The organism is Alphaproteobacteria bacterium (genome assembly GCA_033762625.1).
Classification (GTDB): domain Bacteria; phylum Pseudomonadota; class Alphaproteobacteria; order UBA9219; family RGZA01; genus RGZA01.
On record JANRLI010000007.1, the window covers coordinates 169,670 to 279,800 of the forward strand.

General features: G+C 51.9%; 98 protein-coding genes, 3 tRNA genes and 1 pseudogene. 53 read left to right on the forward strand and 49 right to left on the reverse strand.

Going from position 1 to position 110,131, the window contains the following annotated elements; genetic code table 11:
- Positions 1 to 58: 58 nt before the first annotated feature.
- Both hisI and SFW65_04580 read right to left on the reverse strand, forming a co-directional pair.
- Positions 59 to 400 (reverse strand): phosphoribosyl-AMP cyclohydrolase, encoded by a 342-nt coding sequence (hisI, locus tag SFW65_04575; GenBank protein ID MDX1922384.1) that lies wholly within the window; start codon positions 398 to 400, stop codon positions 59 to 61.
- A 17-nt stretch (positions 401 to 417) separates the two neighbouring features.
- Positions 418 to 1,542 (reverse strand): hypothetical protein, encoded by a 1,125-nt coding sequence (locus SFW65_04580; protein ID MDX1922385.1) that lies wholly within the window; start codon positions 1,540 to 1,542, stop codon positions 418 to 420.
- Positions 1,543 to 1,828: 286 nt separating this feature from the next.
- On the opposite strand from SFW65_04580, the gene SFW65_04585 reads away from it, so the two are divergent.
- Together SFW65_04585 and SFW65_04590 are read left to right on the forward strand one after the other, a co-directional pair.
- Positions 1,829 to 3,160 carry a hypothetical protein gene (locus SFW65_04585; protein ID MDX1922386.1) on the forward strand — a complete coding sequence of 444 codons (1,332 nt, stop codon included), beginning with the start codon at positions 1,829 to 1,831 and terminating at the stop codon, positions 3,158 to 3,160.
- Between the two features lie 262 nt (positions 3,161 to 3,422).
- Positions 3,423 to 5,036, forward strand: coding sequence for a hypothetical protein (locus SFW65_04590; protein ID MDX1922387.1), 1,614 nt, complete (start codon positions 3,423 to 3,425; stop codon positions 5,034 to 5,036).
- An 11-nt stretch (positions 5,037 to 5,047) separates the two neighbouring features.
- Here SFW65_04590 and SFW65_04595 read toward each other — a convergent pair whose 3' ends face one another.
- From SFW65_04595 to rpsF, 7 genes are all read right to left on the reverse strand, one after another.
- A complete protein-coding gene (locus SFW65_04595) occupies positions 5,048 to 5,599 on the reverse strand; it encodes a hypothetical protein (GenBank protein ID MDX1922388.1) in 552 nt (183 codons plus the stop codon).
- A gap of 324 nt (positions 5,600 to 5,923) precedes the next feature.
- A complete protein-coding gene (locus tag SFW65_04600; protein ID MDX1922389.1) occupies positions 5,924 to 6,448 on the reverse strand; it encodes a hypothetical protein in 525 nt (174 codons plus the stop codon).
- A gap of 27 nt (positions 6,449 to 6,475) precedes the next feature.
- Positions 6,476 to 6,667 (reverse strand): hypothetical protein, encoded by a 192-nt coding sequence (locus SFW65_04605; protein ID MDX1922390.1) that lies wholly within the window; start codon positions 6,665 to 6,667, stop codon positions 6,476 to 6,478.
- 24 nt (positions 6,668 to 6,691) lie between these two features.
- Complete coding sequence (locus SFW65_04610; GenBank protein MDX1922391.1) at positions 6,692 to 7,024, reverse strand: hypothetical protein; 333 nt, start codon at positions 7,022 to 7,024, stop codon at positions 6,692 to 6,694.
- 3 nt (positions 7,025 to 7,027) lie between these two features.
- On the reverse strand, positions 7,028 to 7,639 hold the full coding sequence (gene rplI, locus SFW65_04615) for a 50S ribosomal protein L9 (protein MDX1922392.1): 612 nt from the start codon (positions 7,637 to 7,639) through the stop codon (positions 7,028 to 7,030).
- Positions 7,636 to 7,953: a 30S ribosomal protein S18 gene (gene rpsR / locus SFW65_04620; protein MDX1922393.1), complete on the reverse strand. Its 318-nt coding sequence runs from the start codon at positions 7,951 to 7,953 to the stop codon at positions 7,636 to 7,638. The genes rplI and rpsR overlap by 4 nt, the downstream gene beginning before the upstream one ends.
- On the reverse strand, positions 7,950 to 8,390 hold the full coding sequence (gene rpsF, locus SFW65_04625; GenBank protein ID MDX1922394.1) for a 30S ribosomal protein S6: 441 nt from the start codon (positions 8,388 to 8,390) through the stop codon (positions 7,950 to 7,952). The genes rpsR and rpsF overlap by 4 nt, the downstream gene beginning before the upstream one ends.
- Positions 8,391 to 8,694: 304 nt before the next feature.
- On the opposite strand from rpsF, the gene ppa reads away from it, so the two are divergent.
- Complete coding sequence (ppa, locus tag SFW65_04630; protein MDX1922395.1) at positions 8,695 to 9,225, forward strand: inorganic diphosphatase; 531 nt, start codon at positions 8,695 to 8,697, stop codon at positions 9,223 to 9,225.
- Between the two features lie 108 nt (positions 9,226 to 9,333).
- Positions 9,334 to 10,794 (forward strand): hypothetical protein, encoded by a 1,461-nt coding sequence (locus SFW65_04635; protein ID MDX1922396.1) that lies wholly within the window; start codon positions 9,334 to 9,336, stop codon positions 10,792 to 10,794.
- Positions 10,795 to 10,915: 121 nt separating this feature from the next.
- Here the strand turns inward: SFW65_04635 and rpsA are convergent, their stop codons facing one another.
- The 7 genes from rpsA to aroA form a co-directional block, all read right to left on the reverse strand.
- On the reverse strand, positions 10,916 to 12,781 hold the full coding sequence (rpsA, locus tag SFW65_04640; protein ID MDX1922397.1) for a 30S ribosomal protein S1: 1,866 nt from the start codon (positions 12,779 to 12,781) through the stop codon (positions 10,916 to 10,918).
- 138 nt (positions 12,782 to 12,919) lie between these two features.
- A complete protein-coding gene (cmk, locus tag SFW65_04645; GenBank protein ID MDX1922398.1) occupies positions 12,920 to 13,564 on the reverse strand; it encodes a (d)CMP kinase in 645 nt (214 codons plus the stop codon).
- 31 nt (positions 13,565 to 13,595) lie between these two features.
- Positions 13,596 to 14,960, reverse strand: coding sequence for an FAD-binding oxidoreductase (locus SFW65_04650; GenBank protein MDX1922399.1), 1,365 nt, complete (start codon positions 14,958 to 14,960; stop codon positions 13,596 to 13,598).
- Positions 14,961 to 14,969: 9 nt separating this feature from the next.
- Positions 14,970 to 15,584 (reverse strand): DUF2628 domain-containing protein, encoded by a 615-nt coding sequence (locus tag SFW65_04655; GenBank protein ID MDX1922400.1) that lies wholly within the window; start codon positions 15,582 to 15,584, stop codon positions 14,970 to 14,972.
- 32 nt (positions 15,585 to 15,616) lie between these two features.
- Complete coding sequence (locus tag SFW65_04660) at positions 15,617 to 15,889, reverse strand: type II toxin-antitoxin system YafQ family toxin (protein ID MDX1922401.1); 273 nt, start codon at positions 15,887 to 15,889, stop codon at positions 15,617 to 15,619.
- Complete coding sequence (locus SFW65_04665; GenBank protein ID MDX1922402.1) at positions 15,886 to 16,161, reverse strand: type II toxin-antitoxin system RelB/DinJ family antitoxin; 276 nt, start codon at positions 16,159 to 16,161, stop codon at positions 15,886 to 15,888. Before SFW65_04665 ends, SFW65_04660 begins: the two co-directional genes overlap by 4 nt.
- A gap of 114 nt (positions 16,162 to 16,275) precedes the next feature.
- Positions 16,276 to 17,607: a 3-phosphoshikimate 1-carboxyvinyltransferase gene (aroA, locus tag SFW65_04670; protein ID MDX1922403.1), complete on the reverse strand. Its 1,332-nt coding sequence runs from the start codon at positions 17,605 to 17,607 to the stop codon at positions 16,276 to 16,278.
- Between the two features lie 132 nt (positions 17,608 to 17,739).
- Between aroA and SFW65_04675 the strand changes: the two genes are divergently transcribed.
- On the forward strand, positions 17,740 to 18,051 hold the full coding sequence (locus SFW65_04675) for a TIGR02300 family protein (protein ID MDX1922404.1): 312 nt from the start codon (positions 17,740 to 17,742) through the stop codon (positions 18,049 to 18,051).
- Positions 18,052 to 18,061: 10 nt separating this feature from the next.
- On the opposite strand, the gene SFW65_04680 is transcribed toward SFW65_04675, so the two are convergent.
- Complete coding sequence (locus tag SFW65_04680; protein ID MDX1922405.1) at positions 18,062 to 18,637, reverse strand: TMEM175 family protein; 576 nt, start codon at positions 18,635 to 18,637, stop codon at positions 18,062 to 18,064.
- Positions 18,637 to 19,566 (reverse strand): glycosyltransferase, encoded by a 930-nt coding sequence (locus SFW65_04685; protein ID MDX1922406.1) that lies wholly within the window; start codon positions 19,564 to 19,566, stop codon positions 18,637 to 18,639. The genes SFW65_04680 and SFW65_04685 overlap by 1 nt, the downstream gene beginning before the upstream one ends.
- A gap of 130 nt (positions 19,567 to 19,696) precedes the next feature.
- Between SFW65_04685 and SFW65_04690 the strand changes: the two genes are divergently transcribed.
- From SFW65_04690 to SFW65_04710, 5 genes are read left to right on the forward strand one after another with little or no spacing between them, the layout of a single operon-like run.
- Complete coding sequence (locus tag SFW65_04690; protein ID MDX1922407.1) at positions 19,697 to 21,289, forward strand: 2-isopropylmalate synthase; 1,593 nt, start codon at positions 19,697 to 19,699, stop codon at positions 21,287 to 21,289.
- A gap of 1 nt (position 21,290) precedes the next feature.
- Positions 21,291 to 21,899: a hypothetical protein gene (locus tag SFW65_04695; GenBank protein MDX1922408.1), complete on the forward strand. Its 609-nt coding sequence runs from the start codon at positions 21,291 to 21,293 to the stop codon at positions 21,897 to 21,899.
- Positions 21,900 to 21,903: 4 nt separating this feature from the next.
- Positions 21,904 to 22,953 carry a TauD/TfdA family dioxygenase gene (locus SFW65_04700; protein MDX1922409.1) on the forward strand — a complete coding sequence of 350 codons (1,050 nt, stop codon included), beginning with the start codon at positions 21,904 to 21,906 and terminating at the stop codon, positions 22,951 to 22,953.
- A gap of 1 nt (position 22,954) precedes the next feature.
- Positions 22,955 to 24,184 (forward strand): FAD-binding oxidoreductase, encoded by a 1,230-nt coding sequence (locus tag SFW65_04705; protein ID MDX1922410.1) that lies wholly within the window; start codon positions 22,955 to 22,957, stop codon positions 24,182 to 24,184.
- Positions 24,185 to 24,242: 58 nt separating this feature from the next.
- Positions 24,243 to 24,560, forward strand: coding sequence for a hypothetical protein (locus tag SFW65_04710; GenBank protein ID MDX1922411.1), 318 nt, complete (start codon positions 24,243 to 24,245; stop codon positions 24,558 to 24,560).
- 10 nt (positions 24,561 to 24,570) lie between these two features.
- Here SFW65_04710 and SFW65_04715 read toward each other — a convergent pair whose 3' ends face one another.
- Positions 24,571 to 25,632, reverse strand: a complete 1,062-nt coding sequence (locus SFW65_04715; protein MDX1922412.1) for a 5-(carboxyamino)imidazole ribonucleotide synthase — start codon at positions 25,630 to 25,632, stop codon at positions 24,571 to 24,573.
- 97 nt (positions 25,633 to 25,729) lie between these two features.
- Between SFW65_04715 and SFW65_04720 the strand changes: the two genes are divergently transcribed.
- Positions 25,730 to 26,569: a hypothetical protein gene (locus SFW65_04720; protein MDX1922413.1), complete on the forward strand. Its 840-nt coding sequence runs from the start codon at positions 25,730 to 25,732 to the stop codon at positions 26,567 to 26,569.
- Here the strand turns inward: SFW65_04720 and SFW65_04725 are convergent.
- Together SFW65_04725 and purE are read right to left on the reverse strand one after the other, a co-directional pair.
- Positions 26,566 to 27,360 (reverse strand): hypothetical protein, encoded by a 795-nt coding sequence (locus SFW65_04725; GenBank protein MDX1922414.1) that lies wholly within the window; start codon positions 27,358 to 27,360, stop codon positions 26,566 to 26,568. The genes SFW65_04720 and SFW65_04725 overlap by 4 nt on opposite strands.
- Entirely contained in the window at positions 27,360 to 27,881 is a 522-nt protein-coding gene (gene purE / locus SFW65_04730; protein MDX1922415.1) for a 5-(carboxyamino)imidazole ribonucleotide mutase, read from the reverse strand. Before purE ends, SFW65_04725 begins: the two co-directional genes overlap by 1 nt.
- A gap of 53 nt (positions 27,882 to 27,934) precedes the next feature.
- On the opposite strand from purE, the gene SFW65_04735 reads away from it, so the two are divergent.
- Positions 27,935 to 28,942 (forward strand): NAD(P)H-quinone oxidoreductase, encoded by a 1,008-nt coding sequence (locus SFW65_04735; protein MDX1922416.1) that lies wholly within the window; start codon positions 27,935 to 27,937, stop codon positions 28,940 to 28,942.
- A gap of 19 nt (positions 28,943 to 28,961) precedes the next feature.
- Here the strand turns inward: SFW65_04735 and SFW65_04740 are convergent, their stop codons facing one another.
- Positions 28,962 to 29,450, reverse strand: coding sequence for a hypothetical protein (locus tag SFW65_04740; GenBank protein MDX1922417.1), 489 nt, complete (start codon positions 29,448 to 29,450; stop codon positions 28,962 to 28,964).
- Positions 29,451 to 29,812: 362 nt separating this feature from the next.
- On the opposite strand from SFW65_04740, the gene SFW65_04745 reads away from it, so the two are divergent.
- Together SFW65_04745 and SFW65_04750 are read left to right on the forward strand one after the other, a co-directional pair.
- The gene (locus SFW65_04745; protein ID MDX1922418.1) at positions 29,813 to 30,484 is read left to right on the forward strand and encodes a cell cycle transcriptional regulator TrcR; all 672 of its coding nucleotides are present in this window, start codon (positions 29,813 to 29,815) and stop codon (positions 30,482 to 30,484) included.
- 194 nt (positions 30,485 to 30,678) lie between these two features.
- Positions 30,679 to 30,755, forward strand: a tRNA-Met gene (locus SFW65_04750).
- Between the two features lie 202 nt (positions 30,756 to 30,957).
- Here SFW65_04750 and SFW65_04755 read toward each other — a convergent pair.
- From SFW65_04755 to SFW65_04780, 6 genes are read right to left on the reverse strand one after another with little or no spacing between them, the layout of a single operon-like run.
- Positions 30,958 to 33,630: a phosphoesterase gene (locus tag SFW65_04755; protein MDX1922419.1), complete on the reverse strand. Its 2,673-nt coding sequence runs from the start codon at positions 33,628 to 33,630 to the stop codon at positions 30,958 to 30,960.
- Positions 33,631 to 33,641: 11 nt separating this feature from the next.
- Positions 33,642 to 36,734, reverse strand: coding sequence for a DEAD/DEAH box helicase family protein (locus SFW65_04760; GenBank protein ID MDX1922420.1), 3,093 nt, complete (start codon positions 36,732 to 36,734; stop codon positions 33,642 to 33,644).
- Positions 36,735 to 36,744: 10 nt separating this feature from the next.
- On the reverse strand, positions 36,745 to 38,742 hold the full coding sequence (locus tag SFW65_04765; protein MDX1922421.1) for a DNA methyltransferase: 1,998 nt from the start codon (positions 38,740 to 38,742) through the stop codon (positions 36,745 to 36,747).
- The gene (locus SFW65_04770) at positions 38,739 to 39,509 is read right to left on the reverse strand and encodes a DUF4391 domain-containing protein (GenBank protein ID MDX1922422.1); all 771 of its coding nucleotides are present in this window, start codon (positions 39,507 to 39,509) and stop codon (positions 38,739 to 38,741) included. The genes SFW65_04765 and SFW65_04770 overlap by 4 nt, the downstream gene beginning before the upstream one ends.
- Complete coding sequence (locus tag SFW65_04775; protein ID MDX1922423.1) at positions 39,506 to 42,712, reverse strand: helicase-related protein; 3,207 nt, start codon at positions 42,710 to 42,712, stop codon at positions 39,506 to 39,508. The genes SFW65_04770 and SFW65_04775 overlap by 4 nt, the downstream gene beginning before the upstream one ends.
- Positions 42,709 to 44,940: a DUF262 domain-containing protein gene (locus SFW65_04780; protein MDX1922424.1), complete on the reverse strand. Its 2,232-nt coding sequence runs from the start codon at positions 44,938 to 44,940 to the stop codon at positions 42,709 to 42,711. Before SFW65_04780 ends, SFW65_04775 begins: the two co-directional genes overlap by 4 nt.
- Before the next feature lie 511 nt (positions 44,941 to 45,451).
- Here SFW65_04780 and SFW65_04785 point away from each other — a divergent pair.
- Positions 45,452 to 46,348 carry a zincin-like metallopeptidase domain-containing protein gene (locus SFW65_04785; protein MDX1922425.1) on the forward strand — a complete coding sequence of 299 codons (897 nt, stop codon included), beginning with the start codon at positions 45,452 to 45,454 and terminating at the stop codon, positions 46,346 to 46,348.
- Positions 46,349 to 46,407: 59 nt separating this feature from the next.
- Here the strand turns inward: SFW65_04785 and SFW65_04790 are convergent, their stop codons facing one another.
- Positions 46,408 to 47,661: a Y-family DNA polymerase gene (locus tag SFW65_04790; protein MDX1922426.1), complete on the reverse strand. Its 1,254-nt coding sequence runs from the start codon at positions 47,659 to 47,661 to the stop codon at positions 46,408 to 46,410.
- 5 nt (positions 47,662 to 47,666) lie between these two features.
- Positions 47,667 to 48,047 carry a S24 family peptidase gene (locus SFW65_04795; GenBank protein MDX1922427.1) on the reverse strand — a complete coding sequence of 127 codons (381 nt, stop codon included), beginning with the start codon at positions 48,045 to 48,047 and terminating at the stop codon, positions 47,667 to 47,669.
- A gap of 121 nt (positions 48,048 to 48,168) precedes the next feature.
- On the opposite strand from SFW65_04795, the gene SFW65_04800 reads away from it, so the two are divergent.
- Entirely contained in the window at positions 48,169 to 48,828 is a 660-nt protein-coding gene (locus SFW65_04800) for an SOS response-associated peptidase (GenBank protein MDX1922428.1), read from the forward strand.
- A gap of 14 nt (positions 48,829 to 48,842) precedes the next feature.
- Here SFW65_04800 and SFW65_04805 read toward each other — a convergent pair whose 3' ends face one another.
- Positions 48,843 to 49,583 carry a hypothetical protein gene (locus SFW65_04805; protein MDX1922429.1) on the reverse strand — a complete coding sequence of 247 codons (741 nt, stop codon included), beginning with the start codon at positions 49,581 to 49,583 and terminating at the stop codon, positions 48,843 to 48,845.
- A gap of 264 nt (positions 49,584 to 49,847) precedes the next feature.
- Here SFW65_04805 and SFW65_04810 point away from each other — a divergent pair.
- From SFW65_04810 to SFW65_04840, 7 genes are all read left to right on the forward strand, one after another.
- Positions 49,848 to 49,924, forward strand: a tRNA-Met gene (locus SFW65_04810).
- Positions 49,925 to 50,125: 201 nt separating this feature from the next.
- Positions 50,126 to 50,437, forward strand: a complete 312-nt coding sequence (locus SFW65_04815) for a hypothetical protein (protein ID MDX1922430.1) — start codon at positions 50,126 to 50,128, stop codon at positions 50,435 to 50,437.
- Complete coding sequence (locus tag SFW65_04820) at positions 50,434 to 50,706, forward strand: hypothetical protein (GenBank protein ID MDX1922431.1); 273 nt, start codon at positions 50,434 to 50,436, stop codon at positions 50,704 to 50,706. Before SFW65_04815 ends, SFW65_04820 begins: the two co-directional genes overlap by 4 nt.
- A 329-nt stretch (positions 50,707 to 51,035) precedes the next feature.
- On the forward strand, positions 51,036 to 51,239 hold the full coding sequence (locus SFW65_04825; protein ID MDX1922432.1) for a hypothetical protein: 204 nt from the start codon (positions 51,036 to 51,038) through the stop codon (positions 51,237 to 51,239).
- A complete protein-coding gene (locus SFW65_04830) occupies positions 51,236 to 51,484 on the forward strand; it encodes a hypothetical protein (protein ID MDX1922433.1) in 249 nt (82 codons plus the stop codon). Before SFW65_04825 ends, SFW65_04830 begins: the two co-directional genes overlap by 4 nt.
- A gap of 313 nt (positions 51,485 to 51,797) precedes the next feature.
- A complete protein-coding gene (locus SFW65_04835; GenBank protein MDX1922434.1) occupies positions 51,798 to 52,190 on the forward strand; it encodes a MobC family plasmid mobilization relaxosome protein in 393 nt (130 codons plus the stop codon).
- Complete coding sequence (locus SFW65_04840) at positions 52,180 to 53,619, forward strand: relaxase/mobilization nuclease domain-containing protein (GenBank protein MDX1922435.1); 1,440 nt, start codon at positions 52,180 to 52,182, stop codon at positions 53,617 to 53,619. The genes SFW65_04835 and SFW65_04840 overlap by 11 nt, the downstream gene beginning before the upstream one ends.
- A gap of 379 nt (positions 53,620 to 53,998) precedes the next feature.
- Here the strand turns inward: SFW65_04840 and SFW65_04845 are convergent, their stop codons facing one another.
- Complete coding sequence (locus SFW65_04845; GenBank protein MDX1922436.1) at positions 53,999 to 54,184, reverse strand: hypothetical protein; 186 nt, start codon at positions 54,182 to 54,184, stop codon at positions 53,999 to 54,001.
- Here SFW65_04845 and SFW65_04850 point away from each other — a divergent pair.
- On the forward strand, positions 54,183 to 54,347 hold the full coding sequence (locus SFW65_04850; GenBank protein MDX1922437.1) for a hypothetical protein: 165 nt from the start codon (positions 54,183 to 54,185) through the stop codon (positions 54,345 to 54,347). The two genes, SFW65_04845 and SFW65_04850, sit on opposite strands and share 2 nt — an antisense overlap.
- Here the strand turns inward: SFW65_04850 and SFW65_04855 are convergent.
- The 4 genes from SFW65_04855 to SFW65_04870 form a co-directional block, all read right to left on the reverse strand.
- On the reverse strand, positions 54,340 to 56,316 hold the full coding sequence (locus SFW65_04855) for a type IV secretion system DNA-binding domain-containing protein (protein ID MDX1922438.1): 1,977 nt from the start codon (positions 56,314 to 56,316) through the stop codon (positions 54,340 to 54,342). The genes SFW65_04850 and SFW65_04855 overlap by 8 nt on opposite strands.
- Before the next feature lie 289 nt (positions 56,317 to 56,605).
- Positions 56,606 to 57,463, reverse strand: a complete 858-nt coding sequence (locus SFW65_04860) for a hypothetical protein (GenBank protein ID MDX1922439.1) — start codon at positions 57,461 to 57,463, stop codon at positions 56,606 to 56,608.
- A gap of 10 nt (positions 57,464 to 57,473) precedes the next feature.
- Positions 57,474 to 58,946, reverse strand: a complete 1,473-nt coding sequence (locus SFW65_04865; protein ID MDX1922440.1) for a hypothetical protein — start codon at positions 58,944 to 58,946, stop codon at positions 57,474 to 57,476.
- A 4-nt stretch (positions 58,947 to 58,950) separates the two neighbouring features.
- On the reverse strand, positions 58,951 to 59,178 hold the full coding sequence (locus tag SFW65_04870; protein ID MDX1922441.1) for a hypothetical protein: 228 nt from the start codon (positions 59,176 to 59,178) through the stop codon (positions 58,951 to 58,953).
- 286 nt (positions 59,179 to 59,464) lie between these two features.
- Here SFW65_04870 and SFW65_04875 point away from each other — a divergent pair, with 286 nt between their 5' ends.
- Positions 59,465 to 60,178, forward strand: a complete 714-nt coding sequence (locus SFW65_04875; GenBank protein ID MDX1922442.1) for a hypothetical protein — start codon at positions 59,465 to 59,467, stop codon at positions 60,176 to 60,178.
- The gene (locus SFW65_04880; GenBank protein MDX1922443.1) at positions 60,168 to 60,446 is read left to right on the forward strand and encodes a hypothetical protein; all 279 of its coding nucleotides are present in this window, start codon (positions 60,168 to 60,170) and stop codon (positions 60,444 to 60,446) included. The genes SFW65_04875 and SFW65_04880 overlap by 11 nt, the downstream gene beginning before the upstream one ends.
- A 39-nt stretch (positions 60,447 to 60,485) precedes the next feature.
- Here SFW65_04880 and SFW65_04885 read toward each other — a convergent pair whose 3' ends face one another.
- From SFW65_04885 to SFW65_04895, 3 genes are all read right to left on the reverse strand, one after another.
- The gene (locus SFW65_04885; protein ID MDX1922444.1) at positions 60,486 to 61,979 is read right to left on the reverse strand and encodes a DUF2779 domain-containing protein; all 1,494 of its coding nucleotides are present in this window, start codon (positions 61,977 to 61,979) and stop codon (positions 60,486 to 60,488) included.
- A 104-nt stretch (positions 61,980 to 62,083) separates the two neighbouring features.
- Positions 62,084 to 62,623, reverse strand: a complete 540-nt coding sequence (locus tag SFW65_04890) for a Rap1a/Tai family immunity protein (GenBank protein ID MDX1922445.1) — start codon at positions 62,621 to 62,623, stop codon at positions 62,084 to 62,086.
- 153 nt (positions 62,624 to 62,776) lie between these two features.
- Complete coding sequence (locus SFW65_04895; GenBank protein ID MDX1922446.1) at positions 62,777 to 63,049, reverse strand: DNA-binding protein; 273 nt, start codon at positions 63,047 to 63,049, stop codon at positions 62,777 to 62,779.
- A gap of 258 nt (positions 63,050 to 63,307) precedes the next feature.
- Here SFW65_04895 and SFW65_04900 point away from each other — a divergent pair, with 258 nt between their 5' ends.
- The 3 genes from SFW65_04900 to SFW65_04910 all read left to right on the forward strand — a co-directional run bounded on the left by SFW65_04900 (position 63,308) and on the right by SFW65_04910 (position 66,236).
- The gene (locus tag SFW65_04900; GenBank protein MDX1922447.1) at positions 63,308 to 64,561 is read left to right on the forward strand and encodes a tyrosine-type recombinase/integrase; all 1,254 of its coding nucleotides are present in this window, start codon (positions 63,308 to 63,310) and stop codon (positions 64,559 to 64,561) included.
- Between the two features lie 48 nt (positions 64,562 to 64,609).
- Positions 64,610 to 65,617: a nucleotidyltransferase domain-containing protein gene (locus SFW65_04905; protein ID MDX1922448.1), complete on the forward strand. Its 1,008-nt coding sequence runs from the start codon at positions 64,610 to 64,612 to the stop codon at positions 65,615 to 65,617.
- A 109-nt stretch (positions 65,618 to 65,726) separates the two neighbouring features.
- On the forward strand, positions 65,727 to 66,236 hold the full coding sequence (locus SFW65_04910) for a hypothetical protein (GenBank protein MDX1922449.1): 510 nt from the start codon (positions 65,727 to 65,729) through the stop codon (positions 66,234 to 66,236).
- A gap of 57 nt (positions 66,237 to 66,293) precedes the next feature.
- On the opposite strand, the gene SFW65_04915 is transcribed toward SFW65_04910, so the two are convergent.
- The 3 genes from SFW65_04915 to SFW65_04925 form a co-directional block, all read right to left on the reverse strand.
- The gene (locus SFW65_04915; protein MDX1922450.1) at positions 66,294 to 67,328 is read right to left on the reverse strand and encodes a hypothetical protein; all 1,035 of its coding nucleotides are present in this window, start codon (positions 67,326 to 67,328) and stop codon (positions 66,294 to 66,296) included.
- Positions 67,329 to 68,776: 1,448 nt separating this feature from the next.
- Positions 68,777 to 71,623: a hypothetical protein gene (locus SFW65_04920; GenBank protein MDX1922451.1), complete on the reverse strand. Its 2,847-nt coding sequence runs from the start codon at positions 71,621 to 71,623 to the stop codon at positions 68,777 to 68,779.
- A 282-nt stretch (positions 71,624 to 71,905) separates the two neighbouring features.
- Positions 71,906 to 72,388, reverse strand: a complete 483-nt coding sequence (locus tag SFW65_04925; protein MDX1922452.1) for a thermonuclease family protein — start codon at positions 72,386 to 72,388, stop codon at positions 71,906 to 71,908.
- A 312-nt stretch (positions 72,389 to 72,700) separates the two neighbouring features.
- Between SFW65_04925 and SFW65_04930 the strand changes: the two genes are divergently transcribed.
- The 7 genes from SFW65_04930 (at position 72,701) to SFW65_04960 (ending at position 82,162) form a co-directional block, all read left to right on the forward strand.
- Positions 72,701 to 73,120: a DUF2946 family protein gene (locus SFW65_04930; GenBank protein MDX1922453.1), complete on the forward strand. Its 420-nt coding sequence runs from the start codon at positions 72,701 to 72,703 to the stop codon at positions 73,118 to 73,120.
- 100 nt (positions 73,121 to 73,220) lie between these two features.
- Positions 73,221 to 75,536, forward strand: coding sequence for a hypothetical protein (locus SFW65_04935; protein ID MDX1922454.1), 2,316 nt, complete (start codon positions 73,221 to 73,223; stop codon positions 75,534 to 75,536).
- A gap of 36 nt (positions 75,537 to 75,572) precedes the next feature.
- Positions 75,573 to 76,088: a hypothetical protein gene (locus tag SFW65_04940; GenBank protein MDX1922455.1), complete on the forward strand. Its 516-nt coding sequence runs from the start codon at positions 75,573 to 75,575 to the stop codon at positions 76,086 to 76,088.
- A gap of 1 nt (position 76,089) precedes the next feature.
- Complete coding sequence (locus SFW65_04945; protein MDX1922456.1) at positions 76,090 to 76,977, forward strand: hypothetical protein; 888 nt, start codon at positions 76,090 to 76,092, stop codon at positions 76,975 to 76,977.
- 323 nt (positions 76,978 to 77,300) lie between these two features.
- Positions 77,301 to 79,484 carry a hypothetical protein gene (locus SFW65_04950; GenBank protein ID MDX1922457.1) on the forward strand — a complete coding sequence of 728 codons (2,184 nt, stop codon included), beginning with the start codon at positions 77,301 to 77,303 and terminating at the stop codon, positions 79,482 to 79,484.
- A gap of 9 nt (positions 79,485 to 79,493) precedes the next feature.
- On the forward strand, positions 79,494 to 79,976 hold the full coding sequence (locus SFW65_04955) for a hypothetical protein (GenBank protein MDX1922458.1): 483 nt from the start codon (positions 79,494 to 79,496) through the stop codon (positions 79,974 to 79,976).
- Positions 79,976 to 82,162, forward strand: a complete 2,187-nt coding sequence (locus SFW65_04960; protein ID MDX1922459.1) for a hypothetical protein — start codon at positions 79,976 to 79,978, stop codon at positions 82,160 to 82,162. Before SFW65_04955 ends, SFW65_04960 begins: the two co-directional genes overlap by 1 nt.
- A gap of 93 nt (positions 82,163 to 82,255) precedes the next feature.
- On the opposite strand, the gene metE is transcribed toward SFW65_04960, so the two are convergent.
- On the reverse strand, positions 82,256 to 84,544 hold the full coding sequence (gene metE / locus SFW65_04965; protein MDX1922460.1) for a 5-methyltetrahydropteroyltriglutamate--homocysteine S-methyltransferase: 2,289 nt from the start codon (positions 84,542 to 84,544) through the stop codon (positions 82,256 to 82,258).
- Positions 84,545 to 84,653: 109 nt separating this feature from the next.
- On the opposite strand from metE, the gene SFW65_04970 reads away from it, so the two are divergent.
- The 4 genes from SFW65_04970 (at position 84,654) to SFW65_04985 (ending at position 87,904) form a co-directional block, all read left to right on the forward strand.
- Positions 84,654 to 85,577: a LysR family transcriptional regulator gene (locus SFW65_04970; protein ID MDX1922461.1), complete on the forward strand. Its 924-nt coding sequence runs from the start codon at positions 84,654 to 84,656 to the stop codon at positions 85,575 to 85,577.
- 111 nt (positions 85,578 to 85,688) lie between these two features.
- The gene (locus tag SFW65_04975) at positions 85,689 to 86,168 is read left to right on the forward strand and encodes a hypothetical protein (GenBank protein MDX1922462.1); all 480 of its coding nucleotides are present in this window, start codon (positions 85,689 to 85,691) and stop codon (positions 86,166 to 86,168) included.
- On the forward strand, positions 86,158 to 86,667 hold the full coding sequence (locus SFW65_04980; GenBank protein MDX1922463.1) for a response regulator: 510 nt from the start codon (positions 86,158 to 86,160) through the stop codon (positions 86,665 to 86,667). The genes SFW65_04975 and SFW65_04980 overlap by 11 nt, the downstream gene beginning before the upstream one ends.
- A 16-nt stretch (positions 86,668 to 86,683) precedes the next feature.
- Positions 86,684 to 87,904, forward strand: a complete 1,221-nt coding sequence (locus SFW65_04985) for an FAD-dependent oxidoreductase (protein MDX1922464.1) — start codon at positions 86,684 to 86,686, stop codon at positions 87,902 to 87,904.
- Between the two features lie 12 nt (positions 87,905 to 87,916).
- Here the strand turns inward: SFW65_04985 and lldD are convergent, their stop codons facing one another.
- Complete coding sequence (gene lldD, locus SFW65_04990) at positions 87,917 to 89,056, reverse strand: FMN-dependent L-lactate dehydrogenase LldD (GenBank protein ID MDX1922465.1); 1,140 nt, start codon at positions 89,054 to 89,056, stop codon at positions 87,917 to 87,919.
- Positions 89,057 to 89,219: 163 nt separating this feature from the next.
- On the opposite strand from lldD, the gene SFW65_04995 reads away from it, so the two are divergent.
- Positions 89,220 to 89,759, forward strand: a complete 540-nt coding sequence (locus SFW65_04995) for a hypothetical protein (GenBank protein ID MDX1922466.1) — start codon at positions 89,220 to 89,222, stop codon at positions 89,757 to 89,759.
- 32 nt (positions 89,760 to 89,791) lie between these two features.
- Here SFW65_04995 and SFW65_05000 read toward each other — a convergent pair whose 3' ends face one another.
- The 5 genes and pseudogenes from SFW65_05000 to SFW65_05020 form a co-directional block, all read right to left on the reverse strand.
- Positions 89,792 to 91,234, reverse strand: a complete 1,443-nt coding sequence (locus tag SFW65_05000; GenBank protein ID MDX1922467.1) for a hypothetical protein — start codon at positions 91,232 to 91,234, stop codon at positions 89,792 to 89,794.
- 48 nt (positions 91,235 to 91,282) lie between these two features.
- Positions 91,283 to 92,497 (reverse strand): hypothetical protein, encoded by a 1,215-nt coding sequence (locus SFW65_05005; GenBank protein MDX1922468.1) that lies wholly within the window; start codon positions 92,495 to 92,497, stop codon positions 91,283 to 91,285.
- Between the two features lie 192 nt (positions 92,498 to 92,689).
- Entirely contained in the window at positions 92,690 to 94,006 is a 1,317-nt protein-coding gene (locus SFW65_05010) for a PLP-dependent transferase (protein ID MDX1922469.1), read from the reverse strand.
- 43 nt (positions 94,007 to 94,049) lie between these two features.
- Positions 94,050 to 94,706, reverse strand: a complete 657-nt coding sequence (gene metW, locus SFW65_05015; GenBank protein ID MDX1922470.1) for a methionine biosynthesis protein MetW — start codon at positions 94,704 to 94,706, stop codon at positions 94,050 to 94,052.
- Positions 94,686 to 95,852, reverse strand: a pseudogene (locus SFW65_05020) (homoserine O-acetyltransferase). Before SFW65_05020 ends, metW begins: the two are co-directional and overlap by 21 nt.
- A 580-nt stretch (positions 95,853 to 96,432) precedes the next feature.
- On the opposite strand from SFW65_05020, the gene cysG reads away from it, so the two are divergent.
- The 12 genes from cysG to SFW65_05080 all read left to right on the forward strand — a co-directional run bounded on the left by cysG (position 96,433) and on the right by SFW65_05080 (position 109,888).
- The gene (gene cysG, locus SFW65_05025) at positions 96,433 to 97,875 is read left to right on the forward strand and encodes a siroheme synthase CysG (protein MDX1922471.1); all 1,443 of its coding nucleotides are present in this window, start codon (positions 96,433 to 96,435) and stop codon (positions 97,873 to 97,875) included.
- Complete coding sequence (locus SFW65_05030; GenBank protein ID MDX1922472.1) at positions 97,868 to 98,617, forward strand: phosphoadenylyl-sulfate reductase; 750 nt, start codon at positions 97,868 to 97,870, stop codon at positions 98,615 to 98,617. Before cysG ends, SFW65_05030 begins: the two co-directional genes overlap by 8 nt.
- The gene (locus SFW65_05035; GenBank protein ID MDX1922473.1) at positions 98,610 to 100,079 is read left to right on the forward strand and encodes a flavodoxin domain-containing protein; all 1,470 of its coding nucleotides are present in this window, start codon (positions 98,610 to 98,612) and stop codon (positions 100,077 to 100,079) included. Before SFW65_05030 ends, SFW65_05035 begins: the two co-directional genes overlap by 8 nt.
- Before the next feature lies 1 nt (position 100,080).
- Positions 100,081 to 101,784 carry an NADPH-dependent assimilatory sulfite reductase hemoprotein subunit gene (locus SFW65_05040; protein ID MDX1922474.1) on the forward strand — a complete coding sequence of 568 codons (1,704 nt, stop codon included), beginning with the start codon at positions 100,081 to 100,083 and terminating at the stop codon, positions 101,782 to 101,784.
- Complete coding sequence (cysD, locus tag SFW65_05045) at positions 101,781 to 102,686, forward strand: sulfate adenylyltransferase subunit CysD (protein ID MDX1922475.1); 906 nt, start codon at positions 101,781 to 101,783, stop codon at positions 102,684 to 102,686. Before SFW65_05040 ends, cysD begins: the two co-directional genes overlap by 4 nt.
- Positions 102,686 to 103,921, forward strand: a complete 1,236-nt coding sequence (locus SFW65_05050) for a GTP-binding protein (protein MDX1922476.1) — start codon at positions 102,686 to 102,688, stop codon at positions 103,919 to 103,921. The genes cysD and SFW65_05050 overlap by 1 nt, the downstream gene beginning before the upstream one ends.
- Before the next feature lie 16 nt (positions 103,922 to 103,937).
- Complete coding sequence (gene metF, locus SFW65_05055) at positions 103,938 to 104,777, forward strand: methylenetetrahydrofolate reductase [NAD(P)H] (protein MDX1922477.1); 840 nt, start codon at positions 103,938 to 103,940, stop codon at positions 104,775 to 104,777.
- 1 nt (position 104,778) lies between these two features.
- Positions 104,779 to 108,276 carry a methionine synthase gene (gene metH, locus SFW65_05060; GenBank protein ID MDX1922478.1) on the forward strand — a complete coding sequence of 1,166 codons (3,498 nt, stop codon included), beginning with the start codon at positions 104,779 to 104,781 and terminating at the stop codon, positions 108,274 to 108,276.
- Positions 108,277 to 108,278: 2 nt separating this feature from the next.
- Positions 108,279 to 108,812: a DNA-binding protein gene (locus SFW65_05065; GenBank protein MDX1922479.1), complete on the forward strand. Its 534-nt coding sequence runs from the start codon at positions 108,279 to 108,281 to the stop codon at positions 108,810 to 108,812.
- Positions 108,813 to 108,827: 15 nt separating this feature from the next.
- Positions 108,828 to 109,163 (forward strand): hypothetical protein, encoded by a 336-nt coding sequence (locus tag SFW65_05070; GenBank protein ID MDX1922480.1) that lies wholly within the window; start codon positions 108,828 to 108,830, stop codon positions 109,161 to 109,163.
- A 31-nt stretch (positions 109,164 to 109,194) separates the two neighbouring features.
- Positions 109,195 to 109,284: transfer RNA gene (locus SFW65_05075), tRNA-Ser, on the forward strand.
- A gap of 199 nt (positions 109,285 to 109,483) precedes the next feature.
- Positions 109,484 to 109,888 (forward strand): hypothetical protein, encoded by a 405-nt coding sequence (locus SFW65_05080; protein MDX1922481.1) that lies wholly within the window; start codon positions 109,484 to 109,486, stop codon positions 109,886 to 109,888.
- The last annotated feature ends 243 nt before the right edge of the window (positions 109,889 to 110,131 follow it).

Consider the following 110,131-nt stretch of genomic DNA (forward strand, 5'->3'; position numbering starts at 1 on the left):
TTTGCGGGTGCACGGTTTCTAGCAACAAAGGGTTGAGGCCAAGTTAAAAACAGCTTTATCAATCTTTAATGGCACGAAAAAAGCAATTGGGTGCGCCCGTGTGACATGCCGCGCCGGTTTGTTCAACCATCAACAGCAGTGTATCGCCATCGCAATCAATAAAAGCTTCCACCAGTTTCTGCGTATGGCCGGATGTTTCGCCTTTGCGCCAAAGTTTTTGGCGGGAGCGTGAATAATATGTCACATCTTTTGTTTTGAGGGTAATGCCTAATGCTTCCTTGTTCATCCACGCCATCATCAGCACGTCTTTGCTTTTGACATCCTGCGCGATAACGGCCACAAGGCCATCGGCATTATATGTGACTTCGGTTTCAAGCTGGAGCGGGGTAACGGTCTGCATAAGCTATTATAGTGTTCTTATGCTTTGCGGGTGAAGCGTAAAATTTCTGCTTCCTGCGCAATATGCGGCATATCTGGTACTGACATGGCCTTGCCTTCGAACAGGCGTTCATAGGCAAGTGCGATGCGTTGCACCCATGGTTCATCGCCATTTAAATCGCGTTCCTGCACGGCGGTGGCAAAGCGTTGCAAGGTTGGAAACCGCGCGACATCGGCCCGTGCAATCAGTAATTGCTTGGCTTTGAGCAAGAATGCAAAGGGATGCAGGCGGTGTTGATCGACAATATCTGCCGCCAGCCGGTTCATGTCCTGCACGTTCAGGCGCAGCAAATGGCTCTCATGGTCGATGGGCAGGTTTAGTTTTTGCTGCGCGATGCGCAGAGCAGCATCAATGAATACCGATGTGTCGTTTAATGCGGATGAAGCGTATTGATTGTTTTCATGGCGCACGGGTTCGGCTTGCGCGCCTTCAAATGCGCTGACCGCCAAAGCATCCGACATCAAACGGGGCAGGCGGGTGGAATGGGTTGCCTGCGCGATGGTGAGGGATGCTTCAACATCACGGCGCGCCTGCGTGAGGTAGCGGATATAAAAATTGGCAAGGGTTGCGGGCAGTTCCATCTTGGCGGGGAGGAATGCGCTTTCAATATCGGAGAGAGCCGCATTGTGGGATTGCTCGAAATACCGTATTTCCGCCGCCGAAAGCGAGGGCAGGGCGTTCAATAAATCCCACTCATTCCTGTCAATTCGTACCAGTTTGGTGAAAGCATCCACATCGGCTTCTTCGGCAAGCTTATTGTAATGCGCGGCGGGCGCGATAGCGGTAGTTTGCTGCGCAGCACGCAAAAGCCATTGCACCAGCTTGCTTTGTTCGAATGATTTACGCTGATTATTTTTGGCATGGGGCTTCTCGCGAATAACCAGCGGCGTGACGGTGTGTTCACCGCGCCCTGTTTCAAACATGCTTTCGGGAGAAATAAGGGTGGTTTGGAAATTGCGTTGACCTGCGCAAATCAACCAGCGCCACGGCGAAGATGTTGCTGCATAAACGGTCAGTCCACCGGCAGCAAAGAACGCATCAAACTCCGCTTGCGATACATCACCCTTATAGATGGCGAGAATGGATTTGGCTGTTTCAGTCATCAATCTTCTGCGTCGAAATTTTCCTGTGAGTAGCTTCGTTCAGATTCATAATTTCTTTACCATATTTTTGTGCGTGATTCAGTGCTTCGGCCGCGCCGAGCACGCGAATTATCGCGAATGCGCAAAAGTGTTGCGCATAAGACTCACACATGACTCGGTTTCGCTGATTCAAATTTGATTCACCTGCGCAACAGTCGAGGCAATCGAGCTGCGGAAATCCGGGCTTATTTTTTGCTTAACCTTTGCGCACGACAATAGGCGGACCACATTCACATGGTTTGAGCACATGCAATCATCCGATACGCCGCAGCTTACAAAGCCAAAATCAATCGCGCATTGGTTTGACCCGTTTTTGTTTTTGATCATTATCGTCGGGCTTTATTTGCATTTCCGCGCAAGCGAGTTCACCAATCTGGAACTCACGCAAATTATTCTGGTCACGCTTAGTGTTGTGATGTGCGGGCTGGAAGTATTGCGTGCGCCGTGGCGCGGCACGCCGCGCCCGCAGGTTCCGTTTAACGATGTGCTTAAATCCGCCACGCTGAAATGGGTCGGCAGCATGACGGGATTGGCGGTTGTGCTGTTTTTCTGGTGGGCGCTACAGGAATATCAGCGTGCGCAATATACCCCTTTATTTGCAGTGCTTCCGCATGCTTTGCCCATCGTTCCGCCGGTTATGTTTTTAACGCATTTGTTTACCGAATGGCGCCTTGGCCCATCCGAAGGCGATGGAAAAGATCTGGGGCTGTTCACGCTGCTGCGCTGGAAGGAAGCAAAGTGGGCGGGCATCCGCGATGAATTGCTCACATGGTTCATCAAAGGTTTTTTCTTTGCGATTAATTTTTGCGAACTTCCCAAAACGCTGAAAGTTTTCCGTGGCCGCGAAGACGCAATCTTGCAAATGCCATGGCCGCAATTGCAGCCCATGATTGTGCTGGCCATTTATGGGCTGATTATCGCCGCGATTATGCCGGGTTATTTGTTCAGCGCGCGCATTTTCGGCACGCATATCCGCCGCATTAGCGATACATGGTTTGCGTATATTGTCACGCTGATATGCTATGCGCCGCTGGTATCGGGCGTGTTTGGCCGCTGGGCCAATTATCATCCGGTTACGCCGGAACCCGAATGGATGAAGCCATGGGTTTCACAATTTCATGCGAATGAAATCATGCTCTACACCATTGGCGGCATCGTTATTATATCGGAGCTAGTGCATTATTGGGGCGAAGCCATATTCGGCGCGCGTTCATCCAATTTATGCAATCGCGGCATCATCACCGCGGGGCCATTCCATTTTTGCAAACATCCCGTCTATACATTCAAATGTGTAACATGGATTTTGGTATGGTTGCCATTTATGTCAGGCGATACCATTCTTGAATGCATACGCCTAAGCATCGCATTCTTCTTTGTGTGCGTCATATTCGGTGCGCGTGCATGGGCAGAAGAACGCATCCTTGCCGAAGATCCCGTCTATGTTCAGTACGGATTATGGATTGATAAACACGGCATATTTGCATGGGCAGGGCGCATGGTTCCACTGCTGTCTTTCGAATGGCGCTTAAACCGCTGGATAAAACGCGGTGAAATCAGTGCGGATGTGCTGCCAAAGTGAGTTTTAGCGCATTCATCGGCGTCACAAACTAATTTGTTAAATGAAGAAGTTTTAAAAAACTAATTTGTTAAAACTTAAGTTTGTTTTACCACGCTACGCCAATTCCTTTTGTGTTCATTAACAACGCGTAAAATCCATCCCGAAATTAAGAAAATAGATACCGCAATAACGCAATATTACCAGTGTCTCGCAGCATTTTTGCGGGAAGTTTTTTATGCGCATGTTGTGCAGATTTTTTTATTTTTTGTGAGTTGAATTTTTTATGGCTTTTGGTGACGCACCAGAAAACATTTACAGATTTCCAGTGCACCGTGCACGTGCGGGTGCGCGCGTCGGCATTCGCGTAACCGGGCTTGATCCAGACCAGAACCGCAATCTTCCCGAGCGCGAGCGTTACCCCATCAGCAATGAACGCCGCAATGAAATCATCAATTTCCATCTTGCGGCCATCAATTCCATTCGCGCTGCAAAAGGCCTGCCTGCTTTGGCGGGCGCCGATTTGAACAAGGTATTAGCGGCGGCATACCAAACCGATAACCCCAGCTCTGAATCCATTATGCAGGCGGTTATCGCCGCCGCCAGCGCCGCATTGCCGGATAATACCAAACAGGCATTCCTTGATAACCTGAAAGCCCAAGGCGTGACCGAAGAACAATATAACACGGCCCTTGCGCGTTATGGCACCTTCCCAAGCCTTGAAGCGGCCATCTTTGCCGCGCGCAGTGTGGGCAATGGCGGCACGGTGGGAAGCATTGATAACACCACCACCGCATCGAATGGCAGCTATCCGAATTACGGCGGCACCCCATTCCGCGATTATGGAAGCTATGCATCCTATGGTCATTCAACCTATGGGTTTAATGCTGCAACATCGCAGCAATTATGGGGCCTTGGCGTTCATACCAGAGAACAAATGCAACAGGTCGTGAATGATGTGGGCCGCATTGGGTTGGGTGCGGGCAAAGAAAATCCGCATTTCACCAACAAAGTTGCACCGCATGTTGCGCGCTTGCGTATTCACGAAGGCGCTGATACTGACCGTCACCTTGATCATGCCAGACGCCACGCAGAAGAATATAGAAGGATCAAAAAAGCACGCCTAGACGCAGAAAAGCGCGGTGATGCCACAGCCATGGCCGAGGCAGACAGGCAATTGGCTGAATTGCATAAACAGCGCGAGCAGTATAATCGTGATCAGGTTCGCACGCCGGAAGGCCGCACGGCGCATGATAAGATTGTTACAGAAACTGAAAACGAAGTTCGCAGACAATTACGCTTGCAACATGGAAATCATCCATCACTTGGAGATAATTATGATGCTGAAGCAATTAGGCGCGCTTATGAAGCGCAAAGAAACAGGATTGGTCAAGGCCATGACGTTGCTGCAATTGAAAAACTCAAATCTGAAGTTGAAGCAGAACAAAGGCGAATTCTTGCAGAACGCCATCGCTTGCATCCAGAACTTGCAGGGCATTTTACTCCATCCGCTCGCCCAGAGGTTCTGGCAGAGAGAAGGGGTGTGCCGACAACGGCAACGCCTAGTGCAACACCAACTCTTAGTGCCGTAGAACGTAGAGAAATCGCAACTGTTCAATCTGCATTAGATGAATTTGGTGCTGTACCAAGTGCAACGGTTCGTGCTGATGCTCCATTGGCAACCCCTTCATCCACAGTTGCTGCCGGAACACCAACTGGCACGCCATCCGCAACGGCGGTCGCCCAAAATACAGCTGGCACGCCTAGCGGTTCACCTTCCGCAACCGTGGTTGCGCAAAGCACAGCCACTGCAACAGCATCAACCGCCGCGGCCGCAGATAAAAAACCGAACCAGCAGGTCGCCGCCAGAGTTGTGCCCGCAGGTCCAAAACCAACTTAGATCTAGATTACTTATTTCTTATTTTCTGCTAAAACCGGGCCGGGACGCTCAAGGGTCGATGTACGTCGTGTTGCCTGATAGGCAGGGCCATATGCTGTGGGGCTGTTTGGAATAACGCCAGCACCTACCATCAATGTGCGGAATGCGTCTTCATCACTTGAATTCACAACTCGAATTTTTGCATCATCTTTGTCTAAACCATTAACATATCGTGCATAGTTAGATAGCGTTTCTTCGCTTACTCGAACCAACACCCTTTGTAATTCAGGGTCTCTGTTGTACTTCTTCAAGGATTCGATGAATAAAATAACTTTCAGACGGACCGTTTCAGGCACTTCACCAGCTTGGTGAGTGGATACCAGCGTTATTACCCTACGCATTTTTGCGTTATAGGCGTCTAGTGCAGCTTGATCTCTAAATGCCGGAGGCAAGCCATTTGGTACAGCATTAATCTGTGTAGGGGGGATGGCACTGCCTTGCGCAAAGACTTCGGTTGCTGACATCGCGAAGATTGCAAGGGCTGCTGCTGTTGTAAGCGCAACGTCGCGGATACTAATCGACATGATAAACTCCCAGCCAAAAAAGTTACTTTTTGCTTTGATAAGGCCAGAAAATAGTAACTATTTGCCCTGATTACTGCCATAGAAAAGTAAAACTCCAAGGTATTGGATTCTTTACTGTTTTCATTACTGATTAGTTTCAAGCCAATATATATGACCAAAATGGTTAGTTTTAAGGCAGGGTAACAGTAATCACTACTAAACGAGTCCAGAATTACTTGGCTAGTGAAAAATGCTCATCGCGCGGAAATATTTCTGCACAAAAAAATTGCGCAAAAAATATTTTTTAAAAAATAGTGACGGAAAATTTATCTGGAAAAACCGCGCCTAATTTTTTGGCGCATCTTTGAGCGCAGGATTTATGAGCTGTCTTTTTCCATCAGGCGCCGTGGGTTGATATGCAGGGCCATATGCTGTTTCTGTATTTGGAATGACGCCGTTCGCAACCATTAATGTACGGAAGTTATCTTCATATGTTGAGTTAACAACTCTAATTTTTGCATCGTTTGGATCTCGGCAATTAACAAAGTTAGCGTAATTAATCAGGGTAGATTCGCTTATGTTAACAAGCAGACGTTGCAGTACAGGGTCTCTGTTGTATTTAATAATTGCATCCGAAAAAGCTATCATACGAATATTGCAAACTTCAGGTAACTGCTGTGCAGGAACATTCCTCACCTGCGCTACTACTCTGCGCATCTTAGCTTTGTATTCATTTTCTGCCGCAGCATCCTTGAAAGTTGGCGGTAATGCTGTGCTTTGTCCTGATACTTCTGTCGATGAAAGGGCAAATAACGCCAATGCAGCGGCGGTGGCAAGCGCAGCCTTGCGAAGTGAAATGGCCATCATCATCTCCCGATAAAAATTACTTATAAAAAATTATTTATATAAACGCTTCCCGAAGGTAAGCCAGAACCCGCTAATCAACAACAGCGGGGTTGAAACCCATTGCACCACCGCGAACATATGCGGCACGTCGTGCAATGGCGTGTAAATAAACGATAACTGGAATATCGCAATCGCAATGTGCAGGTTGGCGGCCAGATTGCGGGATGTTTTAAAACTGATCATCGATGGTTCCCGTTAATCCCATAACTAATCCCATATCACCGGCACGGATGCGCTGAACTGCTTTGACCCGTCATCATCCACCACGCTGAAATACAGCGCTGCGGGTTTGTCGGTTTCCAGTGCAATCATGTACTGGGATGACAGAATGTTTTGCAAGTGCATTTTTGCCGCACCGCTTTGCACCACGATGCCACCGGCATCGACGCGGGCGGAAAGGGTTTGCAGCGGATTATCAAGAAACGGGGCAGGGGCCTGACTGACGATCAAAAGCCATTCGCCCTTCGCATTGCGGACAAGTTCGAAATCACTGATGGTCAGCGCTTCAAAACCTTGTGCCGCAGTGGAAGGGCGGTTCATGGATTAGCCTTCGGATTTAGCTTCAGCAGCTGGTGCAGCAGCCAGTTCTTCAGGTGGCTTTTCAAAGAAGCTTTCCGCGTTGATTTCTGCTTCAGCTTTTTTGTCTTCAGCAGCATTTTCGCGGCGCATCGCAGCCTTGCCAGTCTTTTCCTGGATCTTGGCTTCGTCTTCGGTGCGGGCGATGTTCAGCGTAATGGTCACGCTGACGTCGGCATGCAGCTTCACTGGGATTTGGAATACACCAATCGTTTTAATTGGCGCCGCCAACATAATGTATTGGCGTTCCACGGTGAACCCACCGGCCTTGATAAGCTCGGCGATATCACGAACGGTAACCGAACCGAACAACTGGCCGACTTCCGACGCCTGACGAATGGTGGTGAACTTCTTGCCATCAAGGTTCTTACCTGATTTTTCAGCAGCGGCCTTGGCAGCAGCGTTTGCTGCTTCGATTTCACTGCGCTTGGCTTCAAAGTAAGCAAGGTTTTCCTTGGTCGCGCGCAGCGCTTTCTTCTTTGGCAGAAGGAAGTTACGTGCATAGCCGGGCTTAACCTTCACCACGGTTCCGATTTGACCGATACGGCCAACTTTTTCGAGTAGAATTACTTCAATCATGAGAAGTCTCCTGATTCACGAGCGTAAGGCAACAACGCCATGAAACGCGCGCGCTTGATTGCGTTTGCGAGATCACGTTGGTGATGCGTGGATACGGCAGAAATGCGGCTTGGCACAATTTTTCCGCGTTCGGAAATGTAACGGCCAAGCAGCTTCACGTCTTTCCAGTCCAGCTTTGGTGCGTGGATGCTGTTGAACGGGCAAGTCTTGCGACGACGGAAGAATGGACGACGACCGCCGCCACCTGCACCTGCTGGTGCGCCTTCTTCTGCATTTGCGGCTGCACCGCGGGTATTTTCACGTTCGCGTCTCATGCTGCGTCTCCTTCTTCGCTACGTTGTGGGCGAGGGCGGAAGCCACGATCACCACCTCTGTCACCACCGCGGCTTGGACGATCGCCAAAACCGGTTGATGGGCGTTCATCATCATTGGCGCGGCGAAGAATAGCCGATGGGCCTTCTTCGTGTTCATCAACGCGGATGGTCATGTAACGCATCACGTCATCATGAATACGCATGGTGCGTTCCATTTCGGTGATAGCCGCCGCAGGCGCATCAATATTGATGAGCGTGTAATGGCCTTTTTTGTTTTTGTTGATGCGGTAGGCGAGTGTGCGAAGACCCCATTGTTCGGTCTTGGTCACTTTACCACCTTGGGCTTTCAGTGTTGTTTCGATTTCGCCCGTAAGCGTCTCGACTTGTGCAGGCGTTAAATCCTGCCGTGCGATAAACACGGTTTCATATAGAGGCATGTTATATTCCCTATGGATGCTCAGGTAAGTACGAGATTTTAATATCCCGCCTAACCATAGCTCACAGCGACCACCGCCATGAGCAAGGATGGCCGTGTTTATAGAGGTTTGAAGCGCCATCTGTAAAGCAAAAAGGCCTATAGAAATAAGTGTTATATATCAGGCCTTTGCACAAAATGTTTCACGTGAAACACACGTTAAAATTGAAGAGTCTGAAAAACCAAGATGAAACTTGACGTGAAATGGCGTGAGGCCTACATCATCCCGCAAGTTTGGTATTTTTAAAAAGTAGGACGAATACGTTATGGAAATTAAAAAAATTCCGATTGGAAAAAATCCACCGGATGAAGTGAATGTGATTATTGAAATTCCCCAAGGCGGCAATCCGATTAAGTATGAATTCGATAAAGAAAGCGGCGCAATATTCGTCGATCGCTTTTTGCATACATCAATGGTTTACCCAAGCAATTACGGGTTTATTCCCCACACGCTTTCGGCCGATGGCGATCCGGTTGACGCGTTGGTTGTGTGCCAGATGCCGGTGGTGCCGGGCGCGGTTATTCGTTCGCGTCCGATTGGCGCATTGCTGATGGAAGATGAATCCGGCGGCGATGAAAAAATTCTGATGGTGCCGGTTGACAAGCTGCACCCGTTCTATTCCAAAGTGCAGTCGTATAAGGATTTGCCGCAAAGCTTATGCGAGCAAATTGCGCATTTCTTCCAACATTACAAAGACCTTGAAAAAGGCAAATGGGTGAAGATTGTGCAATGGGTTGGCCCCGATGAAGCCAAGGCGCTGATTGCCAAAGGCATTGCCGACGCTGCTAAAAAATAGCCATTTGGCCAACTTTTTGCGGCTGAAAGTAAAATTAGTCTGTATATGAAGGTGCCTTTTCTAATAACTATAGGCGCAGATTTAAGATGATATTTTACGGCATTATAAATGGCGACCGACGAACAGCACACATACCGACAAGGCATTTCGTATTGGTTTGAAGCAGAAGATGCTTTGCAGGGCTATTTTCAGCATATCGCCGAACAGCATTTCCCCTATGACCCGCAAAAAGCAGCGCAACTGGTAGATTGCCTTGGCCAAGCCTTGCTGCCGGTGGTTGCAAAAACAGGCCGCGTTGAAAATCACGAAAAGCGCACCCCGCGATATTTAAAAGCCATGGAAGAGTGGAGCGCATTATCGGCAGAATTTGTGCACGCAGGTTATGAAATGACCAGCTTCATGAACCGTGTGAAGCGCGAATTGCGCAAATCGATGGGATTTGAAGGTGATTTCAAAGTGCAGCAATACAGCCTTGATCTGATTATCGATTGGCTGGTGGAAGCGGTAGATAAGCAAAAGCATTGGTTGTTCAGTTATGATGCATTGGGCCGGATTGATTTATTCAATCATGCCAAACAGCAGGGGCCAGCCTTGCTTAAGCTAGCCAACGCCGATTTCAAAGGGTTCCGTATGGTGGGATTGGCGCGCGGGCTTGATTATGAAACCGTCAATCTCAATGGACGCCCAGCCGTTACAAAAGACGGGCTGCGTTTTGTAAAGATTAAATCAATTGCAGCACTTGATAAAGCCGGAAAAGATTTACAGAACTGCCTGCGCAACAAACCGCGTGATAATGAATTGCACCTGGACTACCAATCATTATTCCAGTCGGGTAGGGTGGAATTTATTGCGCTGTGCGGCGCACAGGGTGACATTCATGGTCTGCTTAGCGTTCAAAATGGCGTTATTCAGGAAGCCAGCGGCAAACAAAGCGAATTGCTTGGCAGAAAATACATGGCTGCGATTATTGATTTTGCCACGGACCTTGGACTGGATACGACAGAACACGTGTACCGCACAGGAATTGTAAAAACGACCAGTGGGCTTGTCAGTTACCTTGATTTGGTGGACAGGCACCGCCACACCACGCTGCATGTGGCGGGCGATTTGTTGTTAAACAAGATGCGCAGGTCATATGAGACGCACCGCTTGCCATTTGCCCTTCATAATATACGGGTTGATGGTGTTTTGTTCATGCATGATTGCGCAGTTCAGGCAATGAGCCATGTTTTCGCGAACACGATTGCCGCGCTGGGATGCACACTCTTGAAAGAAATTAGCGCAACGGTTTATGCGGGCACATTAATTACCGACCGTTCGCCTGCCGACATGCAGTTGGAAACGCAGCCCGACCGTGCAAGCACGAATATCAATCTGGTCAAAATTTGCAGACCGTTTGAGGTGGGCCAGAAGGGGTATGACGTGGTTCAGATCATGACCGGCGAAGCCTTTGCCGAGTTGCATAGCAGCGGTAATGCGTTTTTACGCGACTACCGCGAAAAACTGGCCAAGCGCCCTGCGTTGGAAACCATTTTCCACGAGATTACATTCCCGCCATCGTTGAGATAAAAAAACACCCGCCCTGTAAGGGGCGGGTGCTTTATTACTTTATTAGCCATTCGCTCTGCGCCTTGTTATTGCGAAGCCTCTGTGCTTCGCACAAACGGCGCAACCGCTCGGGCGATAAGGATTAATCCTTCTTATCTTCTTTGTTCTTCTTCAAGGCTGCGCCGAGGATATCGCCAAGGCTTGCACCTGAATCCGATGAACCGTATTCGGCCATCGCTTCTTTTTCTTCATCAACTTCACGTGCCTTGATGGAGAGGGTGATTTTGCGTGCGCCCTTGTCAATTTGCGTGACTTTGGCATCCACTTTTTCACCAACCGCAAAGCGGTCTGGACGTTGTTCGGTGCGTTCACGTGACAGTTCAGCCTTGCGGATGAAGCCCGTGAGGTTATCAAGCAGGGTTACTTCCACGCCATTTTCATTGGTGGAGGTAATGGTGCAGGTAACCACATCGCCCTTCTTAACGCCCAAGGAAACGCCTTCGAATGGGTCGGCAGAAAGCTGCTTGATACCCAAGGAAATACGTTCTTTTTCGGCGTCGTTTTCCAGAACCTTGAACTTGACAACCTGGCCTTTGGCGTAGTTGGCAAGTGCTTCTTCGCCGGACTTGTCCCATGAAATATCGGACATGTGGATCATGCCATCGATATCGCCGGGCAATGCCACAAACAGACCGAATTCGGTGATGTTGCGGATTTCGCCTTCGAGTTCGGTGCCAGCAGGATGCTTCTCTGCGAACTGTGCCCATGGATTTTCCTGGCATTGCTTCACGCCCAAGGATACGCGGCGTTTTGCACTGTCCACATCCAGAACGACAACTTCGACTTCTTGGCCGGGGTTGACGATCTTGTTCGGGTGCATGTTCTTCTTGGTCCATGACATTTCTGACACGTGCACAAGACCTTCGATGCCGGGTTCAAGTTCAACAAATGCACCGTAATCGGTGATGTTGGTAACCTTACCGCTGAAGCGCGTACCGGCTGGGTACTTGGCTGCAACGCCTTCCCATGGATCGGACTCCAATTGCTTCATGCCAAGGCTGATACGCTGGGTTTCCGAGTTGAAGCGGATAACCTGTACCTTCACGCTTTGGCCGATTTGCAATGCTTCGGATGGGTGGTTGATGCGCTTCCATGAAATATCGGTAACGTGGAGCAAACCATCAACACCGCCCAGATCAACGAACGCACCGTAATCGGTGATGTTCTTGACCACGCCTTGCAGGATCTGACCTTCCTTGAGGTTGGATACGAGTTCAGTGCGTGCTTCGGCGCGGCTTTCTTCCAGAACAGCACGGCGTGACACAACGATGTTACCACGCACGCGATCCATCTTTAAAATCTGGAATGGTTGCGGGGTGCCCATCAATGGGGTGATGTCCTTCACCGGACGGATATCGACTTGGGAGCCTGGCAAGAATGCAACTGCGCCTTGGAGATCAACGGTGAAACCACCCTTAACCTTACCAAAGATGATACCGTTAACACGGGTTTGCGAGGTGTGGGATTGTTCGAGCAATACCCAAGCTTCTTCGCGTTTTGCTTTTTCGCGTGATAGCACGGACTCGCCATTGCGGTCTTCCATGCGTTCTACGAATACGTCAACAAGGTCACCGTTCTTCAATTCAACATTGCCCGATGCGCCGAATTCGCGGATGTTAACGCGGCCTTCGGATTTCAGACCAGCGTCGATAACAACGAAGTCTTTTTCTACAGCGATGATGCGACCCTTTACAACCTGACCTTCAAGGCTCTTTTGCTTGCCATAGGCTTCGTTGAAGAGGTCTGCAAACTTTTCACCCTTTAGGTACTGGGTGTAATCTTGTTCATCAGGGGTGATGGTGATGGCGCGGCGTTTTGGTTGGCTGCGGCTGTTGTTGCGGTTGTTTCTGTCACCGCGACCTTCTTTACCGCCTTTTTTCGCGCGGTCGTTCTTCTTGGGCTCTGCGGATGCTTCGCCGTCTTTGGGTTTACGTGCTGCTTGTGTCATTGAGTTTCTTTCTTGAAGACCTGACGTCTTCGGCGGAGTGGGTTAGTGTGTCAAAACGTGAGAGTCATTTTTTGTCACGCATCATGTCCGCACATGAGTTGCGTGAAATAAACGCCACGTCGCTTGGCACATGCCAAGCTATCTAAATGAATTTACGATTTTCAGGGCGGCCGCAAAGGCTTCATCCACATTCAAATCGCTGGTATCCAGTTTCACAGCATCAACTGCAATTTTGGATGGCGCGGTTGTTCGGGTTTCATCCCTTGCATCCCGTGCCTGTAAATCCGTTAGAACGGCGTCATATGTAGTGGTTTGCCCTTTATTTTGCAACTCTTTAAATCGCCGTTCTGCCCGTTTTTCAGCAGAAGCGGTAATAAACAGCTTAATTTTAGCGTGTGGGGCGATAACGGTGCCAATATCGCGGCCATCAAGCACCGCGCCGCCCGCCTGATTAGCAAAGGATTGCTGTAATTCCACCAGTTCGCGGCGGACTTCGGGCATCGCTGCAACCATGGAGCTAGGCTGTGAAATGGCGTGCCCCCGCAGCTCCGGATCATCAAACGATATGGTTATAATGTTTTGGCGCAGGTGAATGGCGGCATTACGCGCGGCATCGATATCATCGGCGGCTTTATTCTGACTTTTAAGCGATAGCGCAACCCAGCGGTATAAAAGCCCCGTATCAAGATAGGGGAGGCGAAAATGGTCAGCGAGTTTTCGGGCGATGGTGCCCTTGCCGCTGGCCGATGGCCCGTCGATGGCAATGATAAAGTCATTAGACATGGAATGGGTTTATTGAAGAATGATTTTTAAATCAAGTCACAGCAGGGCGTACCGCATTGGTTAGCAGTTGCGCAGCGCCATGTGCCACATGGCAGGCCCCACGTACTGCTGCAAATTTGGAAGATGTTTCAAGAATACCAACCTTCACGGCTGCTTGGCGCAGTCGTGGGTGAGTGGGGATTAGCACCTGCGTACGGTGGAATTGTAAAAGCATATCGTGAATGCGGCGGTCGCCCTTAAAGCTATCGACCAGCGATTTCGCAATCAGCATGCTTTGGTTCAGGCCAACGCCCGATTGCGCGGCGATGAAATGGACACCTTCTTCGCTGGTAAGGGAGCCGACAATTGGCAACAGATTACTGGATGTATTTAAGCCGCCCACAGTAGGCTTAATGCGGTAATGCCCGTTGGCTAAAAACGGCAGGCGTTCAAATAGTTCACGGCGCACATCGGCAATCATATCGGCGATATTTTTTTCGGTGGTTTCATGGTTGGGGCTACCAAAACAACCGCCAAACCCCATCGCCAAATAGCCATCGCTGCGCAGGCTGAACCATAAAAAATCCCCTTCAAGGGGATTTTGATTGCTCTTTAAATCGCTATCACATCCCGCGAGGGGTTGTGCGTTTGGCGAGATACGTTTGAAATCATCCTTGGCGAGGCGCACAGCGATGCGACCCGTATAAACCGTAACTGTACGGTGATGCAGGAATTCGATTTGCCGACTGAGAATATCTCCGCCTGCTAAAACCAGCTTGTCGGTTTGCAGCATTTGGCCAGTGGTGAGAATGACTGCATGTTTTTTTGATGAGCGTTTTAAGGGTTCGTGCGAGTCATATTCGCTGCCTTCCGCAATGATGCCGCCGCGCTTAACAAAGGCGTCCGCAAGGCCATAGATGAATTTGGGCGTATCAAAGGATGCAATATCGGGAAAATGTAGCCCCACATTGTAGCCATTGAAATCAGCAAATTTTTTTAACGCTGCGCCTTCATGGAATTCGGGTTCAGGAATGCCCAGCGCGCGGCGGGGCCTCATGAATTCATCAAGCTTTGAGAATTCGGATGCCTGTTCATCGACAATCCAGTAGCCATGCCGCGCGCCGCATTTGATTTTTTCCCGGGCAATAATTGCATCAGTCAGTTTGGATGTTTCGATGGTTTCGCGGTAAAGCTCCAAGGCTTTATCTTCGCCAAGTAATTTGACGAGTTCGCTATAGTCCGCTTCAAACCCGGGCATGCGGTGGCCGCCAGAACGTCCTGAAAGGCCGGCGCCTGTGCCTTTGCGATCAAGAACCAGAACGGAGTGATTTGGAAACTGGCATTTGTAAAAATAAGCGGTGGCAAGGCCGGCAATGCCAGCCCCCACAACAATCAAATCATGCTTATCTGGAATCATGCGATAAGCTTATTCGTTTGGTGCCTCTTTTGGCACGATGATTTCACCGGGAATGTGCGAACCATCTGTGGGTAATTCCATCTGGTAAGGTGTGCCGGTGATGGTTGGTTTGGCTGATGTAACCGTGTCATAAATGGCATAAGCCAAATAGCCAGCAATTACCGCTGTGCCTATATAAGCAGCAGTGTTGGAAACGCCGCCAGCTTGCGCCAGTTTCTTGGTGGTGACCTCTTCGGTTTCCCCGAGTTTGCGGATCTCAAGGATCTTTTTGGCGTTCACTTGCAAATAAATCATGCGGCTGATTTGCTGCACGGCGATCGCATAGACGATGCCCGGAATATTTTTAATGCCGGCCATTTCAAGGCCAAGGTCAATACAATAAACGATGACAAAATAGGCAAGCATCGACCAATACATCTTTCGGTATAAAAACCAGACAGGTGCAAGGCCGAGCGCAAGCCAGTTGATGTTTTTGAAATCGAATAGGGTTTTGGGACGCTCCGCGTATTTTAATGCGCGCCATGTTGGTTCGTACTGTGCCCAGTTTTTTCCGGTAAAAAGGGCCATATCGGCATCATCGACCAAGTGGATGTCGGATTGCTTTTTTACCTGCTGATTGTTCATTTAATATTACGCCTAGATTAATGTGCACTGGATTATTTAAATAGTTCTGAATGGCTGCCTGTTCGAACTAAGTATAGAATATCGTCTTTTATAGAATAAATAAGCAGCCAATCAGGTTTTATGTGGCATTCGCGATGCCCTCTCCAGTTATTACTAAGTTTATGATCATTATACTCTTGAGCAAGCCTTTTGCGAGAAGCTAAGGTTAGAATAACTAATTCCAAATCATCGAGTTTTTTGTTTTGCCGCGCAATTTTCTTTAAGTCTTTCTTGAAACTGCTGGTTCGATGAATGCGTAAAGTCATTTTTTCTTCAGTGCTTTAAATTCTTTTCTCAACTGTTCTATTGTAACTTCTTCAGTTTGGCCTTCCTCAACTTCGTGCATGGCTGCCAATGTCTCAGCATTCGGTACCCGTGCGGTAGGTTGAAATGGCAGCCCATTGCTATTGACGCTTTGTTGAAGAAATAATCGAACAGCTTCTGATGTTTTAAGGCCGATGGACGAAAAAACCATATCCGCCTGCGCTCTAAGGTCAGAAGAAATCCTTATTTGCAATGTGTCTGTGTTTGTAGTCATTGTCAATCCTTTTGTAATACATTTGCAATAATAATACTACAAAAAGTAGTTACATTCAATTCGTTTTTTTGCAAAAGTGAAAAAAGCGAACAAAAAAATCTAATAAAAACAATATTATGAAATACTTGCACCAAGATTATTCATGAGGCCAACAAAATTCGGGAAGCTGGTGTTAATAAAACCGCCATCATCAATATTTACAGATTGCTGTGATGCCAGCCCCATTACCAAAAAGCTCATCGCAATACGGTGGTCCATAGCGGTAGCAATAGTGGCGCCGCCTTTTGGTGCTTTGCCGTTGCCATTCACAATAAGTGTTTCGCCTTTTATCTCGTGTTCTACGCCGCAGGCTTTCAACCCATCGGCGATCATTGCCAAACGGTCGCTTTCCTTTACCCGTAGCTCGCCCAAGCCATCCATCGTCGTGGTGCCATCGGCATATCCGGCAAGGACTGATAATATAGGATATTCATCAATCATCGATGCAGCACGGCTGGCAGGAACATGCACGCCTTTTAATGCGGAATGTTTGACGCGGATATCGGCAACTTTTTCGCCAGCCTGCATGCGTTCGTTTTCATAAACAACATCGCCGCCCATTTCGCGCACTGTTTCATAGAAGCCCGCGCGCAGCGGATTAATGCAGACATTTTTAACGAGCAGGTTTGATCCAGAAGTAATCAGTGCGGCAGCAACAGGGAAGGCAGCAGAGGAAGGGTCTGCGGGAACATCAATATCCTTTGCAATCAATTCCGGCTGGCCATGCAGATGAATAACATTTTTACCTTCCTTATTCTTGGCATAGGTAATCTTCGCGCCAAAATGTTCCAACATGGTTTCGGTATGATCGCGCGTGGGGGTGGGTTCGATAACCGTTGTTATACCAGGGGTATTTAAGCCACATAACAGCACGGCGGATTTCACCTGCGCCGATGCAACGGGCAATGAATAGGTAATCGGAATAGGGGATGATGTGCCGATGACGGCAAGCGGCAAACGACCGGCGGAACGTCCATGAAAGCTGACGCCCATCTGTTGCAAAGGAATAGTCACACGCGCCATGGGGCGTTTACGTAAACTGTCATCGCCTGTGAAGAAGGTTGTGAAGCCATAGCTGCCGACCAGCCCCATCAACAATCGCGTTGAGGTGCCGGAATTTCCTAAATCGAGAATATTGTCTGGTTCCAGCAATCCGCCAACGCCAACGCCCTGCACCCACCATGAACCGTCGGCATTCTTGCCAGATTGCACACCCATTTGGGATAGCGCCTTTGCGGTGTTCAAAACATCTTCACCTTCGAGTAACCCGCGGATGGTGGTTTTGCCAATCGCCATGCCACCCAGCATAAGGGCACGGTGGGAGATGGATTTATCGCCCGGAACAGTCAGTTCCCCCTTTATGGAATTGGCATTATGGCTACTTAGGGGCTGGGGTACGTGCGACATAAAAGTGCTTTTACATTAGGGAGTTAGGGTGTTTTCAAAATAGTTTTGACAGCAAACCTCACCTATGGCAAGTCAGCGGCTCTGTTTTTCACAATAATCAAGATTCCAATAGTCATTCTAGGGAGTTACAACGTGGTCAATCCGGATTGGGGCATTAAGCGTACCTGCCATTCCTGCGGCGCTAAATATTATGATTTTAAGAAGAAGGCACCCGAATGCCCAAGCTGCAACACGCTGTTTGATCCTGAAGCGCTGCTGAAGTCACGCCGCCGCGCGATGCCGGAAGAAAAAGTGAAGAAGGTTGAAACCGTTGAAGAAGTGGTGGTGGATACCGAAGAAGAAGTCGAGGAGACCGAGAGCGATGAAGTGTTGGAAAACACCGACGATCTTGGCGGCGACGACGTAGAAGTTGAAGCCGAAAAGGAAGAGGAAGAAGAGAAATAATTCTCGACTTCTATTCCTTCAGGGCGCGTTCAATGCGCCTGTCCGGAATTAGCCAGATAATCGCAACGATCGTGTAGATGATGTTTGCTACTGTAGGCATCACGAAGGACGATGCAATTCCGCAGCAATATAAAAGCGGTGATAGCTTGCCTTTGATATCACTCCCCAATGCTTTGCGCAGGATGGAATTCGCGCCATGCGAACGGATAATCACCAATTGCAGGATGTAATAGGCGATCGCTGCCATCAGCAACATGACACCATATACAGCGGTGGGTACTGGTGCAAAGTGGTTTTCCCCCATCCATGCGGTTGCAAACGGCACCAGCGATAGCCAGAACAGTAAATGCGTATTTGCCCATAAAATGGAACCAGATACATGATGCACCGTGTGCAGCATGTGGTGATGGTTATTCCAATAGATGGCCACGTATATAAAGCTCAGCACGTAGCTTAAAAACACCGGCATCAATTCCAGTAGCGCGGAAAAATCCGCGCTATGCGGTGCTTTCAATTCCAGCACCATGATGGTGATGATGATGGCGATCACGCCATCGCTGAATGCGGCCAATCTCTCGCGTTCCATTATCTTCTCCTCCTTATATCGGGCTTTCGCCAGAACACTGTGCTTAAGCCCCATGTCAGTGCGCGTGCGATGGTTTTGAAGCTCGCTTTACGTGCGCTTTGAACCGATTTACGTTTTTGCCAGAGCTGTTTGGGATGCTTGAATGCAGCGATTAGACCCGATAGCCGCGCATTAAAGTGCAGCACATCGCATAGCATGAACACGTGAATTAGAATGTGTAGCGGGAGGAGTGGATAGAACAATGCATCCGGCATATTCTTAACAAACGTCCAGACGATATTCCGACTTGTATAATAATACGCTTCCTTATGCGGATGTTCGGTCACAAATAAAACCGCTTCGCTCGCCAATATTGCGTGATGACCCGCAAGGCGAAGGCGGAATGCCAAATCGGTATCTTCGCACATGGTTTCAAATTCGTCGTCAAACCCGCCCAGTTGTTCAAACACATTTTTTTGAATAAAGATGCAAGCCGTGTTTGCACCAAAGCATTCGCCTTCATCGGGCAATACATCCATCGGCCAGTCTTTGCCGCCGCAGAATGGAAAGCCCGCAAAGAAATAGGATTTCCCCGCAGCCGCCAGCATTTCCGGTGCGGCATTATCCAACTGGGTTGCTGCAAACATGGCGCAATCGGGAAAGCGCAGGGATGCGGCATAGAGCCGTGCGAGGCATTCATCTTCCAAAACCGAAGTGGCACCTAGGAATAAAAGCCATTCGCCTGCGGCCTGCCTTGCGGCCAGATTTTTCGCAGCAATGATGTTCGATGTATCCGCTTCGATGCAGCGGAAGCGTTCGTCCGGCAGCGGGTGTTTTAGACCCACCACCAATACTTCAATATCGCGCTGGGTTTGCTGTGCTATGCTGGTTAAGCAGCGGGAAAGCATCCCTCTATCGCCTTTATTCACAACTATTACAGAAAATTTCATTAATGAGGGCCCTTGAAACGCATGATTTAGGCAACAAAATGAATAGAAACCGCCTGAAAACAAAATGAAATGCTGGACAGTAGAGGTGCTATTCTGCACTAATTAGGAGATAAAAAAAGGACTAAAAAAAATGGCAAAGCCGACGACAAATGCAGTAAACGACAAGAACCGTGTCATCATTTTTGACACGACGCTCCGTGACGGGGAACAATCCCCGGGTGCGGCGATGAATCTTGAAGAAAAACTGCGCATTGCGGCGGTCCTTGAGGAGCTTGGCGTCGATGTGATCGAAGCAGGTTTCCCCGTGTCTTCAGCGGGCGATTTTCAGGCTGTGAATGAAGTCGCAAAGCTTATAAAGAATTCGACCATCTGCGGGTTGGCGCGTGCCGCCAAGACCGATATTGAGCGTGCAGCCGAAGCATTAAGGCCGGCGGCGCGCAAGCGTATCCATGTATTCTTGTCCACATCGCCATTGCACATGAAATACAAATTGCAGAAGGAGCCGGAACAGGTATTGCAAGCGGTGATTGATGCAGTGAGTTATGCGCGTAATTTAACCGACGATGTGGAGTGGAGCGCGGAAGATGGTTCGCGCAGCGAACCAGACTTTTTGTGCAGATGTGTTGAAGCTGCGATTAAGGCGGGTGCAGGCACTATAAACATTCCTGACACCGTTGGTTACACCACCCCTGATGAATACGGCGCGATGTTCAAAATGCTTATCAACCGCGTGCCGAATGCTGACCAAGCGGTTTTCTCCGTGCACTGCCATAATGATTTGGGCTTGGCGGTTGCAAACTCGCTCGCTGGTGTTATTAACGGCGCGCGGCAGGTGGAATGCACCGTGAATGGCTTGGGTGAGCGCGCAGGGAATGCGGCGCTCGAAGAAATTGCCATGGCATTAAAGGTGCGCGGCGACAGAATGCCGTTTACTACCGGAATTAATACTGAAGTCATCACACGCGCATCGCGCTTGGTGTCGGGTATTACAGGTTTTCCTGTGCAGCCGAACAAGGCAATTGTGGGCGCGAATGCGTTTGCCCATGAAAGCGGCGTACACCAAGACGGTATGCTAAAAAACCGCGAGACGTATGAAATCATGACACCCGGTTCGGTGGGGTTGACCAAGTCGTCGTTGAAGCTTGGTAAATTGTCAGGCCGTAATGCGTTCCGCTCCAAGTTGAAAGAGCTTGGTTATGAATTGGGCGATAACGCGCTGGAAGATGCGTTTAAGCGCTTCAAGGATTTAGCGGATAAAAAACGCGATGTGTTTGATGATGACATTATTGCCTTGGTGGATGATGAAGTTGCGAATGCGTTGGCGCGTATCAAATTCTTGAATCTTGAAATCTATGCGGGTTCAAAAGGTCCGCAGCGCGCGGAGTTGGAATTGGAATTTGATGGTAAGGTGCACAAGGTCACAGCGACCGGAAACGGCCCTGTGGATGCGACGTTTAATGCGATCAAGCAGATTATTCCGCATGAAGCTTCCTTGTTACTGTATCAGGTTCACGCCGTCACCCAAGGCACTGATGCGCAAGCAGAAGTGACTGTTCGTCTGGAAGAAAACGGCCGCACGGTAAACGGGCAGGGGGCAGACCCCGATACGCTGGTGGCTTCGGCGCGCGCTTATATCCACGGCCTGACCAAGCTCATGACCAAGCGCGAGAAAAAAGCGCCGGATGACATGACACTAATTACTTCAGGGAACTTGGCTAGATAACATGTGTGACGTTTCTCAAACTGACCTAATGAGTGGCTTTATTGGAGCATTGGTCGGTGGCCTTTTGTCATTGGCTGGAACGTATATTTCGAATTCATTGCAAGCCAATAATTCGAAAAAAGCAGAAGAAAAACTAATCATGGGTCTTTTACAATCAATCCATGATGAGGTTGAAACCTTATGGGAACTTTATATGAATGGTGTCGGAGCTAATTTAGAAGCTCTCGCTGAAAGACAGCCGTTTTTGTTTTTTTGGCCAATCACTCAAGATTATTTCACTGTGTATGCCACAAATGCATTCCTAATTGGACGCATTAATAACCATGATTTAAGAAAGCTAATTATTGCTGTTTACTCGAGATCTCGTGGACTGGTTGATAGTTTCCGATTAAATAATGATATGGTCCAAAAAAGACAAAATTGCCTAATGATTTTTGCTGAAACTAAAAATCCAGTGCATCAACAACAAGGCATGGCTTTTGAAGCTGCTTTAAGCGAATATGCGGCAAAAATTAGAAAAAGTCATTTTGAAGTAAAAGCTTTAACTTCAGATTTATTGAGAGCCTTAAGAAAACAAGGCGTCTTGAGTCCTTCATCAAAAGTGAAATAATGATATGATCTTGCCCCCTGAACAAACCAATGCATTTGCGTGGTATGGGCCGGATATGGCTGCGCGTGAAAATGAATGGCTGAGCGAGTTATCTACGCAAGAAATTGCAGAGATAGAGAATGCCGCCAAAAAACTCATCGCCGATAATACGGATATAGCGACCATTACCGCCGGTGATTTTCCATTACCGAGTTTGGAAAAGAAACTGCAAGCGATGAAGGAAGAGCTTATTCACGGGCGCGGCTTTGCTGTGCTGCGCGGCCTTCGTGCAACCCATTATGATGAGCGCATGGCTGCGACGCTATTTTACGGTATTGGAACGCATTTGGGAAAAGCGCGCTCACAGAACGCGAAAGGCCATATTCTGGGCCATGTGCGGGATTTAGGATTAAAAAGCAGTGACCCGAATGTACGTATTTATCAAACCAATGAACGCCAGACATTCCACACGGATTCATGCGATGTGGTGGGTTTGTTTTGTTTGAAAACCGCAAAGACAGGCGGCGCATCGTTGCTGGTCAGCTCCACCACTATCTTTAATGAAATGCGTAAACGCCGTCTTGATTTATTGAAGCTGTTGCTGGAACCTATTGCAACTGACCGCCGCGGCGAAGTGCCTGCCGGTATGTTGCCGTATTTTCTTATTCCTGTGTTCAGTTATGAACATGGTTTCCTCACCAGTATTTATCAGCGGCAATATATTGATAGTGCGCAGCGTTTTCCTGACGCGCCACGTTTAACGCCTGCACATATCGAAGCGCTGGATATGTTTGATGCACTGGCCAATGACCCGAAGCTGAATTTTGCGATGCAGTTGCAGGTTGGTGATTTGCAATTTGTCTACAACCACACGCTATTGCATGACCGTACCGGATTTGAAGACTGGCCGGATGATAAGCAAAAACGCCATTTATTACGGCTGTGGCTGGCAGTGGATGGTGATAGGCCATTGCCGGATATCTTCGCTTCGCGTTTTGGGACTACCGAAATCGGCAATCGCGGAGGTATCATTGTTGCCGATACATTGATGCACATTCCTTACACTGCGATTTAATATGAGCGAAAAATTCGATGCGATTGTTTTAGGAGCGGGAATTGCCGGCGTTAGTACCGCGCGGCATTTGCAGCAACGCGGCAAAAATGTTGCGCTGGTTGATGTTCGTGACCCTGGGCAGGAAACATCCTATGGCAATGCGGGTATCATTGAAGCATCCTTTGTGTTGCCATTCGGCTTTCCTGCGCCGCGCCGCTTCAAAGATATTTTGCTGGATAAGGACGCATCCGCACGGGTGGATTTATTATTTCTGCCGCGCATTTCAAAATGGCTACTCAATTTTTATCTCCAATCGAATGCTGAAAACCGCAGCAAAAACGGGCTTTTAATGCGCCCGCTGGTGCAGGATGCGGTTGCAGAGCACATGGCGCTCATGAAAGGCAATGATGCAGAGAAGTATTTCTGCAAAACAGGCCGTGTAAAAATTCACCGCAGCAAAGCATCCTTTGATGGCGATAGCTTCGAGCGTGAAACACTGACCAAACTTGGCGTGGCATTTGAAGTATTAGATCCAAGTGAATTTTCTAAAATCGAACCGAATATCAAACCGATTTATTACAAGGCATTAAAGCTCAGCACCTCCGCGCGCGTGAGCGACCCCGGCGCAGTTGTAGCAGGATACGCTGCGGCGTTTGTTGCAACCGGCGGCAGGTTTATCAAAGGCGATGCCGGAACATTAAAGCAATCTGGCGATAAGTGGGAAGTTGCCGGTGTAGCGGCAAAAGACGTTGTGATAGCGCTTGGCCCATGGGCGCCCAATCTTTTGAAGCCGATGGGATACTGCTTCCCGATTGGCTTAAAACGTGGCTATCACCAGCATTTCAAAACCAATGCGCAATTAAACCATGCGATTGTAGATGCCGATATTGGGTATGTGATGGGCAGTTGCACTAAAGGCATACGTATTACCACAGGCGCGGAATTCGCTGCGCAGAACGCACCCGCAACCCCGGTGCAAATTCAGCGCGTATTGCCCCATGCGCGTGAGCTGTTGGATATTGGCGAACCAAGTGAAGCGCAAGCATGGTTGGGTTGCCGCCCATGCACAACCGATAGTCTGCCGATTGTAGGACGTGCACAGCACCACGACGGATTGTGGTTCAATATCGGCCATGGGCATTCGGGATTTACAATTGGCCCAACCACAGGAAAATTATTAGTGCAGATGATGACGGGTGAGGCGTTATTCACTGATAATAAGCCATATAGTCCTGATAGGTTCATCAATTAATTTATTTTAAACGGTTTAGTTAAGCGTGCAGTAAGCATATTTAGCTAAGCTATTCTGGATGAAAAAGCACATACTACCCATCTCTTTTAGGCCAGTTGGACCGCAGCAAATCGACTGTGATGGTGCAGTATATAAGTCGTTTGCTGATGCGGCATTAAAAGCAGAGTTTGATAAAAATCAGTCAACGGTTTTAAGTTTTGGCGGAGATCAGCATATCACGCTGCCACCCGGTGTCACATTGCAAGAAGCTCCACGGGAAGCTCAAGATAGTGTCACGCGGCATTTATTGAACAATGGCACTGTCACTGTTACCCAAGGTTCTGGGCACACAGCCCAGGTTTTAGGTGCCTATGTGTGCCGCCCCGGCAATAGCTAAAACTTCCTGCTTAAACCTTCTTATTCACATGGCCCATTTTGCGGCCTGCGCGCGCTTCGGCTTTGCCATAGAGATGCAGATGCATGTTGGGTTCGTTCAAATATTTCTGCCAATCATTCGCATCATCGCCGATCAGATTTTTCATCATGCATGGCGCGGTAATCGCGGTGCTGCCCAGGGGTAGGCCGCAAATGGCGCGTACCAATTGTTCGAATTGTGATGTGGCGCAATAATCCATCGTCCAGTGACCTGAATTATGCGGGCGCGGGGCCATTTCATTCATGACCACCATGTTATCAATCACAAAAAATTCCACGGTGAGTAAACCGATGACACCCAGTTTTTCGGCAAGTGATTTGGCAGATTTTAAGGCCATTTCTTCAATCTGCGTTGATAGCATGGCGGGAACATGGGTTTCATCCAGAATGCCATCCTTGTGCCGGTTTTCAACGGGCGGGTAGGCTTGCATCACACCATCGGCGCGGCGCGCAATAATCACGGAGATTTCTTTTTCAAACGGTACAAAGCGTTCGATAATCGCTTCATCTGTATTCAAACTTTCCCATGCGGCGTCGATTTCTTTTAAATCGCGGATGATGGCCTGGCCTTTACCGTCATATCCCATGCGGCAAGTTTTCACCACACAAGGAATGCCGATTTTCATCACGCCATTACGTAATTCGTCAAGCGTGCCCGCATAAGCAAAAGCAGGCGCGTAAACCGAATTTTCAATCGCAAAGCTTTTTTCGGCAACACGGTTCTGGGTAATTTTCAGTGCGGTTGCACCGGGGTGAACGGGTTTGTGTTTTGCCAAAAATTCGATTGTGCTTACTGGAACATTTTCCCATTCCAGCGTAATGACATCGACAGCATCCACGAATTCTTTTAGCTTTGCTTCATCCGTGAAATCGCCAAGGGTTTTGAACGCGGTGACCTGACAGGCGGGTTCATCGGCATGTTCGGCGAATATATGCACCCTGTAGCCTAGGCGCTGCGCAGCTTGTGCGGTCATGCGGCCCAGCTGCCCGCCGCCAAGAATACCGATGGTTGAACCTGTTGGGATAGAATTCATAACAAAGTCTGGGCTGTTGAAAGTATTACCGATTATTAGGTTGGGCGCGCAAATTAGCATATTTGAAGATTTTATCAAATGCCAAGGTGGAGTGAATATGGCGCAGGTTGTAACCCCGATTTTCCGCGGTGCGGATGAATTAGCAAAAAACGTGTTTACGGCGCTGCGCGATGCACGTGAATTCTATATTGCGCCTCAGCCATCTGCCAGTGATAACGATGTGGCTTCGGTTTTAAAGCAGTCGGATGCCATGCGCCGCGTAGATTTTTTGATGTCTGCCATCAAGGTCCATAGCTACATCACTTATGTTTCACGGCTTGGCGCAAATGAAAGCCCAGAGGTGCAGTCGAGCTTGCATTTCTGGACATCGCGCGCGGATAATCAAATATTGTGTGATATTGCGACGCTTGCATCGCATGAGATTCAAAACAAATATCCAAATGGTGCATTCAATGGGGCGCTGAGTGTGGATGATTTGAAATCGATTGTTGCCATGCGTAACGCGCTGGGAATAAGCATGAAAGACGATTTACTCGCCAGATATATTGAAGACGAGAAAAAGCACATCAACCCAGAAGCTATGGGTTTGCTGGCTGCACGATTGAATGATGTGCAATTCGTGAGCAATTTGGCAACCAATTACGCGGTGATTGCTATCGCACGCGGTGTTGCCGCAGTCGTAGGGATTGATGATGCCCGGCCATTGATGGAAGGCATTGGCTGTGCGCGCAATATCCGCACATGGGCGATTGGCTGGAAACCAATCACGCCAAGGATGTCAGGGCTTGATTATAATTTTCAGGGCATGCACCGCGAATTAGCGGTAAAGAGCCTTGCCGCACTGAATAAGGTTGTGGAAACGCTGCGCACCGTTCCAACACGTAGCGGCGCGATTTATCAGCAGATATTGGTAAGACCATCTGCCGGTTTGTCTTAGGCTGCAGGAACTGTTCTGGCATTTTGGATTTTATAGGTGCGATACCCCATGATGCAGTTCCCTATGAAGAACATATAAAGCCCGATACCTGCACCAATCCGGCCATCCATAAACCCAACAGTTCCAACAACCAGATTTGAAAGCGCAATACAAAAGCGTGCTGCAATTATGCGCTTGGGCTGAGAAAGAAATACGTTATCCAATTCGTCAATCCCGGATTTTAACGAAAGAAGAAAAGCGGGAATAAGCAATGGCAAAATCAGCCATGTGCCAAATGCGCTGGCAAGAATGGAAGCAGGGAAGCTGGCATAAACCGAAATACATTCCGGTCTGCGCAGACTGGCAAAGAGATTGCCTGCAACTGTTTTTTTGCGAGGTAAAACCCATAATCCATCCAATTCGGCAGATTTTTGGATATTGGCAATCCCATAACCAAGCCCATTGGTGGCAACGAGAATTTTTTGGATAAGTGTTTCCGCATGAAAGTTGAAAACGATATCCAGCAGCGTTAGCGCGCAAAGGATCAGTAGAAAAACACCATTAATAAATAACGCAGCATTTTCGCGTGCAAACAGGCGTTGCAGGGCATCGCGTCCGCAGGTCTTTGGCACAACGGATAAAAGCTGTTCGATAAAATTGAAATCACGTGCAAGTTTGATGGCCGTTGAGATAACCAGCAGGATGATTGCGCCATAAAACGGTGCGCCGCCAGCAACCGAAAAAATGGCGATGTGTGATGCAAAAAAGAATAATCCCAAATCCGTAAGGTAGGAATATAGCGTAACCTTCATTACGTGGGTCGCTTTGCTACCGATGCGGTTTGCATGGCACGAAATTGCGCTAGTTTGCTGTTAAGCTTTTTATCTTCCAGCGCCAAGACGGCAACCGCAAGCAGTGCTGCGTTTTTCGCGCCGGCTTCACCAATCGCCAGCGTGCCAACGGGAATACCGGCGGGCATTTGCGCAATCGATAACAGGCTGTCGATGCCTTTCAATGTTTTGCTTTCCACCGGCACGCCAAAAACGGGCAGGGTGGTCATGGCTGCTGCCATGCCCGGTAAATGTGCAGCGCCGCCTGCGCCAGCAATAATGACCTTTAGACCCCGCGCTGAGGCCATACCCGCATAGTCAAACAACCGCTTAGGGGTGCGGTGTGCGGAAACAATTGCCACCTCATGGGGAATTCCGAATTTCTTTAATAGGGCTGCCGCATGGTTCATGGTGGCCCAGTCTGACTGGCTACCCATAATAATTCCAACAAGAGGGCGCGATTTAGGGGATGCGGTTTTTTTTGATTTGATTCGTTTGGCCATGAGTAATCTTTTAAGTGTAGGTTATAAAGAGACCATAAAGAGGAATTCGTTAGATGTCCAATTCATCCCCATTACCACAAATGATGCGCGCAGTAATAGCGGAACCCTTTGGCGGGCCGGAAGTATTGCAGATAAAAGCCATGCTGCTACCAACCCCAGCCGCTACCGAAGTGCTTGTCAAAATGACGGCTTCGGGAATTAACCGCCCCGATATCCTTCAGCGCGAAGGGCTTTACAAGCCGCCCCAAGGTATTACCAATATTTTGGGATTGGAGGGCGCAGGGGAAATTGTAGCTGTGGGCGCAAATGTGTCGCGTTTCAAAGTGGGCGATAAAGTATGCGTGCTTGTGGCGGGCGGAAGTTATGCGGAATATGCCGTTGTGCCGGAAGGCCAATGTCTTCCCGTGCCGGCAAATATGGATATGGTGGAAGCCGCCACCTTGCCCGAAGGCGTTTTTACCGTATGGGCGAATTTATTTGAATCCGGCCAGTTGAAAAAGGGGGATACGGCTTTGGTGCATGGCGGCGCCAGCGGTATCGGTACATATGCCATTCAAATGGCGATTGCTGCCGGTGCAAAAATAATCGTGACCGTAGGTAATCAGGAAAAAGCAGAATTATGCGAAGAGCTTGGCGCAACGCATGTTATTAATTATGAAAATGCAGATTATAAAATAGCCGTGTTGCAGTTAACCGATGGGCGAGGCGTGGATGTTGTGATGGATATGGTTGGAGCTGATTACATCCCCCGTAACATTGATTGCATGGCTTATGGTGGCCGCCATGTCAGCATCGCAACCATGCATGGCGCAAATGCAGCTATTAATATCCGTGATGTGATGGCAAAGAATTTGACACTGACGGGTTCAACCTTGCGTCCGCGTAGTGTTGCTGAAAAAACCCGCTTGGCCCGCGAAATCGAAGCACATGTGTGGCCGTGGATTGCTGCGGGGAAAGTCAAACCCCAATTGCACAAAAGTTTGCCGATTGATGATGTGATTGAAGCGCATAAGTTATTGGAGAGTGGCAAGTATTTTGGAAAGTTAGCGCTGACGTTTTAGTAGGTTTTTGGTTTGAACTTTATATCGTAGGCGTATTTTTTGGTTTCGATGCAGCTGCGGCACTTGGCAGTATTGCAGACACAGCTTTAGTTACGGCATTCGTCACATTTGTGATAATAGGGCTCACAATAGGCGGTGAAAAAGGGCTGGTAATGTCCTGATACCCACGGTAAGCGTCAACTGCTAAAACCTCGGCATCAGGATTTAAGCTGGTGTTGATGGATGATGCCGCTCTCATGCCAAGCATGGCGCGTACTGTGAGTGCAACCGGAAGCATTTCCCCAGTTAACATCGCCCCGGGAACGGCTAATATTTTTCCTGTTTCAATAAGGCGCTGCCTTGCCTGTTCAGCTCGGTAATGACCAAGACGTTCTGCATCTGGCGCCAAGGGCCCCGGTGTAAATCTGCCCGGCGTAAGCAAATAGGCAGCGCTATTGCGCACATCGCTTCCCAATGTATTGGGTCTTGCATAAGCTTCAGCGCGACGCGTTGCTAATATCTTAGCCATATCCTCGGTGCTGATGCATTGATGGGTAGGTAGGCTTGAATACGCGGCGCCACGACGCGGCTGTGTGTGCGGCGGCAAAACAGAAGTGTCTTTTGGTGCTTCAGCCATATCTGATATATAGCTAATTTTTATAAAGAACGGCTTTATAGATGTGGTTAATCAAAGGTTTAAATGGTCTTTTCTGCTGCGAATACATAAATAACAGTGGCATTTTTTAATAATCACGTTACTATGCGGTTACCTGTTATCAGGAATACCCCTTAAATCGGTCCCTTAAGTCACGGATCGTCCGGATGGTCAAAACCGCCCGGCAGGGGATGAGTATTGCGTTTTTTTTGTATTTAAAAGTATGAGGTTTGACCATGGCTACCAATCTTCTTATGCCCAAGGCGACGGCTGTATGGCTTGTTGAAAATACAGCGCTTAGCTTTGACCAGATTTCCGAATTCTGCGAATTACATCCGCTGGAAGTCAAAGCGATTGCCGATGGCGAAGTAAATATCGGCATGGTGGGCCTCAACCCTATTTTGAATGGCCAGATTACCAAGGAAGAAATCGAACGCTGCGAAAAAGACCCCAGCGCAAAAATTTCCATGAAGGTGAACAAGCTGCCGGAAGTGGCAACGCGCCAAAAGGGCCCACGTTATACGCCTGTGACCAAACGCGGCGATAAGCCCGATGCTATCGCATGGCTGGTAAAGAACCATCCGGAATTGACCGATGGGCAGCTGGTAAACCTGATTGGTACAACCAAAAGCACCATCGAAAAAATCCGTGACCGTTCGCACTGGAATATGAGCAATATCAAACCCCGCGATCCCGTATATTTGGGATTGTGCAAACAAACCGATTTAAATGCAGCGGTTGAAAAAAGCCGTAAGCATTTGCCAAAGGAACAACAGGCCGCATTGGCCTCAGCGGATGCAGCAACAGCAGGCAACGAATCCGAAGTGGGTTTGGTGTCAGGCTTTGGCAGCAGCAATGATAGCCAGCAGCCATCAGATGAAGGTTTCGAAAAGCTGATGCGCGGCTAAGGAATATCAGCAACGGCAGCCTTAAAAGGTTGTCCTTGCTTTTCGGTTATTTAAGGCCTAAACAGGCCGCATGTTTAGCAAAGACGCGGATTAACTTCCGCTATTTGGTGACGCGGGATAGAGCAGCCCGCGGTTTGCACAAGCAAACTAACAAAATGCTACCGGGCTGCTTTGCAGCGCGGTTTATTTGGTGACGCGGGATAGAGCAGCCCGGTAGCTCGTCAGGCTCATAACCTGAAGGTCGTTGGTTCAAATCCAGCCCCCGCAACCAAACTTTTCTCAATAAAATCAATGAACTAAGCGGCCCGTTGCGGGCCGTTTTTATGTGCCATGCACCGTTTTCGTGCACCTCCATGATTTCCCATATATATCAGCTGTTTACACGAATTCCGGCGTCCGTTCCCATCGGTCAACTACCGTTCCATGGCACAAATTTGGCACATGAAATTGGGATCGTTTGAGCCCAGCTTCGTTCAGAAGTTGTACTTCTTCCGGCGCTGCATAAATGCCTCCTTGCCGCCCTCAAGGATTTCCTCGGCCAGCGCGGCGACGCTCTTCTTGTCGATCGAGCCCATATGCTCCGGTGGAACATCGGCATGCCCATCACCTGCTTCGCCGACCGCCCTCATGCCAATGATCAGCTCTGCGTCGCCGAGCACTGGAATGTTGGCATTGTGAGAGGAGAAGATGAACTGACGTCTGCGCTTCTCAGCACGGATGCGTGGCACGATGCCCTCGGAGATGAACCGGTTATCGAGATTGTCTTCCGGCTGGTCGAGCACCAGCGGAGCCTCTGCATCGAGCAGCAATAGATACAGCAGCGCCGTCGCTTTCTGCCCTGTCGACAGATCTCCCAGTTTTCGCCATTCCGGCGGTGCGCGCTCTGCACCGACGTTCAACTCGATTTCAGTAACGTGCGGCAGATCTAACTCTTCTACTAGCATTGGTAGCTCTGGCCCGGCGGCCGCCAATTTCTCTCCTTGCGCGGTCGGTATACCGAATTCCTTGTTAAGGGGCTCCTTTCCTGCCCGCAGCGCCTCCGCCAACGCCCCCAGCGACAATTGCTCCTTCTTCGCTATTGCGGCGCTGGCCTCGGCAAAGCGACCAGGGCGCTGCTTAATGAGATCGAGAAGGGCTGTGCGGTCGGCGCCATAGCGAACAGTGACTCGTAGGCGATCCGGCAGTTCTCGGCTCACCTTCTTGGCGGCTTTTTCCAACCGCTGGAACGTCTCACGCTTAAGGTCCTCCCAGGCGGCAAGATCATTGCGCCGCCGCTGCTCGAAGGCTTTTTGTCGCGTCTCCAACGCTGCCTTTTGGCCCTGCAAAGGTGACAAGCGCTCGATGTCCTGGCGGAGCTTGATGAACTCGTTGCCGTCGATCTTATCCCTTTGTAGATCGCGCAAGGCAGCCTCGTAAGCTTGTTGCGACGCCTTTTTCTCCGTATCGATGGCGCTAGCTACAGAGGCGATTTCGCTTTCGGCTACGGCCAAAGCATTTGCCAGCAACTTTTGCGCCTCTTCCACGGCGGCCTTCAACCGTGTGATCGTTGCGCCCAGTCCCTTGAGCAATTCAGCCGCCGGTAGCTCCTTCAATGCCACCTCTGAGATGAAATCGGCATCCACGTCGACTGCTTCTAGCAGGCCATCGCGGGCATCGCGGACCGGCTGCAGCCGTTGTTTAGCTGTGCTGATGATGGCTTCGGCCTTCACGATGACGTCGCGGGATTTAAGCTTCTCCTCGACACCGGCGGCACGATAACGGTTCAGCGTTTCCGTCAACGCCGGCAAAGCTGCTAGTTGCTCGTCAACTTTTGTGGCTTTTCCTATGCAATCGAGAATGCCTTGGCGACTTTCCTTCAGCTTTTCCTGGAGGTCCTGGTACCTCTCGTCGGCCGCGCCATCTACCGCGACAAAGCGATATAGCAGTGATGTCAGTTTCTCCGGGCTGCGCGCTAGTTCCGCCAACTCGTTCTGGCCATAGACAGCGGTTCCGCGGACGATGTCTATGGGCTTTTGTTTCAACACGTCGCCGTTTTCGTCAATGACCCTCGGCGGATCAGGCACGGTTCGTTCGATCAGGAAGCGGCGCCGGTCTGGCTGGTAAGACTGCACGAGCAAGGAGATCTTGGTACCGCTCTTCAACACACCGCTGATAATACCATTGTGAATGTCTTTGGCATCGTCGCCTACTGGCTCAAGCCCCAGCACGTAGCGCAGACTCTCGATCACCGTGGACTTTCCTGAGCCGCGCCCTCCAATGAGGACGTTTAGGTTCTCGTTGAAATGTATCCGGCAGCTTCGGAGGAACCCCTCCGTCTCCCAAGCCATTCCGATGAATTCGACGTGCTCTTCAGGGCCCGGATCGCTGGCTAGACGAATGCGGGAGCTTGGATCGAGGAATGCTTGCCGGAGCCCTTCGATTGTGGGCTCAGTCATCTTGACCATGCACCATGCACCGCCGCGCGAAACATCATCCGGGCTCTTCACGTCGCCGCAGTTTAGCACGCTGATATGCCGGTCACGATGATAGGCAGGGTCAGTGTTCTTAAGGATCGGTCTCACATCCTCCGGTGCATCATTGACCGGTCCGGGAATAGCACAGGCCGCGAGTTCTTCGTGCCTCCAGATGGCGCTTCGTGCTTTTCCAGCCTGTAGTGCCCGAAATAGTCCACCGGCGCTGGCTACATGAGCTACGATGCACTGCATCTCCCATTTCGGGCAATTGTCCAGCAGTTCGCCTGCCGATAGCTCACCGAGCGGCGAAGCTTCCTCATCGTCATGCACTCCGCAGGCGCTGATGCAAGACTGTACGGCATCAAAGGTCTTAGCGGGGTCGAAGAGGCAAAGGACGTGGACGCCCTCGCGTGTCACTGCCTCGAAACCGGGGAACACCACGATGCCAGCAGCCCGCGCGGCGTTGGCAAGGCTTTCAGCACCCCTTATCCGGTAGTGATCGGTGATAGCGATGACCTCGATATCAGCGTCACGGCATGCCTTGATGATCGCTTTATTGTACTCATCTTCGCTCTTGTACGCAGTCGGGTGCTTGTGACGGAGAACGTAGTCAAATGTGTTGACTTGGAATGCGCACCGGAAAAAGCGCGATCCGTTCGGCAATGCCTTCAGTTGTTCTAGAAAAGGATGCATAAAATCTCGGCCTATACTTGGAAAATTTCATCGAGCGACGTTGCGTGCACAAAACGTGCAGGATTGTCAGCCGCGGCAATCGCAGTGAAGTGGGCTTTTCCGCACGCTATCTTGGCGGCTTCCTTGTCGCGCAGATCATCCTTGAACAGGCTGCCCTTGGTCTCGACGACGAAGTAAAGGCGCTCGGTGCCGTTCTTCTCGACCAGTACGGCCCAGTCGGGATTGTAGAAGCCGAGAGGGGTGGGTACTTTGAACCATTGCGGAAGCTTGGCGTAGACGCGGACAGCATCGTTCGCTTCGAGTGCTTCCGCAAAGGGGCGTTCGATGGTCTCTGAATCATATACGACGTACTCGTAGACCGAGCGTTTGGACGCGATCGCGTTCTTCATGAAGCGCACCAGCTCCTGACTCTTGAAAAGCTGCTGACAGTAGAATTGGTCGTCGCCGAGCCGCTGATACTTGATGCCGTCTACGAGCGCGAGGCGCTTGGTGCGGTTGATGCACTCAGCGGCAATCTCGATGAATTCCTGCGGGTTACGTTTGAAGTCGTTGAGCCGACCGCTGTCCTTCAAGATGCGCACGATGCTGCGTCGGGTGAGCTGGGTCTTATCTTGCAAATCTGTGAGTAGGTCCGGCAGTTCTATGTCGTTCTCATCCAGCGTGATGTAATTGGTGCTGGTCGCATCGCCGGCAATCACGCCCCCTTTACCGATGGCTAGATCGGCCTTTCGGACATGGATGCGCGCTTTACTGATGGCGGGGCCGTCACCCAACGCTTTTGCACAGCTTGCTATCAGCTTCTCGTTGTCGAATTCCACTCGGTAAGTCGTCTTGTGCTTTATGCGGTCCCATAGCTCTTTGAACTCTGGGCTATCCAGAACGGCCTGCCGAGTCCGAATGGTTTTCTTGGCATCCGCATCTTTGATTTCCAGGCGACCGGCGAGCTTGCGAAGTATCTCGCGCACTTGAGCAGCGTGTGGTGCAAGGTGCTTAGGCAGGGTAAGCGTATTATCTTTTAAAGCTTTGCGCAGCTCGTCCTGGACCTTGCCTTGGGCATTCACGAGGCCTTCACCTTTCAGGTGCTCGAAGATTGCCTTCGACTCATCGAAGCCGAGCACGCCGAGTGTGCCATCAGCCTTCGTCACTGTGATGGCAGCGAACTGCTGCGGTTCCACGATGCCAAACCGGTAGCCGGTCTCTCGCTCGATCTCCGTCTGCAATTGCTCGGCGAAGCTCTCGTAGCTTTCGTTGGCTATGACCGTCAGGATGTTAACGTTCGTGTCGCGCACACGCTCGCCATTCTGATTGACGCAGATGCGCAAGCCGCGCCCGATGCTCTGGCGGCGCTCGCGTTCCGTGCCGATTTCACGCAGCGCGCAAATCTGGAAGACGTTCGGGTTGTCCCAGCCTTCGCGTAGCGCGGAGTGGGAGAAAATGAACTTCAGCTTGGTATCGAAGCTGAGCAGCTTCTCCTTGTCGCGCATGATGAGATTGTAGGCGCGCTCGGCGTTGTCCCGGTTCGACTGGTTGTTCTCAGCCGTGTCGCTCCACGCGCCCTTCTTGTCGATGGAGAAATAGCCATTGTGGACGTCCGCCGCTTCGGTCGTTACGTCGACATCTTTGAACAGCGTCTGGTACTCGGGAAGCTTGGCCGCGCGGCGGTACTCCTCCTCGAACATCAGTGCGTACTTGCCTTTGTGAGCTGTCGACTGCTTCTTGCCGCCGATCTCCTTCTCCTCGTAGCGGCGATAGTTCTCGACCGCATCGATAAAGAACAGGCTCAGCACTTTGATGCCGAGGGGGGCAAGGCGCACCTCGGCATCCAGATGCTCTTTGATTGTGCGGCGGATCATCTGACGCTTGACTTGATCCGGATCGACCTCGCCAATAGCCTGGCCGGTCTCCAGGAACTTCTCTTCCCCTGGCATCTTGATCTCGGCGAGCTGCTGGCCACGGCCAGCGCGTATCTCGCCGATGCGATAGCCGCGATAAACCTGCCGTCCTGTCAGCTCCTCCAGATCGTCACCATCGCGCACTGCTTTTTCCATGCGCCGCACGCCGCCTTGCTGCTGTACGTCGATCTCGACGCGCGCGGTGACGCCATTGGCACGCGTGCTCGACGTGGCGACGAGACGGATATACGGCTTGTTGTGAACGCCCTCGACTTCCATGCCGGCGACGGAGATCTGCTTGACCAGCTTCCGCTCGTAGGCATCTACGGCATCGAGCCGGTAGACCATGTGATGCTTGTCGGCGTGGGTTGCCGAATAGCGCAATGTGCTCAGCGGATTGAGCTTCTCAATGGCTTTGCGACCCTGGCCTTCGAGACCGCCGTCGACGGATTGCGGCTCGTCGATGATGACGATTGGCCGGGTTGCGGAGACCAGATCAATCGGGCGTTCGTCGGCGAGCTTCTCGTTGCGGCGATACATGACGTTGGTTGTTGGCCTGTCGCGCGCATCAAGATGCTGCGCTTCGTCCTCGTCACCGAAGCGATTGATGGCGCCGACGGTGATGACCATGATGCGGATGTGCGGGCTTGTGGCGAAGTCGCGCACGAGGCCGAGCTTGGCGGAATCATAGATGAAGAAATCGTAGCCTTTGGCCGAAGGGAAGTACTGCTCGAAGTGTTCGCGCGTGATCTGCAGCGTCTTGAACACGCCCTCCTTGATGGCGATGGAGGGGACGACTATGACGAACTTGGTGAAGCCGTACTGCCGGTTCAGCTCGAAGATAGTGCGGAGATAGACGTAGGTCTTGCCGGTGCCGGTCTCCATCTCGACGGTGAAGTCGCCGGAAGAGAGCGTGTCGGAGGGCCGAACGCCGTTGCGCAGCTGCACAGCATGTAGGTTGGCTAGCAATTCGTCGTCCAGCAGGGTGAGGCGGTTGCCGATGCCTAGTCCAGACTCTTCAAGCCCGAGCGACTTTTGCATTCCAGGCTTCACGCCGAGATCGGCGCCGCCGAACTCAAGGCCGATCTGCCCACGAGTTGGCTTAGTGACAGTGAACTCGGTGCGGCAGATTTCTTGGCCGCGGAAAAGGTCAGCGACAGCGTTGACAGCTTGTTCCTGGAAGTCGAGGGGCCATTCAAAGTGAAGCTTCATTGGCCGATCCTCACAAGCTGCGCACGATCATCGGGCGATCTTCACGCGCTTGCGCGAGAATGGCGGTGAGGTTCGTCTTGGCCACATCATCTGCGAAGGCACTGTCGCGGAACACGACCACAGTCTCACCAGCGGGAGCCAGCTCCTTGTGCCAGTCGGCGATGCCGTGAGCAAGCTTCTCGACGTCCTTTGCAGATATCTTGGTATTCAGGCACGCCATGAGTGTGCCGGCGCCAATGTTGTAGACGGTCTTGCCCGCGATTTTCTTCTCTTCGAGCGGTACGGTCAGCTCCAAGCCGAGCTTCAACAATAGTTCGGCCAGGATATCTTTCTCCGTTCGGTCGGTCTTCAGGTGCTCAACAGATTCATCGAGAGTGCTAGCAATGTCATCGCGGCGTGGATCCCACGCACGGATGTTGCTCGTGTTGAGTTGAAATGTTCGGAAGCCTAGGTCTCCTGCGAATAGCGGATTGGCAGACTTCAATCGAGCACCAGCACGCCGGAGCCTTTCCTTAGTCAACTCTGCAATGTTGCGGGGACGGTTCAATGCGTCACAAAGCTGTGCCGCGCCCCGTTGTTCCTTGTCATCGACGCTCAATGGCTCGGGCAGCTGAACTAGGATGAAACGCCGCTGGACATTGTCCGCAGAATTCAGCTGCATGACGGCTCTCGCGCTCGCGCCTGAGCCCGCAAAGAAGTCGAGCATTATGTCGCCAGTTTGCTTAAGCACAAAAGGAAAAAACGAAGTGAACAATCTTACTGGTTTGGGATTGCTAAATACTTTAACTTGCTCTGGAAAGTCTTCGCGCAAATCGTATGCGCCCAAGCGCCCATCTAACTCAAGCAAGCTGGACAGTTTTTCCTCGTACTCATGAGCGTAAACTTTGAGTTCGACGATTTTATCGTGATCGTCGCCGAATAGTATTCGCCCCTCCGCTAAGAGCGTGTCCATTGTCTCCTTCGGGAAGCGATAGCCCATGAGGGGCTGCTTGCATGGTTTTTTAGTTGCCGGATGAATTACGTCGTAGCGATAGCCCTCTTTGCCAGGATTGTGAACGCTCTGACTGCCGGTATAAACACCGCCCTTATCGATGTACTTATACCTGTCCAAAGGCCAGAGTTCGCTCTTATGCTCCCGGAACCAAGACTCGTATTCTGCAGTCAACCGATCCCCCGAGTGGCGGGCCGCTAGTTCGGTTCCAACGCGAACCAGGACATCCTTTACGTCCGAAACCTTGGACTTCCATTCTTTCTCAATGGCATTGCGATCCTTGGCTATGGCCAGGATGTATTCGTGTTCGGTGGCAACATTCGTTGGATTGTTGTCGGTCGCGTTCTTCCACACCACAGTTCCGAGCACATTCTCGGCGCCGTAAATCTCATTGCACATCGCGGCGAGGTTTGCGTACTCAACGTTGTCTATGGAAATAAATATTACGCCGTCGGACTTTAGAAGTGCGCGCGCCAGCCGCAAGCGCGGATACATCATATTCAGCCAGTCGGTGTGAAACCGCCCTGATGCATCCGTGTTCGACGAGATGCGTTTGTCCCCCTCGATCTGCCCTGTCAGTTCCAGGTAGTTGCGGATGTTGTCGCGGAAGTCGTCGGGATAGACGAAGTCCTTGCCGGTGTTGTACGGCGGGTCGATGTAGATGAGCTTGACCTTGCCTGCGTAGCTCTTCTGCAGAAGCTTGAGCACCTCCAGATTGTCGCCCTCGATCATGAGGTTCTGCGTCGTGTCCCAATCGACGCTTTCCTCGGGGCAGGGGCGCAGCGTTCCAGTTGATGGTGTGAGCGCGAGTTGGCGTGCACGGCGCTTGCCGTGCCAGTTGAGGCCGTAGCGTTCCTCGCGCTCGTCGATCGTGCCGCCCAACAGCTGCTTCAGAACGTCGAAGTCGATCTTGCCTTCCTTGACGGCCTCGGGAAACAGCACCTTGAGCTGGTCGACATTTGTGGCGACAACGTCGGCACTCTTTGCCAGCGCATCCTCTGCATCGATCTTCTTCATCCTTGCCCCCTCGCAAGTGTTGCCTTGGCCGCAACGAGCTCCGCCTCCAGCCTCTGGATGGCGAGGTTGAGCTCGACGCGGCGGTTAATCTGGGTTTCCCGCGCGGCCTTCTTGCGCAACATGGCAATCTCGCGTGTGACCCGCGTATGGGTGTCGAGCGCCGCGCGCCGCAAGGCCGCTTCCTCAGGAGACTTTGGCAGGTTGAACGCTCCCGTCAAGTTCGACGCAGCAAGCCCCGCACAGCAATCGATCCAGCCCTGATAGAGTGCCCACAAATGCTGCTGAGGCTGCCGGGCAATGCTCAAACTTGCCAAGAAGGTTGCCCCCAACGCGTCACCCTCAGAGCCGGTTGTGGCACATACCAGGGGCCCATCGAGCACCACTGCGGCCTTTTCAGCCTGGGATGCGCGCTTGTGAGCCAGCGACAGCTGCACAGTCTCGCCGTCCGCTACGAGCAGAAGCACGGGGTAGGGCACGGCTCGATGGATCAACTCCGTCAAGCGGGCTACCTTCGCACCTTCACGAAGAGAGGCTGTGATGATGGCTATTTCCAGATATTCGCCTGCTTCACCTTTCCAAATGGGCACGCCAATGTTGGTTGGCTTGAGCGCGGCAATCCAGAGCAGCTCATTGACGCCATCTTGTATGGCACGCTTGTCGGCAGCGGTCGGCGCACCCTGTTCGGTTAGCAGTTTCTTTGTAATGCGCTGATCAACCCGAGCAGTATCGGGGATGGCGAGAGCACTAATAACTGCGTCCAGCGTCATGTGCTGCCGCCTTTGCCCTCCTCAGGCAGTACGATGAGAAAGGCAACCACTTCAAAATCATTGATGCCTGCAAATTCGCCCTTCATGGCGTGTGTGCCGCCTGGCGCGAACAGGCTCGCTGCAGCGCGCTCCTCCTTCTTGCCGACAATGGAGGCAACTGCACGCGCCAGCAGTTTTTGGTACGACGACATATCCGCACCTTGCTTTGTAGAGCGATCGAGGCGGGCCCATGCCTTGGCGTCCGGTTCCGTGCGATCAAGCGCCAGTCGCTTTAGGCGATCGAGCACCTGCTTGACCTGTGTGTAGGGCAGCAGGACGTCACCGCCGTCGCCGATATGGACGAGGTAGTGCGGTGCCAACGGGTAACCTGGCTCGATGCCTTGCAAGGCAGTCTCACTTGCCGCGCGAAGGCAGAAGATGACACCGGATGAGATTGCGCTGTCTCCGATTTGCGGAGCTGTCACTACGGCAGACAAGCCGAGTGGCATTGCATCAAGTTCGGCGCGGCGACTCTTGATCTGACCTGCGAGATCGATGCGGAAATCGTTGAGCGTTAGATCGGCGATGGAAACGCCACTTGACAGATCCTCAAGGTCAATGACGGTGTCTTGGAGCTTCTGCAGCTGGTTACGGCGATATTCGAGGTCATTCATCTGATTACCAGACTGGTGCTCGATGACGTTTTCCTCTCCGGTTGCTGAAACGTCGAGCAGGACCATGCGTCCACTGACGCGCTGTTCGAGATTGATGTATTCGTCTAGCTCCATGTTGGGCCAAAAATTGACCAGCTGAACGGACGTGTTCGGCGAGCCGATGCGATCAATGCGCCCGAAACGCTGGATGATGCGAACCGGATTCCAGTGAATGTCATAGTTGATGAGAAAGTCGCAATCCTGGAGGTTCTGGCCTTCAGAGATGCAATCAGTGCCGATCAGAAGGTCAATCTCGCCTTCCTTAGCAAGCTCGGCAGGACGCTCCTTTGAGCGTGGCGAGAATGCGGCAAGGATGCTGCCAAGGTCGGCTCTCACAGACTTAAGAGTGGTGCGGTTTGGCCCCGCCCCTGTGACGAGCGCAGCATCGACGCGATGCTCCTTCGCAGCCCACGGAGCGAGCTCTTTGTAAAGATACTCAGCCGTATCGGCGAAAGCCGTAAAGATCAAAATCTTGCGATTTTTGTCATTGAGTGGGTTAGCCATCTTGCGCGTGATGATATCGCGCAGATCGGCCAGTTTGGCATCCCGGCTCGGGATGACTTGGAGAGCTGCTTTGAGCAGTGCCGATAGCCGCTTCCGATCTTCATCGAGATCTTGGCGCCATCGCACGCGGTCAACATCGTGCAGCAGAACCTTCACTTTCCGTCCGACCAGAAGAGACTCGAATGCAGCATCATCGACGTCGATATCGTCGATCGATACCTCCTCAACATCGTCGTCGTGGGCATCTATCCGGGCGATCACATGCTCCACATCCTTAAGCTGACGTTGGATTGTCAATGCGAATGAAGCGACGGAGCTTTCCATGCGCTTCAAGATGTTGACGCGCAGCAGGTGAACGAGGCTTTCCTCGCGGTCAACCTGCCGAAAAATGCTTTCGCCGCCACGGATCTTGGTACTGTATTTCTCATCGTAGGCGGCTTGCTTGTGGCGAAGCACGTAGCGCAGCGGGGCGTAGGCGGCGAGCGTCAATCGGCGGATTTCGTTGTTGATCTCGCGGATCGGCCGAAACTCAGCGGCGAGGTCCACGTCGGACTTAATGTTTAGCGGCTTGCGGCGCTCCGGGAAGCGGCCAGTTTCAGTGATCCCGTAGTATTTCTCGATGTGTTTGCGCGAACGCGCGATGGTCAGCAGATCAAGCAACTTGAAGTAGTCGAAGCCCAGCATCTCAATGAGGCGGGAGGGACGTCGATCCTCCTCAGCAAGGTCTGACCAGCGGTTGAACTGCGATTGGGCCTGACGAACCGTTGCTTCGATACTCGGAATGTTGTGGGTGGCTAGTGCCGTGTCATTTCCCTCGGTCGCGAACGCGATCTGGTTCTTGAGATCTGCGAGCCGATTGTTCACCGGCGTTGCCGATAGCATCAGCACCTTAGTCTTCACGCCAGCGCGGATAAGCCGGTTCATGAGACGGTCATACCGGGTCTCGCGTTCCTTGTGTGGCGCCTTGTTCCGGAAGTTATGAGACTCGTCTATGACGAGCAGATCGTAGTTTCCCCAGTTAACGTGGCTGAGGTCGATGTCACCTGATAGGCCACCATCGCGTGATAGATCGGTGTGGTTGAGCACGTCGTAGTTTAAGCGGTCAGGGGCCAGCACGTTGCGGCGATCGTTGGCCTTATAAAGCGTCCAGTTGTCTCGGAGACGTTTGGGGCAGAGCACCAGCACGCGGTCATTGCGTAGTTCGTGATACTTGATGACCGCAAGAGCCTCGAACGTCTTTCCGAGACCAACACTGTCGGCGATGATGCAGCCACCAAATCGCTGCAACTTATCGATCGCGCCAATCACTCCGTCTCGCTGAAACTTGAACAGTTTGTTCCAAACCACAGTGTCGCGAATGCCGGTTGCCGAACGGACAATGCGATCCTCGTCCAGTTCCTCACTCATGTCTTTGAAGATCTGGTAGAGTATATGGAAGTAGGCGCCAGCCGGCGCGTGTTCTGTTGCAAGCGAGGCAACGCGATCTACGAACGCTTGCTGAGAGTCAGGGTCATCTTTGAGTTGTGACCATTGAGATTCAAACCATTGCACGAGCGGCGCGGCATCCTGCTCATCCTCAGCTATTTGGATAAAGCCGATTTGGTTGCTGGGAGTGAGCCCGATACCGTCAGTTGTCAAAGCGCAGGTGCCGACATACGCGCGCTGCGCCTCTGACTGCGTGGCAATCATCAACGCTTGTGGGATCGCCGAAGTCGTAGAGCGAACGGCTATGGCCGAGCACCAACGAGCCGCTGTGCGCGCGATCCAGCGTGTTCGCAGTCGATTGCGAAACACGCGGTCAGCGTCTGATCCAAGAAGCGACTGCGCCGCATTCGAACTTCCAATAATCAACCTGCAACGTTCAGCGGTGGCCAGAGCCTCTTGAACCTCCTCGAAAGCAAAAAGGGAAAACTCCGGTGAACAGATATCCAGAGCTGTACCGGGTTTCACGAAGCCTCGAAGTTCGTCGACAAGGCGCTCGCTGCCCGAATTACGCAGAAGCTTCATGGCGTCTCTCTGCGTTGCTGATGAGTGGTCTCAGTTCGATCCGAGGTATCGTCTACTTCATCCCCAAGTCTCGCCAACAGTTCCTTCAGACTAACTCCATCAGCCTTCCAGACACGCCAACCGTTCTCCGATTTCCTAATCTGGCCTACACTGGCGTAGCACCGGACGGCTGCATCGCTAGGCGAGAAGATGCCATCAGCGATTTTGATGCCGCTCCCGGTGATTTGACCGGTGAAGCGGTGATCCTTGTATGAGAGTTGAAGTGCATCACCGCCTTTGAGGCTGCCAGATGCGATGAGGCGCTGTAGACGTTCTGTGAAGTGCGGTGTCGAAGTTGGTTCGGTCGCCGTCCTTTTGCGAGTGTCCGCCGGGCGCGGCCAGAGCGTGAGGCCACGTTCAAACAATTCATTGCCACGAGAGATGATGTCGGCTTCTGACCAACGCTTGTGTTCGCCACTGCGCAGCCAGGCATTGAGGCGCAGATCACTGTCTGTAACGATAGCTTTGCTTTTGCCTGCGAACGCGCCATTGCTGACCGAAGTGTTCAGCGCCTGTGTGAGCAATGTGAGGTTGCCAATCGTGTGTAATATGCGGCTACGGCAACGCTCGTGCGTTTCATCGTCACGGATTGGCATGCTATCAGCGTAGGGGTAGTCACTCAGCACATATTTCTGCGGCAACAAGTGCTCGATCGAAAGCTTTGTGGGAATCTGAAGCGCTTCGTTGCGCGTTGTGCGACTGACTTCTTCAATGGCTCTTAGCACCATGGCAGCACGCTCGGTGCGCGTCTTCATATAGATAGGTTCTGAAAGCCACGCTTTGCGGAACTCATCGTCAGACGGCCAAATCGCCGTCTTCTCCTCGGAGCGCAGCAGCTCATCGCGGATCGCATCGGCGATCGATGCGTGATCGCTTGCCGCCTTCTTCGCCTTGCTGAGAAGACCGAGGAAGAACTTGTTGTAGTTCTTGGTGGTTAGACCGCAAATCAATCGGCGCACAAGGAAGGATTCGAGATCTACGATGGCGCGTTCGAGCTGATCGGTCGGAAGCACGTCTTTGGGTTGCGCCATCAGGAAGAGGAGCAGGGGATAGACCGTGCTGGTGTCCAATGCTTTTAGGCGGCGCGCGAACACCGCGAGACGATCATTCCCTTCTGGTGCGATCAGCTGTTGGAACCGTGCGCTCTGCGTCTTGAGATCGGCGAGCAACTTTTCGACGTTGCCATCACCCTTCTCATGCCATTCGCGGAATTCTTTGAAGAGCTGGCCGATGTTCAGTTCACGCTCGGTGTGGAGCGTGAGGTAGTGGAAGAGGAAGAGATCGATGCGCGGGCGGGTGAGGCGGCCTTGTCGCTCCAGCATGTGCCAGAAGCGATCTTCGCCTGTGTCGTCGGGCAGGTCCTCGCGCAGATCGTCGAAAGCCTTCCAGTAGTTCTCATAAAGTTTGTCGCTCGACTTGTCGGCCTTGGCCGTTGCCTTCAGGAACACGTAGTTGCGCACGAGATCGGATGGCAGCAGAGGCTGACCACGCGCATTCAGTGTCTCGAAGATCACCTGCGGATCATCGCCCTGTTCAAGCTCGATCACCACGAACAGCAAAGAGGTGCGCATCGCCTGAGCGATCGCATGAATACGATCGGCCTTCTCGTCAGCCGTCTTTCCTTCATCGGCGAACTGCCGGATCACATCGGCAAAATAGAGGTACGCTTCCGCCATGCGCGGCAACGCTTGCTCCGCCGGCGAACCCTCACGCGCATAAAGTGCTTTGACCGCAGCTGGGCCGCCAGCACGCATCACGGCGCGAAACACATCTCGGTCGGCGTTGGTCGGCCAGACCTTCAGCTCTTCATCTGAACCTTCACGATCGGGATTGACTGACCAGCGCGCCGCCTGCTTCTGGACGCGTTGATCGATTTCGGTCGCGCAATCGCGCAGCGCGGCGATGAACAGTTGGAGGGTCGTTAGGCGCTGCTGACCGTCGATGACATCTGCCTTCGCGATAGCACGGCCCTGAACCTGATTGATGCTCCACACTGCGGCGCCGAGGAAGTGCGAGCCAAGCTTTCCGGTGCTGTCCTGTAGCGCACGTTCGGCCTGCTTGCGGATGTCGTCCCAGAGAGGCTCCCATTGGTCGTCTTGGTTCCAGACATAGGCGCGCTGATAGAGCGGGATGTCGTAGCGGCGCTCCTTCTCGAAGACGTCGTGGATCGTGAATTTGTGTGGCTGCATGGCCGTCCCCCCCAGGTACCTTCCAGCATAAAGAACAGGGCGATAAACACAACGAGAGGCTGCATACTTCTTTGTTGAGAATGGGCGAGTTTTCCACATTTATTCAACGACTTGAAAGAAGGTGGGCGCGTCCGCCAGCAGTAGCGGCGGACCGGGCTCTCGTGAACCGAGCCGCCTGAAGGCGAAGTGCGGGCGTCTCGGCCATCCGGCATCGATCCCTCGCGCGTGTCGTTCAATGTGATGCCGGCAGTCCACTTGTCTCAGCATCGGTGACACTCAGCGATCGCCGCGTGATCCATAGATCGCGATGTCAGGTTCGCTGCCTGGTTGGTATTGGGCCCGCTCGGCTCACGTGGCGCGCTTTAGCGCCGCGTCGACCGCGCGCAAGGCATAAAGCCTCCTTCACTTCGTTGCGGCCCCTAAAGGGGTGCGCGCGGTCTCATGCCGCGTCGCTCCGGAAAGCGCGTTGAGCCGAGCATTGGGCCCGGCTCCGCACTTGAAGGAGCTCACCATGACACGTCCATCTCATCCAGATCTGCATCAACAGGTCACCGACACCATCATCCGTGCGGTCGAGCAGGGCGGCACCACCGTCACGCTGCCCTGGCATCGCTCTGGACTGCCTGCAATGCTGCCGCACAATGCGCACTCGAAAGCGGCTTACAACGGCATCAACATCGTCGCACTGTGGTCCGCAGCCATGCTGCGCGGTTATCCGCATGCGATCTGGGCTACCTATCGCCAATGGGCCGAGCTGGGCGCGCAGGTGCGCAAAGGCGAGAAGGCCTCGACTGTCATTTTCTACAAGGAGCTCGACGTCGATGTGCCTGACGACGCTTCTGGCGATGACGGCAAACGTCGCGTTGCCCGCGCGTCATCCGTGTTCAATGCTGCGCAGGTCGATGGCTTCACTGCGGCTGAACTGCCGGAGCTTCCGCCGATCGAGCGCATCCAGCGCGCAGAGACGTTGATCGCCGCATCGAGTGCCGATATCCGACATGGCGGTGAGATGGCCTTCTATCGCCGCCGGCTATCCGATGGCTCTGGTGACTTCATCCAAATGCCGGATGAGCGCCGCTTCCAGGCTGATACCGCTACCCAGCGCAGCGAAGATTACTACTCCGTCTTACTCCATGAGCTGACGCATTGGACAAGTGATGTCCATCGCTGCAATCGCGAACTTGGCGCCCGCTTTGGCGATGCCGCATACGCGATGGAGGAACTCGTTGCTGAACTAGGCGCAGCATTCCTTTGCGCTGAGCTCGGCATCACAGTAACGCCGCGCGCCGATCATGCCGGCTATATCGCGCACTGGTGTGATGTCATGAAATCCGACAAGCGTGCCATCTTCACTGCTGCCGCGCGTGCTTCAGAAGCTGTTTCGTTCCTCAAGCGACTTGCCGCATGACACCGCGCTTCAAGCCGGCGCGCCGCTCATGCGGCGTTGCCGGCTTTTGTCTTTTTGCGCTACGCACGTGCGGTGAACAATTCGTCGAGGTCGGTCGTATATCGCGGCGAGACGTTGGAGCGGCGCATCGACCAGCGTGGTGGCGCTGCGAGCGCAGCCGGCCGCACGGTGTTGCGACCGAAGCGCATATTGATCGTGTCCATCGCCCGCATGACTTTGGCTGACCGCACGGGATCGATGCTCGGCACGAGTTGCGCGGATAGCTGTTGCTGCGGGACGAGATCAAGGAGGATCACACCCGCCTTGGCGTAGCGGTAGCCTTGCCGCCAGATACGCGCACCCGCTCTTGTCGCGGACGCGATGAGCGCGAAAGTGTCGGCGGTTGGTTCAATGCCGAAGCTCGACTGATTGACATATTGCGGATCGACCTTCGAAAACCTGTTCGTCTGCAAGAACACCTGCATCGCGGTAGCGACGAGACCATGACGGCGCAGCTTTTCAGCGGCGCGCGTCGCGTAGCTCGCGAGCGCTTGCTGCATCTCGTCCCAGGTTTCAACGGACCGTCCGAATGAGCGCGTCACGGCAAGCGATTTGCGCGTCGCTGGCGCGAGCGAGAAGGGCAGACACATCGTGCCGCGCAGCTCCCAAGCTGTGCGCAACCCGACGACCGAGAGATGTTTGCGGATCTCATCATCAGAGAGCGCCAGGAATTCAATGATGGTGGTGACGTTGACGCTTGCTAGTTTGCGCACCGCCGCCGGGCCCAAACCCCAGACCATTTCTGCGGGAAGGGTTTCGTAGAGGCGATTTCGTTGACGCTCATCGGACAGATCGCAGACGCCGTTGCCGCCGCGCTGTTTCTTGGCGATGGCGTTGGCAAGTTTGGCGATCGTCTTGGTGGGGCCAATGCCGACGCAGGTCGGGATCTTCGTTGCCTTCAGAACAGCGGCCCGGATAGCGATGGCGTGGTTTTCCACCCCGTTCATGCCGGATACATCGAGAAACATCTCGTCGATGGAATAGGGCTCGACCTCCGGTACGAGATCGGTCAACACTTCATACATGCGCCGTGACATGTCGCCGTAGAGCACATAGTTCGAGCTTTTCCACACGACATCTTCGAGCCCCGGACGACGTTTGGCGAGATGATAGGGCTCGCCCATTTTGATGCCGAGGTCTTTGGCTTCCTGTGTGCGCGCAATCGCGCAGCCGTCATTGTTGGATAGCACCACGACCGGCTTGCGCTTCAGCTTGGGATCGAAGGCGCGCTCGCACGAACAATAGAAGCTGTTGCCGTCGATGAGTGCGAGCATGGTGTTCACACCTCGAAACGAACGAGCGCTTCGACGATGGCCCAGATCTCAGTGTCACCTGTCACAGGACGCGCATCGGATTTCGATGGCTCCAACCACCATGCACCTTCCTTGAAGATGAGCGTTGCGAGGATGACGTCGCCGTCGAGGATCGCAACGCAGACCTTGCCGGCGACCGGATCGGCCGCCGCGTTCACGACGAGCACATCGCCATGATGGATGCCGCGCGCGCTTAAAGCTTGCCCGATGACGCGCACCGGATAGCGCGCGGGGCGGCGCAGATCGAGCTTGTCTGCGAGATCAATGACCGGTTCGATATGGTCCTGCGCAGGGCTCTGAAACCCTGTGGTTTCATCGCCGCGATAGTGACGTTCGTTCTCCTGCATCCTGCCCCCTAGAACAAGAACATATCATGAACATACATCGATGCAAGAGCCGTTTTAAGGGCTGGGGATGAGCAAGACAAAAGTCATGGCCGCACAATAGGTTGGAAGGTATTCTTGAGGGATGTGCAATCTCTATTCCCTGACCAAGGCGCGCGAGGCGGTTATCCGTCTCTTTCGCGTGTCCGACAATCGCGCAGCGCACTACGATCCGCGTCCTGCGATCTTCCCTGGAAAGATGGCCCCGGTCGTGCGCGGCACCTCAGATGGCGAGCGCGAGCTCGTCGAGCTCAGCTGGGGTTTCGTCCTCAATCAGAAGGACCGCGCACCGCGTCGTGACACGAACGTCAGGGATGATAAGGCAGTCGCTAGTCCGTTCTGGAAGGACTCAATCGAGCAGCGTCGCTGCCTTGTGCCGGCGTCATCGTTTGCCGAGCCGAAGGAGGTGACGCCCGCGACGTGGCACTGGTTTGCGTTAGCCGGTGATGAGCCGCGTCCGCTCTTTGCGTTTCCGGGCATCTGGCGCCGCTACAAAGGACCGATCAAGAAAGCCGGCCCAGTCGTGGAGATGGATGTCTACGCGTTCATGACGACGCTGCCCAATGCACTCGTCGGTAGTATCAATCACGAGCGTATGCCGGTCATTCTGACCAAGCCTGAAGAGTTCGACACATGGATGCAGGGATCGACTTCAGAGGCGATGGGCCTCGTCACGAGCCATGACGCCGACCGAATGCGCATGGTGCAATCCGGGTTTACCAAAGAGGATCTGCTCGACGTATAGCTGCTCGAAGGCGCTCAGCTTGGGTCGTCGCCAGGATCGGAAGGCTTGGAAGGTCGACCTCTTCGCACGGGTCGGTTCGGACTAATTCGATCCGGCTTTGGCGCTCGGAACTTGCTAATCAGCACGTCGATCGATGCGATGCGCTCGCTGAGCGCTTCAGGGGTGACGTCTTTGTCTACTGTTTGAAGATCGCAGCGCGCGGCAGCAACGTCGGCAAGACCTTTAAACGTCTTGAAGGGAGTGACATCATCAAGCAATGCCTCGCGGCTCGCGTCGATCGCGTGATCCAGGGCGAAGCAGAGAGCAGACGCGCTGATGGGACGAATGAACCCTTGTGCCGTATCCGGCAAGTCGTTGCTCAATTTCAATAAGCGGATTTGCGCATCGAAATTGTCGAACATCGCAGCCATTGCTGCTAGTTGATCAATCAGGTTGAGCGATCGATCGCCGGATGACGGTACATAAGCTGGATCAGGTTTTACGTCGGCGCGCAACGCTGGCAAAAGCCACGATAGTCGGGCCACCGACAAATTGACTGGAGTAAATCCATCGTTTGCAATCAATTGCAGCACATTCTGAATGAAACGACTGCGTCGTTCGGGAGCGATTGCTGCTGCGTCGAGTATCGCATTCACGTCGCCGAACGCAATGAGACTGTCGAGTGCGGTCTCAGAGGCGACCGACCTTTCGCTTGGTGTCTCTGCGATGAAGTGGTCCACAAGTAGCTTTATGCTGAGCGGTGTGTCGGACGGCATGAAAATCCTAAAAGCCGTGACTTCACCGCAGAGTGTTTCTCTCTGCAAGGCTCAAATTACTTGCATCGGCAGAACCGGCAAATTCGCGAAACGCGATTGTAAGCGTTCGCGACGAGATTTCATGAAATCAGCGCCTTGAATAGATTTGCGATCATTGACCTATTTGTTGTATCGACCCATTTATCTCGAATTCGCTTGTTCGAATAACCCTTGCAACGCCAGATTAAACTCACTAGATTGCGCTCCGTACACAGTATTATTGTCCGCGGGATAGAGCAGTCCGGTAGCTCACCAGGCTCATAACCTGGGGGTCGTTGGTTCAAATCCAACTCCCGCAACCAATACCAACTACCCCGTGCCAACTTTCCGCGCCGCTGTTTTGCCTTCGCGCTCTACACACATCCTCTGAATTGTTCGCACGCGTCCAGCTGCGCTGCCTGCGCATGTCTGTTCTTGCCTTTCGTCTCGCCGCCCGCTGAGACCCCAGCCGCTGGTGAGGGGCCGTCATCGGGACGGCTCGACATCACGAAAGGAAAATACAAATGCCAATTCAAATCATCTCATGGTTCTGGGAGGAAGCATTCGACAAGTTCGGCTTCGGGGACGGCGACGATGTCGTCATGACGCACGTGGTTGCCGATGTGCTCGGAAGACACGGCTACAATGTCACCATCACGCCTTGGGGCATGCATAACGACATCATCACCTCGATCCTCGATGCTGATGGTATCGAGCAAATCCCGGAGACGGCTAATCTTGGCTACGATGAGCCGCGAGAATACCTGCCGGAATCTATCGTCAAGCTTCTCGATACTGACCCAAGCACCGGTTCGGATGTGAAGGTGCGGTCATGAGCACGCCTGTAATCCGAAAGCGCACCGGAAGCTGGAGCACCTTCGAGCGTCGCTTTCAGCCACGCTACACCGAAGATGAAAGTGTGCTCGTCGAGATCTTCGCCTTGCCCAAGGACATTGATCCGCGATTGGTGTGGACTGTCACTGACGACGATGGGCGCCTCTACCTCAATCCTGGATACCGCTTTGTGAACCGCTTCGCCTACGTCATTTGTGAAGTGCCGTGGAGCGACATCGACACGATGCAGCCGCCATATCGATTTGACTGACGCCTACCTCTCTTCGACAAGCCGACGATGTGTGTGCCGCTGGCAGTGCCCGATTCAGCAGCTTAGCGCATCGTTGGCCAATTGCGTCTGATTGCCTTTCGGAGCCTCCGCAAGGACGAGCAGTGCCATCTGATCACGCGGCCTACATGGCACCCCACGGGCCGCAATGACGAATTTCGGGTGGTACCCCCGCCACGCGGGCTGCGCCCGCGCGGCCCGTCCCCCGAAATTCTATGCAGCCCGCCGGCAAGTGCCTGGGGCCCCGCCATGTGATCGGCGCGCAGATGGCACCGCATCGTGCGGAGCCACACATCACGAAAGGACATCCCATGAGCAACAAACCAACCCTCCATGCTTACGCTGTGAAAGATCGCGGCAAGAACCAGAAGGCCATCTGGACACGCATCGGTGCCGCTTGGCCGCACGAGAAGGGCGTCGGCTTTACCATCGAACTCGATGCATTCCCTGTCGATGGCCGCATCGTCTTGACCGCACCCAAGGCTGACACAGCCGAAGAAGGCGGTGCCAAATGAAAACCATCAGCAGATCAGCTGAGCAGGCGGGCGCGAAAGCGCCCGCCACCGCTTGTCGCTCTTGCGGGTCAATGCGCTTCGTCATCATCGAAAGCTACGCCTATAGTGGCGAGCTTTATCCTGAGGATGACGGCACCGCTTTCTTGCATTGCTTCAGCAGCGAAGGCGGCATCGATATGATCCGCTGCCGGGAATGTGGCACCAAGCACAGCCCCGACGATTTCATCGACATCATCATCAACTGAAGTTACAGCGCCGTTGCTCGGAGTGCTTCTCGCAATCCGTGCACGGCGTTCTTCTTGTTCATCGCAATGGTAGATCTAGCTGGACGGGATCAATTCTGCACATGGAAGTTTCGTGAATGATTGAACTCGTTCGGTAGCACGTGGATGTGCTGCGGCATGACTCGCGCTTCATGGAGTTTGTCGGAATCTGTCCGAGCGATTTCGGGTTACCGTGGATTACGATTGGGTTTTGTGAGGGCTGACTTAGCTTAGTGGGGCGGGGTAGCGAGATGTGTTTGGCCTAGGCCAAACCATTCGGTCAGGGGCCGGGCAGATGGCCCCCGACACCCCAGGACGCTTGCGCTCAGCCCTCATTGAACTCGTCATGCCACGCTCATCTGCCCAATGGAAACGCGATCGCCAGCTCAACATCGCCTTGCATCACAGCGAAGTCGAGATGCTGAAGGCGCATGCCGATGCGAAGGGTATGCGTCTCGTCGACTATGCGCGGGCGCGCTTGTTGGCGATGCGGGCAGCGTCGGCAACGGTGGTTCTGCCCTCCAAGCTGGAACGGCTCAATCTCGAACAGCTCAAGCGCATCGGAAACAACCTCAACCAGATCGCCCGCCAGCTGAATGGCCTTGGCCAGGTGGTGCCGGACGAATTGACCGAGACCTTGAACGCGGTCCGGCATCTCCTTCGCAGTGCGACGGACGATGATCGTTAAATTCGCCAAACCCGGAAAATCCTTTAAAGGGGTCATGCAGTATCTCGCGCATGATGCCGGTCACGCCGAAACGGCGGAACGGGTGGCATGGACGCATACGATCAACCTAGCCCATGATGACATCGAGGCCGCTACGGCAGAGATGCGCACGACCGCCCTCAATGCGGATGTGCTTAAAGCGCAGCACGGGATCGGCGGGCGTCAGGTCGAACGCCCTGTCCGGCATGTGTCCCTGAACTGGCATCCGAGCGAGAAACCGGATCAGGACGCAATGCTTGGCGCGGCGCAGTCCTTCTTGAAGCACATGGGATGGGATGAGCATCAGGCGATCGTTATCGCACATGATGACAAGGCCTATCGCCACGTTCATCTCGTGGTGAATGCCATTCATCCGGAGACAGGACGCAAGTTGGATGACGGGTTCGAGCGACGGCGCGCGCAGGCTTGGGCGCTTGCTTACGAGCAGGACCACGGAAAAATCTTCTGCGAGGAGCGCATCAAGCCGGCTGCCGAACGGGAAGCGAGCGCCCCGCGTCAGGCCTGGATTGCCATGCGCGATCTACCCGCTGAGCGCATCGCCGATGACTATCTTGACCGGCATGACCCACGTCTGGTCATGGAGCGCAATGAATGGAAGCTTCTCAAGGATATCCAGAAGTCGGAACGGATCGAGTTTTTCGAGAACGGCAAGGAGATCTATCGCGGCATCAACCAGACGATCTACCGTCAGGTGCGGGAAGAATTCCGCCAGGAATGGGCAAGCTACTACGCCGCTCGACGTGACGGAGTTGATGCTGCTTCACTCGCTGAACTCCGGCTGGAATTAATCGCACGGCAGCGCGATGTGATGTTGGAGCGCCGGGGAGAGGCCACTGCCGAACAGCGAGACCTGCGTGACCTACAATATCGGGAACTACTCGACCGCCAGAAAGACGAGCGCGCTGAACTTGCTGCGCGGCAAGAGCTTGGCCTCAGATCGCACGATCTGCTTGATCGCGCTTACCCGGTCACGTTTCAGAAGCCGATCGACCGCGAAGCCGAGATTATGGGAGGAGAGGATGGTCTTGATCGCTTCGGAGTGCAGCGTGGGCGAGAGCGTCATGATGGCGACGTTGCGCCCCAACGCAGCGAAGAACTAGTCGCTCGTGGCAACGACGATGAAACGCGAGCCCCGCTTCGCGATCCCGTATCGGGCATCGCCGGCGGATTGCTCAGCATCATCGGGCAACTTGGCGAGAGCCTCACGGGAGGCGCCACCAAGCCGCCACCAAAATCCGCGCCCGAGGTTGATGCGCTGGAGCGGTTCAAGGTTAAGCGCGGCCAGCCGCCGCCGGGCGACGCCAATGAGCGCGCCGCCCAAGACCGCGAGCGTGCCCATGCCGAACGGCAGAACTGGCGCGAGTGGCATCAGTACGAACAGGAACGATGACGGGAGCAATGCAGGGGTCCGCCCATTCGCTCCGACAGATCCATAGGACCCGAAGGATCAAGCGCGGCTTCGCCTTGGCCGCGCGATCGCTCCTGCGCAAGCGAACGAAATGCGGTCCTGAGCTCGCCGCCATCGAGAATGATTTTGCTTATCGGTATTTCTGCGCCATGCAGGAAGTGTGCACCAGTTCGCGGCGCGCGATGATTGCTCGATTGACCCTTGAAAAGGCAGCGGCTACCGCGCGCGCGATGAAAGATCGGTTGAGCCATACGCCTGAGTTCCAACGCGGTCGGATCGAACGACGACCACTTCACTATCGTGCGCTTGCCGATGTCGCACCATCACGTCAGATGCTGCAACATAAGCGGCACCGAGCCCGTCAAATGTTCTTCATCAACCCGACGAGATAGACGCCGAAGATCAGCAGCGCTGCGCCTTTGATATAGCCGAGCGCATCGCGATTGCCGAACATCGCTCCGACCATGCTGAAGGTGCCCCAGAGCAGGCAGCCCATGCCAATCATGTGCAGCAATTGCTGACCGATGCCGAAGAGTTCACGCAGCATGAGTGGTCTCCTTTTGTTAAGGCAACATCCAGCCAAGCCAAGGCTTGAGATGGCCTGCGGCGAGAAGGGCGAGATCGGCGAAGGTCGCAGCGACGATGGCTACGATGAGCAAGATGCCAAGGGCTCGTCCGATGGGGATGCGCATGGCGCGGTGCTCAACTGAGGGGATGGATCGGCCAGTCTAGCGTCGGCTGTTGGGTCGAGCCGCGCGAGGCGAGGTGGATGATCGATCCGGCGTAGCGCTGCTGTTTGTCGCCGCGCACCGGTATGGCAAGCCGGATGAAGGCATCGCTTGGGACGCGCGGCAGGGATTTTGTGGCGCGGCCGTAGCTCGTATGACGTCGCCGCGACCAGCTTCCATCGATGGCCGCTTGCTCACTCGTCGTAACGACAATCTCCGAGCGTTGTCCAAAGAGGCCTGAGGCCCAGCGATTGGTTTCTTCTTCGGTCTGGCGCAGGAAGATCTTGACTGCGCAATTGCCGAGGAAATTCTTCACATCGTGGTGGTTGCGCGTCCGCTTCATGAAGGCAGACAGATTTTGTGCGGCGATGATGTTGGCGTGGACGCTTTCGCGCGAGCGCTCGAAGAAGTCGGAATCCCCGCGTCCTTCGCCGCTCGTGTAGAACGTCTGGAATTCATCGCAGAGGAAGAAGGTTGGCTGGCGCTTGTTGGGGCGCGCAAGAATGGCGCGCTGATATTCGAGCTTGATCAGCGTGTTGACGAGGCGGCTCATCCGCTCCCGGTCGGAAGCCGGCATGTGGACATAGAGAAGCTTGCCGCTGTCGATCATCGCGCCGATCGACACGGTGGAAGCCTGCGTGAAGATCTCATGGAATGGCGCGACCAGAAATTCATCGAGCAGCTGGGTGATGGTGCCGCGCACGCCCGATTTTTGCCTGTCCGCCATTGCTGCCCATTCTTTCTCCATAAAGGTGACGGCATCGGTGATCTGGGCGGGTACCGCTTGCGGATAGCGGCTGCCGATGGCCCGGATGAGTGTGTGGTAGAGCGGTGTCTCGGCTTCGCTCTCTTGGCTCAGCCGGTAGACATCTAGGATCGAGGGCGCAGGCGTGATCGCAGCGCCGCGCACCAGCGCGATCGCGTGACGCAGATAGACCTTGGCGCTATCGAGGAAGAATGAGCCTTCCGATCCGGTTTCGACGCCGATGAGGCGCAGTGCTGCGATGAGCCGCGTTGCGACTTCAAGCGGATCATCATCATTGTCGAGCGGGTTCCAGGCAATCGAGCGCCAGGTGCCGCCGGCATCATGCCAAGCGGCAGGATCGACGATCAGTAGATCGTTGCTGCGCTTGTACTTTTCGCAGAGCTTCTGCACCTTGCCATAGAAATCGCCTTTGGCATCGAGGATCAGGCCGCCGACCGGATGATCCGATTTGGCGAAGGTCGCGATCATGCCTTCGAGCACGGCGTTGAGCACGGCGACGGTCTTGCCCGAGCCCACTTGCCCGAACACCACCGCGTTCTTCACGAAGTCATCGAAGTGCCACTCGAACGGACCATTACGCGCCTCGATGATGAACGATCCTTTGCGCGGGATCGTAATTTTTGCGTTCGGATTTGAGCGACGCTGCGCTCGTCGGGGGCGGTAGCCGAGATGATCGAGCTGTTGACGAAGATAACGGCGCAGGAAGAAGGCATTCACATAGTGACCGCGATTGCGCAGCGCGCGGACCGGCAACCACGCCAGAAAGATGAGCGCTGCCAGCGCAAATGCTGTTTGCCAATTCGTCAGCGCGCCGGCCTGGGGCCAGTGCGACACTATATATAAGGTGAGCGCCAGCATCGCACCGGCAAGGGTGATGAGTTGGCCACGCCGGGCGAGGCGCCGTTCATGCTTCAGATAACTGAGGGTGTCGTTGACGGCGGTTGAGGCAGCGCCGTAGGCGCGTTGCAATCTGCAATCGCGCCAAAGCCGGAGTGCGAGAATGAACCCGATCACACCGGCGCTCCCGGCCGCGCAGACGCAAAGCATCTGCGCGAACCGGCTATCGGCGGCATAAGCTGGATCTTTCGGCAGATTGCTGATGCCGGCAATCAGCATTGGCGTTCCTGCACCGATCACCAGGAGTAGAGCGAGTGCCTGCCGGTCATTGAGTGAGGGAACGCGCATCTTCAATCTCCCTAGCGCTTCGGGCGCGGCCGCAAGGGACGCGGCGTGAATCCTGTCGCGTTCGATGGCGGCGGGAGCAGTGCGGGAGGCGTTGGTGAACTGAGCTCGACCTGTTGTGCGCGCAGCGGCACTTTCGCGGGCGGCCGGTGTCGCCAGGCACGCCAGAGTGCAATGATGAGAAGCCCCAGCAGCCTTCCAGCGAGTGCCGCAAGTGCAAGCGCGATGCGGATTGCGAGGGTGATGCACGACACTGCAAGCCGCACGAGCATAGAGAAGAGAGCGAGCAGCATCAGCGCCTCCCGTTCTGGGCTTGTACGGATGGCACTGGGCTCGCCATGCCAAGGAAGGTCACTTCGCTCGCGCCGGCTTCTTTAAGCAGCCGCTCCCAGAATGCTTGGTGACGTGGCCCCTGCACGGCAGCGAATTTTCCGCGCTGGAGGTAGTCGATCGAGACGCTCACGCCTTGCAGATGGAGGCGCGCCGTCTTCGGCAGGGCCGACGCTTGATAGGATGACCAGAAATCACCCGGTCGTAGTTGCGAGTAGCCGCCCTTCTCGTGTTCAAGCAGGTCCGAGATGATGACGAGGCGGCGGGCCGCTGTACGCGTATCGAAATCGGCGCGCGTCAAGGTCGCCGCAAGCGTCTGAATGATCGGTGAGCGCTCGGATGGCGCTTGATCGAGCGCATTGATCACAGCCTTATCGATCGGCTCTCCATAGACCGCATGCCATCGCTTCTCGACTTTGCTGCGCGTCACAAGAAGCGGATTAGCATTCTCGCCTTTGCCCGGATTGCACACCGACACCAGTTCCACTGGCTGCCATGCGGCTTCAGGATTGAGGCTGAGGACCACGAAGCGTCCGCCTTCCGGTACGCGGTCACGCTCTGCTTCGATGGTGAGTCTCAGCCGGAGTTGCTGGTCTTGCGTGAATGTATCGGTCGTATCCACCACGACAAGCGTGGTGGATACGGCTTTCAGCGGCGATGATTGGCAGAGGGCGAAGGTATCCGCTGTGCGGTTGCTTGCAAGGATAGCAACGGTGGCAAAACCGCCGATCGATGCAATGACCAAGCCCCATAGCCCGATTAGGGTAACGAGACGCTTGGGCGATGAATGCAAGCGGTTGCTGTGATGAATGTGGCGCATGATGTCCCCCTTACTCCGCGCGCTGCGCGAGGCGCGGCTCGTTGAACGCATCGTCTTTGTTGATCTGTTGCGCCGCGCGCCGCTCGGCGCTGCTGACCATGGTCAACATCGCTTCGATCGTCGCCGTCTGCTCGGTGAGGATCTTCTGCTGTAGTTCTGCGAGGCGCGAGCGGTTCTGGGCGAGGATCTTTTCGGCCTGTTCGGCAACCGCATAGAGATCACTGACATCGAGGCGCGTTTTGCGAAGGTCCTCGAATTCCGGATAGCTATCGAAGTAAGCCGGTGCCGGTGTTGTCCGCACCGCGCGATTGCGGTCGCGGTACGTGCGCTGCCAGATATGCTGGCGTCCGATCTCATCGGCGATCGAGTCATTCATCGTCCGCTCGATGCCTTGCGCTTCGCTCACAAGGCGGCGGATCTCGCCGACATTCGCCGTCTCTGTTTCGAGGCGCGCACGCAGCTTGGCGAGCTCGCCGTCAAAACCATTCTGGAGGCCATTCTTGAGATTGGCTCTCGCATCCTCCAGCACGCGGTCAGCCGCCCGAAAGCGGCGATCCATGACCTCATGCTGCCAATAGGGCGCAACGATGCCCCAGCTACCGCCGCGTCCTTTGAGGGCCGCGACGAAGAACGTCGCCAAGCCGACAGCGAACAGCACGAAGGGCGGGATCGAGCTATAGGCGAACCAGCGCCACGGCTTGAGGATGACGAGGAAGTCGATCTGCGCTTTGGCGTCGTGACTGATCGCTTCGCGTAGATCGCCGAGCGCAAGATGCAGCGCCAGCGCCGCCGTCAGCAATACGCCAGTTATCCCGATGCCGAGCAGCCGCAGCGCTGGCTGCCGGTGGATCATCAACCGGAAGCCAAGAAACCCGGCACCGAGCCCCATGACAACATTGGCGACACCGACACTGAGCGCCAGCATCAATCCGCCGAGCAAACCGCGATCTTGAAGCTCTTCAAATGAGAAGGCGTTGAAGACGCTCTCGCCCAGCATCAGGATCGCGAGCAGCGCAAAGAACATGGCGCGGTCATCTTTGTAGATGGCCGAGAAGGGACCAAGACCATTGTCTTCTTCGAAGGTGCGCAGATCCCGAAGCGCACGCTGTTGATGCTTGAGCGCGGTTTCGAGATCGTCTCGGTGGAGGTCCTTCGCTTCCGCGACCTGGCGTCCGATATTGGCGCGCTCCAACCCGGTATCGAGTGGGTAGGGTAGTAAGGCGCGAGCTGCATTCGTGCGCTGCGTGATCTCGGCGCCGGCAAGCCGCGTCACACTCGCAACGAAGCCTTGTGTCTCATCGACCAGCACGCGCTGATGCTCGTCGAGATCGACATCCTCGCTGCGCGGTTCATTCTTGCGGCCCGCTGCCGTCGCGCGGCCGAGAATATCGTGCTTCGCTTTGACCTCCTCGATACGCTTGGGTGAGTAGGTCGAACTTGTCGGGACGAAGGTTCGTCCGAGATTGATGCTCTGATTGCTCATGGCCTTATTCCTTAGGGGTGGTGGTTGTTGGCGCGCCGGTCACGGCGCGCTGCTCTTGAGACGAGATCCACGCCATCAAGACGCTGCGCCGCGCACACAAGACCGAGCCCAGCCGGAACACCGGCAGGCGCGAAGTTTCAGCAAGGTGGTAGACTTTGCGGCGCTGTGCCTTGTCGCCGAAGAGGAATGCTGCGATCTCGTCGGCGCCGCGCAGCAGATCGGGCGCGAGCACACTTCGTTGGCGCGTGTCTTCGTCGGAGCCCCTTGTTAGCCAATTGCCTTTGCATTCAAGGTCAGGTGATGGGGCGTCGTCTTGTGCTGGAGGCATTTGATCTCTCCGGTCTCTGCTGGTGATCCAGCGAGCACCGTCGGGAGGCTTCGCCATCCTTGGTGCTCGCAATCCTCAGGTGGTCGAGATCCGGAATCGTGCTTGTGCGAAAAAAATTTTGAGGGCCATGGTCAGAACGTACAAACCGTGCACCTATAATTTGAAGGTGCTAGGCTCTTGGAGAGCATGGATGAGTGATCCGCCGGACGTCGTGGACGCTTGTTGTGAGAGCACGACGGGGCTCATTGATATCCAATGGGATGTTGTCGTATACGCCGCTTATGCTGTTCTTAGCGGAATGAGGCTTGACGCCGCGGCTCGGTTAAGACCGAGACCAATTCCAGAGGACTCCTACTGGGGCGATGTGCTCAATGACGCAGTATTGACCCTGCTCGATCCACTTGGTCGCTCGTACCCTGCTACAACTTCAGAGAGGGGCGACCGCACCAAAAAGGCGGCATCCGCTAAGTATGGTTCTGACCCCCACTCAGTATTACGCGAGTTTGGCGCATTACCACTCCATTTACAGATTGAAAAATTAGCGCGAATGGCCAAGACGCGTCGCGACAATCAACGACTTGCTTTGCGCAGGCGCTTAAAGACGGCTCGTGACAATTATTCTAGTATTGTTCAAGAATGGCCACAGATCACGGCCAGTGATTTAGTGGATGACATCATCAATCGCGACCAACAAAAACAAGTCATCAAGGTGATGTGCGAAAGGCTCGCCCCTCCAGACGGTCGTCTCCTGCTAGTGATTATTTGCGAGGGTATGCCCAATGAGGCTCGTGCGGCTAAACTTGGCATAGCGACCAAGGCAGAAATGCATAACGCTCTTCGTCGCATTCGGAGTGCGGCTAAATTTGCGCTCCGTGAGTTTCAGGAGATAGACGATGCCCAATAAGCCTCCGTCCAAGCCGGTCGTCCCGATCAAACTGGAGGATCTTGATGATGAGTTTGGATATTATGTCAAGGTTGACCGTTTCATCGATCAACTTGACCCGGTCCTGATCAGTCAGCATTTGCGCGATGTCTTCAGCAACGAGCTTGCTTTTCTGGATGTTCCAGAAGCCCTCGATTTTATCGACCATGACACAGTCGCAGACGAGGACAATAGAATTACAGAGCGAGAAAATGAGCAAACTCGCAAGAAGACAGGAACCTCAAATTGACTTCTGCCGAGCCATCGCACGGGCACTCTCAGCGCGAACTTACAACTGTAAATCTGAACGTCCCGCGAAAAAGGCCCAGAGGCGAACCATGGCGTAGGTGTCGAGGGAGCAGTAGGCGGAGAGCTGCGCGCGGATCTCGTCCTTTCGCACAGGTGATGTCGCGGACTGAATGGCTTCGCGGTAGGCGACACTGGCCATCTCGCCGTCCTTCACGCCGGGGAGCTTGGCGTAGTCGAGATCGGGCGCGATCGCTGGCAACACCTTCTTGATGCTCCAGCTGCCAGCCTGCGAAGGGTGGTAGTAGAACTTCGTTGCTATCGGCAACAGGTCAACGAGACGATCGATGATGGCGATGAGCGATGCTTCGAGATCGCTGAACATCTCCGCAAGTTCACGGATACGACCGGCCTCGAAGGTGCGTTTGTAAACAAAGATCGGACCAGCAACGGCGCAGCTTTGAATCAGCGCTTGCGCGAAGGGTCTGCAAGGGTCGTCGCCGCTGAGATCGAGGAATTCCGTGTGGCTAAGAACGCCGGCGTCCGAGACGTGATGCAGGCTGAACTGGAACGGGATCTGCTGGTAGGGACGGGTGCCCTTCCAAACCGGTATGGCGAGATTGACGCTTTCGAAGTCGAGGAACAGCGCGGGAAGCGGATGGGCTTTGAGCGCATCTGCCGCGCCTTTGGCGTCGAAGTAGGTCGTGCCAGAGAGGGTGTGTGCTTTGACGCGCTTTTGGATGTCGTTCAAGTACTCATCCGGCACATCCGACATATCGATGATGGACTTGGTCTCGATATAGTCCTTGGTCTCCTTGCGTTGCAGACGCGGGAGCCAACCCACGGGACGTTCGGCCTGAGGTTCCTGGCTTTTGCAGTAAGACCAAAAGCTGCACTCGAAGGGCTTTGAGCAGTGCGCGCCGGTGCTTTTCTTGGGTTCGGTTGGCAGTGACGCGATAGCGCTAGCCTCTATGATCCAGTCTTGCACGTCTGCAGTGCGCGCGCTCGCTTCCTGCGTTACATCAACTTCGATCAGCAGGCCGTTGTAATGCTTATCACCCGGATAGGTCCACGAGCTGTCGATGTGAGCGATGGCGATGGATTGCAAAGGCACGCCTGCGCTTCTCGCCACGTTGAACTGTATAGCGGCATCATCGAGGTAATAATCTTTGACGCCGGTCGCCGATTTAACCTCGACCATGCGCCACGTATTCGCGCTGACGGGGAGAAGGATGTCGGCAAACGCTATCGCTTCAGATGTCGCGAAGCCCGCTTCGAATATTGGCGCGTTTCCTGAGAGCAGAGATCGGCTGCGCTCCAGAGCTTTCTCGAAGCCTTCTTCCTGCGCGTTGATGAGAATGCCCTGTGCCTCAGGATCATAGAGCGCGCGTGCAATCGCTCCGACTTCATTGCCGACCGACATGCTGACTTCAGCGCCGCTATCGACACGCAATTCCGGTTTATGCACTTCGAGCCAAAGCCGTTTCGGGCATTGGCGGAAGGCAAGCAATTTTGATTTTGAAAAGCGCCGCGTCATGCAGGAAATCACGTCTCGCAGCTTTCAGCACCCCCGCTCAGCTGACTTGGCGAGGTTACTTCATCTTGACTGGCGATGCCATCCCTCTCGTTAGTGCGGCTGCTTCAAGGCTTCGATGGTAGTTGCGCGGTGCTCTTCCAGAACATGCAAAACGAACCGATGCATAATGGCTGCGGGCGCAGCTTCATTGACGCCAAAATGCCTCGCAATGCGTCCTTGTCGTTCGCGTTCTTGACTTCAAATGGCGACTTACATGGCCAAGCTTGCGACAGCGCGATCCAGGTCAATGTCGACAGATCGGCTTGGCGACTTTCTGGATGCGCGCGAAGGTAGTTCATCAAGACATCATACGCCTGCTGTGTCTTGGTGTCGTGCGGAGGACAGGGAGGCGGGTCGCTTGTGCTCCACGTGTCACCCACATTCTCATCTGATGCAATACTGAGTGATATTGCTTTGCCAATATAAAAGCCTTGAATATACCCGCCAAGAAACACCATGCAGGCATCCTTCTCGGCGCCGCGTGAATTTTCGCATGTTGAGAAATATTTATTACCAGTTGGTCCATCGTCGGCGCTTGCATGATTTGGCAAAGACGATATGGCTATGAAGGCAACAAACAATACTGATGCAGTAATAATGCGCATACGTTGTTTATAGCGCGGCCTCTTCGGAAAGTCGAGACGTGGTAGAAGAGCCCTCGCTCCGGTTCACCAGGGGGATTTTGATCACCCCCTTACGCCACGCGTCGCTCGCCTGTCTGGGCGAGCGAGCGACGGTGGCTCCAGGGGGATGATGACTTAGGCAGCTTTGCGCGGCTGCGCATAACCGCGTTGCTCTTGTTCTGTGATCCAGTTGAGCAGGACCGTGCGGCGCGCACACAGCACCGATCCGAGCCGGAAGATCGGAAGGCGGGAGGTCTCGGCGAGGTGGTAAACCTTCCGTCGCTGCCGGCTATCGCCATAAATGAAATGAGCAATCGCCTCTGCGCCGCGCAGCACATCGTCTGCAAGGGCATCGTTAATCTGCATCAGAACCGCCGACGGCAATTGGGTCGAAGTATTTGGTAACATAAGGCCCTCCTTGTCTTGCGTTGTATGCGTTGTCGACCGTCGCCGTCCAAGCTCGATGAACTAATTCCAAACGATGAAAAGATTGCGCGGTATGTTTCGACTCCTAATAAAAATTCTATTGTTATTCAATAAGGCCTGATTTAATATCCAGTTGGATGCGTGGGAATCTTTGGGAATCGCTTTTGCACGCTAGTGCCATCCCGCATCCAACCAATCATATTCGACCAAACTTGTTCGCTCCTGCAAAGGTGGTGCGTCATGGCGTCTGTGCGCAAACGCAAATGGAAAACCAAAGGTGAGACCCGCTTCGCATGGGTGGTCGACTTCGTCGGCCGCGATGGCAAACGTGGGCGCCAGCAGTTCGACACGCGCGCAGAAGCCGATGCTTACCGTATCACGATCGAAGGCGACATCCATCGCGGCGATTACCGCGCACAAGCCGGCTCCACAACGGTGCAGCAAGCGGCGCGGCTGTTCCTCGATCATTGCCACGAACGCATGCACCGGCGCGAACGCATGACGCGGCACAATCTCAATGTCTATGAAGGCCACATCGCGAACTACATCGCTCCCAGTGTTGTGCGAAGCTCGCCAAGAAAACGAACGAGAGCGCGTTCACCGTTCGACAAGGGTCTTGATGACACCACGCTACGTGAGCTCACGACCGGACGCGTCGAACGCTTCTGCGATGATCTCAAGAAGACCGACATCGCTGTACCCACCATTCGCAAGATCCTTGGGACACTCAAGCAGATCCTGCGCTTTGCCGTTAGCCGAGATCTGGTTGCCATCAACGTCGCTCGCGATGTGCGTGTGATCGGGCGCCGCGATCAGGGCGCGCGCAAGATCGTGCCGCCGAGCAAGGAAGATATGCGTCTGCTGATTGCTGCGGCCGATGAAGACTTCCGGGTGATGCTGGTGGTTGCCGCTGCGACAGGCGCCAGAGCCGGCGAATTCCACGCGCTGCGCTGGAAACATGTGGACCTTGCGAGAGGCGAGGTGCGAATCATCACGCGCGTTGATGCCTATGGCAGCGAAGACGTAACCAAGACGGAAGCAGGTATGCGCGAGGTGCCACTCGGCTCCGAAGTCGTTGCGATGCTCAAAGACTGGAAGCGTCGCTCGAAATTCACCAAGCCCGATGATCTCGTCTTCACGAATGAGCGCGGCAACTATGTCAATCATGACAACATGGTCAAACGCCGCTTCCGTCCGCTGTTTGAGAAGCTGCAGGCAGCACATGAGGAAGATCCGGTTGAGCATCCAAGGGCGCCAGCCTATTTTAACTGGCATGCGCTACGGCACTTCGCGATCTCGTGCTGGATCGAAGCTGACCTAAAGCCAAAGACGGTGCAGACCTTCGCTGGTCACAGCAGCTTGCAAGTCACGATGGACCGGTACGGTCACCTCTTCAAATCAGAAGATCATAAGGCGACGATGGACCGGATCGCCAAAGGCGTGTTTGGCGGTGATTTAAAAACCAAGAAAAACAAGGCATTACAGGCATTATAGGAAATAAGATGATTTAAACGATTGAATCCTATAATTTCGAATAATGGAGTGAGAGGTCCTATTTTAGAGTTCGATGGCAATCAGCGTCGGCATGTTCTGAATGTTCAGCAGCAATTTGCGGCATGGCGCGAGGATCGTCGTGCCTTGCGCCGTATCGGCGGCATGCACTGGAAGACGGGCGGCAATGGCCAGCGCTATCTCTACGCAACAAACGGACGCAAAGAAAAATCCCTCGGAGTGAAATCCGAAGAGACCGAAGCGATCTATAAGGCGCACGGCGATCGCGTCGAGGAACTCCGCGCGCGCATCGAGAAATCAGCGGACCTGCTCGATCGAAGCGCGCGCGTCAGCAAGGCACTCTATCTTGGCCGGGTGCCAACCATCGCCGCGAAGATCCTGCGCAAGCTCGATGATGAAGGATGGCTCGATGGACAATTGATGGTTGCCGGCACCAACGCCTTGTTCGCTTATGAGTTCGGGACCGGCGTTCTCGTCGGCGAAGATCTGATCGCGACGGAAGACCTCGATCTGCTTTGGGACCCTCGCCATCGCTTGTCTTTTGTATCCGCCGATGAATCGTCCGTAAGTGTGCTCGGCCTTATCAAGCAGGTCGATCGCTCATTCCGAAAGCGCAGACCCTATCAAGCGATCAACGATGACAGCTATCTTGTTGATGTCATCCGGCCCGTGCAGCCCAACGAGATGTTCAAAGAGCCGCCCAAGCTGACGAAGGGCGCTGACGAGTTCGATCCATCGCCCATCGAAGGCCTTGCCTGGCTGGTCAGCGCTCCGCGCTATGAGCAGATTGCGATCGCCGAAGATGGCTGGCCCGTTCGCATCGTCACGATCGATCCTCGCGCCTATGCGCTTCACAAAGTCTGGCTTTCCAAACGCAGCCAGCGCGAAAGCTTGAAACGACGTCGGGATCTTGCCCAGGCAAAGGCCGTCGCGGAACTTGCGGTGCACTGGCTGAACCTTCGCTTCGACGGAAGTGATCTGTCAGCGCTGCCCGTCGAGCTGCTTGATGGCATGGCAGAATTGAAGGGGCTCACCTGAGCGGCAATCCCGAGCCATTCCCATCCGTTGACGGACCTCCTCATTGAAGAGGTGACCACCTGCGCAGCAGGATGATGCCGACTTCAACCCCCAACGAAGGAGGCCTTCCATGAATACCGTCATCACCATCGGCAAGCGACTGATCCCCATCGAGCACATCGCTTTCGTCGAACCCTACGACCCCTCGACCAATCCCAAGCTGCAGACGAGCCGGGACTACAAAGCCCGCATCGTCATGATCAACCGCGAGAGCGTGCTCACGGAGCAGACGCCCCAGAGCTTCGCCGAGGCTTATGGCTTCCGCATCCTGGAGCAGGACCAGATCGCCACCAATCCTGCCGTGTCGTTTCGTGTCGAGACGTTCGAACCGGCGGACGGCTTTACGCCGAGCAAGGCGTTCGCGGCGCGCGTTCTATGGCGTGACTATGATGGGAACGATCAAAGCAAACTGCTCCTGGCGGCGCCGGAGAAGGTTCTCGCCGTAGTCGTTCGCGGAGAAAGCGACGCTCGTCCGGCAGCATCTGAGGCAACAGCGGCTCTTCCAGATGAAAACACAATGCGTCGGCCACCGCGAAGACGCCAAGCGAATGCCGCAGCTGATGTGATGCCACAGCAGTAACATCACGCCCGACATGAAGAAGCCCGCGAGCCACTAACTCGCGGGCTTCCTTTTTGCCTAAGGAGACGATGTCACATAGAGCGCGTAGGGAAGGCACCACCGAACTGCCTTGCTGAGCTCCCGTCGTTGCTCAGTACTCATTGTACTCCATTCCGGCATCACAAGCTTAAGCCTTCTCAAGGTATCGATTTGCGGAATTTCAAAGACATAGAATTCGTGGCGCACGGCCTGCCCAACTGCCGCCGAGATACGGTCTGCGATCACACGCCGTGCATAACGTGGGAGCATCTGATCGCTGGGACGGCCTTGTCTTATCGAAACCCCAGGTGGCAAAACGGCATCAATCGTGCCTGGATACGCATTAGGATCGTACTCGCCCTGCGGTCGAAGCCCGCCGAAAATGTTCAGGCACATGATATCGCCGTAGGTGTAAGCCCACATGGGTTGTGTGCTACTGTGCCGAAATACTGCCAGCCCCATACCTTCTTTGAGGAGGCTCTGAACGAGGCTGTTTCGCAGATCATCGTCTATTTTCAGTGATGGAGCGCCTCTGGTTTCATCCGGTGCGTCAAACTCTGCTGCAACATAGGGGAAGCCATCCGGACCAATACGTTTGATGCTATTCGGTATCAGAACTGGCTCGGCATCCTTATTGAAGTAGTGGAGTAGATACTGCTGGGCATTCGCGATGTTGAAGCCATCCGAAGGGTCTAACGGCTCAGGGTATGGTGTTTGCACAGCCTTTGCCGGTTCCGATGAAATAGCGCTTTGCGCAGCAGGAACCGGAGCGATGTTTTCGGGCGTCAGTGGCCTTTGAGCGGACAGGTTGAGTGCCGTAATCGCGCGGAAAACTGAGACGCGCTTGCCATAAGAATTAGTGAGCTTCCCAAGCGCAAATTTAGCGCCGAGAGGAAAGTTCGCGTCACAGATCATGCGGGGTAAGAAGGTGAGGCTGAAATGGGCCTGGACTTCTTCTGGTGTCTTTCCGACAAGTTCTTTGCGTTCGATTACGAAGATGCCATTCAATGGAGCCACTTCGCCGTCGTAGACGCGGACGTAGGCATCGGTTTCAAGATTGGCGACGGCTGTCATAAGTTCCGTGATGGGGGCGCTGTGCTCGTCGGACGGTACTACCGACGACTTAATTCCCTCCGGCTCCTCGTGAGGAACCGGTGACGCGTTCGTTGATGATGGCGGGGTGCTGATAGATGAGTACTCCGACGAGGTCATGGCGACGGTTCGCTAGTCACCATTGGCGGCCAACCTGGATGCTCATAAACCGGCACCCATTTTGATACTGGTCGCAACTTCATGGATGCAACAAAACCCAAGTCCTCACGATGTTTTGCCTGCACTCCAGCGAGAGCGTAACGCGTATTATACGGCAAAGTTGGATCTAGCGGTTCAGAGTCAGCAAAAAAGGTACCAGTGTGTATATCTAGCGTTCTGGAGGTTCGCTCGCTTGTATTGCAATGCAATTTCGGAGCGTTCCGATCGTATATCCATAGATCACTATACAAATAGCTTTGAAACCTTTGATCGTCTCTTTCGTTATAAAGCGTCTGTGCTTTCCATAACAATTTCCCATCGACACTGACGCACCAAAGATTAGTTCCTGCGAATTGTGGATCAGCTCCTGGATCGGGAACACTCAAAACTATAAAGAGCTTATCCTCAAGCCTTGCTATCTCCGCTATGTCCGTTGGAAATTCGAAGACGATAGCTCCGTTTCGCGAAACACTTCGATCGCTAATCGAGACGTCGCCGAGGATTGCCTTTGTCGATTGATTTTGTTTGTTGTTCATTGCTCTATTTTAGTGCATTTTGTCATTGTTATGCAACGTGATTGATTATCCGATATCCCGTGTATTTACGAAAGACACCGAGCCTAAATCGCTTATCTTGAATTGACGTACCTCTCCGCTGTCTGGTCGGCTAGCCTCAACAAATGTACCATGCGCTACATGGACATCGGAAACCTTGGTTGGGAGCGGTTGGTTTGGAGGCAAAGACAGCCTCCGCGATATCTCCTCTGCTGACATATGGCCATCGTTTATATCAACAGGTCTCGTGGCATAGCGACCTTGCTGATTATCTGCGCCATGTACACGGTCAAGTTCTGTGGGCGTGAGATTGATGCTATAAATTACGACCGGCGCTTCCGGATGGTACTCCGGAACTTTCCCTGGATCTTGCAATGCATTCTGCTGGGCAGCCCAATCACGATCTTTCAATTCTAGCCCACGACTTGCGTGGAGCTGGGCCGATGTTGCACCCGGGATTTCGGGGTGGGGTAGATGCCCTTCATTTGTTGCGGAGGGAGCTGTGAGCGACCAAAGGTCGTTATAGTAGTTCAGCGGGACCTCAGGCGGCGGTAGAGGATTACGTCTCAGGATTTGATCTTCTGCCGCGCGAGCTAGTACTTGATTCAATCGCGCGGCCTCGAACCGTTGTGCTGCGGCGCGCTCCTCGGCTTGGTATGTGGCTAGTTGTTCGGGCGTTCTAGCTGATGGATTTATTTGGCATCCCATGTGTGTGCCTTAGTAGAAGAGTTGGCTAGCTTGTACCGGCGCGGGGCGACGGACATAGCTATTATATGATTCAGCGATGGCGGATCGTATTGGTGGTGCTGGTTCAAATCCACGCTCGCGCAATTGATTGAGTGCAGTGACGAGCGTAGCTAATTGGCGGTAGCGTTCGAGCAGCGGATAGTGTTCAGCGAACAAGTCGTAATTCGCATTGAAAAGCGCTGCGCGGTAGCCGGTCGCAAAATCTTTGTTATTCGTGTATGTGCGTGTGTCATTTTCATCGATAGTGCCAGTCTGCAATCCAACTACAGCCTTTTCCACAGTGCAGCGCAGCGTGGATTGTTCGGTTTTCGACCATGTGATTTCTACAGCTGCCACTTTGAAAGTAAGGAAGTTGTTGTGGCCTCCACTATCTCTTCCAGCTTCTGCCATTTTTGCGATGATAGATTTCAGGCGAGCGAGCGATGGGCTAGTCTCTTGATCGTCGGTAACCTGGATGCTGCCAGTCTGACAGAGTAGCAGCGGTCCTGCTTCGCAATCCGTTGCAAAGAGCGTGTTGCCGAGTGCGGTGTGGCCGAGCCACTTTGGCTCCCACTGTGCGGTGAAAGGAATCCAGTTAGGCGAACTCTGTGTTAGAGGCGCTGGCGGTTCGGCGCTAAAGGTAGGCCAGACTGGTTTGTCGGCGCCAAATGCAAGCGCTAGAGCTACCTCTATGTCTTCCGGCACTATGAGCGGAAGCTGTTTTGAACTGATAGGGTCGAAAGCGAAGTTAATCTCTCCAGCCTCTGAGACTGAAAGGCCTCGAAAGCGTCCGAAACCTTGGAGTGGCTTGCTTTCTTGTGATTGCGGCTGAATAGCACCCAGGATCGGTCGCTGTGCTGCATCAACAGCGTTGTATCGAAACCAGTTCTGAACCGGATGAATTTGCGTGTGGCCTAACAGACCTATTTGAGCTTGAGCGACACACGACCCATACGATGGATAACCGATGCATTCATCCTCTAGATACGCATTGAGCAATGATAGGCATCCTTCGATTAAATCGAGATCCGAGAAAGCGCCTGATTTTATCGACGTTACCAACTGCTCAGGCGACATGCGTCTCGCTGTTATGTGCTTCACTAGAGCAAGAGCATCTTGAGTTTGTTTGCGGTTCAATGGGTCAGACATTGCTTGGGCTAGATCTCGGACGCGCAGTGCAGCACGCCGTTCGTATGCCTGACTGATGTCCTCAGGATTGCAGTCATTGTATAATAGATCGGCGTACTCTGTTGCGGCGGCGGGATCAAAAGCGGTGCCGATGCCGAGGAGCGACCGGGTGGCGGCGGCAAGTGCCGCTTCACGCTTCGCTGATTTCAGAATCTCCGGAGCGATATTCGGTGAAGAATTCACGTCGCGCGTGGCGACGGCATGGTAGTAAGCTTGCGCTTTCTGCTGATCGATTGGCTTGCCATATAGCCCGGTATTATAGGCTCTTGCTAAAAAGTGGCCGGATTCGGTGCGCAAGTCCTCTGGATCATTAAGATCGTATTCAATTCCGTCCACAAGGGTTGGCAAATGAGGACGCAATTGAGTAAGTTCATTATAATAGCCTATCACGCGTGCTGCATGAGAACGTGCAGCATCAATAAATGTTTCGCTACGGGCCAACCAATAGAGGGCACGGGGCAGATCAATATCTCCGCCAAGTGGTGGTTGCAAATAACCCATCGCGAGGTTGTATGCCTGAGTTGCGCCACTGGGATGAAATGTAGCTTTCACGCGCAGTTCACGCGCCTTGCCATGATCAGTGAAGCTATGATTTTCACTTTCATAGACATGTGCCAAAAGTTCAGCCCAGGTGCGCGGCACACTGGTGAAGCCTGTTTGCTCATATAGATGTAGGATCGCTTTAACATCTGCGTCGGTTAAAGGCTGTTCGGCTTTGTCCTTATCTCGCCATAACTTGAACGCTTTGTGAAATAGATCCCAGACTGGCTGCGGATATTCGGATTCTGGTGTGTCGGAAGAGAGCGGTGGTGGTAGTTTCGACAGCGCGGTGTATTCGTCTTCTGCGTCATCAACCCTTATGGACAACTCGTACCAGGCAAAAAACAGCTCGTTATCGAGATTGTTGTCTACATCCCTTTTGTATCCACTTCTATAGATAGCATAAAGTTTGCGAAATTCTTGGGCTCGCTCCCTAGTCATGGGGCGCTCTTCCGATAGCTCAAGCCCGTTATTGAACAATTCAATCATATGTTGTGGTAGATATGCCAATCTTGGATCGTCTTTTACATACGGCTTGCCGTGTAATCGGCTTTTGAGTTCGTAGTATTCCGAATTCACTTTGTATATGTTTAGTTTAAGCTCATGCCATGCCAGCCGCAACACGCGAATGTCTTCTTGAGCCGTTGAACTCGGGTTAATAGCGTCAATGTGCTTCAACTTGTATAATTCGATATGTGAATCTCTGTCTGCTTCACACTCCGCGATAAAGGCGTCTCTTCTGTAACTAAAGCAATTGTAATGGTCAGCAAAAAACGCTCGGGCTATGTAGTATGAAGCCACGAGCCGGTCAGGCAAACCAGTTAGGCGTGGATCGATGTTTAGTTCGGGACCACGCTGCAGCGCCTTCAAGAACTCAGCAGAGTAACTAGGGTTTTGTTGCTCCTTGTTGTTTAACTCATTGTCAGTGTGATCTGCGATTTGTTGCTCGCTGGTTTTTACCGGCTCTTCTTTGCTACGCCAAATCGAGGAGACCTTGCGAAAGATAGCCTTCACCAGTATTTCGTAACGGGAAGGTGGGGGTGGTCTCCATTCCTTCGATCCGTGAACAGCGATTTTCAGAACTTTGGTATCTCGCTTATTTCGTTTCATTTTGGGCAAACATTCTGCATTTAGCTTGCTGCACTCCTAGAGGGGTAGTTGCCGCAAGAAATCTATTGAATTGGTAGGAGCGATTGCAATTCTCGTTTTAGTTTCGCAATGATATAGTTGGGAACTAATCAAAAGATATACCCAAGTTAATCAAATTGAGTTCTCTTTAGGATGCGTTGTGTCTAGCCAGTATCAGTTTGGTCGCATTTGTCGCGTGGGCTTTAACAGAAGGCTACTACTGATTAGATGTCCAAGAAATTGCACACTGAAATGTTTTTTGAGTCAGTGACACCAATCGCTACGTTGTGGGCAATGCTCGCCATCACAAATATAAGGCCGGGCAAGACCTTCCTCGATCAATGTCTTCGCGACGTCCTTTCCGTGTGACAGAAGGACTGCGCAACGTCGGCCGTAGTTACACGTTGAAGTCCCTTCGGTGCCGGGCAGGCAAGTGCAGGGATGCTCTACGAGCTTGATCTCTCCAGCCTCGACGATCTCATGAAGACGCGCGCTCGCACGTTTGCCTAATGCATCCTCCTCTGCGCAGTGAGCACGAGGGCCAACTTCCGGAGTGTCGAAGCCAAGCAGGCGATAATGATGATGATCACTTTGCACTGTGTCACCATCAATCACGAAGACCGACTGTGACGGTTTTGAGTGAACCACGCCGCATGACGCGATCATCCAGCTGCACAGCGCGAGCGCGGCGATACGCACGAAATTCCAACGGAGGCGAACATCGATCTGAAGAATCTTTGACTGCATGCACAGCCATCTTGCCGAGAGCGTGAGCTAGCAACAACAGCTGCGCATGGAGTCATTTTTGTCGGAACTGCACGACGCGCACCGCTCTCATGGAAGACGACGGCTTTCGGTCTCAACAACGCGTTACTGAGGGTTCCGTGGCACAAGCCTGGCACAAATCGAGGCTAAGTCATTGATATCGGCTATCTGGAAGGAGGCTCATAACCTGAAGGTCGTTGGTTCAAATCCATCTCCCGCAACCAAATCTTTTTTAGATTCCAGCAATATGGTCGCATATTGCCGTTTTTATTCACTAGGCTTATAAAGCCTATTATGAATGCCCCGTCGATTTCACTGATAACCCGCATGCGCCGTGCAACCTTCATCAATGAAGGAATAGCAATGCTTGTGATGTTGATGGTATTGCTGAAGGGCTTTATACCCGTTGGTTACATGCCGGATATGGAGGCTTTGCAGAAGGGTGTTGTTAAAATTACCATCTGTACGGCATCTGGTTTTGAAGAAAAGTTGGTGGATAGCGTAGATAAAACCGCGCCAGCAAAATCGCACCACGCGACATCTGACTTCTGTCCATTTGGTTGGGCGCCCCATGCTGTTACTGCTCCCATTTCAGTATTTTTAATTCCCGAAATATTTTTGGTTCCTGAACGCCTTATCGCGTTTCAGAAACTGTTCCTAAGCAAACCGCACCATACGGTTGCCAGCCCGCGCGCGCCGCCGGCATATACCTAAGCATACATCATCATCGCATGCGGATATGACCGCTTGAGCGTTCGCTACCCGCGGTTGCTCGCCCGCATGCCGTCTTCAAAAAATTCCAATAGGTTTCATCATGTCTGTTGCAATATCTGCACCAGCCTTACATCACGATATCGAGCCGACCGGCGCAGATGCTGGAAACAACGCTGCGGCTGTTTGTTTCCAATCAGCGGGGCAGGTGGTGACGGTGCTCGGCAAATTAGATCGTCATTTTCATGACAATTCAGATTTGGCTCGTTTTGCGAAACGCGCGGTTGCCGAATATGCCGCCAAGCGTGATACGCAAATTGTTAGTGTAGTTGTTACCAAAGACATCCTTGATATGGATGCGGATAATGCCAAGCAAATTACCATCGGGGATGAACATTATGCCGTAACTATCGGCGATTTGCGGGATGGTAGAAGCCAGATGGACCACATTAACCGCGTTATCGAACGGCTAAAATATCTGCAAGCCGTGATGGTGATGCTATCGACAACTGATATGTTGGGCACATCACAGGCGGTTGGCAAGCAAATGGGCGGGTTGAATGCCAAGGTGCAACAGGTGCAAAAGCTTGGCGTGAAGCTGGAGCAATTTTCAAAGCAAGTAACGCAAGCTCAAAAAGAAGGAAAGCCAATCCCTGCTGAGGCATTGAAGTCAATCCTAACCCAGCTGAATAGATTGAATACAGCGGCGAATCCGCCCGAAATACGCAAAATTGCACAGGCCATGGCGGTGCAGGTGAAAGAGCTGCGGCAGCTTCCCATCATGCGCCAAGCTCTTATCCAAACACAAAACGCTAAAACGCAATTGCACATCGAGGCAAGAAACGATGCGCCGATTAAAACGGAAACGCGTTTCAAAATTCCATTAAAGCTGCTGGCAAATAAGGACGCTGCGGGGCAGCCACTGGAAATTACAACTGGTACTGAACCCGTAAAAGTAACGCGACATTTTATAGTACTAACGCCTACGCGTTCCGAGCAAATCCATACACGAATTGTTGGCGCGTCGAATATCAATCAAGCCGCACGCGTGCAACACACTGTAGCACCAGCCAAGAATGATAACCGTTTTCGCGCGATACAACAGCCGATCATGAAGCCAGTTGAAGCGCGGCAGACAGCAATTACCGCGCCTGAACGTGCAAATGTTACGCCCACAACGACACAGCGCTTTACTGTTGTATCAAACACGGTAAAGCAAGCGCCTGTGCTAACCACGCTGGCGCAAACGGGGCAGGCTACAGTTCAGTACGCAGCTGCGCAGAGTACATCGCACGTTGTCCAACAACCATCAATTATACCTCAAGTTGTTCAGCATTCACCACAACAGGCTGTGCAACAAACAGCGCAGCACGTGCCACAGACGCAACAGCCTATTCAGCAAACAGTGCAACACGTTGTTGAACAGACGATCAAGCATGCAGAGCCAATTCAAAGTGCAGCTGACCAGACTGTAAACACTGTGCAAGTCACTACAACGCAGGAACATGCAAAATCCGCACTTCAAGACACCGCGCCAGCACAGCCTACATCACATACTACCGCTGTGGTTACCCAAACCACCAAACCGGAAGTTCAGAACACAGCACTTCAAGAGCCAAAACATCAACCGACTGAAATTAAACAAAGCACTGATATTAAGGTCTCCACGGGAAATGCAAATACCAATCGGGTTGAGGCGAAGCCGATTACGGATGTTCAAGGGCCAGTGCAGCCACAGGCGGGTCAACCGCAAGAAACTCCACGCCTACAAGATGCTCAGCGTGCAGCAGCGCATGTTGAAGCTGGAAAAGCAACTGCGCCTGTTGACAGTGTAAGGGGACGCCTTCCATCGCAACAAGGTACACAACCCGGGCAACCACCTCACCAGATTGATCAGCTAGGTAACGCTGCCCCAAAAAATCTGCCAGATGGCATGGTGTATGCCGACAACGACAGCCCAACAGCGCGCGGTACGGAGCCGCGTGCTCGCACAACGCCTGCAAAGCCAAACGAAGCACCACCTGTTGGCATACCCGACCAAGTTATTAACCGACAACAACCAACATCACCGGAAGGAGATGATAAGAAGCCTGAAAGAACTACCCCCAATGTTGCCAAGGAATTCGGCAGCTGTGGAGAAGCTGTTTGTAAGTGCGGCAAGGCAGGCGAGACACCAAGCGCACGCGTGACTACGCCAAGTAATCTACCTGCGGCAACAGGTAATGCTACAGAACAGAAAGCTGAAAAGCCCGTAACAAAAGGTAATATTGGACCAGAGTTTCGTGAAAGTTGCGGAATAATTTGTACCTGTGACTTAGCAAAAAATGCAGCAAATCCTGAAAGTCAAGCACCGAAAGGAGAACGCGAGTTTGGCAGGCGCACAAGGCGTGCATCTGCTCCGCAAGCGAACGCTGCATAATTTTATTTTAACCCAAACAATAGAAAAGGAATAATTATGACCCATGCTCTAAACCAAATTACCCCGCCAATTTACACTGGCGAATTGCCAACTGAAAAAGTTGACATGTTTGATGTGCTTCAAGACGCTGTTATGGATGTAGCCGAAGGAAAGAAGAGCGTGGCCGGACTTTATAATGATGGCCGTTTTAAACAGCGTGTCTTTACGGAGATAGAAGGTATAAATTCCAATCTTCGTGTGTTTCAGTTTACAGGCACGAATGGATTTTGTTGTCTGGTTGCCTATGAACTGGATGATAAGCAGCAAATTCGCGTGCATTGCAATGAGTTAAACGATGTATTGATTGCGATGGATGGTCAACCGCCACATCTTCTCAATTGTTTTGATCGTGGCTTTACGCGCCACCCTAAACCTAACAATTTTGCCGAACCTGTGTTGTTGGAGCCAGCTGCGGCGGATACGTATTTTGAAAATGCGCTAAAGCGTCTTGGCCCGACCCGTCCAATGACCTTTGTACGAGGCGGAACCAGTATCGCGATCGATGTGAAGTAATATGTTAGATAGTATTACAAAGCCCGATACGCCAACCCATTCGCTTGAACGCGAATGGGGGCCGGCATTATTCGCGGAACGTAAGGCTGACCATATCCGGCGGCGTGTGCCGACATGGCGGTATAAAGTTGGCGTTGCTCTGGGCAGCTTTGCCATGCTCACCTTTGCAGCGCAGCCGGTTATTGATCTTCAGCTGGAGCGGATGGACAGGGAACGGATTGTCGCCAAACGAATGCTGCTAGACGACCTTCAGAAAGGCAAGGTCGAGATTACGTGGGATGGCTTGCGACTTCTGAGTACTCCAACGTCAGATCAAGCTTTGGAAACAAGCATTTCCAAAGTCTATGAGCGCTATGCTGGCGAATTCATGACGCTATCAGTTTCAAAGAACATTCCCTTGCCAGAAAACTTCACACTTGGTGCGGCTGGCTACATGCTGTGCGGGACGGGGCCGGCTGGCTCGCATTCATCCAATGGCTGTCATGCATGTGTAGCCAGCAATAGGAATGATTCAGAACGAAATCGTCGTTATCTGGCGCGGTTACTGCGTAGGCTTGCGCAGAAATCTACTAATCCAGCTTTGAGAGCATTCGCCAAAGCGACAGGCGATGGGGACATGGATGTGTTTGCGCAAGTATGGTTTGCAAAATGGCCTGAAGCATCGCAGCAACTGCTATTGAAGGAGACCTGTGATCTGAGTGATGCTGCCAAATCGCTTGGTATTTCGTTTGATACCAAAGAGCATTTGCTCAACCGTGTGATAGAGGTTGCCATCAATCAGATAGCCATGCGTAAGCAATCTGGTGAAGCAGCAGTCCCCTTTGTGCCAATCTTACCAACCGTCATTCATCAAGCTGCATTCGTAGCACCTGCACAGATGCCTGGATAGTTGAGAGTGATTGAAGGATTTGAACCAAACGGAGGCTCATAACCCTCAGGCGCAATCCCTGCGGATTGAGTGGTTCAAATCCATCTCGCAAACAACAAACTAACTTCCATACAATCACTGATAGTCGTTTCGCGTTGCGGTTGAGGCTTCTGCATTAACCCGTTGATATTTCTGCGTCTGCTTAAAAAACTAGCCGTGGGTTCTCGGTAGATTTGCAACATTGACTGGTCGTTCTACTTACGAGACGGCCTTTTGTACATTTACACTTGTCTTACCCTCATATAGCGTCTTGCCACAATCTCACCAACCAAGAGACTCTGCGCATGACCCAACGTCGTCCCAATCGCTTGCTGTTCGCTTCGTTCTTTTTTGCTTTGTTGATGATGTTGGGGGCCGTGCCTGCCTTTGCGCAAGTGCAGAGCACAATGTGTCCGGAATGTAATCCGCTAGCAGACAGAGCAAACGAACTTAAAAAGCCATTAGCGGAATTGCGGGCAAAGGTGAACGCTGCTATTGCCGCTCAATCTGCTGCGGATAAGGCGCAGCGCGAAGCCAATGAAAAAGAAAAAGAGGCAACGCAGGCCAAATACCGTTTCATGAGTGAAGCAGACAAAAAACGCGATGCTTCAAAAAAGAAAAGAGATAAAGAGGACGAAGAGCGCAAAAGAAAAATCCGTGAACTGACAGCGGAGATTGCTCAGCTTACTAAAGGCATGGCTGACCAACAGACAGAACACGCACGCTTAACCGCATCCATCCCCGAATTGCAACAAGCAGCAGAAACAGCAGATGAAAACCTAAAATATCAAGAAGAAGAAGTGGCCAAAGCCGAAGCCAAAGTGCAGGAGGCTGCCAAGGCATCTACCGCCGCCAACCAGTTGGCGAATTCGACGGTACAGTCTTATGAGCGAGACGAAAACCGCACAACACAAAACCGTGCTGCACGAGCAGCGCGCGCCGATTTAGCAGCAGCACGTGAAGATTTAGCCAAAGCGCAAACCGCATTAAATAGCGCAAAGGCAAAAGCCAAAGCTGCGCATCAGCGTCTTGATAACATCGGTAATTTGCAAAGCGCAGCGATAGCGAAGTTCAACCAGCTACGCGCAGAAAAGCAAGCGAAGGAAGCGGAGCTTGCGCATCTTTCCGGCATCCGCGATGGCGGTCCGACCGATTTTGATGAAAATTCATATCAGGAAGAATTATCCCAATACGAAGCGCGTGAGCGCGAAGCCAAGGCAGCAACCGATGCTGCCAATAAAGCATTGGATGCTGCAATGAAGGCTGTTGGTGATGCACTGAACGAAGAGGGCGATGCGCAAAAGCTTTATAACGATGCGGTTCGTGCATGGGAACAGTGCATGGATGATTGCCGCAGCGGTAAAAAGAAGAAAGCCAAAGAACCAATTACTGAAGGCGGCGGTGGCACCGGGGTAACCACGGGTACTGGCGGCGGAACAACCAGTGGCGGTACGGGTGCAACAGGTGGAGCAACCGGGGGCGGTCGTACAGCTACAGGCGGCGGAACTACTGGCGGCCAAACCCAAGCACCGCGCGCAAAATGCCAGCCTTGCATCGATAATGCTCAGGCTGTGAAAGATGCAATCGACAAGGTCGCTGCTGTAGAAGACGCAATTAAAGAACTTGAAACAACTTATAAATCCGACAAGGCGGCAATCGATGATCGCCGGGCGGATGCGCAGCGTGAGGCAGATGAAGCACAACGAGCATATCAAGAATACATCAATATAGTATTTAACGTAGCGAATTCAGGTGTGCCAACCAATCCACAAACTGCAAGGGCGCATGCTGAAGACTTGAAGAAAGACATCTCTGATGCGAAAAATAAACTTAAATCAATTAAGGCAGAAAATGATGCACTTATTGCTAAATACAATAGTGACCGCCAAAAACTGGTTGCTGATAAAGATGCAGCCATTGCAGAACGTGATGCCGCGCAAAGAGCACTCAAAAACTGCGAAAAGAAATGTGGCCTTGTTCAAGACGGCCATGTGATGGTCGTACCAGGTTCTGGCAGCGCGAATGTTGAAGTGGAAGAGGTGCATTTAGTTACCGGCACTAACCCGCTCGACCCCAGAGCAGTGGAAGATACGTTCAACCGTGGTGCTGCGCCCATTATCTCCTCCGGCGGTGGTAGCAGCGGGCCAGTTATTCCAGCTGATCCGCATGAGCCATTTGTATCAAGCGGGTCAATCAGTGTGGTGCATGTGGTGGGTTCAACCGCATGCCCAACACCTTTCTCGAATGTGGTCGTACGCACAACAGCTGGCGACAATGTTACCATTTCTGGTGTTTCGACATCAGGTAGCGGTACATCACGTATTATCAGTTCGCCATCGGGTAGCGGCGGTACGGCCCCGCAGTTTGAATCCTTCTTCAACTGCTCATCCCCTACACCGGGTACTTATAGTATTACTGTAAACTTCACGGCAACGGTGGGCGCAACGCCGACACCGCTTTCCTTCACCGCAACTGTTACCGTCCAGTAAGAGGCAATCATGAACCATTTTTCAATCTTACTTGCTTTGCTGATGGTGCTTACATTACCAGCTAGCGCATCGGAATTCCGTGATATTAATCGCATCAACCGCAAGGGCGCTGTACCAGCAGGCGCACAGGAAGTTGAAACGCTGAAAATGGTTGACCGCGCGTTGGTCAGGCAGGCGGTTGAAAAAATCATGGCGAGCTGGAATACGCCGCAGCTGGAAAAATACCTAGGTGAAAAGTTCCACAACAAGGAACGCCTTATGGATACGATTTCAACCTTTGCCCAGCGCGATGCGAAGGTAACGGTGCTTGCCATTCAAAACCTTAACACGCTGCAGCAGTTTACCGATGGAAGCAATATCGTTAGCCGCGTTAGCGTGATTGCACGTACGCAAATTCAATTCACCGATCCTAATCTTGCTGCCAAAACAGCCGATGGCACGGTGGAGTATATATTAAAAATCACGCAACCGATTAAGAAGGGAGCTATTTAATGCGTAAGCTGCTTCTCCTTTCTGCATCCCTTGTCACCCTAGCAGTCACGGCGCATGCCGAAGATTATAAAGACTGGGATTTGCAATTTAATAACACCGCGCGTTATGACCATTATACGGTTGATGGTAATAAAGCGGCTTCGCCTTACCCTGATTACGGGCACCAATGGTATGATGAGTTCGATGGCAACGCATCACGCCAATTTTCGCCATATGAAAAAATGCGCGCATCATTTTCGGGTTTGGTAAACGGTTCGCGTTACCGCAGCCGCGATTATGATTTTGTGCCGGAGCGCGCCAATCTGTTTTATGAAAACGGTAATGGCGCTGTGCCGTACCGCGTGGAAGGCGGCGATTATTTCGCCAATCTATCCTATCGCACTGAACAGCAATCACTCAAAGGCGCACAGGTTGAATTGCAGCCGGATTCCAGTTGGTTTACCGACCAATCGGTTGTGTTGTTTTCGGGCGTAAGTAATCCGTCATGGCGCCGTATTGATGATGCAGTTGATAATTCAACGGGCGCATCATGGCTGATTAAAAACGATACGTTGGGCCGTGTGGCATTTAACGCTGTTTACAACTACCGAAATGGCGCTCCGCCAATGGGCCGCGGCGTTATTCTGAACAAGGCGCAACAAGTTGTCGAAAGCATTGCGTGGAACAAAGATAATATCCATTGGGGTTCAGAACGACTGGATATCGAAGCAGAGCTTGCCAATTTCAATGGCGACACAAATACGCCAACCAATAACCGTGATCAAAGCGGGCAGGGGTATTATACCGAAATCAATGGTCGCAGCACGGAAGTAAAGCCGCTGTCTTACCGTTTCCGCTTTGAAGATTACGGCAAGGATTTCCGCCCGGCACACGCACTGATTACGCCTGACCATCAGGGCATTGAAGGTAATCTGGGCTGGCGTTTTGAAAATGGTATGGCGCTGCGTGGTCGTGCGCATCATTATGCTGATGGCATCCATACCAATACCAATATTCAGGATACCGAATTATTTGGTGCAACATTAAATGGCCCAATCCTTGGCGCGTGGGCGCCAGATGTATCGGGCCGCGTAGATGTCTATCAGCAAAGCATTGAAGACCAGCTCAAGACCGTCAGTTTCCAATTGCATTCGATCGCCGCGGAAGCAAGCAAGCCGATAAATGAAAGCTGGACAGGGAATGTGCTCTGGGGCTTCCAAGACCGTGCTGACCAGACGGCTATCAACCGCGATTTCGATATGATGCAATGGGGCGCAGGCGCAACTTATTCATTCAATTATAACGAGTGGAGCGGGAATATTCACCCCGGCCTTATCTTCCGCGATTATACCGGCAAGATTGATAACCAGTTCGATGTCGCGCCAAGCTTTGCTATGCATCTTGCCAACGCCAACCACAGTTTAGATTTTGGATATAATGTATTGTTCCAAGACCGTTCGGTGACGGGCCAGACGGATGACCGTACACAGAATATGAGCCTTGATTACCGTTACACACGGGATGAACACGAATTCGGCGTAACCGGCGCAGTGTTTGACCGCGCAGTTGATATTGGTGGCGGCACAACCGCAACACGTATTGGCGCGTATTATACCTATCACTTCTTCAAACCAGCAGGCAGCACGGAAAACATGGCGGCAAATGAACACCGCAACCCTGTTGTCACCGGCGCGGATATTGGCGGTGTAACCGAAGCTTCCCCTGAATTACTCGCAACGCTTGACCCCGGCATCAGCAAGAGCGATGCGCAAGCACGCGTGAAAAACGCTGGTATTTCAGGCGGTGTGACCACATCGAATGCGGTTGTGTACGAAGCCAATCTGCTGCCCGTTGATTTGCGCCAGCGTTTAGTTTTAGGCGTCAACCAAGGCAAGCTGGAGCGTAGCGCGCTTATTCTTGATATTGATAATATGAGCAATGTCTCCCAAATGCAGGAACATTATGCGCGTATTCGCGACAAGCTGATTGCAAGCTATGGCAAACCGTCACGCGAATATGATAGCGGTGTGGATAGCGTTGGCGCATTGCCGACCACATCCATCCTTCGTCGCTTTAGTGAATGGAGCACATCGGCTGGCAAAATTCGCTTCGGCCTATCGAAGGGTATTGATGGCGTAACGCGTTATGAAGTTCAGCATACAAAGAACTTCACTGGCGCGACATCATTCTGGGGCGTGAAGTTCTAACCGTTTTTTGTGGAATACATGCAAACCCGTGCGCATTAGGTGATGCGCCAGCAGCATTATTTGCAGCGATATAAACGTCTGGAATTATCCATATCACGCAGCTTTGCGTACGGATTGCCGCAGCGTTTTAGCAGCATCCACCATGTTTTTCAGCGCCGGTACAACCTCATCCCATTTTCGGGTTTTTAATCCGCAATCGGGGTTCACCCATAGACGCTGTGGCGGAATGCGCTGCGCTGCCTTTTGCATCAGTTGTACGATATGCTCCTGCGTAGGAATGTTGGGGGAGTGAATGTCATATACGCCTGGCCCAATATCATTGGGATAATTGAAGGTTTCAAATGCATCCAGCAATTCCATAGCGGAGCGTGACGTTTCAATGGTAATGACATCGGCGTCCATCTCGGCGATCGATGAAATGATATCATTGAATTCCGAATAGCACATATGGGTGTGAATTTGCGTTTCATCGGCAACACCGTTGGCTGCGATGCGGAAGGCATCAACCGCCCAGTTCAGATATTCATTCCACTTTGCGCGGCGAAGCGGCAAGCCTTCCCGAAGCGCGGCTTCATCAATTTGGATAATGCGGATGCCTGCTTTTTCCAAATCCAGCACTTCCTGACGTATCGCCAGCGCAAGTTGTTGACACGAGGTTGAACGCGGTTGGTCATCGCGCACGAAAGACCAGTTTAAAATGGTTACAGGACCCGTGAGCATACCTTTCATGGGCTTGTTCGTCAGCGATTGGGCGTAGGTTGTCCAGTTCACCGTCATCGCTTTCCGGCGGCTGACATCTCCAAATAAAATCGGCGGCTTTACGCAGCGCGACCCATAGGATTGCACCCAGCCATAGGCACTGAACACATAGCCCTCGAGCTGTTCTCCAAAATATTCGACCATGTCGTTGCGTTCGGCTTCGCCATGCACAAATACATCAAGCCCCAGCGCTTCCTGTTCGACGACACAATGCGCGATTTCTTTTTGCATTAGTTTTATATAGGACGCTTCATCCAGCTTACCTGCGCGGTACTGGCTGCGCGCATTACGTATTTCAGCGGTTTGTGGAAAAGAGCCAATGGTAGTGGTCGGGTAGTGCGGCAGCTTAAGTCGTTCAGCTTGTTTTTGTGCGCGCACTGTATAACTGTTTTGGCGCTGGCCTGTGGCGGTATCAAGTTTCGCTACCGCCTGTTTCACAGATGGATTATGCACACGTGGTGAGGCGCGGCGTTTATCAATAGCAGCTTTGTTTTGGGAAAGTGCTTCAGCCACCGAGGCGCGGCCATGATTTAATGCGCTTGCCAATACCTGCAATTCATCTAGTTTTTGAACCGCAAAGGCCAGCCATTCTTTAATTTCAGCATCAAAATGCAGTTCGCTGTTTAAATCAACCGGTACATGGAGCAGCGAGCATGATGGTGCAATCCATAACCGATCTTGCAGCAGATTATGCAGAGGTTCGAGCCAGTCGAGCGCGGAGGTCAAATCTGTTTTCCAGATATTTCGGCCATTAATTACGCCAACTGATAGAATTTTACCGGGTGTGAGGCGTTCCGCAACACGTGATACTTCGCCCGGCGCATTTATTGCATCAATGTGTAGACCGTTTACAGGAAGGGAACAGGCAAGGCCAAGATTATCCTCTAATTGACCAAAATAGGTTGCGAGCAAGATGCGCGGCGTGCTGGTGCGCAAATTCTGATAAGCTGTTACAAAGGCTTGCTGCCAATCAAGGGTTAGTTCGGTTACCAGAACCGGCTCGTCGATTTGTACCCACTCAACGCCTGCCTTTGCCAATAGTTCCAGCAAAGATTTATAGGCCGGTAGAATACGTTTGAGGATGTTCAGTTTATCGCTGCCACCCTTGGTTTTGCCAAGCCACAGATAGGTTATCGGCCCAATAATTACGGGCTTTACCTTGATGCCTGCCTTTTGCGCTTCGGCAATTTGTTCAAGCAACATGGATGCATCCAGCTTGAATTCGGTGTCTGCGGTAAATTCGGGAACAATGTAATGATAATTCGTGTCAAACCATTTGGTCATTTCACCGGCATGGATACAACTGCATTCACTGTCATTTGCAGAGCGGCCGCGCGCAACACGGAAATAATTATCCAGCGGGCGGTTGCCAATTTTATTCGCGCGTTCAGGAATATTACCAAGCATAAAGCTGGTATCGAGCACTTGATCATAAAATGAAAAATCGCCGACCGGAACCCAATCAAGTGTGGATTGTGCTTTCCAGTTTAGCAGACGCAACTGCGCACCCGAATTCAAAAGTTCCTGCTGGGATGATGTGCCTTTCCAATAGTTTTCCAGCGCAAATTTCAGTTCACGCTGCGCGCCAATGCGCGGAAAGCCAAGATTATGGGTAAGGGCCATCTTAAACGCTCCAGTAACTTAGTGTTGATTTGTGCATTCATTTTACGCTTTTAACCCATGAATACAAATGATATGATTTCATTATTCAATTAGTTTTATTCATAATGAAATGGACATACCGATGAGCCTTGAACGTATTCATTTGAATATCCTTCGTGAAGTGAGCCGCAAGGGGTCGCTGACCGCAGCGGCTGATGCTTTGCACCTCACCCAATCTGCATTGAGCCATACGATTAAAAAGATGGAGCAGCACTTAGGCACGCAGGTATGGAGCAGGGAAGGGCGAAGCCTACGCTTAACCCAGGCAGGTCAGTATCTACTGTCATTTGCAAATCGTATGTTGCCGCAATTGGAATATGCCGAGCAACGTATGAAGCAATATGCCAAAGGCCAGCGCGGTAGCCTTCGTATCGGCATGGAATGTCACCCGTGTTATCAATGGTTGCTTAAAGTAATTGCGCCATATCTGGCTGCCTATCCGGATGTGGATGTGGACGTGAAGCAAAAGTTCCAGTTCGGCGGGATTGGCGCATTGTTCAATTATGAAATAGATATGCTGGTAACGCCGGACCCTTTATTGAAGCCCGGCCTGCATTTTGAACCCGTATTTGATTACGAGCAGGTATTGGTGGTTGGCCGTAAGCATGCGCTTGCCAAACAGAAATTTGTGTTGCCCAAACAGCTCGCAGATGAAACGCTGATAACCTATCCTGTCGCGATTGAACGGCTTGATATATACAACCATTTTTTTGTGCCAGCAGGCGCTGCCCCGAAAAAGCATAAGACCATCGAAACGACAGATATTATGCTGCAAATGGTCGCTAGCGGTAGGGGAGTGGCGGCGTTACCACGCTGGCTTGCGGCAGAATATTCGAAAAAGCTTCCCATTACGCCGGTACGGTTGGGGCGCGGCGGCGTTGCCAAGCAAATCTTCCTTGGCGTCAGGAAAACCGATATGGATATCAAATATATAAAGGCTTTTATTGAACTTGCGCGTTCTGCCAGTCGCAAAAAGCCACGGTTGAAAAACTAAGCGTGACTCGGCGGATTGTACTGGCCACCTGCTTCAATTAACATAATTATTAACGATATGACTTAAACTAATAGCTCTCCTAATTAGCGTACCATCGTATTCGGATAGATTATGGCACAACTGATTATCACCAAAAACAGACTGAAGGAAAAAGTTGGCAGCGGCGGTTTCAAGCCCGAAGCGCTGGCCAAAGCGCAAAAAAGTCTTGATGAAAACACGGTGGATTTCATACCGATCGCAACGCCATACATTGAAGAAATAAAACGCATTATCGACGAGTATAAAATACATCCCAATCCTTCTGCGTTTGCCCGTTTTCTTGACCCGCTTATGCAACTGCGCGCACAAGGAACTTTTTTTAAATACCCATCCATTTCAAAGCTGAGTGATGTGGTGGTCGATTTTCTGGATTCCGTTGAAGGGCTGGATAGCACCATCATGGAAATTATCATTGCCTATCATGCATCTGCTAATGCGGTGCTGAAAGCCAGATTGATGGATGAAAAAGCCCCTCCTTGCGCGGCGCTTATCACGGAACTTTCTGCTGCTTGCAATCGTTACAAGGCAAAGCAAACCGGTAATGGCATATAATTTTTCCAAAGTTTCCGTGCTGGTCGTTGAAAGCTCCCGTGAAATGTTCAATCTGTTCAAGGGCGTGCTCAAAATGCTGGAAGTGCCAGACAGGAATTTGCACGCCGCCTATTCGCCGGAAGAGGCGATTGAACGGTTTACAAAGATCAATCATGACCTGATTATAACCGATTGGCTGCAAAATCCGGATCGCGGAATTATTTTGACCAAAAGCATTCGCATGAATGCCAAAACGGGAAACCGCTTTGTGCCGATTATCATGACTGCTGGTTCGGGGCATAAAAATCGTGTGATACGCGCAAGAGATGCAGGGATATCGGAATATCTTGTTAAGCCGTTTTCCGCAGATGGCCTAGCGACGCGTATTACCCGCGTGATTGAAAAGCCGCGCCCGTTTGTAGTGAGCGAAAATTACGTTGGCCCTGACAGGCGCGTACGCGTAGAACTGTTTGAGGGTGAAGACCGCCGCAAAAACAGGCTGGAAGCAGTCAAGGAATAGTTCAAGAAGGATAGCCATGGCGTCCACGTTTACTACACGCTGCTGCATCGTGGGAGGAGGGCCAGCTGGTATGATGCTTGGCTATTTGCTTGCGCGGGCGGGTGTAGAAACGATTGTTCTGGAAAAGCACGCCGATTTTTTTCGTGATTTTCGCGGTGATACGGTACATCCCTCAACATTTAATGTGATGGATGAATTGGGTCTTGTGGATGGCTTTGTGAAATTGCCGCATGTAAAGATACAGAAAATGGTTGGGCAGTTTGGCGATACATCGTTGCAAATTGCCGACTTAAGCCGGTTGCATGAAAAACATCCTTTTATCGCGCTTATCCCTCAATGGGATTTTCTGAACTTCCTGCGCGAAAGCGGCAAACGCTTTCCAAATCTCAACGTCATTATGAATGCCAATGTGACCGATTTGATATGGTCGGGTGATGTGGTGACAGGCGTGAAAGCGATGGCTCCCGATGGTGAAGTGGATATTCATGCAGATGTGACGATTGGCTGCGATGGACGGCATTCGATTGTACGCGAGCGTGCCAAGCTGGACGTTACGGAAATTGGCGCCCCTATGGATGTGTTGTGGTTTCGAGTAAGCAAAGGCGTAGAAAGCGAAAATGTCTTCGCGCGGATGGATGCAGGGAAAATGATGGTAACTTTTGACCGCGGGGATTACTGGCAATGCGCCTATGTCATTCCCAAAGGGCAATTTGAAGCGGTGAAAGCGCGTGGGCTGGATGCATTTCGGAACGAAGTCATCAGCATGGTGCCAATTTTGAAGAATACCCATACAGATGTGAAATCATGGGAAGATGTAAAGCTACTCACCGTGGCAATTAATCGCTTGAAACGCTGGACGCGCCCGGGCTTGTTGTGCATTGGCGATGCTGCCCATGCCATGTCACCGATTGGTGGGGTGGGCGTAAACCTTGCCGTGCAGGATGCGGTTGCAACCGCCAATATTCTGGCCAGCAAACTGGCACGTAGCGGTGTGCTTAGTGAACACGAGCTGGATAAGGTACGTCAGCGGCGCGAATGGCCAGTTTTGTTTACACAGCAATTACAGGTGGTCATGCAGAATAACGTCATCAGCCCTGTATTGAAGCAAGGTGCTTCATATAAAATTCCGCTGATGATCCGCATTATTGATGCCGTTCCGTTATTACAGGGTTTTATGGCGCGGCTTATGGGATTTGGGGTGCGGCCCGAGCATGTACATTCACCATTAGCAAAGTGATGTTCAATTATCCTATTTCTTATGAACCAGTATTTCCTGCGTTATTTCGGAAATAGACTTAACGCCGCACAGCGCCATTGCTGTGCGTATTTCCTTGGCAAAGATGTCAATCAGATTTTCAACGCCCGCCTGACCATTGGTTGCAAGCGCATAGATATAGGCGCGCCCCAGCAGAACCGATTTTGCGCCCAGCGCCAACATGCGAACCACATCAAGCCCGCTGCGAACGCCGCCATCGGCCAGTACGGTTAGGTTGTTTCCGACCGCATCAACAATCGCTGGTAATGCTTTCGCGGTTGAAAGCGCGCCATCCAACTGTCTGCCGCCATGGTTGGACACAACAAGGCCGTCAGCGCCGAAGCTGACCGCATCATGTGCATCAACCGGATCAAGAATGCCTTTGATTATCATGGGGCCTTTCCAAAAAGCGCGTATCCATTCCAGATCAGACCAGCTGATAGATGGGTCAAAATTTTTAGCAAGCCAACCCATATAATCTTCGATATTGGTTTTCTTGCCGCGATAGATGCTGATATTTCCTAAATCATGCGGGCGGCCAAGCAACCCAACATCAAACGCCCAGCTTGGCTTCATGATTGCTTGCGCCATGCGTTTGGCGGGCGCAAACGCGCCAGACATACCCGAATGGCGGTCGCGGTAACGGGCGCCGGGAACAGGCATATCGACCGTAAACACAAGATTTTTAACCCCTGCTGATTGTGCCCGTTCCAGCATGTTTTTCATAAACCCGCGGTCTTTTAAAACATATAACTGAAACCACAGGGGCTTCGGGCTCTTAGCCGCAACTTCTTCCAACGAACACAGCGACACAGTTGATAGGCAAAATGATATGCCCTTCTTGGCCGCAGCAAGTGCAGTTTGGATTTCGCCGCGCCGTGCATACATTCCGCCAAGCCCGATGGGGCCAAGCAGGAAGGGAAGGGACAGTTTTTCACCAAACAGCGCTGTATCCGTAGATAAATCAGCGACGTTTTTTAAAACGCGCTGGCGCAGATTGATTTCCTGTAGGTCAGAACAATTGGCGCGAAGTGTCTGTTCGCTTTGCGCGCCGCCATCGCCATAATCAAATAGAAAACGCGGAACTTTACGGCGCGCAGCTTCGCGGTAATCAAGTGCAGAGGAAATAATCATGGAAGGTATCGTTCTATAGCTCAGGAAATTAGTCAAATATGATTAACGCGAAACGCATGTGAATGAAAGTAATTCGGCATCCGTGTTAACCAAACATCGATGTTACGCTTTAAGGGTCGATACGGGCGACACGTTATTTTAGTGGGTTTTTGGAGGGATTTTGATGAAATCGATGGTTCGTAAATTAATGGTTATGGTGGTGATGTGTATTGGCCTAAGCAGCAATGCATTCGCCTTCACTGGTACCCAAGGCGCCATTTTCTTCCCGCCTGAAAATCCGCAAGATTGCAATGCAAACACGTATCTTAATTGGGCAGGCCCCGGCAGCAATGTACGCTGCGAGCCATTGCCAACCATCACCGCGCTGGAATGTCCTGAAGGATATGCAGGAACCAAGTTGTATGGTGATGCAGATTTGAAGCTTTGCGTTCTGGTTGCGAAGAAGCAAAAAGTTTGCCCGCAATTCATGCCACCATTATGCGGTGATGATGAAGAATTAGCTGGCGGCGGCATGGGCAGCGATGGCTGCGAGCTCGCCCCCGTGTGCAAGAAAAAAGTAACCGTTGAATCCTGCCCACAATATATGCCGCCGATTTGCAGTTCGGACGAAGTATTGATTGGCGGCGGTAAAGGGCCGGATGGATGTGACCTCGCACCTGTTTGTGCGAAGAAAACCTTCAGCAAATCTTTAGGAAAAATTTAAACGATTTCCAATCATGGTGAGCAAGGAGTGTACTAAGCTGTGCGTCCCGGTGCAGCTATGGCCGCGGCTTTTTTGGCTACCGTAGGTGTGCTTGTAGGTGAGCTGGATGCGGCAGGCGATGAACTTGGCGATCCGCTTGGACTGGAAGTTGGAACTGCTGTTGGTGTTGAACTCGGAGTTGAACTGGTGCTAGCGCTAGGTGTAATTATTTCTGTAGGTAATGCAGCAATGCTTGCCGTCGGAAGCGCAGGAAGTGATGGCGTTCCCGTGGCTTTGTAATCCTGTAATTCGCTAAAGCGTAGCCCGCTGCGATCTTTATCTGCATCAGCCCGGCGACTTGGTGTTGATGTTGGCGTCGCACTAGGTGTGCTTGTCGGGATTTCGTTGGTCAGGCAATGTACACTGCCTTGGCCAAATGTAAAATTGATGTTTGGTCCAATATCGCTTGCAGATACTACTCGAATGCCTTGTTTCAGCAATTCAGCGCGAAGCCGCTCTGGAACCTGATTGGCAATCATCACATTGCCGACATAGGTCGCATTTGCGACCGCCGTTTGCTCTTCGCCATTTTGTATCGTGACTATATTATTGCCATAAATTTTCCGAAGGTCTTCCATGCTGCGCGCCGTTAGGCCTGGCGGAAATACCATTAGACGTCCGTTAGGTAGCACAGATGTAATCAGGTCAAGATGGTAGAGTGTTTGATCTTTTGCATCACCGATTTGCGTCCGGTATCCGGAGCGTTCGACCACCACTGTGCGATAGCCTGTTAATTGCTGTAAACGCGCCGCATTTTGTTCGTATTGCTCACGATTACCGCCAGGCTGCATGCCGTACAAAATAATTTTGCGCTGCTCATCAACCATCATGTCACCGCCCTGGAAAGGGATGTCGGTTTGGGTTGTTTTTATTCCGCGCTGGCCAAAGAATTGTGTCAGTGCCGCAGCATCGCGGCGCATATCTTCATCTTTCTTGCCGCTGTATTCGCCGGTCGTGTTATTGGGAAAGAGTATTTGATTGCCCACACGAAGGTATGAATCACGCGTCCATAGCTCGATGCCGGATCCTTGATGATCCGGACCTTTTAGGACTTCAACGCGCCCACCATTTTGGCGAATAGCTTCAGCAAGTGCAGCATGAGATACCATTCGATTGATAACTTCGGTTGTAGAAGCGGAAAGATCTTCTGGCGAAATCATCAAGGTTGTAGTGTTGGGCTGTACACGATTACCCGGAAACACAGAGAGATTTGGAAGTGTCGTTGGCGGTTGACGGAAATGTTGCTGCACGTATTCGCTGGCTAATCGCCGCGCGTCGGCTTCATTAAGTTTATGATCTGCCATGATCTTTGGTATGGCCAATTCAAGCATACGCTGTTCATTGGGTGTGACGCCAATTACAACGCGGCCATTCACCGTGCGTTGATCAAGTGTCAGCAATCGCTCTGCTGGGTTATCCCTTACGAGGGATTCCATGACTGATGAGACATGACCGCGATTAATTGCATCCTTGTTCTGTTCGACCTATCGTTCGAACTGGGCTAGGCGTTCACCGCTCAACCCTTCACGCGATAATGATAAAAATGAATTATAAGGATTTTGTTGGAATGCTTGTTCAAACAAACGCTCCCCGCGAGGGCCCGTATATGTCGCAATATCGCGAATGGCTGTGGGATCGGTCTTTAACCGTTCCAGAACCTGCGTTTCAAAGCGTGCCAAGCCAGCTTCAGGTAACATCGAATGGTAGCCGGATAAATACCTAAGGGACTGGGATCGATCATTTACTATCGCATCAATTTTTTGCGGATTACTTGAAAAAGCCTGCATCACCGCTGCGCGATAGGGGTGACTTTGATCGTCCAGTATTCTTAGTGCTTCTCTTGGGTTTGCCGCAGCAGCCTGTTTAAACATTTCTTCCGCGTTGGGCCATGGAATGGATAAATCATCTGGACGCATACGAAGAACATAATAGGCATGGCGTGAAATGGAGTTTTGCCAGACTTCCGGCGATGCTGTACGTATTATTTCCGTTAAATTGTGTTGACGAACAATATCGGGATAACCAGTTAAAAGTGCTGGATCCGTTCGCGCAACCCGTTCCATGGCTTGCTGGACCTGCTGATCAGATAGAAGGCTGCGTAATGCGCTACGGTTAAAAACAGCGGCAGCGGGATCACGTTCTAGATACGCCATGGCATTCTCAGGTGTGATTGCCCCGATTATAGCGCGTTGGATTTCTAGTTGTTCAGCGTTGTTATCATTTGCGCGAAACAGCCTTAACGCTGCAATAGGATTTTGTTGCGCTGCGGCCTGTAAAATGGGAATGCGGTGTGCAAGTGGTGCGCGTTCAAGCGCAAAGCTATAAAACACGCTTTGCGGGTCGGCGCGCGCGATTTCTATGGCAAGTCTTTGGTTGGCGGGGTTGACAAGCAGAGCATCAAGATTATCCGAATTCGTGCGAGCAAAACTAAGCCGATGTGCATTGGCTATTGCAACCAGAACATCACGGCCATAAGGAAGGGTTGCAAGTCTTTCCATGACAGCTTTGGCAGCCCGGTCTCCCCAGAACGATTGCGGATTTGCTTCGCCAAGTTTTTTTAAAACATTGGCGGCATAACGCTGCGAATAAAAATTTGGTGCTGCGGCAATTTGCAGATGAATATTCTCAATCGGGATCGTACGATCACCGTTTCTATATCGTTCTATCAGTGCAAGCCATTCGGCTTCGGTTTGCGCCACTTAAATTTCCTTATCAAACAATCATTTAATTCTATGTTTGATAGGTTGCGCGTCATTTAATGTTTGGTTTCTAAGCGCTTAAGTTAGAAATCAAATTATCTCAAATTGAAACTGGTTTGATTGATAACAAAGCAAAAAAAACGCCCATATTGTTGCCAATATGGGCGTCTGATTTTATCAAAAAAATACTAGCTACGCCACTTTCTTCACGTTTGCGTTCGCAGCTTTGTCCAGGGCTTGTGAAATATCCGCGATGATGTCATCGGGGTGTTCAATGCCGATGGACAAGCGCACATAACCCGGCGTTACACCTGTCAGCAGTTGTTCTTTTGCGTTCAACTGGCTGTGCGTTGTGGATGCTGGATGAATAGCAAGCGTACGTGCATCGCCGATGTTGGCAACGTGGTATGCCAGTTCTAATGCATCGATGAAGCTTTTACCTGCTTCAACACCGCCTTTGAGTTCAAAGCCGATAAGCGAACCATTTCCGCCTTTCAGGTATTTCGCAGCGCGTTCCTTGGACTTACCTTCCGCGATGGATGGATGAATAACGCGGGAAACGGCGGGGTGCTTTTTCAAGAACTCCGTTACCTTCACCGCATTTTCGCAATGCGCGCGCATGCGCAATGGCAAGGTTTCTAGGCCTTGTAAAATCAGGAATGCGTTGAATGGTGCAAGTGCCGATCCCAAATCACGCAGCAAGGTTGTGCGTGCCTTGATGATATAGGCAACAGGGCCAATGCCTTTCACGGCCTGTGTCCACACGGCGCCATGGTATGACGGGTCAGGGGTGTTGAGTGCAGGTTGACGTTGCGGGAATTTTTCCCAGTCAAAGTTACCGCTGTCAATGATGATACCGCCAAGGCCGTTGCCGTGACCACCAATCCACTTGGTCAATGAATAGACAACAATTGCTGCGCCATGTTCGATGGGTTTGCAGATGATGGGGGCGGCGGTGTTATCCACGATAAGCGGAATGCCTTGTTCGCGGCCAATGGCTGCCACTTCTGCAATCGGGAATACTTCCAGTTTTGGATTTGGCAGTGTTTCTGCGTAGTAAGCGCGGGTACGTGCATCGGTCAATTTACGGAAGTTTTCAGGATCTGCCGGGTCTGCAAAGCGCACTTCGATGCCCATATCCTTTAGCACGTTTTTGAACAGGTTGTATGTGCCGCCGTAGAGATCGGTTGAGGACACGATGTTATCACCAGCCTTGGCGATGTTTTGAATGGCAAATGCCGATGCCGATTGGCCGGAGGTGAGGGTCAGGGCTGCAACGCCGCCTTCAATTGCGGCAAGGCGTTTTTCTAGCACATCGCAGGTTGGGTTCATCAAACGGGTGTAGATGTTGCCCAGTTCTTTCAGCGCGAACAGGTTTGCGGCATGTTCGGTATCTTTGAATTCATAGGCTGTGGTTGCGTAAATGGGAACTGCAACCGCGCCGGTTGTCGGGTCGCTGCGATGGCCTGCATGCAGTGCCAGTGTTTCGGGGTGTTTCGAGTTGGTCATAGTCTTCTCCTTCAGTTAAAAATAAAATGGTTAGCGTGGCGTGTTACCTTGAAAGTATGTAAAGCCCTTGTGAGGCAAATAAATTTGCATGTTTAGCAAGCAACCCGGTGAGGGGTTTACCAACCGCATCAAGCGGGATGGATTTTTTAATGCGCATATCACCTTCTTTGGCGAATTTGCGGAAATCGTCAAGCGTACAAAAGCGAATATTGGGCGAATTGTACCAATCATAGGGCAAAGACGGTGATTTTGGCGATTGCCCGAGCAGGGCAAAGTGCAGACGTGCCTGCCAATGGCCAAAATTGGCGACGTTAACAATGACCGTGGGCGCGATGCGGCGCAGCTGCTGGAGGATTTCCAGTGGTCGGGGTAGTTCCGAAAGGGTGCGGTTTAGAATGACCACGTCATAGGCATTGTCAGGGTAAGTTTGCAAATCGGCGTTCGCATCGCCTTGAATAACACCCAAACCTTTGGCAACCGCGTTTTGAACTTTCTCGCGGTCATATTCCAACCCAAAACCGCGCACGTTTTTATGGTCGATCAGCCATTTCAATAATGTGCCATCACCGCAGCCCACATCAAGCACGCGGGTGTTGGCAGGCACTTCATCCGCAATCATTTGCAATTCTTCGGGCAATGCGCTGGAGAGCTGCGCAGCAGATTTTGCAACGCTGCTGCGTTTATCTTCGCAGCCTTCGATGAAACCTGCCAGTTGGCGGTGAAATTCCGGTTCATCGAGCAAGAACGCGTCATGGCCTTTATCGGATTCAATATCGATATAGCTGACATCGGCGTTTGCACCGGTCAGTGCCTTTACCAATGTGCGGCTTTCGGATGACGGGAATAACCAATCGCTGGTGAAGCTGACGACCAGAAAACGCGTTGGGCTTTTTGTGAAAGCCTTGGCGAGTGTACCATTGCCCAGATCATCAGCGAGATCATAATAATCCATCGCACGGGTGATATAGAGATAGGAGTTGGGATCGAAGCGTTCGACAAAACTTTCGCCTTGATGACGCAGATAGGATTCAACTTGGAAATCCGCATCGAAACCGAATGACACGGCGGAGCGATCTTGTAAGCGGCGACCGAATTTGCGTTGCAATGCGCTTTCCGACAAATAGGTGATGTGCGCTGCCATACGCGCGACCGACAACCCGGCAGCGGGGCGCTCTTTTTCCTTTAAATACAGGCCTTGATGCCATAACGGGTCAGCCATAATGGCTTGGCGACCAACTTCGCCAAACGCAATGTTTTGCGCCGAATGGCGTGATGATGTGGCAATCGCCGCACATGCAAAAACATGGTTTGGATAAAGCGCTGCCCATGACAGTGCTTGCATACCCCCCAATGAACCGCCGATGACCAAGAAAATTTGCGGAATTTCTAAATGGTCAATCAGCGCTTTTTGTGCACGCACCATATCGTTGATGGTGATGATTGGAAAATCCAATCCCCATACTTTGTTCGTTGCAGGATTTAAGCTGCGCGGTCCTTCGCTGCCCATGCAACCGCCAAGAATATTCGCGCAAATCACAAAATATTTAGAGGTGTCGATGATCTTTTCCGGCCCAACCATGATCTCCCACCAGCCAGGCTTACCCGTCACGGGGTGGTTTTCTGCAACATACTGATCGCCGGTTAAGGCGTGGCAGATAAGGATTACATTGCTTTTATCAGGGTTCAGTGTGCCATAAGTTTGATAGGACACGTAGTAGTTGGAAAGGCTGCCGCCACAATCCAGTTTCAAGGGTTCATGTATGCCAAGTTGCACGCGTTTGCCGGGCAAACGTGCGGGGTCGAAATCTGGCAGCGATGGTGATGGAAGCAAATGTGCTTTCGTCATAAACCCGTTCCTAACTCATCAGGACCACGGCGTTTTTCACGATTGCCATGCGCTTTAGCGAATATTTTACGCGGTGCAAGCTGTCCAATAAGGGAGGTTTTAAGCTCCATCAAATCCCGCGAAGAAGCTGCTAATGAGACAGCGTTCTTGAATTCATACTAGTTGATTGGGGATTTGAATGTCAAATGTGTTTTCATTTTCTCTTGACGAAAGGGAATTGGCTGCCTATTTATTGCTCATTCGTTGGGGTAAAACCCAGCCGCGGGATTTGAGGGGCAGCTTGCAACCGCGTCAACAAGTGCTAAAGCGCTACAGCGTCAGTACGTGTAACTGGCCTCGCCCGAGTGGTTGTTCTGCATGTGCGGAATAGAGCGAACGGCGAATAAAAGCTGTAGACCCCCCGTATTTTGATGGTTTCATCTGCCTGAAAAATGCGCATTTTAAGCGGGAAAGTCTATCAGCGTTTTGCAAGCGTTTCGTCTTGCAACACATCCTTAAAACTTCCCCGTTTTTTGTATTTTCTGCTTTTGTGACGCAGTTATTTAACCGATAACTTGCCGTCACCTTTACGGGGTTTTTAATGAGTTACGCACCACTATTTTTCAAACTGGGCCCAACGACCCGCTTCACCATTATTGGTGGAGGAAACATTGCGCTGTCAAAAACCGAAACACTCACAGGTCTTGGCGCAAAAGTGCATGTTGCGGCACGTGAAATTCTCCCCGAACTTAAAGTTTTACTTGAAGCAACCGACGGCAGCTTTGTGGAAGCTGAATACGCTACATCACAACTCAGCAGCGCTACAATTATTATCGCCGCAACCGATGATCATGCATTAAACGAACGCATTTATAGGGATGCCAAGGACCAGCGCAAAATCGTCAATGTAGTGGACACGCCCGAATTATGTGATTTTATTTTTCCCGCCACCATCAAGCGCGGCGATGTACAAATCGCCATTTCATCGGCCGGTGTTTCGCCATCATTGGCGCGTGCCATTAAACGTAAGATTGAACACGTGTTGCCGTGGAATTTGCAGGCGCTAACGAACTGGATCAAAGAAAAGCGCGATGTAGTAAAGGCGCATTTGAACGGTATTCAAGCACGCCGCTTGTTCTGGGATGAAGTGCTGGATGGCGGCATTGCGCAGGAAGTGGTGGAGGGTAATAACGCCAAGGCGGAAACGCTGTTTGCGCAGGCCATTTCCGAAGCGCCAGCATCATCCCGAGCAGCATTATATTTAGTGGGCGCTGGCCCGGGTCATCCTGATTATATCACCGTGCGCGGCACGCAATTATTGGGGCAGGCGGATGTTGTTTTATATGACCGTTTGATCCCGCCGGATTTGCTGACCCGCTATGCACGCCGCGAAGCAACCAAAATTGCAGTCGGCAAAAGTGCAGATCATCATATTAAAACGCAGGATGCGATTGCGGAATTAATTGAAACGCATTTGCGCCAAAACAAAATCGTGGTGCGGTTAAAAGGTGGGGACCCCGGTATTTACGCGCATGCGGCGGAAGAAATGGATATTGCACGGAAACTTGGCGTTCCATATCAGATCGTGCCAGGTATTACCGCGGCACTGGGCTGCGCGGCTGCATCCGGTTTTCCGCTCACCGAGCGTGATGGCGCAAGCGCTGTGCGTTTCCTGACCTATTATGATGAAACATTATACAGCGATGGTTTCTGGAAATCGTTGGAGTTATCGCGCGATGAAACCTTGGTGTTCTATATGACCACCAAGAAGCGCAAGTCACTTATCGAGAAACTGCTGTCGATTGGGTATAATCCATCAACGCCAACGGTGATTATTGAACAGGGCACAACGCCGAACCACGCCGAATATGAAGCAACGCTTGGCACATTCATTGAGCGTTTTGGCGATACCAATTTTATTACCCCAACACTGCTGGTGATCGGTGATGTGGTACGCTGGCGTTCAACCCATAGCTGGCGCGAACCCGCCGCGACACGCGAAGACTGGTTTGAAAAAAATACGCGCGAGGTGGCGAGTGTCTAACCCCCTCAACGAAGTATTGGCAAAAACATTGGCAACCGGTTTTGCTGGCCTAAGCTGGCAAGACCGCATTGCCGCGCTTCGTGATTATCCGCAACTCAAAATCGCGTTTTCAACCAGCCTGTCATTTGAAGACCAGGCGATTACGCATGTGCTCGCAACCAAAAAAATTCCGGCAAAAATTTTTACACTGGATACCGGACGTTTGTTTGAAGAAACCTATAAGCTGCATCAAGCAACGACTGACAAATACGGGATTCAAATTGAAGCCTTTGCGCCTGATGCAGAAGATATCAAAACCTATGTTGCCAAAAATGGTATCAACGGCTTTTACAACAGCGTTGAAAATCGCAAAGAATGCTGCCGTATTCGCAAAATTGTCCCGCTTGGCAAGGCGTTAAAAGGCATTGATATCTGGATTAGTGGCCTTCGCCGCGAGCATTCGGATAACCGCAGCAATCTGGAAGCGGCAGAATATGATGCGCGCGATAATGTGATTAAACTCTATCCGCTAGTTGATGTTACAACCGCGGATGTTTGGGCATTTATCAAGGAACACAATATTCCCTATAACCCCATGCATGATAACGGCTTTCCATCGATTGGCTGCGCACCATGCACACGGGCAATTGCGCATGATGAACATCCACGCGCGGGCCGCTGGTGGTGGGAGCAGGGCGAACAGGAATGCGGATTGCATATGGTAGATGGCAAATTAGTAAGAGTGAAAACAACGAATGCTTGATGAACAACAACAAAAACTGATTGATGGGCTGTGGGACAGCTTAAGCGCTGAACAGCGCGCGTGGATTGTCGGCTATTTGAATGGCCGCGCGCGTGATTTAGGCGGCGCAACCGTTACAGCGCCTAGCAATGCGGCTACCATTCAAATCGTCTATGCGACGGAGACCGGCAACGCGAAAGCCGTCGCGCAAGGGCTTGTAAAATCAGCAAAAGAGCGCGGTTTTAAATCGAAAGTTTCGCCAATTAACAAGGTAACGCTATCGGAAGTTGCGGCGTTTAAAGACCCGGTTATTTTTATTTCCAGCACGCATGGCGAAGGCGACCCGCCGGAAATGGCCCATAAGTTTTTTGAAGGTCTGCATTCATCTAAAACTAATTTTTCTGGTGTGAATTACGCGGTGCTTGGTCTTGGTGATCGCGCCTATAAGGAGTTCTGCAAAGCTGCTGCCGATATTGATAAGGCACTGAGTGCGGGCGGCGCAAAACCATTTCATCCGGTGTTATTGCTTGATGTTGATTATGCCGACCATGTTCAAGGCTGGAGCGATGCGATGTTTGCCGCATTGTCATCCCTTGTTGGTCAGGCAGTTCCGAAAACTGCTGCGCCAGCTAAATCCACCAAATCGTCGAATGTCGGCTTCACACGCTTAACACCTGTTGAAGGCACCATTAAAGATAGCATTGTGCTGAACGATATTGGTTCAGCAAAAGAAACCTATCATATCGAAGTGGAATTTGAAGGTGAATTACCCTACGCATCCGGCGATGCGGCAGGCATTATTCTGCCAAAGGCCGCTGATGGCAGTGACCCAACCCCGCGCTTATATTCGATTGCTTCATCACCAACTGTGCACCCCAATCAGGTGCATCTCACAGTGGCGCTTGCAAAACATACATTGCCAGATGGTAGCACTGGCTATGGGCTTGGTTCAGGTTACCTTGCCAGCAAAAAAGTTGGCGATAAGGTGAAGTTTTATATTCAGCGTAATTTGCGTTTCCGCCTTCCCGAAGATTCATCCAAAGACATCATCATGGTTGGCCCAGGCACGGGGATTGCACCATTCCGTGCATTCGTTCAGGAACGCGGGGAGCAGGGCGGCACAGGCCGCAACTGGCTGTTCTTTGGCGATCAACATGCGCATTGCGATTTCCTGTATCAGGCCGAATGGCTGGAAGCATTGGCGGGCGGCGCGCTTACCAAACTGGATGTCGCATTTTCCCGTGATAAGAAGCAGAAAGTCTATGTGCAACATAAGATGCAGGAACATGGCAAGGAAATAGCCGAATGGCTTAATGGTGGCGCGTCATTTTATGTATGCGGTGCCAAATCACCGATGAGTGAGGATGTTGAAAAAACACTTGTAGATATTGTGGTTCAGCACATGGGTAAAAGTGTAGAAGCCGCGCAAGCCTATCTTGCTGACCTCTCGGAACAAGACCGCTACGTGAAGGACGTGTATTAAAATGCCAGACAACAAACTCACCCCTCCTGCTGGTAATCCATCACCTGTTGAGGCGATTAAGCTCAAGAGCAAGGGCTTGCGCGGTACCTTGGCGCAGGGTATGGAAAATGCAATCACCGGCGCTGTCAGCGCAGACGATCAAACTGTAATTAAATTCCATGGCAGCTATCAGCAGGATGACCGTGATCGCCGCGCAGAGCGCGAACTTAAAAAACTGGAATGGGCGTATTCCTATATGATCCGTCTGCGCTTGCCGGGCGGCGAAGTGTCGGATGCGCAGTGGCGCGGCCTTCATAAGCTGTGTAATGATAATGCCAGCGGGGTGATTAAAATCACCACGCGCCAAACCATTCAAATTCATGGCGTTGTAAAAGCCAAGATGAAGCCAACCATGGAATGGTTCCGTGATTTGGGTGTGGATACCATTGCGGCATGCGGCGACGTCAACCGTAATGTGATGGCGGGTGCAGACCCAACCTTGTCGCAGTTCCATGAGGAAGTGTACGAATTTGCGCAAAGCATTTCCGAGTATTTATTGCCCAAGACCCAGGCGTTTTCAGAAGTATGGCTGGACGGCGAAAAGCTGACCGGGGATGAACCTGAAGAAGATCCGCTGTATCTGAAACATTATTTGCCGCGCAAATTTAAAATCGCGATTGCGACACCGCCGCACAATGATACCGATATTTTTACCAACGATATTGGCCTGATTTCGATTGAAGAAAACGGGGAGTTCACGGGCTTTAACGTCGCCATCGGCGGCGGCATGGGAACTACACATGGTAATCCTGAAACTTATGCCCGACTTGCCACAGTGATTGGGTTTGTACCAAAAGATAAAGTGCTGGATTGTGTGTGGCAGATCGTTGCTGTGCAACGTGATTACGGCAATCGCAGTGACCGTAAATTATCGCGTATGAAATATACTGTCGATCGCTTGGGCGTTGATGTGTACAAGGCCGAAGTTGAAAAGCGCATGCAAGAAAAGCATAAGGGCTTCAAATTCGGCGCAGAAAAACCATACAAATTTATCGAACGGGTTGACCATTACGGCTGGCAGCAAGGCAAGGATGGTCTGTATTTCCGCACCATTTTTGTAGAAAGTGGCCGTGTGATGGATTTGCCGGGCTATGCGATTAAAACCGCATTGAAGGAATGTGCAGATACCGGCTTTTGTCAGTTTCGTTTCACCGGTAATCAGAACATCATGCTGACCTATATCGAGCAAAAGAATAAAGGCGCCATCGATATGATTTTAGCAAAACATGGGATTGATGAGAGTAAGTTTTCGAATATCCGCAAGGATGCATTGGCATGTGTGGCGCTCAATACCTGTGGTTTGGCTTTGGCAGAAGCACAGCGTTATCTACCAACCTTGATTACCAAAGTGGAAGGGTTGCTGGCTAAACACAAATTGGAAAAGGACCCATTTAGCATCCGCATGACCGGTTGCCCGAATGGTTGCGCACGCCCATGGGCGGCTGAAATCGGTTTCATCGGCAAGGCGCTCGGCCAATACAATCTATATCTGGGCGGTAATTCAACGGGTACACGTCTGAACCGCCTTTATAAGGAAAGCCTTGATGAAGCGCAGATTTTACAAACGCTTGATGGGCTGTTTGCCGATTACGCCAAGAACCGTCAGCCAAGCGAACGCTTTGGCGATTTTATTTACCGAACCATCCAATCAGGAGCAGCGGCATGAGTACGCTAACACCTCACTTACAGTATCTTGAAGAAGAAGCAATTACCATTATTCGTGAAGCGGTCGCATCTGCGCAAAACCCTGTGTTTCTTTACTCCATCGGCAAAGACAGCGGCGCGTTATTGCATCTGATTATGAAAGCATACTATCCGGTGAAACCACCCTTACCGATGTTGCATGTCGATACGCGCTGGAAATTCCGCGAGATGATCCAGTTCCGTGATACGATTGCCAAGGATTTGGGTTTGAAGCTGCATGTGTTCAAGAACCCGCGTGGTGAAGCGGAGAATATCAGCCCATTCACGGTCGGTACACGCATGCATACCCAAATCATGAAGACCGATGCGCTTAAAATGGCGCTGAACCAGTTCAAATTCGATTTCATCTTCATCGGCGCGCGCCGTGACGAAGAGAAGTCACGCGCCAAGGAACGCATTTTCTCCCTTCGTAACCGCTTCCATGCCTGGGACCCCAAAAACCAGCGCCCTGAATTCGGCTTACTATTCAATACCCGCTTGCCGGAACACCATAGCATGCGTGTTGCACCGCTTTCGAACTGGACGGAATATGATGTGTGGCAATATATCAAGGCGGAAAACATCCCCATGGTGCCCTTATATTTCGCGAAGGAACGGCCTGTGGTCATCCGTGACGGACAGATCATCATGGTGGATGATGACCGCTTTGTCTTTGAAGAAGGCGAAAAGCCGATTATGAAAAAAATCCGCTTCCGTACGCTGGGCTGTTACCCACTTACCGGCGCGATTGAATCCGAAGCGGACACGCTGGACAAAGTAATTGCTGAACTTGAAGACCAGCGCATTTCCGAACGCGCAGGGCGCTTGATCGACAAGGACAGCGCTGCATCGATGGAAAAGAAAAAGAAACAGGGATATTTCTAATGATTAGCAGAGACACACTTCACTTTCTAACTTGCGGCCATGTGGATGATGGCAAATCAACCCTCATCGGTCGGTTATTGTATGATGTTGGCGCTATCCCTGAAGACCAAGCGGAAGGAGCAATGGTCGACGGCGTGCTGGATTATTCCCGATTGCTGGATGGTTTGGAAGATGAACGTAGTCAAGGTATTACTATTGATGCTGCATACCGCTATTTCCGTTTTGGCGGACGCCATTTCCGTATTGCCGACACACCAGGGCACGTTCAATATGTGCGTAATATGGCGGTTGCTGCGGCCAATAGCGATGTGGCGCTGATTTTGGTGGATGCCGCACATGGCGTACGCGAGCAAACCATTCGCCACAGCAAAATTGCAGCGTTTTTTGGCATTCGCCAATTCGTAATCGTCGCCAACAAAATGGATTTAGTCGGTTATTCTGAAACCAAGTTCAAGGCTATTGAAAAGGATTACCGCGACCAGATGGCGGATGTTCCAAACCTGTCACTGACTTTTATTCCCGTTAGCGCAATTGCAGGTGATAATGTATTTAAGAAAACCACAAATATGCCGTGGTATAAGGGCGAGACGATGATGGATTACTTGCAAAAGGTGCAGGTGCAAACATCATCCCTGCAAGGCGTGCGGTTGCCTGTTCAATCGGTTATCCGGTTTGAAGACCGCCGGGGCTATCAAGGCATGCTGAATGGCGGTGTGGTGAAGGAAGGCGATAAATTACAGGTCGCAGGTACAAGCAGCACCATCGGCATTTCACGTATCTATCACAGTGGCAAACAAGTCAAGGAAGTAAGCGCAGGTCAGGCCGTAACTTTGGTCACGGATGATGATGTGGATATTGCACGCGGTAATGTGCTTTATCCGGCCAGTGCGCCGATCACTTCAACCGAAAGTTTTGTGGGGAGCGTATTGTGGCTTGACCCCAGCTTTGCAGGGCGCGGCGATGTTCAGTGCACGCTCAAGATTCATAACCGCGAAGAACAGGTGGAGGTACGACAAGGCGCTGTAAATGGCCCGATTGTTGATACGTGCATCTTTGCGGCGTTGCCCATTCCGGTTGATTTATATGCGCACAACCGCATGACTGGCATTTTCATGTTGATTGAATTAGAAACGGAACGCGCTATCGGCGTTGGTACGGTGCGTTCCATCAAGGAATGCGATTGGGATAAAGGCGGTGATGCGCCCGCACTCAAGAACTCCGCGTCTTTTTTCTAATAAGTTTCAGGTTTGAATGTCGAACGTGTCCCTCAGCTTTGAATTTTTTCCGCCCAAGACGGAAGCATTGCAAGATGCCTTGTTAAAGGTAGCGGGGGAGCTTGCGCCACTTAAACCATCCTTCGTGTCGGTAACATATGGCGCAGGCGGTACAACGCGCGGACGCACACACGCGTTGGTTGATCAGTTGCAAACCAAATTTGGATTGAAGGCTGCTGCGCATTTAACCTGCGTGGGTGCTACAAAGACCGAAGTTGATGGTATTGCCAAGGATTATTGGGCAAAAAACATCAAACATATCGTTGCGCTGCGCGGTGATGCGCCAGATATGAATGGCAAATATACGCCGCACCCTGAAGGCTATGCCTATTCCTGCGATTTAGTGGAAGGGTTAAAAAAGCTTGCGCCATTCGAAATCTCCGTTGCGGCTTATCCTGAAGTGCATCCGGATGCGGTGAGTGCGGATGCCGATTTGTTGTATTTAAAACGCAAGCAGGAAGCCGGCGCAACACGAGCCATTACGCAATTCTTTTTTGATAATGATGCATATTTGCGGTTCTGCGAACGCGCTAAAAAAATTGGCATTACGATACCTATTGTTCCTGGCTTGTTGCCTATCTCGAATTTTGAAAAGGCCGTTGAATTTGCCGGCAAATGCAATACATACGTACCGGATAGCCTTAAAAAGACATTTGCAGGACTTTTACCCAATAGTGATGAGTTTAAAGCTGCGGCGATTGCCACAGCGATTGAACAAGCCAACTACTTGCGCAAAAACGGCGTAACGCATTTTCATTATTATACGCTAAACCGCGCAGATTTGGTTATTCCCATTTGCAAAGCATTAGAAGGATAATATGGCCTCGCTTCTTGAGACATTAAAAGAACGTGTATTGCTGTGCGATGGCGCTATGGGCAGCCGTGTGCAATTGCTGGATCTTGATGTTGAAAAAGATTATTTGGGCAATGAAAACTGCACCGAAATTTTGAACCTTTCGCGCCCTGAACTGGTGGTTGAAATCCACAAGGGCTATCTCGCGGCTGGCGCGGATATGATCCTCACAAATTCGTTTGGCGGTTCGGCTGTAACGCTCGCCGAATTCGATTTGCAGGATAAAACCCATGAAATCAACAAACGTGCCGCTGAATTGGCGCGTGAAGCCATTTCACATTTCAAAGATCGCCCGCGTTTTGCGTTGGGTTCGATTGGCCCCGGCACAAAACTGTTGTCGCTTGGCCATATTGAATATGACGTAGCGGAAGATGCGTTTAAACGTCAAGCCGTTGGCCTGATTGAAGGCGGCGTGGATGCCATTTTAATTGAAACCTGCCAAGACCCGCTGCAAATCAAGGCGGCAGTGAATGGCGCAAAACTGGCGCGGGAGCAATTAAAAAAGCACGTCCCGATTTTTGTAACCGTAACAATTGAAGTGACGGGCACAATGCTGGTGGGCACAGATATTGCGGGCGCCGCAACGATTATTGAAAGCTTGGGCGTTGATCTGGTCGGCTTGAATTGCGCAACAGGCCCACGTGAAATGATGGATCATGTGCGCTGGCTGTCTGAAAACTGGCCACGCATGCTTGGCGTGCAACCTAATGCCGGATTGCCGGAATTGGTGGATGGTAAAACCCATTACCCGCTGGGCCCTTGTGATCTTGAACATTCACTGGAACGCTTCGTAACCGAATTCGGCATGAATTTTATCGGCGGTTGCTGTGGCACGAATGTGGAGCACATTGAACACCTTGATAAAATGCTGCGCCGTATTGCCGAAGATGGGGTACGCCCAAAGCCCAAGAAGCGTAACCCAACATGGACGCCAACCGTTGCATCATTGTACGGGCAGGTAAGTCTGCGTCAGGAAAATGCTTATCTCGCGATTGGGGAGCGTTGTAATGCCAATGGCAGCAAGCAATGGCGGATGTTGCAGGAAAAGAATGACTGGGATGGCTGCGTTAAAATGGCGCGTGAGCAGGTGCAGGAAGGTTCCAACGCGCTGGATGTGTGCACCGCATTTGTTGGCCGCGACGAAGTCTATGAAATGGGCGAAGTGATAAAGCGCTTTGCCGTTTCTATTCAGGCGCCACTGGTTGTTGATAGTACCGAATATAAGGTTTTAGAATCCTCGCTTAAACTTTATGGCGGCAAAGCCATTATTAACTCCATCAACTTCGAAGATGGTGAAGAGCCCGCACGCCAACGCTTGCGACTTGCTCGTAAGTTTGGTTGCTCGGTTATAGCGCTGACCATTGATGAAAAAGGCATGGCGAAGGAGCCACAACATAAGCTGGAAATCGCCAAGCGTTTATATGATATGGCCGTGAATGAATTTGGTCTGCCGCCGGAAGATTTATTGTTCGACCCGCTGACCTTCACCGTGGCAACGGGAAATGAGGACGACCGCAAGCTAGGGTTATGGACCTTGGAAGGCATCGAGCTGATTTCCAAGGCCATGCCAAAATGCCAGATTATATTGGGGTTATCGAATATTTCTTTCGGTCTTAATCCACCCGCGCGGCACGTTTTGAACTCCGTGATGCTGGATTTGGCCATGAAGCGCGGATTGACGGGCGCAATCGTGCACCATTCCAAAATCATGGCCTTGCACAAAATTCCGGAAGAAGAAGTGCGCATCGCCGAGGATTTGATTTTTGACCGCCGCAAGGATGGATATGATCCGCTGCATGCCTTCATGGCGCTATTTGCAAACCGCACGACTGCGGATGCGGTTAAGAAAAACCGCCCCGATACGGTTGAAGAATGTCTGAAACAACGTATTGTCGATGGCGACAGTATTGGATTAGAAGCCGATTTGGATGAGGCGCTAAAAAAATACAAGCCGCTTGAAATCATCAATACGCTGTTGCTGGACGGTATGAAGGTGGTAGGCGAATTGTTTGGCGCAGGCAAAATGCAATTGCCGTTTGTGCTGCAATCTGCCGAAACCATGAAAAAATCCGTCGCGTTCCTTGAGCCGTTTATGGAAAAAGTGGAAGGGCAGGAAAAAGGCGTGATGGTATTGGCCACGGTAAAGGGCGATGTGCACGATATTGGTAAAAATCTGGTGGACATCATCCTCACCAATAATGGCTATAAGGTAGTGAATTTGGGCATCAAACAGCCGATTGAAGCGATTTTGGATGCAGCCAAGGCGCATAACGCCAATGCAATTGGGATGTCCGGCTTGCTGGTGAAATCGACCGTGATTATGAAAGAAAATCTTGCCGAAATGTCAAAGCAGGGGCTTAGCATTCCGGTGATGCTTGGCGGCGCAGCACTTACACGTGGCTATGTGTATTCCGATTGCTCGGAAAGCTACACAACAGGGCAGGTGGCATACGCCAATGATGCATTCGACGGCCTTGGGCTGATGAACAAGGTGATGGATGGGACTTTTGGCGATTTTGTAGCAGCGGAAAAACAGCGCACGCGTCCGCGCCGTAAAGTTGCCGAAACGCCAACAGCCGAGGAAAGCATTTTTGCTGAAACCACCGACCCCGTTGCCGCACGTGAAAAGCGCGAGAAAATGGGGCAGGGGATTGTTGTGCCCAAACCGCCATTCTGGGGGCACAAGATTATTGATTATGTGCCCGCTGAAACGCTTATACCGTTTGTCAACGAGCGCTCATTATACATGCAGCAATGGGGCTTTAAGAAGCAGGGCAAACGCATTGAAGAGTATATGGAAGATGCAAAGCGCGAATACCGCCCTATATTAAAGCGCATATTGGAAGATGCAAACCATGATAAGGCATTAAATGCCACAGCATCTTATGGCTATTGGCCCGCTGCCGCCGAAGGTAATGATGTAGTGATTTTTGATGCACAGGATCATAACAAGGAAATCGTGCGCTTCACATTACCGCGCCGCAAACCCGAAGCCGACGGCACACCGGGCATTTGCATTGCGGATTTCTTTAAGGATATTGGTGCGGCAACGCGCGATGTTATTGGGTTGCAAATCGTGACGATGGGCGAGCGCGCATCGGAAGTTTCCAGAGAATGGTTCCAGCAAAACCGCTATCAGGATTATATGTTCCTGCATGGCCTTTCCGTCGAATGCACCGAAGGCATGGCAGAATATGTGCATGCCCGTATCCGCAGCGAATTGGGGTTCGGCCATGAAGATGCAACCGACATGGAAAAGCTGTTGCAACAGGGCTATCGCGGTAGCCGTTATTCATTTGGCTATGCCGCATGCCCACGTCTTGAAGATCAGGAACCGATTTTGAAATTGCTCCATGCCGAGGAAGTTGGCATTGCTTTGACGGATGAATTCATGCTCCACCCCGAACAAAGCACATCAGCGATTGTGGTGCATCATCCTGCGGCACGCTATTTCAACGTCTAGCCATGTTGCATAAATTGCCAATCATCGGGGTTATGGGCGCAAGCAAAGCGCGCCATGATGAATTGACGCAGCCATTAGGATCGGCGATTGCGAAGGCGGGTTATCATCTGCTCACTGGCGGCGGCACAGGAGTGATGGAGGCCGTTTCGCAAAGCTTTACGGCAACGCAGCCACGCAAAGGGTTATGTATTGGCGTTATCCCCATGAGTGGAGTGGGCGATGCCTATAAGGTTATGCCGGACTACCCAAACCCCTATGTGGAGCTGCCTATTCAATCGCATCTGGGGATTTATGATGGGCACGACCCGCAGCAAATCAGCCGGAATTATATCAATATCCTTACCAGTCATGTGGTGGTGATATGCCCCGGCAGCAAGGGCACGCGAAATGAATTATCGCTCGCGCAGCAGTTTAAAAAGCCGTTCATATTATTCGGGAATGAAGCGCAGTTCGCCGAATTTCCTTCGGGCTTACGACGAACAGATGATCTTCATCAGGTCATGCTGTATATTCAAAATAATCTATCGTTATCATAAAGGCAGCGTAAAACCATGAACGTATCACGGCGGCAGGTATTGGGCGGTTTAGGTGCAGCAACATTTTTGGCAGCATTTTCACCTGCGTATCTGGGCAGCGAAGTAGTGATGCATGGGTATTTGAAACCATACGGCATGATGGGTAAGTATGTGTTCAGCGCAACGCCATTCCATTGCCTTGAATGTTTCAGGGGTGATGAAACCACGCTGATGCTTGTCGATTTAAAGGGCACCGCGCCCCATGCAGGCAAAGTTCAATTAAAAGGCGTTTTACAGGCATTTTATGGTAAAACCGGCATGTTCGCAGCCAGGTTAAAAGACGCAAGATGCGTAAAAAACGCTTTCGTTTAGGTTGATTTATAGGTATCACTGCAAACGGATTGGATGGGTGGCCGAGCGGTTTAAGGCACCGGTCTTGAAAACCGGCGTGGGTGAAAGCTCACCGTGAGTTCGAATCTCACCCCATCCGCCACTTCTACCCATGCCCATTTGGGCATGGGTAGAAGTGATCGATGCGGGCGCAGTGGACGAATTCTTGTTCGACAATTTTCGGAAGTAAGCGAAGCGCACGCCCAGAAAATTGCAACTTTGCGAGCCGCGCGCGGCGTGGCAAAGTAATCTCACCATAAGTATGAAGATAAAATAACGCCAAATATAGATTTTAACTAAGTATGGCAAAATATAAAAAAATTCAATTAGACATTAATCAGCCATGCATATGTGGAAGTGAGAAGTCTATAGCTGCTTGTCATTTAGACACAGACGGGCGTTTAAGAAAGCCCTTACCAAATATAAACCCACCATCTCCGAATACTGGCTATGCGCATAATGGTTGCTATTTAAATCGCACTAAAGATTGTTCAGAAAAAATTTCAAAAGAGCATTATATATCCAGGTCCATAATAGACCAGTTAGGGAGCGTGATACGCATGTCCGGTGCGTCATGGCTACAGGCAGGAGAAACGCTCGATACAACTGTAGATAATCTCACAGCAAAAGTTTTATGCACGCGCCATAACTCAGCATTATCACCACTAGATGATGAAGCGGCACATTTTTTTTTCAGTTTTGACTGAATGCCTTACTGATTTAAATCGTAAAACACTTTCTCGTAAACCGCGCTTTCATTTGGTTAGCAGTGAAATTATGGAGCTGTGGCTATTAAAACTTGCTTGCGGTATTTATAATTCAGTTGCTACAAAAAATGGCGAGAAAATTAAAGAAAAGTTTTTTATTAATTTAGAAAAGGTAGAGAAAGCATTTTTTAAAGGACAGTGGGATGAAAAAGCAGGCATGTATTTTTTTGCCGATGTCGGAGC

Coding starts and splice junctions, on each gene's coding strand:
- hisI (MDX1922384.1), bottom strand. CDS start 400: ATGCAGACCGTTACCCCGCTCCAGCTTGAAACCGAAGTCACATATAAT.
- SFW65_04580 (MDX1922385.1), bottom strand. CDS start 1,542: ATGACTGAAACAGCCAAATCCATTCTCGCCATCTATAAGGGTGATGTA.
- SFW65_04585 (MDX1922386.1), top strand. CDS start 1,829: ATGCAATCATCCGATACGCCGCAGCTTACAAAGCCAAAATCAATCGCG.
- SFW65_04590 (MDX1922387.1), top strand. CDS start 3,423: ATGGCTTTTGGTGACGCACCAGAAAACATTTACAGATTTCCAGTGCAC.
- SFW65_04595 (MDX1922388.1), bottom strand. CDS start 5,599: ATGTCGATTAGTATCCGCGACGTTGCGCTTACAACAGCAGCAGCCCTT.
- SFW65_04600 (MDX1922389.1), bottom strand. CDS start 6,448: ATGATGATGGCCATTTCACTTCGCAAGGCTGCGCTTGCCACCGCCGCT.
- SFW65_04605 (MDX1922390.1), bottom strand. CDS start 6,667: ATGATCAGTTTTAAAACATCCCGCAATCTGGCCGCCAACCTGCACATT.
- SFW65_04610 (MDX1922391.1), bottom strand. CDS start 7,024: ATGAACCGCCCTTCCACTGCGGCACAAGGTTTTGAAGCGCTGACCATC.
- rplI (MDX1922392.1), bottom strand. CDS start 7,639: ATGATTGAAGTAATTCTACTCGAAAAAGTTGGCCGTATCGGTCAAATC.
- rpsR (MDX1922393.1), bottom strand. CDS start 7,953: ATGAGACGCGAACGTGAAAATACCCGCGGTGCAGCCGCAAATGCAGAA.
- rpsF (MDX1922394.1), bottom strand. CDS start 8,390: ATGCCTCTATATGAAACCGTGTTTATCGCACGGCAGGATTTAACGCCT.
- ppa (MDX1922395.1), top strand. CDS start 8,695: ATGGAAATTAAAAAAATTCCGATTGGAAAAAATCCACCGGATGAAGTG.
- SFW65_04635 (MDX1922396.1), top strand. CDS start 9,334: ATGGCGACCGACGAACAGCACACATACCGACAAGGCATTTCGTATTGG.
- rpsA (MDX1922397.1), bottom strand. CDS start 12,781: ATGACACAAGCAGCACGTAAACCCAAAGACGGCGAAGCATCCGCAGAG.
- cmk (MDX1922398.1), bottom strand. CDS start 13,564: ATGTCTAATGACTTTATCATTGCCATCGACGGGCCATCGGCCAGCGGC.
- SFW65_04650 (MDX1922399.1), bottom strand. CDS start 14,960: ATGATTCCAGATAAGCATGATTTGATTGTTGTGGGGGCTGGCATTGCC.
- SFW65_04655 (MDX1922400.1), bottom strand. CDS start 15,584: ATGAACAATCAGCAGGTAAAAAAGCAATCCGACATCCACTTGGTCGAT.
- SFW65_04660 (MDX1922401.1), bottom strand. CDS start 15,889: ATGACTTTACGCATTCATCGAACCAGCAGTTTCAAGAAAGACTTAAAG.
- SFW65_04665 (MDX1922402.1), bottom strand. CDS start 16,161: ATGACTACAAACACAGACACATTGCAAATAAGGATTTCTTCTGACCTT.
- aroA (MDX1922403.1), bottom strand. CDS start 17,607: ATGTCGCACGTACCCCAGCCCCTAAGTAGCCATAATGCCAATTCCATA.
- SFW65_04680 (MDX1922405.1), bottom strand. CDS start 18,637: ATGGAACGCGAGAGATTGGCCGCATTCAGCGATGGCGTGATCGCCATC.
- SFW65_04685 (MDX1922406.1), bottom strand. CDS start 19,566: ATGAAATTTTCTGTAATAGTTGTGAATAAAGGCGATAGAGGGATGCTT.
- SFW65_04690 (MDX1922407.1), top strand. CDS start 19,697: ATGGCAAAGCCGACGACAAATGCAGTAAACGACAAGAACCGTGTCATC.
- SFW65_04695 (MDX1922408.1), top strand. CDS start 21,291: ATGTGTGACGTTTCTCAAACTGACCTAATGAGTGGCTTTATTGGAGCA.
- SFW65_04700 (MDX1922409.1), top strand. CDS start 21,904: ATGATCTTGCCCCCTGAACAAACCAATGCATTTGCGTGGTATGGGCCG.
- SFW65_04705 (MDX1922410.1), top strand. CDS start 22,955: ATGAGCGAAAAATTCGATGCGATTGTTTTAGGAGCGGGAATTGCCGGC.
- SFW65_04710 (MDX1922411.1), top strand. CDS start 24,243: ATGAAAAAGCACATACTACCCATCTCTTTTAGGCCAGTTGGACCGCAG.
- SFW65_04715 (MDX1922412.1), bottom strand. CDS start 25,632: ATGAATTCTATCCCAACAGGTTCAACCATCGGTATTCTTGGCGGCGGG.
- SFW65_04720 (MDX1922413.1), top strand. CDS start 25,730: ATGGCGCAGGTTGTAACCCCGATTTTCCGCGGTGCGGATGAATTAGCA.
- SFW65_04725 (MDX1922414.1), bottom strand. CDS start 27,360: ATGAAGGTTACGCTATATTCCTACCTTACGGATTTGGGATTATTCTTT.
- purE (MDX1922415.1), bottom strand. CDS start 27,881: ATGGCCAAACGAATCAAATCAAAAAAAACCGCATCCCCTAAATCGCGC.
- SFW65_04735 (MDX1922416.1), top strand. CDS start 27,935: ATGTCCAATTCATCCCCATTACCACAAATGATGCGCGCAGTAATAGCG.
- SFW65_04740 (MDX1922417.1), bottom strand. CDS start 29,450: ATGGCTAAGATATTAGCAACGCGTCGCGCTGAAGCTTATGCAAGACCC.
- SFW65_04745 (MDX1922418.1), top strand. CDS start 29,813: ATGGCTACCAATCTTCTTATGCCCAAGGCGACGGCTGTATGGCTTGTT.
- SFW65_04755 (MDX1922419.1), bottom strand. CDS start 33,630: ATGCATCCTTTTCTAGAACAACTGAAGGCATTGCCGAACGGATCGCGC.
- SFW65_04760 (MDX1922420.1), bottom strand. CDS start 36,734: ATGAAGCTTCACTTTGAATGGCCCCTCGACTTCCAGGAACAAGCTGTC.
- SFW65_04765 (MDX1922421.1), bottom strand. CDS start 38,742: ATGAAGAAGATCGATGCAGAGGATGCGCTGGCAAAGAGTGCCGACGTT.
- SFW65_04770 (MDX1922422.1), bottom strand. CDS start 39,509: ATGACGCTGGACGCAGTTATTAGTGCTCTCGCCATCCCCGATACTGCT.
- SFW65_04775 (MDX1922423.1), bottom strand. CDS start 42,712: ATGAAGCTTCTGCGTAATTCGGGCAGCGAGCGCCTTGTCGACGAACTT.
- SFW65_04780 (MDX1922424.1), bottom strand. CDS start 44,940: ATGCAGCCACACAAATTCACGATCCACGACGTCTTCGAGAAGGAGCGC.
- SFW65_04785 (MDX1922425.1), top strand. CDS start 45,452: ATGACACGTCCATCTCATCCAGATCTGCATCAACAGGTCACCGACACC.
- SFW65_04790 (MDX1922426.1), bottom strand. CDS start 47,661: ATGCTCGCACTCATCGACGGCAACAGCTTCTATTGTTCGTGCGAGCGC.
- SFW65_04795 (MDX1922427.1), bottom strand. CDS start 48,047: ATGCAGGAGAACGAACGTCACTATCGCGGCGATGAAACCACAGGGTTT.
- SFW65_04800 (MDX1922428.1), top strand. CDS start 48,169: ATGTGCAATCTCTATTCCCTGACCAAGGCGCGCGAGGCGGTTATCCGT.
- SFW65_04805 (MDX1922429.1), bottom strand. CDS start 49,583: ATGCCGTCCGACACACCGCTCAGCATAAAGCTACTTGTGGACCACTTC.
- SFW65_04815 (MDX1922430.1), top strand. CDS start 50,126: ATGCCAATTCAAATCATCTCATGGTTCTGGGAGGAAGCATTCGACAAG.
- SFW65_04820 (MDX1922431.1), top strand. CDS start 50,434: ATGAGCACGCCTGTAATCCGAAAGCGCACCGGAAGCTGGAGCACCTTC.
- SFW65_04825 (MDX1922432.1), top strand. CDS start 51,036: ATGAGCAACAAACCAACCCTCCATGCTTACGCTGTGAAAGATCGCGGC.
- SFW65_04830 (MDX1922433.1), top strand. CDS start 51,236: ATGAAAACCATCAGCAGATCAGCTGAGCAGGCGGGCGCGAAAGCGCCC.
- SFW65_04835 (MDX1922434.1), top strand. CDS start 51,798: ATGGCCCCCGACACCCCAGGACGCTTGCGCTCAGCCCTCATTGAACTC.
- SFW65_04840 (MDX1922435.1), top strand. CDS start 52,180: ATGATCGTTAAATTCGCCAAACCCGGAAAATCCTTTAAAGGGGTCATG.
- SFW65_04850 (MDX1922437.1), top strand. CDS start 54,183: ATGAGTGGTCTCCTTTTGTTAAGGCAACATCCAGCCAAGCCAAGGCTT.
- SFW65_04845 (MDX1922436.1), bottom strand. CDS start 54,184: ATGCTGCGTGAACTCTTCGGCATCGGTCAGCAATTGCTGCACATGATT.
- SFW65_04855 (MDX1922438.1), bottom strand. CDS start 56,316: ATGCGCGTTCCCTCACTCAATGACCGGCAGGCACTCGCTCTACTCCTG.
- SFW65_04860 (MDX1922439.1), bottom strand. CDS start 57,463: ATGCGCCACATTCATCACAGCAACCGCTTGCATTCATCGCCCAAGCGT.
- SFW65_04865 (MDX1922440.1), bottom strand. CDS start 58,946: ATGAGCAATCAGAGCATCAATCTCGGACGAACCTTCGTCCCGACAAGT.
- SFW65_04875 (MDX1922442.1), top strand. CDS start 59,465: ATGAGTGATCCGCCGGACGTCGTGGACGCTTGTTGTGAGAGCACGACG.
- SFW65_04880 (MDX1922443.1), top strand. CDS start 60,168: ATGCCCAATAAGCCTCCGTCCAAGCCGGTCGTCCCGATCAAACTGGAG.
- SFW65_04885 (MDX1922444.1), bottom strand. CDS start 61,979: ATGACGCGGCGCTTTTCAAAATCAAAATTGCTTGCCTTCCGCCAATGC.
- SFW65_04890 (MDX1922445.1), bottom strand. CDS start 62,623: ATGCGCATTATTACTGCATCAGTATTGTTTGTTGCCTTCATAGCCATA.
- SFW65_04895 (MDX1922446.1), bottom strand. CDS start 63,049: ATGTTACCAAATACTTCGACCCAATTGCCGTCGGCGGTTCTGATGCAG.
- SFW65_04900 (MDX1922447.1), top strand. CDS start 63,308: ATGGCGTCTGTGCGCAAACGCAAATGGAAAACCAAAGGTGAGACCCGC.
- SFW65_04910 (MDX1922449.1), top strand. CDS start 65,727: ATGAATACCGTCATCACCATCGGCAAGCGACTGATCCCCATCGAGCAC.
- SFW65_04915 (MDX1922450.1), bottom strand. CDS start 67,328: ATGACAGCCGTCGCCAATCTTGAAACCGATGCCTACGTCCGCGTCTAC.
- SFW65_04920 (MDX1922451.1), bottom strand. CDS start 71,623: ATGAAACGAAATAAGCGAGATACCAAAGTTCTGAAAATCGCTGTTCAC.
- SFW65_04925 (MDX1922452.1), bottom strand. CDS start 72,388: ATGCAGTCAAAGATTCTTCAGATCGATGTTCGCCTCCGTTGGAATTTC.
- SFW65_04930 (MDX1922453.1), top strand. CDS start 72,701: ATGAATGCCCCGTCGATTTCACTGATAACCCGCATGCGCCGTGCAACC.
- SFW65_04935 (MDX1922454.1), top strand. CDS start 73,221: ATGTCTGTTGCAATATCTGCACCAGCCTTACATCACGATATCGAGCCG.
- SFW65_04940 (MDX1922455.1), top strand. CDS start 75,573: ATGACCCATGCTCTAAACCAAATTACCCCGCCAATTTACACTGGCGAA.
- SFW65_04945 (MDX1922456.1), top strand. CDS start 76,090: ATGTTAGATAGTATTACAAAGCCCGATACGCCAACCCATTCGCTTGAA.
- SFW65_04950 (MDX1922457.1), top strand. CDS start 77,301: ATGACCCAACGTCGTCCCAATCGCTTGCTGTTCGCTTCGTTCTTTTTT.
- SFW65_04955 (MDX1922458.1), top strand. CDS start 79,494: ATGAACCATTTTTCAATCTTACTTGCTTTGCTGATGGTGCTTACATTA.
- SFW65_04960 (MDX1922459.1), top strand. CDS start 79,976: ATGCGTAAGCTGCTTCTCCTTTCTGCATCCCTTGTCACCCTAGCAGTC.
- metE (MDX1922460.1), bottom strand. CDS start 84,544: ATGGCCCTTACCCATAATCTTGGCTTTCCGCGCATTGGCGCGCAGCGT.
- SFW65_04970 (MDX1922461.1), top strand. CDS start 84,654: ATGGACATACCGATGAGCCTTGAACGTATTCATTTGAATATCCTTCGT.
- SFW65_04975 (MDX1922462.1), top strand. CDS start 85,689: ATGGCACAACTGATTATCACCAAAAACAGACTGAAGGAAAAAGTTGGC.
- SFW65_04980 (MDX1922463.1), top strand. CDS start 86,158: ATGGCATATAATTTTTCCAAAGTTTCCGTGCTGGTCGTTGAAAGCTCC.
- SFW65_04985 (MDX1922464.1), top strand. CDS start 86,684: ATGGCGTCCACGTTTACTACACGCTGCTGCATCGTGGGAGGAGGGCCA.
- lldD (MDX1922465.1), bottom strand. CDS start 89,056: ATGATTATTTCCTCTGCACTTGATTACCGCGAAGCTGCGCGCCGTAAA.
- SFW65_04995 (MDX1922466.1), top strand. CDS start 89,220: ATGAAATCGATGGTTCGTAAATTAATGGTTATGGTGGTGATGTGTATT.
- SFW65_05000 (MDX1922467.1), bottom strand. CDS start 91,234: ATGGAATCCCTCGTAAGGGATAACCCAGCAGAGCGATTGCTGACACTT.
- SFW65_05010 (MDX1922469.1), bottom strand. CDS start 94,006: ATGACCAACTCGAAACACCCCGAAACACTGGCACTGCATGCAGGCCAT.
- cysG (MDX1922471.1), top strand. CDS start 96,433: ATGAGTTACGCACCACTATTTTTCAAACTGGGCCCAACGACCCGCTTC.
- SFW65_05035 (MDX1922473.1), top strand. CDS start 98,610: ATGCTTGATGAACAACAACAAAAACTGATTGATGGGCTGTGGGACAGC.
- SFW65_05040 (MDX1922474.1), top strand. CDS start 100,081: ATGCCAGACAACAAACTCACCCCTCCTGCTGGTAATCCATCACCTGTT.
- cysD (MDX1922475.1), top strand. CDS start 101,781: ATGAGTACGCTAACACCTCACTTACAGTATCTTGAAGAAGAAGCAATT.
- SFW65_05050 (MDX1922476.1), top strand. CDS start 102,686: ATGATTAGCAGAGACACACTTCACTTTCTAACTTGCGGCCATGTGGAT.
- metF (MDX1922477.1), top strand. CDS start 103,938: ATGTCGAACGTGTCCCTCAGCTTTGAATTTTTTCCGCCCAAGACGGAA.
- metH (MDX1922478.1), top strand. CDS start 104,779: ATGGCCTCGCTTCTTGAGACATTAAAAGAACGTGTATTGCTGTGCGAT.
- SFW65_05065 (MDX1922479.1), top strand. CDS start 108,279: ATGTTGCATAAATTGCCAATCATCGGGGTTATGGGCGCAAGCAAAGCG.
- SFW65_05070 (MDX1922480.1), top strand. CDS start 108,828: ATGAACGTATCACGGCGGCAGGTATTGGGCGGTTTAGGTGCAGCAACA.
- SFW65_05080 (MDX1922481.1), top strand. CDS start 109,484: ATGGCAAAATATAAAAAAATTCAATTAGACATTAATCAGCCATGCATA.